An 80,768-nucleotide genomic window follows, 5' to 3' on the forward strand; every position below is an offset into this window, starting at 1 on the left:
GGGTAGTGGGTCCATTTGAAAACTAGGCGCCCTTCTTCTTGTAAGGGCCGCGCGGTCCCGGCTTGCTGTCGGCAGCTTCGACCAGCGCAACGATATCCGAGATATCCCAGAGGCGGTCGGTGACGCCAGCGGCCATCGCCGGGGTCACGCGGAGACTCTGATGGATGCGGACGAAGTTGTAATACATGAAGTGAAGCGCGACGGCGTAGGCGTGGTTCTCGATCTTCTTGGAGAAGCCGTTGGTCAAGCGGGTAAAGCGGCGCATGTGCATCCGCATCGTCAGGTTCTGGCGCTCGACATGGCTGGTCGAGACTGCATCCAGGTCCGGGTTTCCCTCCACCCGGCGCTTGCGCGTCGAGACGATGTGCGCGGGGCTGTAGCGGCGCTGGCCTTCCGGAGCTTCCCCGTACAGCTTAACGAGCTGCGCGTAATCAACATCGGCGCCAAACGCTTCTTCGACAGCCTCAAGATAGGCTCGGTGGCCGTCTGTGGTGATCTGGACCCGGTTTGCTAGGCGGCCTGCAAGGTCGTCCATAAATTCGAGAGCGTACTCAGCGTCGCGACCGCCAACGAGGTAGGACACGATCATCTTGCTGTCGCTGTCGAGCGCGGTCCAAGTCCAGGTGTCGCCAGCGTGTTCGGGTGCTGCCTTGGCGGAAGCGACATTCTTTTGCTTCGCGTAGGTGAAGGTCCAGATCTCGTCGCACTGGATGCGCTTTGCGGCAACATCGCGAACATTCTCGTCATGATAGGACATGCAGGCTTTTCCGGCATCAACCAGCAGCCGCGCAACGGTATTCTTGCCTACGCCCAACACGCGCGTGATGGACCGGATGCTGTTGCCCTCGCAAAGCATGTGGATAACTTGAGCGCGATCTTTGGGAGAGAGCCTGTTCATGTATCCCTGATAGACCTGTATCCTTTAGCGGTCAAGCATAAAAGTCCGTTTGAATGTGGACGCGCATTGACATTTGGCCGCTAAGCTTTATCAGGGGCTCAGCGGCTAGAAGCTTGTCAGAAGCGAGAGCGGACGACGGGATTCGAACCCGCAACGCCAGATTGGGAAAAACGGTGTTTTGCCATTAAACTACGCCCGCGTAGGTAGATGGTTTTGCGGCCCCGGAGAGTTTGCCCTCTCCGGGGTCGCGTCACTTCATAAGCGGTAGCTCCTTCTCTGTTTCCACGGTTGCGCGCTGCTGGTCGCCTCTCAATGCAAACCAGCGGTGCCCCTCGCGCCGGACAAGACCATCATTCGCGAGGCGATAGAGGGTCATGCCGGGCGTCTTGTAGTGAACTTCTCGACCGAGGCGGCGCTCGATTGCCTTCTTGAGTTCGGCGGCCTTCATCCCTGGCTTCTCCTGAAGCTCGTCGAGGATGATCTCGCGCGCAGTGACCGCGCCGCCTTCCTGTGGCTCCTCGGGGTCGTCAGGCGTTGCCGCGCCGTCATCATCGAGAGGAATGCCCAGAGCACGAGCTGCGTTCAGCAGGTCGCGCGCACGCTGGATGGCGGCGGCCTTGCCCGCCGCGGCCTCTTGCTCTTGCTTGGTGAACTCTGCGACCTGGTTCAGTTCCGCAACGAACTTGTCCTGCAACTCGGCACGCGCGGCATCACGCCAGTTGGCGCTTTGCGTGATCGTGATGGACATACGGCTGCGCTCCCTGAGAATCGGCTGTCCGATCCTCTAGGAGTGTTGGATACCCAACACAAGGGCATCTTGTTACTTTTCTTCGACTCCCTGCCATCGCGCCTTGGCGGCCTTCGCGGCAATCTCCGATTTCCTTTCTGACGATAGGCTTTCCGCGCGGGCGCGGCCCCCGTGGATGCCGCCCTTTCGCCCCAGAGCTACGGCTGCCGGGTCTTTCCCCGTATCCGGGTTTTCGTCAGCTTTATCCCCAACGGCGATATCGGCAATCAACCGGGCCAGCTCGTTGGGATCGCGAGGGCGTTTCGGGTTTGTCATGGTCAGACTATGCCATGCGGCGCGTCCGGGTGCTAGGTCGTGCGGCGTCCGACTGCGCGGAGACGAATTTCAAATGGACCCACTACCCGGCCCCGGCAAGCCTCTGCGCGTGACCGACGTCAAGCAGACTCGCGAAGAACGCCTCGCCGCCAAGCTGCGCGAAAACCTCCGCCTGCGCAAAGCCCAGGCCCGGGCGATGAAGACCGAGATCGGCAACGCCGAACTTCCCAAGCCGGAAGGCGACCGCTAGGGGCAGGCGCTCCGTTCACTCGCGGGAGCGCGCACCTTGCCCACGCTGATCCTGGTCCGTCACGGCCAGAGCCAATGGAACCTCGAAAACCGCTTCACCGGATGGTGGGACGTCGACCTGACCGAGCAGGGCGTCGCCGAAGCGATCGTCGCGGGCAAGCTACTGGCCGACAAGGGCGTTCTGCCGACCTGCGCGTTCACCTCGCTGCAGACCCGCGCGATCAAGACGCTGCATCTCGCGCTCGAGGCGTGCGGGCGGCTGTGGATCCCGGAGACCAAGGACTGGCGCCTCAACGAGCGGCACTACGGCGGGCTGACCGGGCTCGACAAGCAGCAGACGCGCGACAAGCACGGCGACGAGCAGGTGCATATCTGGCGCCGCAGCTTCGACGTGCCGCCGCCCGACATGGATGAGGGCAGCGAGTTCGATCTCGCCAAGGATCCGCGCTACGCCGGCATCGAGGTGCCGCGCACCGAGAGCCTCAAGCTCACCATCGAGCGCGTGCTGCCGTATTGGGAGCGCGCGATCCTGCCGCAACTTACGCGGGGCGAGACGGTGATCGTCAGCGCGCATGGCAACAGCTTGCGCGCCCTGGTCAAGCACCTGTCGAGCATTTCCGATGCGGACATCACGGGCCTCGAGATTCCCACCGGCCAGCCGATCGTCTATCACTTCGACGACAACATGACGCCGGGCGAACGGCGTTATCTCAAGGACTTGTGACGCCGATGGCCGATGTCGCGATCGTGATGGGGAGCCAGTCCGACTGGCAGACCATGCGCTGCGCCGCCGAGGTGCTGGACGAGCTCGGCGTCAGCTACGAGACGCGCATCGTTTCCGCGCACCGCACCCCGGACCGGCTGCACGAGTTCGGCAAGAGCGCGCACGAGGCGGGGTTCAAGGTGATCGTCGCCGGGGCGGGCGGCGCGGCGCATCTGCCGGGGATGCTCGCGGCGCTGACACATCTTCCGGTCCTCGGCGTGCCGGTGAAGTCGAAGGCGCTGAAGGGTCTCGATAGCCTGCTGTCGATCGTCCAGATGCCCGCCGGGGTGCCGACCGGGACGCTCGCGATCGGCGAGCCGGGGGCGACCAACGCCGGCCTGCTGGCGGCGGCGATCTTGGCGTTGGCTGACCCCGCCCTCTCGCAGCGGCTGCAGGACTGGCGCGCCGCCCGCACCGCGGCGGTGGCGGACACGCCGGAGGACTGATGCTGCAGCCGGGGGGAACGATCGGCATCCTGGGCGGCGGCCAGCTCGGCCGCATGCTGGCGATGGCCGCCGCGCAGCTCGGCTACCGCACGCAAATCTACACGCCCGAGCGCGACAGCGTCGCCGCCGAAGTGGCGGCCGAGGCGACCATCGCGCCGTTCACCGATCCGCTGGCATTGGGCCGCTTCGCTTCGGCGTGCGATGTGTTGACGTTCGAGTTCGAGAACATCCCGACCGGCCAGCTCGCGTTCCTCGCCGACCGGCTCGCGCCCAATCTGCGTGCGCTCGAAACGGCGCAGGACCGGGTCAAGGAGAAGCGCTTTGCCGAGAGCGTCGGCGGTCGCCCCGCCCCGTTCGCGCCGGTCGAATCGGCCGAGGAGCTCGCCCGCGCGGTCGAGCGGATCGGCGCTCCCGGCATCCTCAAGACCGCGCGCGACGGCTACGACGGCAAGGGCCAGTGGCGCATCGAATCCGCGCGCGACGCCGAGGCGATCCGCCTGCCGCACACCACTTGCGTGTACGAAGGCTTCGTCCAGTTCGAGGCGGAGTTCTCGGTCATCCTGGTGCGCAGCCTCGAAGGCGAGGTGCGGTTCTGGGATAGCCCGGAGAACCGCCACGTCGACGGCATCCTGGCGCAGTCGCTGCTGCCGGCGGGCGGAGCGATCGCCGGCCAGGTCGAACCGGCCCGTGCGCTCGCCAGGCAGATCGCCGACGGGCTCGGCTATGTCGGCGTGCTGACCTGCGAATTCTTCGCCACGGCCCAAGGCCCTGTGTTCAACGAGATGGCGCCGCGGGTGCACAACTCGGGGCACTGGACCATCGAGGGCGCGGCGACGAGCCAGTTCGAAAACCACATCCGCGCCATCGCGGGGCTGCCGCTGGGCGACACCGCGACCACCGCGAGCCGGGTGCAGATGGACAACCTGATCGGCGACGCGGCGCTCTCGGCGCAGGGCGTTCTGGCGGACCCGGCGGCGCACTTGCACCTCTACGGCAAGCAGGTGCGCGAGGGGCGCAAGATGGGCCACGTGACCCGCGTATGGCGGTGAGCGTGACGGCGGTTCTTGCCCGCGCCGACAACGGGGTGATCGGGCGCGACGGCGGGTTGCCGTGGCGGATTTCGGCCGATCTCAAGCGGTTCAAGGCGCTGACGCAGGGCACCGCGATGATCATGGGGCGCAAGACCTTCGACAGCCTGGGGCGGCTGCTGCCGGGGCGGCGGCATATCGTTTTGACCCGCGATCGCGGCTGGCGGGCGGAGGGCGCGGAGGTGGCGCACGATGTCGATGAAGCGCTCGATCTTGCGGGAAACACCGCTGTTTCGGTGATCGGCGGGTCGGACATATTCCGGCTCCTCCTTCCGCACACCACGCGGATCGAACTGACCGAGGTTCACGGCGGGATCGAAGGCGACACGTTCGTCCCGCCGTTCGGCCCCGAATGGCGCGAGGTCGCGCGCGAGGATCACGCCGCCGAGGGCGATACCCCGGCCTATTCGTTCGTTACTCTGGAGCGCGCGCCATGAAAAAGCTCGTCTGGGGCGTGATCGTCCTGCTGCTGGTCGCCCTCGTCGGGTTCTTCGCGCTCGGCCCGGGGATCGTCGCGCGGTCGATGAACAAGATCGACGGGCAGCCGCTGATCCCGGTCAGCGAGCGGGCCAAGGCGCTGCACAAGACGCTGACCATCGTCGACCTGCACTCCGACACGCTGATGTGGAAGCGCAGCCTGCTGTCCCAGAACAAGGGCGGGCACGAGGATCTCGGCCGGCTGGAGCAGGGCAACGTCGCGCTGCAAGTGTTCTCGAGCGTGACCAAGACGCCCAAGGGCCAGAACTACGACGCCAACGGCGCCGACACCGACAACATCACCCTGCTGACGATCGCGCAGCTGCAGCCGGTGCGGACGTGGAGCTCGCTGCTCGAACGCTCGCTGTGGCATGCGGAGAAGCTCAAGCGCGCGGTCGCCAAGGCGGGCGGGCGGATGGAGCAGGTGACCGACAACGATACGCTCGCCAAGCTCCTCCGCGATCGGACGAGCGCCAGGAAACCGGTCGGCACGATGCTTTCGATCGAGGGCCTGCAGAACCTTGAGGGCAACCTCGACAATCTCAACGTGCTGCGCCGCGCCGGCTTTCGCATGGCGAGCCTGACGCACTTCTTCGACAACGACCTCGCCGGCTCGATGCACGGGGTGAAGAAGGGCGGCCTGACGCCGAAGGGCCGACAGGCGGTGCGGCGGATGGAAGAACTCGGCATGATCGTCGACGTCGCGCATTGCAGCCATGCCTGCGTCGCCGACATCTTGAAGGAGGCACGGCGGCCGGTGGTCTCCAGCCACGGCGGTGTGCAGGCGACCTGCAAGGTCAATCGCAACCTGACCGACGAGGAGATCCGCGGGGTCGCGAAGACCGGCGGCGTGGTCGGGATCGGCTACTGGGACGCGGCGGTGTGCGGGACCTCGCCGCGCGATACGGCGCGTGCGATGAAGCATGTGCGTGATCTTGTGGGCATCGACTACGTCGCGCTCGGCAGCGACTATGACGGCGCGACCACGGTACGGTTCGACACCTCGCAACTTACGCAGGTGACGCAGGCGCTTCTCGACGAGGGCTTCACCGACGACGAGGTACGCAAGGCGATGGGCGAGAACGCGCTACGCGTTTTGCGCGTTGGTCTGGAACCGCTGCGAATGTCCGTTTCGGCCCCGCTCGTCCCATGAGGTGGCTCGACCACCGCAACCCGGTGCCCGAGGCGCTGCGGGGCGCGATCGTCGCGCTGGGCAACTTCGACGGGTTCCACCTCGGCCACCAGGCGGTGGTCGGCGAGGCGATCGCGTGGGCGCGCGCCGAGGGACGCCCTTCGATCGTCGCCACCTTCGACCCGCACCCCGTGCGCCACTTCAAGCCCGACGCGGCGCCGTTCCGCCTCACCACGCTGGAGCAGCGGCAGGAGCTGTTCCTCGCCGCCGGAGCCACCGCGATGCTGGTGTTCCACTTCGACGGCGAGCTCGCCGGCACCACCGCGGAGGACTTCGTCCGCGTGCTGCTCCACCAGCGGATCGGCGCGGCGGGCGTGGTGACGGGCGAGGACTTCACCTTCGGCAAGGGCCGCGGCGGCAACCGCGCGGTCCTCGAGAGCCTCGGCGCCGAATGCGGGATCGAAGCGCGCGCGGTCGCGCCGGTGATGGAGGGCGGCGAGCCGGTCTCCTCCAGCCGCATCCGTGCAGCGCTGCAGGCGGGCGACTGCGAGACCGCCACCCGCCTTCTCACCCGCCCGTTCGCGATCCGCGGCGTGGTCCAGCACGGCGACAAGGTCGGGCGGACGATCGGCTACCCCACCGCCAACCTCGGCCTCGAAAACTACCTGCGCCCGCGCTACGGCATCTACGCGGTGACCGGACGGCTGCTCGCGAGCGGCGAGGAACTGAAGGGCGCCGCCAACATCGGCATTCGCCCGACCTTCGATCCGCCGAAGGAGCTGCTCGAGCCGTATTTCTTCGATTTCGCGGGCGATCTCTATGGGCAGGAGATCGAAGTGGCCTTCCGTCACTTCCTGCGTCCGGAGGCGAAGTTCGCCAGTCTCGAGGCGCTGCAGGAGCAGATGGCGCGCGATTGCGACCAGGCGCGCAAAGTTCTTGCCCAGAACATTTCGTCGGCCCGGGCTTGATTCGGGCCAGTGCTTCTTCTGGAAAGGTCGCCAAGGCAGCACCGCCCCGGATCGAGTCCGGGGCGACGAGGCATGAAGTGAGGGGCGCAATCGGATGAAACGGGGCCTTCGCATCGGGCTGTTCGTGCTCGCGCTGGCATTCCTCGCGTTCACCTTCGTCAATGCGAGCTGGCTTGCGCCCAAGCCGGTCGGCCGGGCGGGGCTGATCGCGCACCGCGCTGCGGCCCCCGGCATCGGGTCGTGCGCCACCCAGCCGGGCGCGGCGCGCTACCCGGTGCTGCCCGACAACTCGCTGCAGGCGATCACCGACGTGCGCCAACTGGGCGCGGCGATGATCGAGATCGCGATCGCTCCGGACGGCAGCGTCTCCCAGGCCCAGTGCACGCAGAGCTACGGCGCGAAGCCGACGCTGGCGCAAGTGGCGCAAACCGCAAAGCCCAAGCGGCTGCTGTTCCACTTTACCGGCAGCGACCCGACGGCCGCGGATCGGCTGCTGGCGGAGCTCAAGGCGATCGGCCGCGATCCGGTTGAGGCGGGCGACGCGTTCTACGCGGCGGACGAAGCCGGGCCGGTGGCGCGGATGCGCACCTTGCTGCCGAACGCGTGGAGTTTCAGCGCCGAGAAAGCGCTCGCCTGCACTGCCGCCTATCGCCGCAGCGGCTGGACCGGCTTCCTGCCGACCGAGTGCAAGGGCGGGACGATGATGATCCCGCTCGACGGGCAGGGCAGCCTGGCCGGCTGGCCCAACCGCCTGCTCGCGCGGATGGCCGAGAGCGGCGGCCGAGTCATCATGGTGCGGTCGGCGAACGCCGGCGGCGACCCACCCAAAGACCCTGGGGGCCTCGACCTGCCCGAACAGTTCGGCGAGATTCCCGATAGCTTCAACGGGTTCATCTGGGTCGACGACACCTGGAACCTCGCCCCGGCGCTGTTCCCTGGCAGCGACAACCGCCGCCGCGCGGAGCAGGACGCCGGCGAAGCTGCAGTGAACGCGCGCCGCGCCGCGCGCTGAGGCTGCTCGTCAGCGATTGCTGACCGCCAGACAGGAACTGCTCACGCGGCGCTCATGACGCTCACGAGGCCATGCGCGCAATCGGCTGCTCGTCACTCACGGGAGGCCATTTATGCCGAAGTTCACGTTTCTTCTCACTGCGCTCATTGCCACGTCACTGATCCCCTCTCCCCTTGAGGGACAGGGAGGAGCCGCGCTAGCGGCGGAGGGAGAGGGGACCGCCGCGCCAGCGGCGGCTGACGCCGTCGCCCCCTCTCCCAACCCTCTCCCTCAGGGGGAGAGGGCTATTGGCGCAGAAGCCGACGCGATCCTTGCGGCCGCCTACCCCGCCGACGGACCCGGCGCGGCGGCGATCGTCACGCGTCACGGCCAGCCGGTCTACACCGGCGCGCGCGGTATCTCCGCGACTGGCCAGCCGCTGACTGCCCAAAGCGTGTTCGGGCTCGGCTCGATCACCAAGCAGTTCACCGCCGCACTGGTCCTGCAGCTCGCGGCCGAGGGCAAGCTGTCGCTCGACGATCCGCTCGGCAAGTTCTTCCCCGACTGGCCGCAGCCGGGCGCGACCGCCACGGTGCGGCAACTGCTCAATCACACCTCGGGCATCCAGGATTTCAGCAAAGTGCCCGGCTGGATCAACCAGAACCGCGATCGCGACGTCACCACGCAAGAGCTGCTGGCGATCACCCAGAAGCTCGGCTCGAAGGCCGCGCCGGGCGAGAGCTGGGAATATAACAACGGCGGCTACGTGATCCTGGGCGCGATCGTGGAGCAGGTGACGGGCAAGCCGTGGTTCGCGGCGATCATGAGCCGGATCGCCGAGCCGCTGGGCCTTGCCAGCCTGCGCGGGACGAGTGCGGAATCGGGCGGATCGAAGCTGCTCACCGCCGCCTCGGCCGCGGGCGGGCTCGAGGCCACGGTCGGCGATCTCGGCAAGTGGGCCGATGCGCTGCACCATGGCAAGGTGGTGACCCCCGCGCTCTATGCCGAGATGACCGCGCCCGCCAAGCTCACCGGGGGCAAGACCGCGCCTTACGGCTTCGCGCTGCGGCTGCGCTATCTGCGCGGGCACAAGGTATTCGAGCACGGCGGCGCGGGCCAGGGGATCGACGCCGACAGCGCCTATCTGCCCGACGATGACGTGTTCGTGGCGGTGCTCGGCAACAGCAACCAGCTCCAGACCGATACCAGCGTGACCCTGCGCAGGCTGGGCGCGCTGGCGATCGGCGCGCCGCTGCCGATGTTCAGTCCCGCGACGGTCGATCCCCAGGCGGTCGCGCCGCTGATCGGCGAATACAGCGGCGAGGGGCGCAAGGTGCGCTTTTTCGAGCGCGATGGGACGTGGATCATCGGTGCCGGGCCGGACGAAATGAAGCTGGTCGCGGCCGGGGACGGCAAGTTCTACTCGGCTTCCACTGGGCTCGCGTGGATCGAGTTCTCGCGCGATGCGAACGGCGGGGTGGTGGCCGACCTCTACGATCCGCAGGACGCGAAGCCGGAGCGCTATGTGCGCGTCGGCGACATTCCGGCCGATGCCGAAGTCCGCGTCCCGGCGGAGGTGCTGCAGAGCTACACCGGCGACTACCAGACCGAGACGCTGGCGGTGACGGTCTCGCTCACCGACAAGGGCAAGCTGGTGATGGCGCCCAAGGGGCAAGAGCCGATCGGCCTGCGCCCGATCTCGCAGACCGAGTTCATGACCGACGACGGCCGGATGAAGGTCGCGTTCTTTGCGGACGGCGGGGCGGTCAACCGCTTCACCATGTACCGCGGCGCGCGCGAGCTGCACGGGACGCGGATTGGGAAGTAGCCCCGTCTCCCACGCCTACGTCACCCCGGCCTTGATCCGGGGTGGTGCTTTCTTCTCGACCGCCGCTCGAAGGAAGCACTGGCCCGGATCAGGTCCGGGCCGACGATGGTGGGGGTGCTGAACGGGCGCGACCGAAAAACTTTCCTACTCGCACCGCCCCCGCTAAGGCCCGCGCGCCATGAGCGACGCCGACAAACCAGCCCGCGATTACCGCGACACCGTCTTCCTGCCCAAGACCGACTTCCCGATGAAGGCCGGCCTGCCGCAGAAGGAGCCGGGGATTGCGGCGAAGTGGGAGGCGGAGAAGCTCTACGAGCAACTGCGCGACAGCCGCCGCGGCCGGCCCAAGTTCATGTATCATGACGGCCCGCCCTATGCGAATGGCGACATGCACATCGGCCACGCGCTCAACCACACGATCAAGGACATGGTCTGCCGCACGCAGAACCTGCTCGGCAAGGACGCGCCCTACGTGCCGGGGTGGGACTGCCACGGGCTGCCGATCGAGTGGAAAGTCGAAGAGCAGTACCGCAAGGCCAAGCGCGACAAGGACAGCGTCCCGCTGCTCGAATTCCGCGCCGAGTGCCGCGCCTATGCCCAGCACTGGGTCGACGTGCAGCGCGAGCAGCTGAAGCGCCTCGGCGTGATGGCCGACTGGGACCACCCCTACCTGACCATGCAACCCGAGAGCGAGGCGACCATCGTCGCCGAACTGCTCAAGTTCGCCACCAGCGGCCAGCTCTACCGCGGGGCCAAGCCGGTGATGTGGTCCCCGGTCGAAAAGACCGCGCTCGCCGAGGCCGAGGTTGAATACGAGGACATCGTCTCGACCCAGATCGACGTGGCGTTCGAGATCGTCGATTCACCGATCGAAGAGCTGAAAGGCGCTTACGCGGTGATCTGGACGACGACGCCATGGACGATCCCGGTGAACCAGGCGATCGCTTACGGGCCGCTGGTTGAGTACGGGCTCTATGATCTCGGAGGCCGGCCCTGCATCGCCGAAGTGGAATTGGTCGGTGAGTTGGCCGGACGGATGGGCATTTCTCGCCACATCGATGACCAGCATTCTGAGTTGAAAAGCAGCTTCCGACAGATCGCTACCTTCAAAGGCTCAGACCTCGCCGGCACCGTCGCCCGCCACCCGATGCACCATCTCGGCGGGTTCTTCGCCGAGCCGCGGCCGTTCCTGCCGGGCGAGTTCGTCACCACCGACACCGGCACCGGGCTCGTCCACATGGCGCCCGACCACGGCGAGGACGACTTCGAGCTGTGCAAGGCCTATGGCCTGACCCCGAAGTTCGCGGTCGAGGGGGACGGCAAGTTCCGCGAGGACTGGGGCTGGCTCGGCGGGCAGGGCAGCGTCATCAACCCCAAGTTCAACGCGCCCGACGGGCCGATCTGTTCGGACCTGCGCGAAGCCGGCGCGCTGCTGGCGGCGAGCGCGGATTACCGGCACTCCTACCCGCACTCGTGGCGCTCGAAGGCCAAGGTGATCTTCCGCTGCACCCCGCAGTGGTTCGTGCCGATGGACAAGCCCCACGCGGTCGAGCCAGTCGAGGGCCGCGCGCGCCAGCGCTGGGACAACGAAGGCGGCGCGCTGGAGCCGGGCGAGACCTTGCGCGAAGTGGCGCTGGCCGAGATCCAGCGGGTCAAGTTCATCCCCGAAAAGGGCCGCAACCGCATCGGCTCGATGGTCGAAGGGCGGCCCGACTGGGTGCTCAGCCGCCAGCGCGCGTGGGGCGTGCCGATCACGCTGTTCGTCAACCGCCAGACCGGCGACTACCTGGTCGACGAGGCGGTCAACGCGCGCATCGTGGCGGCGGTGAAGGCGCAGGGCATCGACGCCTGGACCCCCGAGACCGCGCACAGCTTCCTGGGCGACGACTACAACGCCGAAGATTGGGAAGCGGTCAGCGACATCCTCGACGTGTGGTTCGATAGCGGGACCAGCCACGCCTACGTGCTCGACAGCGGGCGCTGGCCCGACCTCTCGTGGCCGGCGGATATCTATGTCGAAGGCTCCGACCAGCACCGCGGCTGGTTCCAATCCTCGCTGCTCGAAAGCTGCGCCACCCGCGGCCGCGCGCCTTACGACCAGATCCTCACCCACGGCTTCACGATGGACGCCAAGGGGCTCAAGATGTCGAAGAGCCTCGGCAACACGGTCGACCCCATCAAGGTGATGGAGACCTACGGCGCGGACATCATCCGCCTGTGGGCACTGTCGGTCGATTTCACCGAGGACCACCGCATCGGCGACGAGATCCTCAAAGGTGTCGCGGACCAGTATCGCAAGCTGCGGAACACGTTCCGCTACTTGCTCGGCGCGCTCGACGGGTTCGATGGGGCGGAGCGGGTCAGGCCGGACGAGATGCCCGAGCTCGAACGCTACGTGCTGGCGCTGCTCGGAGAGGTCGAGGCGACGCTGCGCACCGCGATCGAGAGGTACGACTTCAACACCTACGTCCGCACGCTGATCGACTTCTGCAACGAGGACCTGTCGGCGTTCTACTTCGATATCCGCAAAGATTCGCTCTACTGCGACGGCGCCAACGACCCCAGGCGGCGCGCGTACCGGACAGTACTCGACACGCTGTTCCACGCGCTGATCCGCTGGGCCGCCCCGGTGCTGGTGTTTACTGCGGAGGAAGTGTGGGGGACGCGCTACCCGGACGGCGGCAGTGTGCATTTGCTCGAATGGCCGGAACTGCCCACAACCTCCGCCACCCCCTCCCATCGTCGGCCCGGACTTGATCCGGGCCAGAGCTTCTTTTCTGGCGCAGCGCACGAAGGCAGCACCACCCCGGATCAAGTCCGGGGTGACGAGAGGTGGGTGGAATTGAGAGCATTGCGCGATCGCGTGCTCGAGGCGATCGAGCCGCTGCGGCGCGACAAGATCGTCCGCTCGGGGCTGGAGGCTGAGGTCACCGTGCCTGCCTCGGCCGTGCCGGAAGGTTTCACCGACGCCGACCTCGCCGAGCTGTTCATCACCGCGCAAGTGCGGCGGGGCGATGGCGAGGCGGTGACCGTCACCCGCACATCGGACGAAAAATGCGGCCGCTGCTGGCGGCTGTTGCCCGAGGTCACCGAGGACGGCGCGCTGTGTCATCGCTGCGGCGAAGTCGTGGGCGAGGAGGAGCTGGCGTGAACCCGGTGCTCAAGAATCGGCTGATCGGCCTCGCCATCGCGGTGCTGGTGTTCGCCGCCGATCAGGCGTTCAAGGGCTACATCCTGCATGGATTGAAGCTGCAGCTCGGCCAGTCGCACTACCTGCTGCCGATCTTCAACTACACGCTGACGCACAACTATGGTGTATCGCTTGGCATGTTCACCGCTGCCTCCGAAGCGCAGCGCTGGGCGCTGGTCGGCTTCACCAGCCTGATCGCGGTGGTCGTCACCGTATGGATGCTGCGCGAGAAAAAGCTTGCCGATATCGCCGCGCTGGCGCTGATCCTCGGCGGCGCGCTCGGCAACATCAAGGACCGCTACGACCTTGGCTACGTGGTCGATTTCCTCGACCTGCACTTCGGCGAGTGGCGCCCGTTCCTGGTCTTCAATGTTGCCGATGCGGCCATCACCATCGGCGTGCTGATCATCCTTGCCCGATCGCTGCTTATCCGCGAAAAGGCCCCCGAGAAACCGGCCGAGACGGCCGTGGAGAGCTGAATACCATGCGCAAGACCGCTACTTTCGCCTTCGTCACCCTCGCCGCCACCGCGCTGGCGGGCTGCGGCGCCGGGGGCATCCTCAACCGCGAGCGCCCCGACGAGTTCGCCGTGCAGCGCCAGGCGCCGCTGGTGGTCCCGCCCGATTTCAGCCTCACCCCGCCCGCTCCCGGCGCCCCGCGTCCGACCGAAGGCACCGCGGCCGACCAGGCATTGGACGCGCTGTTCGGCGGCCCCGCCCCGCGCAGCCAGGTCGAAACCAGCGCCCTCGACCGCGCCGGCACCGCCGACCCGGGCATCCGCACCGCGGTGGGCGATCCGCAGACCAACACCGTCGCCAAGGGCGCGGTGACCCGCGACATCATCGCCGCGCCGGAAGGTGATGGCGCAGGCGCGAGCGCGGTTATTCCAAGCTGATTCTTGGTTGCGACCCCGCCTCCGCGGGGTCGTCCTCGGCGCGCTTCCTCCGCTCCGCTCCGGAGCGCCTGCGGGCGCGCGTTCGCGCTTGCGGTCGGCTGGTCGCCGACCGTGCTCTTGCGAGACCGACCTAGTTTGGCGTCGCGAGAGCACGGTTCGCGACTAGCGAACCGCAAGGCCGACCGGCCGCCCGCAGGTGCCCTGTAGCGAAGCGGAAGGAACAGCACCGAGGACGAAGGCGCGGAGGCGCCTTCGAAAAACTAAAGGCAAACCGCCAACAGCTTGTCGATCTTGCGCCCATCCATGTCGACCACTTCGATCCGCCAGCCCTGGTCGGTGAAGTGCTCACCCTCCTCTGGCAACTTCTTGAGGCTCCACAGGACGTAGCCAGCCGCAGTCGCGAACTCGCGGTCTTCGGGGAGGTCGATGCACAGGCGATCGGCCAGCTGGTCGACCGGCAACGCGCCCGAGATCAGCAGCGATCCATCGTCGCGCTCGATGATCGTCGGCGCCTCGCCCAAATCCTGGTCGCTCGCGAAGTTGCCGACGATCGCGGTCAGCAGGTCGACCGGGGTGACGATCCCCTCGAGGTGCCCGTATTCATCGTGCACCATCGCCATCGCCACTTCCGCCTGCTGCAGCGTGCGCAGCGCGTCCATCGCGTCGAGCTGGTCGGGGATCACCTCGGGCTTCTTGATCAGCGCGGCGAGATCGACCGGCTGGCCGGCGACCATCGTGCGCAGGACTTCGCGCACCTTGACCACTCCCACCACCTTGTCGGGCGAGCCGTCGGCCACCGGCAGCAGCGAGTGCGGGCTCGCGTCGATGCGGGCGCGCAGGTCGACCTCGGGGCCCTGCAGGTCGAGCCAGTCGAGCTCGTTGCGCGGGGTCATCAGCTCGCGCACCGGGCGCTCAGCGAGCTTGACCACGCCGGCAAGAATCTGGCTTTGCCCGGCTTCGATCACCCCTGAGTGGGTCGCCTCGGTGAAGATCATGTGCAGCTCTTCGCTGGTCACGCTGCCCTGCCCCGCGGGCCGCACGCCGAGCAGGCGGATGATCAGCGCCGACGAGGTGTCGAGCAGCCACACTATCGGCGCGGCCACCCTCGCCAGCATCGCCATCGGGCGTGAGGCCCAAAGCGCGATCGGCATCGCCGCGCGCAAGGCGACCTGCTTGGGCACCAGCTCGCCGATGACCAGGCTGAAGTAGGTGGTGAGGACGATCACCAGCGCGAACCCGGCTTCCTCGGCGTACTCGGCCGGCACGCCCAGCGCCGCGAGCCGCTCGGCCGCCGGTCCGCCCAGGCTCGAACCCGAATAGGCGCCCGAAACGATCGCGACGATGGTGATCCCGGCCTGCACGGTCGACAGGAACTTGCCCGGATCGCCTTGCAGCGCGAGCGCCGCCTGCGCCGCCTTGCTGCCCTTGTCGGCGGCGGCTTTGAGGCGCGCGGGCTTGGCGGAGACGATCGCCAGCTCGCTCATCGCGAACAGGCCGTTGAGCACGATCAGCCCGGCGATGATCAGGACGTCGGTCCAGGGAAACGGTGTCACGATTGAGGCGCTAGCACAAAAGCGCCGCGCTGCCAGCGGGAACCCGAGCGATGCGGCCGCCGTTTACAGGCACAAGGTGCGGGTAGGGCGCGCCGGCCTTTGGCGTGCCGCACGAGCGGGACGCCGCACGTAACGAGAACAAAGGGGACTACCCAATGAAGACTTCGCGCAAACTCACCGCGGCGCTGGCCGCGGTTTCGCTCGTCGGCGTTTCGGCCTGCGTCACCGATCCCAACACCGGCGAACGCAAGATTTCGCGCACCGCGATCGGCGGCGTGCTGGGCGCGGGCGGCGGTGCGCTGCTCGGCGGCCTGATCGGCGGACGCACTGCGCGCATCGCGGGCGCGGTCGCGGGCGGCGCGCTCGGCGGCTATGTCGGCTACCGGATGGACCAGCAGATCAAGGAACTGAAGGACCAGACCGCGGGCTCGGGCATCGACGTCAGCGAAACCGACGGCGGCCAGGCGATCCTCGTCAACCTGCCCGACGGCGTGACTTTCGCCACCGGCAGCTATTCGATCAACCCGGCCTTCCAGAGCTCGCTCGACCGGGTCGCCGCCAGCCTGCAGCAGTACCCGAACAGCTTGGTCGACGTGTATGGCTATACCGACACCGTGGGCAGTGCGAGTTCCAACCAGCGCCTGTCCGAACAGCGCGCGCAGGCGGTCGCGAACTACCTCATCAGCCGCGGCGTCAGCTCGGCGCGTCTGCGCTGGATGGGCTTCGGCGAGACCAGCCTCAAGGTGCAGACCGGCGACAACGTCAACGAGCCGATGAACCGCCGGGTCGAAATCAAGATCATCCCGGTGACTCAGGCGGAGGCCAACGCCGCCAGCTAGTCTGCGAGACCGTGTGGTCGCAGCACGGTAGGGCCGGCTCCCGTCAAGGGGGTCGGCCCTTTCCGTTCACACTAGAGCCCGAACCACTGCGCGATGTGGTACGAAGCGCACAAGTTAACGTCGAGGTTGTAGCCGGTCGCGCTGCCGCACTGCGCCGCGCCGGTGCCCGGATCGACCGGCTGGCCGTGGCCCATGCCGGTGATCGAGAACGTCTCCACCCGGGCGTTGCCTGATGCATCCTTGTAGACCTTGTGCGGAAAGCCGCCGACGGTGTCGCTGACGTCCGCCGTCTGATCGATCCCGTTGGCGTTGGTCCACTGCTCCATCGTCTCGTTGAGATTGCCGTAGTTGACCGTCAGGTCGCTCGTGCCGTGCCAGATGGATACGCGCGGATAGGCTCCGCTCCAAGAGAACGCGCCGCGGACGAGATCGCCCCACTGCGCGGGCGTCTTGGTGACCGTGCCGCCGTTGCACATCAGCGAGGATCCGACAGTCGTGGCGCACTTGTAGGGCACGCCCGCCAGGGGCGCGCCGGCGGCAAACACGTCGGGATAGGTCGCCAGCATCACGTTGGTCATCGCCGCGCCGGAGCTGAGGCCGGTGACGAAAATGCGGCTGGTGTCGCTGCCGTGGTGGCTGACCATCCAGTCGACCTGCTGTTTGATCGACAGCGGCTCGCCCGCGCCGCGCTGGAAGTCGCTCTTGACGAAGAAGTTCCAGCACTTGGAGCTGTTGTTGGCGGCCTGTTGTTGCGGAAACACCAGCGCGACGCCGTACTGATCGGCCCATTTGGTCCAGCCGGTCTCGTCGTCCATGTCGGCGGCAGACTGGGTGCAACCGTGGATTACCACCACCAGTGGGCGGCCCGCGGCGAGGTTGGCGGGGACGTATTCGAACATCTGAATGTTGCCGGGATTGCTCCCGAAGCTGGCCACCTGGGTCAGCGTGGCGGCGGCGGCATCGGTGGCGGTCGTCCCGACCATCGCGGCCGCCATCAGGGCAAACGTCTTTAGTCCTCTCCAGCGCATGACATTCTCCTCACCCATCGTTCTGGTTCTTCACTATCACGATAGCGAAGCGACGAGTGTGACACGAATGTGCGCGAACGCAAGGTGCGAAAAATGTGTCGAGCAGCGATGGAGAGGAACCGGCTTTCCCGCGCAGCCGTAGCGTAACTTCGACCGGCTAACCGGCGATGGCTTTCGCCCTGTCCGCCAACCGCGTCACCGCCGCATCGTGGATCGCCGGGGCGCTGATCAGCAAGCCGAAGGCGCGGGGATCGCGCTTGTTGTAATTGAGTGGGTGGCCGAAGGCGTCGGTTACCGCCGCCCCCGCTTCGCGGGCGATAAGCGCGGCGGCGCCGATGTCCCATTCCCAGCCCCACCGCAGCGTGGCGAGGAGATCGGCCTCGCCGCTCGCGACCATCGCCGCGCGCAGCGCGATCGAGTTGGGCTTGTCGACCATCACCAGGTCGCGGTCTTCCTTGGGCAGCGAATCGGCGGGGACGCGCGAGCCGGCGAACTCGGTGCGCTGCGATGCCTGCAGCTCCTCGCCGTTACGCCACGCTCCCTGGCCGGAGACCCCGCTCCAGTACTCGTCGCGCGCAGGAGCGGCGAGGAAGCCCATGAGGGGCCGCCGCTCGCTGATGAGGGCGACCGACACCGCCCAACCCGTGCGCCCGCGGATGAAGTCGCGGGTGCCGTCGACCGGGTCGACCAGCCAGATCAGGCCCTTGTCGAGGCGCGAGGGATCGTCGGCGGTTTCCTCGCTCAGCCAGCCCGCGGCGGGCAGCAGCGCTCCGAGCTCGCGCTTGAGGAAGGCGTCGACCTCGATATCCGCCGCGCACACCGGGTTGCCGGGCGCTTTCTCCCACGCCTCCAGCGCGTGGCCGCCGCCGGGCCACATGCCGAACGCGATCTCGCCGGCTTGCCGGACGATCGCTTCGAGGCGTTTTGCATCAATCACAGCTTGGGCATTGGCGAGGCACAGTGTGCTTTTCAAGCGCGCCGAACCGTGCTTAGGCCCCGCGCAAACTCCCCCAGCACAAGAAAGCCCGACGGCTCCCATGAACATCCACGAATACCAGGCCAAGGAACTGCTCGCGAAGCACGGCATCGCGGTGCCCGCCGGATACCCCGCGCTGAGCGTCGAAGAAGCGGTCGCCGCCGCCAGGAAGCTGCCCGGGCCGCTCTACGTGGTGAAGGCGCAGATTCACGCCGGCGGGCGCGGCAAGGGCAAGTTCAAGGAGCTCCCCGCCGAGGCCAAGGGCGGCGTGCGGCTGGCGAAGTCGATCGAAGAGGTCGAGGCCAACGCGCGCGAGATGCTCGGCAACACGCTGGTGACGGTGCAGACCGGCGATGCGGGCAAGGAAGTGCAGCGCCTCTACATCACCGACGGCGTCGATATCGCGAGCGAGTTCTACCTCTCGCTGTTGGTCGATCGCGACAGCGGCCGCGTGGCGTTCGTAGTCTCCACCGAGGGCGGGATGGACATCGAGGGCGTCGCGCACGACACGCCCGAGAAGATCACCACCTTCAGCGTCGATCCCGCGGAGGGCTTCCAGCCACACCACGGCCGCGCGGTGGCGTTCGCGCTCAAGCTGACCGGCGACCTCAACAAGCAAGCGCAGGCGCTGTCGAAGCAGCTCTACGATGCATTCCTCGCCACCGATTGCTCGATGCTCGAGATCAACCCGCTGGTGGTGACCGAAGACCAAAAGCTGATGGTGCTCGACGCCAAGATGAGCTTCGATTCGAACGCGCTCTACCGCCACAAGGACATCGAGGCGCTGCGCGACGAGACCGAGGAAGACCCGGCTGAGGTCGAGGCGTCGAAGTACGATCTCGCCTACATTAAACTGGACGGCAACATCGGCTGCATGGTCAACGGCGCCGGCCTCGCCATGGCGACCATGGACATCATCAAGCTGAACGGCGCGTTCCCGGCCAACTTCCTCGACGTCGGCGGCGGCGCCTCGAAGGAGAAGGTGACCGCGGCGTTCAAGATCATCCTCAAGGACCCGGCGGTCGAGGGCATCCTCGTCAACATCTTCGGCGGGATCATGAAGTGCGACATCATTGCCGACGGCATCGTCGCGGCGGCGAAGGACGTGAACCTGCAGGTGCCGCTGGTGGTCCGCCTCGAAGGCACCAACGTCGAGCAGGGGAAGGCCATCCTCAACAACTCGGGCCTGGCGATCGTCAGTGCCGACGACCTGGGCGATGCCGCGCGGAAGATCGTCGCCGAGGTGAAGCAGGCTGCGTGAGCGAGTTGACGCTTACGTAAAGGTTATCTAGAGGCGCACGCACGAACGAAGGAGCGCGATTGCCATGAAAATCCTCGTCCCCGTCAAGCGGGTGATCGATTACAACGTGAAGCCGCGGGTCAAGGCCGACGGCACCGGGGTCGATCTCGCCAACGTCAAGATGAGCATGAACCCGTTCGACGAGATCGCGGTCGAGGAAGCCCTGCGCCTGCGCGAGAAGGGCGCGGCGACCGAGGTGATCGCGGTGTCGGTCGGCCCGGCCAAGGCGACCGAGACGCTGCGCACCGCGCTCGCGATGGGCGCCGACCGCGCGATCCTGGTCCAGACCGATGACGAGGTCGAGCCGCTGGCGGTCGCCAAGATCCTCAAGGCTATCGCCGACGCCGAAGCGCCCGGCCTGGTCATCCTCGGCAAGCAGGCGATCGATGACGATTCGAACCAGACCGGCCAGATGCTCGCCGCGCTAATGGGCCGACCGCAGGGCACTTTCGCCAACGAAGTCACCGTCGAGGGCGACAGCGTCACCGTGAAGCGCGAGATCGACGGCGGGCTCGAGACGGTGAAGCTATCGCTCCCCGCGATCGTCACCACCGACCTGCGCCTCAACGAGCCGCGCTACGCCTCGCTGCCCAACATCATGAAGGCCAAGTCCAAGCCGCTCGATACCAAGAGCCCGGCCGACTACGGCGTCGACACCGCCCCGCGTTTGAAGACCGTCAAGGTCAACGAGCCGCCGGTGCGCCAGGCCGGCATCAAGGTCGCCGATGTCGACGAGCTAGTCGGCAAGCTCAAAGCCCTCGGCATCGCCTGAGCCCTGATCGGAAAGGATTAGATAGATGAAGACTCTCGTTCTGGTCGAGCACGACAACAGCAGCGTCAAGGACGCCACCCTCAGCACGGTGACCGCCGCTTCCAAGCTCGGCGAAGTGCACCTGCTGGTCGCCGGCAAGGGCTGCGCGGGCGTGGCCGATGCCGCGGCCAAGATCGCGGGCGTGGGCAAGGTCCACCTCGCCGACGACGCCGCCTACGAGCACCAGCTGGCCGAGAACCTCGCGCCGCTAATCGTCGACCTGATGGGCCACCACGACGCGTTCCTCGCGCCCGCCACCACCACCGGCAAGAACGTCGCCCCGCGGGTCGCCGCGCTGCTCGACGTGATGCAGGTGTCGGAGATCATCGGCATCGAGGGCGACAAGACCTTCGTCCGCCCGATCTATGCCGGCAACGCCATCGCCACGGTCGAATCGTCCGATCCCAAGCTCGTCATCACAGTGCGCGGCACCGCGTTCGACAAGGCGGCGAGCGAGGGCGGCGCGGGCACCGTCGAGGCCGTCAGCGGCGCGGGCGATGCCGGGCTGTCGACCTTCCAGGGCAGCGAGCTCGCCAAGAGCGAGCGCCCCGAGCTGACCAGCGCCAAGGTCATCGTCTCGGGCGGCCGCGCGCTCAAGGACAGCGAGACGTTCAAGGAGCTGATCTTCCCGCTGGCCGACAAGCTCAACGCCGGCGTCGGTGCCAGCCGCGCGGCGGTCGACGCGGGCTACGTGCCCAACGACTTCCAGGTCGGCCAGACCGGCAAGATCGTCGCGCCGGAAGTCTACATCGCAGTCGGCATCTCGGGCGCGATCCAGCACTTGGCCGGCATGAAGGACTCCAAGACCATCATCGCCATCAACAAGGACGAGGACGCCCCGATCTTCCAGGTTGCGGACATCGGCCTGGTCGGCGACTTGTTCAAGATCGTGCCGGAGCTGACCGGGAAGCTCTGATTGCAATCGCTAATCCGCTCACTAAAGTGGGAGCGGGGGCGGTATGATCGGTCGCTTAAGTCTTTTATTGCTGATGTCGTTAGGTGCGGCCGACGTCGCCTTTGCGAAAGACCGGCCAAGCACGGTTGTCTTACAGCCGAGTTCCAATTGGTACCTCGACTATGCCGATGGATATTGTCGCTTGGCGCGGCAGTTCGGCGTTGGCGACCATAAGACCGTCTTCTACCTCGAACAGTATGAGCCGGACAATCGGTTCACAGTGCTAGTAGCCGGCCCGGATTTCGTTGCGGAGAAAGTTCACCGCGGAAAATTGCGCTTTGGCGTCGACGGCGCGGAAGCGCTTGGCGAGCGGCTGAAGGCCAAACTAATGGACGGTTACGGTGAAGGCGTGTCCATCGGGGGAATGGGACTGCTCCCCAACGCGAACCCACTTCCAGGAAAGCGCATTCCTGCTGGTTCGACTGACTATCAAGCCCCGCCAAGTCCGACCTCGCTCGCGCCCGCCGACGTTGCGCATATTTCCTATTTCGAGTTGCTTGAAGGGGATCGCCCCGTCGCCAGGCTGGAACTCGGCCGGATGAGTGAGCCGGTCAAAGCAATGAACGCCTGTACGGAGGAACTGCTCACACATTGGGGGATCGACGTCGTGGCGAACCGCACGCGGAAGCGCGCTCCAGAGCCCACGACGAGCCCGGCCACCTGGATCTCTTACTCTGATTACCCGAAGGAGCTCTTACGCGAAGGAAGAGAGGGTACAGTCTACTTTCGGTTCGATGTGGACGAGACCGGCAAGGCCACTGGTTGCCATGTCCAACAATCAACACGGCCAGATGGTTTCGACGAAGCAGTGTGCAAGAGCCTAATGCGGCGGGCTCGATTCGAACCGGCACTCGGCGCCGATGGGAAACCGATTGCCTCATACTGGCGGAGCTCGGTGAGCTTCCAGATTCCGAGCTAGGCGCTCGCGCGGCTGAAAAGCTGAATTTCTGCACCGTCCGGTAACTGTGCTTCGCGCGTGGGCTTGAAGCCGAGGCGCTCCGCGAGCGCGATCGAGGGTCCATTCGCTGGCTCGATCATGCACACCACTTCGCGCGGACCGTGCTCGTGGTCGAACCAGCTTAGCGCGGCCGTCATCGCTTCGCGGGCGATGCCTTTGCCGAAGTGGCTTTCCGCCAAAATCCATCCGGCTTCCGGCTTGTCGTCGAAGTCTTCGCCCAATCCGCGCCACGAGTGGAATACGCCGCAGTTGCCGATGATGGCCTCGCCGCCGCGCTCGCGGACCATGAAGGTGCCGTAGCCGTAGAGCGACCACGAGCCGGCGTTGCGTAGCAGGCGGGCGTGCATGTCGACCGAATCCGGGACCATGTTGCCGAGGAAGCGGCGGACGGCGTCGGGCGCCATCATTGCCTCGAGCAACGGCCGGTCGCTCGCGCGCGGGCGCCACAGCTCGAGCCGCTCGGTGGTCAGGAACGGGCCTTCCTTCACAGCAGGACGTCGGCCGTATGGATCGCGACCCCGACCAGACCGCCCACCAGCGTGCCGTTCATGCGGATGAACTGGAGGTCGCGGCCGACCGCACTCTCAATCCGGTCGGTCACGGTGCGCGCGTCCCACCGGCGGACGGTTTCCGACACGAGGCGCACGATCTGTCCACCGTAGCGGGTCGCGATGCCGACTGCCGTGCGACGGGCGAAGCGATTGAGCTGCAGCTGCATGCGCGGATCGTCGCGCAGGACTTTGCCCAGCTCCGCCAGGCTTTCGCCGAGTTGGCCGCCCAAGGCGCTACCCGGCTCGCGCGCGGTCTTGATCAGCGAGGCGCGGATACGCTCCCATACGCCGATCCACCACGTCGCGACCGCCGGGTTGTCGAGCAGCTCGTTCTTCATCCGCTCGATCTTCTCGCGCGTCTCGGGATCGTGCAGCAGGTCGCTCGCGAGTTTGCTGAGGCCTTCGTCGAGCTTGCCGCGTAGAGGGTGGTCGGGATCGACCAGCACCTCGGCGAGCAACTTGTAGAGCCCGTCGAGCACTGAGTTGGCGAGCTTTTCGTCAAGGCCGGTCCAGCGCACGAGGCCGTTGGCCTTCTCGTGGATCATGTCGCGGATCATGCCTTCGTTGGCCTCGATCGTGAGGCCCGCCCAGCGCACCGCCGAATCGATCAGCGGCAGGTGCCGCCGGTCGGCAATCGCGGCGGTCAGCATCTGGCCGAGCAGCGGCGCGACCTCGACCTTGGCGGCGAGCGTTTTCAGCCCGCCGCGTACTTGCGTGCCCAACCGCTCGGGATCGAGCGATTCGAGAAACTCGGCCAGCAATTCGCTAGCCCCCGCGCGAAGGCGGGCGCCGGTCTCGCCCTGCGTCGGTGCAGCGAGATACTCGCCGACCGCCTTGGCGAGGTTCATGTCGCGCATCCGACGGGCGACGACCGAAGGGGTCAGGAAGTTGTCCTGCAGGAACGCCGCCATCGTATCGGCGATGCGATCCTTGTTCTCCGGAATGATCGCGGTGTGCGGGATCGGCAACCCCAGCGGGCGGCGGAACAGCGCGGTGACCGCGAACCAGTCGGCCAGCCCGCCGACCATCGCAGCCTCGGCAAACGCGCGGACGAAGCCCCACGCGGGATGCAAGTCGAGCCAGTGGCTGCTGGCAACGAACAGCGCCGCCATCGCCACCAGCATGCCGGTGGCGGTCCGGCGCATGGTCCGCGCGCGATCTGGAACGGTCGGGATGCCCCCCATCCCCCGCCAACGCTGGCGGGCCGGCAGGGTTTCGCCACTCACTCCGCGGGCAGGCCTTCCGCGCCGTGGCGAGGCGGCGTGACCACGTTTTCGTCACCCGGCTTGTAGGTGAGGAAGCGGGTGCGCAGCCACGGCCCGATGCGCTTCTCGAACCCGTCGGCCAGGCTGAAGCCTGCCGGGATCAGCACCAGCGTGAGGATGGTCGACAGGATCAGTCCACCGATCACCACGATGCCCATCGGCGCGCGCCAGGCGCCGTCGCCCGATAGCGACAGCGCGGTCGGCACCATGCCGGCGGTCATCGCGACGGTCGTCATGACGATCGGCTGCGCGCGCTTGTGGCCCGCGTCGATGATCGCTGTCTTCTTGGGCACGCCGTGCGCCATCTCCTCGATCGCGAAGTCGATCAGCAGGATCGAGTTCTTGGCGACGATCCCCAGCAGCATCAGCAGGCCGATGTAGACCGGCATCGAGATCGGCTCTCCGCTGATCGCCAAAGCGAGCACGCCGCCCAAGGGCGCGAGCAGGAGCGAGGTCATGTTCACCAGCGGCGAGACGAACCGCTTGTAGAGCAGCACCAGCACCGCGAAGACGAGGAAGATCCCGCTGACCACGGCGATGCCGAAGTTGGTGATCATCTCGGCCTGCCACTTGTCCTCGCCGACGGGGGCGTTCGACACGCCCTGCGGCAGGTTCTCCATGATCGGCAGCTTCTGGATCGACTGCATGACCGGGCCCTTGACCACGCCCTGGCCAAGGTCCGCGCCGACGAACACGCGGCGCGACTGGTTATAGCGCTGGATCTGCGTCGGGCCGGCGCCGAAGCGGATCTCCGCCACGCGGCTCAATGGTACCGAGCCGCCGGCGGTGGTCGGGACGGGCAGGTTCTCGATCGTCGACAGGTCCTGGCGCGACGAGCGCGGCAGCTTCACCCGGATCGGCACCTGCCGGTCCGAAAGCGAGAACTTGGCCGCGTTCTGGTCGATCTCGCCGAGGGTCGCGATGCGGATCGTCTGGCTGAGCGCCGCGGTGGTGACGCCGAGCTGCGCAGCGAGGTCGAGCCGCGGCACGATCACGAGCTCAGGCCGCTGCAGGTCCGCCGCGATGCGCGGGGCGACGACGCCGGGGATCGTGCGCATCTGCTCGATCAGCGTCTGCGCGGTCTTTTCCAGGAGCTCGGAGTTGGAGCCCGACAGCATCACCGAAATGTCGCGGCCGGAACCGCCCCCGCCACCGCCGCCGTTCTGCGACTGGAAGCTGACCCGCGCATCGGCGATTGCCTGGAGCTCGGGGCCGAGGCGGCGCTCGAAATCGACGCTCTTGGTTTCGCGCTCTTCGGGGTCCTTGAGCGCGGCGTACAGAGTGGCATTGCCTTCGCGGACGCTCTCCATCACCCGCTCGACCTCGGGCTGGCGCTCCATGATCTTGGTCACCCGGTCGGCGACCGCGGTGGTCTGCTCGAGCGTGGTGCCCGGGACCATCTCGATCGAGACGATGCTGGTGTCCTGGTTCTCGTTCGGCTGGAACTGCTGCGGCAGCGTCGCCAGCATGCCGAAGGTCACCACCAGCGCGTACACCCCGAGCAGGAAGGCGTAGAACCGGTGATCGCGCATGCGCGCACCGAAACGGTCGGCAAAGGTACGGTACCATTCGCCGAAGGAGCCGAACTTGCCGAGAAACCAGCGTAAGGCTCGGCCCACGAGGTAGGCGAGGCCGAATGCCACGAACGGCGCGACCAGCACCGCCAGGATCGTCGGGATCACCTTGCTGAGGAGCTGGATTGTCGTCTGCGCCCCGACGAAACCGATCACGAGGATGAGCAGGACGGGGAGGATGGCGAGCAGCCGGTACCACCAAGTGCCGGGCACCCGCACGATCTGCGCGCGCAGTTCCTGGCTGCGCGTGCCGTCGAGCGTCCAGCGCAGGACGTTCATGTAGACGTCCATCGCCCGGCCTTCGCCGTGCTCCGCCTGACCGTGGGCCTTGAGGAAGTACGCCGAGATCATCGGCGTGATCAGGCGCGCGACCGCAAGGCTCATCAGCACCGCCACCACCACGGTGAGGCCAAATGCCTTGAAGAACTGGCCCGAGACGCCCGGCATCAGCCCGACCGGCAGGAACACCGCGACAATCGAGAAGGTGGTAGCGACCACCGCGAGGCCGATCTCGTCAGCCGCGTCGATCGACGCCTGGTAGGCCGATTTGCCCATGCGCATGTGTCGGACGATGTTCTCAATCTCGACGATGGCGTCGTCGACCAGCACCCCCGCGACCAGGCTCAGCGCGAGCAGCGAGAGGAAGTTGAGCGTGAACCCGAGCAGGTCCATGAACCAGAAGGTCGGGATCGCCGACAGCGGGATCGCGATCGCGCTGATGATCGTCGCGCGCCAGTCGCGCAGGAACAGGAACACCACCACGATCGCCAGCACCGCGCCTTCGACCAGCGCTTCCATCGAGCTCGAATACTGGCCCTTGGTGTAGGTCACCTGGGTGAACAGGCGGGTGAAGTGGACCTGCGGGTTGTCCTTCTGGATCTGCTCCAGCTTCTTCATCGCCTCGTCGTAGACGGTGACGTCGGAGGCGCCGCGCGCACGCTCGAAGCCGAAGGTTACCACCTCGCGCCCGTGCAGCTTGGCGGTGCGGGTCTTTTCCGAATAGCCGTCGGTGACGGTGGCGACATCGGACAGCTTGGCCGTGCGGCCACCGCCGAGGTTGATACGCGTATTGCCGAGGTCGTACGCGCTCTTGGCATTACCCAGCACGCGGACCGACTGGCGCGAGCCGCCGATCTCGGCCGCGCCGCCCGCTGCGTCGACGTTGGTCGTCCGCAGCGCCTGGTTGATCGCGCTTGCGGTGACGCCGAGCGACTGCATGCGCGCCGGATCGAGCACCACGCTGATCTCGCGGTCCACGCCGCCCGCACGGCTGACGGTGGCCATGCCGTCGATCGACAGCAGTTCCTTCGACACGGTGTCGTCGATGAACCAGCTCAGCTGCTCGATCGTCATGTCGTCGGCGCTGACCGCGAAGTAGGCGATCGAGCCGCCACCGCCGGCTTCCACCTTGAACACGCGCGGCTCGAGGATGCCGTCGGGCAGGTCGCCGCGGATCTGGTCGACCGCGTTCTTCACCTCGTTGACCGCGTCGTCGATGTCGGTGCCGATGGAGAACTGCACCATCGACTGCGAATTGCCCTCAGCCGCGGTCGAGGAGATTTCCTCCACTCCGCTGATCGAACGGGCCGCCGCTTCCACCTTCTGCGTGATCTGTGTCTCGATCTCGGTCGGCGCCGCGCCCGGCTGCGAGATCGAGACGATCACTGCCGGGAATTCGACGTCCGGCATCTGGTTCACGTCCATCCGGATGAACGAGACGATGCCGGCGATGCACAGGCCGATGAAGAACACGATCGGAATGACCGGGTTGCGGATCGACCAGGCCGAGATGTTGCGCATGTTCATGGGTCGTATCCCGGCGCTTACTTCGCGCGCTGCGGCTTGACCTTGTCACCGTCGGCGAGGAACCCGCCGGCGCGCAGGACCACGCGTTCGTTGCCCGATAGGCCTTCGGTCACCGCGACGCCCTCGCCGGTGACGATACCGGTCTTGACCGCCTTGCGGTGCACCCGGTCGTCGTTGCCGACGACGTAGACGAAGCGGCCCTTGTCGTCCGACTGGATTGCCGACTCCGGCAGCAACGGGGCGACGATGATGCCGCTGTTGAGCACTGCCGAAGCGAAACCGCCCGGACGCAGGCCCGGCGCGTAGGCGAGCGCGATGCGCGCCTCGCCCTGACGGCTGGTTTCGTCGATCGTCGGGCTGATCTGCCAGATCTGGCCGGTGTAGCTCTTGTCGCTCGAAACCGGGGTGACGGTAGCCGACTGGCCGACCGAGACCTTCGCGAGGTCTTCCTCGCTGAGCTTGGCGGCAAGCTCCATCTCACCGCCCTGGGCGATGGTGAACAGCGGCGCACCGCCGGCGCCGACCGTCTGCCCGGGCTCGACCGCACGGGTGAGGATCAGGCCCGACGCGGGCGCGTAGATGTTGAGGCGGGCGGTGCGTGCCTGCAGCTCCCCGAGCGTCGCGCGGGCCACGCCGACCCGCGCACGGGCTGCATCGCGGGTGGCGGTCAGGCGGTCGACATCGGCCTTGGAGATGAACCCGCGGTCGACCAGCTTGAGCGCGCGGTCGAGGTTCGCCTGCGCGAGATTGAGATCGGCCTGCGCGACGCCGATCTGGGCGCGCGCGCCTTCGATCTGCTGCGCCTGGACCGAGCGGTCGATCGACACCAGCACCTGGCCCTGCCGAACCCACTGTCCCTCGTCTACCGGCACCGAGATCACCCGGCCGCCCTCGCCCACCGAACCCACCGGCAGCTCGCGCCGCGCGGTCAGCGTCCCAGTCGCCTGGATCGTGCCCGCAATCGTGGTGCGGCCCGGGGTGACCACGGTGACCAGCGGGACCTGGCTGGCGCCCTGGGTCGCCGCGAACGGATCGTCGTCTTCGCCGCCGCTCATGAAGAAGAACGCCGCCACCAGCGCGATCGCCGCGACGATCGCGATAATCGCGTACTTGCGGCGCTTGGACGAAACGTCCTCGCCGGGCACCGCCGACAATTCTGCATCGGCGCCTTCGAGCGGATAGCGCTCCCCGTCCTGCGCTTCGAGGGTGGTTTCGTAGTTCATCTGACTGCCTTAAGCCCCCCAACGGGCCGTGTATTACGCGCATAACGCACCAGGCGCAAGCGGAGCCACCGGCCCATAGACCGTGGCGGGTTGGAGGGCAATCGAAGGCTCGACCGGCGGGCCAGCAGGACCGACGAAAAGCCGGTCTCCGCAGGCGCTTTAGTGGCGGATGCGCCACACCTCGAGGCTGCCGTCGCCGGCGACCTGGACCGGCTCGAGCCAGCTCGGCGCGCGATGGGCGAGCATCTGGGCCATGAAGCCGACAGGCGCGGCGGTGCGGTAGCGGGCCGGTTCGGCAAGGTCGGGGCAGAGCACGATATAGCTGGTTCCGCGCTCCGCGAGCGTAACATGAGCAGCGTCGGTCGAACCGGTAAACGTCCCGATGACCGTGCGCATCGCGCTCTGGCCGCGGTGATGCCCAGTGGCGATCACCGTGTGCTGCGTTTCGTAGAGCAGCTGCGGGCCGATATCGAGCGGAGCTAGGATCTCGCCTTTGGGTAGCTTTTTCAGCATCGCCGCGTTGGCAGGAATCGCGCAGCTCGACACCCGCGGCTGCGCGCCCCCGATCGCCGCCTGTGCGGGAATTGCGAGGGTGAGGAGCGTGATCGGCATCGCCGGCAAAAGGGCCAGCGCCATGCCCGCGAGCACCAGCGCGCGCTTGCCGGGCCGGCGCAGCATGCGGGCCGAGCGCAGCCACTCACGCACCTGCCAGCCGAGCGGCACCGCAGCCAGTGCGCCTGCGATCGCACCGGCCCGCGATACGAAAAGGGCGATCAGGAGCGAGGCCGCGAGTACCAACGCATAGTCTTGCCAGAACCGCCGCAACCAATCCGAGCTGCGGCCCGCCAGGCGGATGCAGGCGAGGAGCCCGATCAGCGGCGGAATGACGATCTGCAGCGCAAGCCCGGCTTCTTGATGCCACACGGGCAGGCCCTCACCCACGCCGTCGTACCAGAACCGCGCGACCAGCGGGTCGAGCTGTGCGAACGCGCCGCCGCTGCACTGCGGGGCGAACGACAGCATGGTCGCCGCGCCCACGGCGGCGATTGCGGCGAGGCCGGCGACCAAGGCAAAGCGCGGCAGCGGCTCAAGCCGCGCTAGGCCGGTCGCGGCAAGCGCGGCGACGCCGAAGCAGGCGAGGTGCGCGGGCGAAATCGCGTCGCAATGCTCGGCCAGCGACCCGAACCCCCGAGTGGCGGCGAAGAAGCCGAGTGAGCCGACCGCCAGACCCTGCATGGTGGCGGTGAACCACACGGCGTCATGACGGTCGCGCAGCCAGCGCAGCGCGGTGACTCCGCAGATCGCGGCGGCGAGCGGCAGTCCTTCGATCGAGATCGACAGCCCCGCCGCCAAAGCGACACCGGTCACCCATCCGCCAAAACGCGGCGAGCGGGACATGAGCGCGTTCATCGCCGCAAGCACGCAGACGATCTGCCAGCCGTGGTGGTCGATCCGCATCGGGCGCAGCTGCTGCACCAGCGGCACCGACAGCGCCATCGCAAGACAGGCGAACCCGGCCGCCTCGTCACCGATCACCCGCCAGGCGATACGCCCTGCCAGCAGCAGCGCACAGCCGAAGGTCAGTAGCGGCACGAAAATGAGCGCAACCGTCTCCGCCGCATGTTGGCCGATCAATCCGCGCAGCGCGAGGATGACGCCGGCGAGCGGCAGATCGACCAGGCGCGACCAGTGCATCGGCACCCCGCCGTTGACGGCATCGATCCGGTGCTGGGTCAAGTCGAACCACGCTTGCCCCGCGATCAGGTCGCGCACCTGCACCAGGCGCAGCGTGTCGTCGGGATCAGGAAAGTGGTAGGCGAGGATCGCCTGCAGGTTCGTCACGAGCAGCAGCGCCGCGATCATCGCCCACGCGAGGGCGACGCGCAGCAGCAGGTCCGGCGTCAGCGCCGGCCTCCGCCGCTCGACGAACAATGTCATGCCGCGGCGCCCGCGCTGCGGAACACGACCCTGTTGCGCAGCATCCAGGTAACCGTGAAGCTCACCCCGATCGCAACCAGCTTGGCGAGGCGCGGATCGATCCCGCCGAGGTCGGCCAGGCCGACGATCCCGGTCGTGAGGCCGAGGCCGATCATCGCCGAGACGACGAACAGCGCCTTCTGCTTGGTCCGTTCACGGCCGCGTTCGGCGACCGTGTCGGCGAACACCGCGCGGCTCGACAGCAGCCAATGCGCGACAATCCCGAGCGCGTAACCGAACGCCGAAGCCGCCGCTGCCGGCACCGCCAGCGACAGCAGCGCAAGGAAACTGCCGACATCGACCGCCAGCGCGCCGACGCTGGCGAGCACGTAGCGCACCAGCCGCAAGTCGGCGATCTTGATAATCCTGGCAATCATCGCGTGGCCCCCGCCAACAATCTCGATAATTCGCGTGTATGGGCCGGTTCTCGGCGCATACGGTTAAGGATTGAACAACGGCTAGGCCGCTTTGCGGCCGACCCGCTGCGGCACCTCGCGCACCGATGCCAGCGCGGCGGCCTGGTCCTCGGAAACGGGCGTGGTTTCGCGCGCCGGCAGCGCCTTCTCCGCGCCCTCGTCGCCCGCCTCGTGGTATTCGGCGTCCTCGTTGACGCACCAGGTGTCGTAGAGCCGTGTCCCGGCGAGGATGTTCTCCACTGTCAGCATCGCGGTCATCATCGCGTGATCCTGGTTGTTGTAGCGGTGCATGCCGTTGCGCCCGACGAGGTGCAGCGTGGGATGCTTGTCCTCCAGCTCGTGGCGCATGGCGGCGACGTTGGCGGCATAGTCTTCGTCATAGACCGGATAGGCCTTTTCCTGCCGCACCACCGCCCCGCCGATGACGTCCCTGGGATCGAGCAGGCCGAGGATTTCCATCTCCGTGGTCGCCAGTTCGACAAGCTCATCATCGCTCGACGACCACAGGCCATCGCCTTCGAAGCAGAAGTACTCGAGACCGACACAAGCGACGCTCGGATCGGGCACCATTTCCGGCGACCAGGAGCGAAAGTTCTGCACCCGGCCGACCTTGACCTTGCTGTCGTGAATGTAGATCCAGTTGTCGGGGAACAGGTCTTCCGACTTGATCTTGAGCGCGACGGTGAGGAAGTCACGGTACTTGAGCTCGCTCGCGTTCCACGCGGTATCGGGCAGCGGATGCATCCGCACGGCGAGCTCGCGCATCGGCGCGCTGCTGATCGCGTGGGCGGCCTTGATCACCACCTTGCCGGCGGGTCCGTTGGCGGAGACGCGCCAGCCACCTTCGCCGTCGGCAGCGACCTGATCGAGCGCATGGCCCATCAGCACCTGACCCTTACCGGTGGCGACGATCTTGTCGCGCGCCGCGTCCCACATCATACCGGGGCCGAGCCGCGGATAGCGGAAGGTCTCGAGCAGGGTCTTGACGCCCTGCCCGTCGTTCGGCCGCTTGTTGAGGCCGAGGCTGCGCTTGAGGCCGTCGGTCACCGCCCCCCACAGCGACAGGCCCTTGATGCGTTGGGCGGCCCAGTCGGCGCTCATCTCGTTACAGGGCATGCCCCACACCTTCTCGGTGTAGGTCTTGAAGAAGATCGAATAGAGCTTCTTGCCGAACTGGTTGCTGGTCCAGTCCTCGAAGCTCCGAATGTCTTTGATCGGAAACAGCTGCGACCAGGCGAAGCTCGCCATGCATACGGTCGAACGCCACAACCCCAGGTTGCCGAGCGCCTCGAACGCGCGCAGCGGGTAGCTGTAGAACTTGCCCTCGTAATAGATGCGGCTCATCCGCGGGCGCTGGATGAAGTCGTCGGGCAGGATCTCGTTCCACATGTCGACGACCTGTTGCGACTTGGAAAAGAACCGGTGCCCGCCGATGTCGAAGCGGTAGCCTTCGTGCTCTACCGTGCGGCTGATGCCGCCGACGTAGGTCGCGTCCTTCTCGATGATTGCGACGGTCTTGCCCGCCTTGGTCAGCAGGTAGCCCGCCGTCAGGCCCGCGGGCCCGGCGCCGATGATCGCGACGTCGACGGTCAACTGTGTGGAATTCGTGCTCACTCAAGCCCCCCGGATGATTGCCAGGGGAATGAAGGAAATTGGTTACCGGGGAGTAAACGCGCGCCGCTGGCGCCGATTGCGCGGGTCAGCGCCGCTGGGTGGCGCCGCAAACCGGCGCTTCGAGCAGTTCGGGAGCTTGAGCGCCGACGGCAAACACCGCCAGCTGGCTGAGGCTGAAGGTGTCGTCGAACACCAACCCATACTCGACATCGCGCCGCCACCGGACCCGCGCCCGCACCTCGGGCAGGATGCCCGAGCAGAGCCGCACCGGCTGGTCGATCGCCAGCAGCGCATTGCAAGTGATCCGCGCGCCTTGCTGCGAAAGATTGACGACCTGCGCGCGAAAGCGGCCGCCGATCAGCGCGAGCTCGATCGGAAAGGCGATGTTGAGGCGCAATTGCCGCTTCGGAAAACGGCCCGCCTCGGCCACCAGCGCCGCGACCTCGACAGCGTTGACGAAGCGGTAGCCGCCCTCGAGCCCGCGGCTCCAAACCGGCTCGATCTCGTGGCGTTCGCCGGTTTGCAGCTCAAGCCACTGCGGCCCGCCCTCGGGCAGCGTGTGGAAGCCGCGCAGGCTGATGCCGCTTTCGGATACGTCACGGATAACACAGATGAATTCGCCGCCCGGCGCGATCAGCTTGGCCGCCCGGATGAGCAGCGTGAAGCGCGGGGCGACCCGCTCTTCGCACGGCTCCGGGTCCGCTTCTCGCGGCACGATGATGCGCCCTTGTTCCATACCACCTCAATGGCCGGCGACATTGCTGCCGCCCTGCGTGCCCGCAACCCCGGGAACGGTCTCGCTGTTCGAGGTAGACCCTCGCGGTAAATGGGGGGTTAGCGCCGGCCCCGCGCAACTACGGGGGCGAGCGGTGCAAATTGAGCAACGTGCGGGCGGTGGGACTCGAACCCACACGAGCAAGGCTCAGGGGATTTTAAGTCCCCGGCGTCTACCATTCCGCCACGCCCGCGCAGGGCAGCGCCTAGCGCGGGCGGTGGATGGGGGCAAACTGCGAGTGGATGACCGCTTGCGTGGATCAGCCGTCGTTGACGACGCGGCGCATTTCCTTGCCGGGCTTGAAATACGGCACTTTCTTCTCGGGTACGTCGACCGCCTCGCCGGTGCGCGGGTTGCGGCCCTTGCGGGCGCCGCGCTCACGGGTGGAGAACGCGCCAAAGCCGCGCAGCTCGACCCGGCCGCCGTCGGCCAGCCGTTTGCCGATCTCGTCGAAGAAAGTGTCGAGCACCTGCTCGACCTCGTCCGCCCGCAGATCGGGGTTCTCACGCGCCAGTGCCTGCAACAGCTCCGACCTGATCATCGCGTTCCCTCCAGATCGCGGCGCGACCCGCTTGGGGACGCAAGGTGCCAGAGAGGGCGCGCTAGCGCAACGACCGTTTACACCGGTCATTTACCGCGAAGAAACGATGGGGGCGGTCAGGCTTCAGCGGCGAGCTCTGCCGGATCGAGGCCGAGGCGGCGGATGCGCGCCTTCAGTTCGGGCCATTCCTCCTCGAGAAAGCGCGTGCGCTCCGCCCGGCGCAGCTTCTCCGCCGCGCCCGTGGCCACATACATTCCCACGCCGCGCTGGACCTCGACCAGCCCATCGGCCTGGAACTGCTGGTAGGCCTTGGCGACCGTCAGTGGATTGGCCCCCTGCTCAGCGGCGAGCGCGCGGACCGAGGGTAGCATCTCGCCCTCGCGATAACGGCCTTCGATGATCGCCGCGGCGACGAGGTCGCGCAGCTTCAGGTACACCGGCCGGCTCTGCTGGGTCATGGAAGGTCCTTTGATCGGTGCATCAGTGACATAATACAGCGGGGCGCGTCAAGGTTCCCGGTAACAGAAGGTTCAGGCGGTTACGGGTGAAACAAGTGCTTCACATGGGCGAAGCAGCCGTTAGGGTGCGCGCCATTCCGGCCCCTTCGCTTGCGAACGGGGCCGTCAAAACAATTTCGAGGGAATGGATCGCATGAAGGATATGGCCACTTGGAATGAGGGCGACTGGATCGCGGCACTAGCCGCGGTATTCCTGTTCGCCGTTCTGGCCGTCGGCGGCCTCATCGCCGCGCGCAAGAGCGAAGAAGTGGTCGGTCATCCGCGCGGCCTGTTCGTGCTGTTCTACGCCGAGATGTGGGAGCGGTTTTCCTACTACGGCATGCGCGCGCTGCTGGTGCTTTACCTCACCAAGCACTGGTTGTTCGACGACTCCAAGGCGACGCTGATCTACGGCGCGTACGGTGCGCTGGTCTACATCACCCCGGTGCTCGGCGGGATCATGGCCGACCGCTGGCTCGGCCAGCGCAAGGCGGTGCTGTTCGGCGGCATCCTCCTCGCCATGGGCCACGGCCTCATGGCGGTCGAGGGCAACGGCGGTCAGACCGACCCGGCGATCAACGTGTTCTGGGCCGCGCTCGCCTTCATCATCGTCGGCTCGGGCTTCCTGAAGGCGAACATCTCGGTGATCGTCGGCCAGCTCTATAACATGAAGGACACCCGCCGCGACGCCGCCTACACCATCTTCTACATGGGGGTGAACGTCGGCGCGGCGCTCGGCACGATCCTCGTCGGCTACCTCGGCGAAACGATCGGCTGGGCATACGGCTTCGGCCTCGCGGGCATCGGCATGGTCATCGGCCTGATCATCTTCGTGCTCGGCAGGCCCGCGCTGCGCGGACGGGGCGAGGCGCCGCACGGCCTGACCTCCAGCCGCGAGATGACGCTTTATGCCATCGGCCTCGCAGGCGTCGCGGTGATCTGGGGCCTGATCCAGTATCAGGACGTCATTCAGACGCTGCTTATCGTCACCGGCGTGGCGATGCTGCTGTTCGTCCTGTGGGAAGCCTTCAAGCTGCCCAAGGAGCCGCGCGAGCGCATGTTCGCGATGCTGTTTTTGATCGCGCTCAACCCGCTGTTCTGGGGCCTGTTCGAACAGGCGGGCGGTAGCCTGAACCTCTACACCGACAAGTTCGTCGACAAGGGCGGAGTGCCGACCAGCCTGTTCCAGTCGATCAACCCGATCTACATCGTGCTGTTCGCGCCGATCTTCGCGGCGCTGTGGCAGTGGCTGGGCAAGAAAGGCCTGGAGCCGAGCGCGCCCGCCAAGTTCGGCCTCGCGCTGCTGCAGTTGGGCCTCGGCTTCCTGATCTTCGTGTGGGGCGCCGGCACGGCCGATCCGGCGGTGATGACCTCGGTCATCTTCGTGTTCCTGATTTACCTGCTGCACACCACCGGCGAACTCTGCCTCAGCCCTGTCGGCCTGTCGGCGATGGCGCGGCTCTCGCCGATCCACCTCGCCAGCTTCGTGATGGGCGCGTGGTTCTACATGACCGCGGTGGGCAACTTCGTCGCGGGCAAGATCGGCGAAGCGACCGGTGGCGAAGGCGGCGAGATGTCGAAGGGACTCGTGCTCGACATCTACTGGGAGATCGGCCTGGTCGCGATCGGCGTCGGGGTCGTCGTGCTCCTGCTGAGCCCCTTCGTGAAGCGCTGGATGCACCTCGACACACTGGAGGACCGCAACGTGAGCGACGATCTCGCGGGGCAGAGTCAGGCAGGCATCGAGGCGCAGGAAGCCGGCGTCCATCCGGCGACACGCGGTTAACCAAACCGATCAGGGCGCGGGGGCAATGGCTCCCGCGCCTTTTCTTCATGGGGGCATGATGACTTTCTGGCGAAACACATGTGCGGCCGTGGGCGCGCTGGCCCTGGCTGCGTGTGCGACGACGCAGGGCGACCAAACCGACACCGCGAGCGCGAATTCGGCGGTCAATGAAAATCCCTACCCATCGACCTATCACGCCTACCCCGGCGCGCCGACCGCGCTCGTCGGCGCTACGGTGTTCGACGGAGCGGGCGGCCGGATCGATGGCGGCACGGTGCTGTTCGCCGACGGCAAGGTGGTCGGCGTGGGAGACGGCAGCATGGCGGTCCCTGCCGGCTACACGCGGATCGACGGAACGGGGAAGTTCGTCACCCCCGGCATCATCGACATCCACTCGCACCTCGGCGTCTATCCTTCGCCCGGGATCGAGGCGCTGTCCGACGGTAACGAAGCGACTGCGCCGACCACGCCCGACGTCTGGGCCGAGCACTCGGTCTGGCCGCAAGACCCCGGCTTCTCGCGCGCACTCGCCAACGGCGGGATCACCGCGCTGCAAATCCTGCCGGGCTCGGCCAACCTCGTGGGTGGCCGATCGGTCACCTTGAAGAACGTGCCGGCGCGCACCGTGCAAGGCATGAAGTTCCCCGGCGCGCCCTACGGCATGAAGATGGCCTGCGGCGAGAACCCCAAGCGCGTCTACGGCGGCAAGGGGCGCGAGCCGTCCACCCGGATGGGCAACATAGCGGTCGACCGGCAGACTTTCCTCGATGCCAAGAAGTGGATGGCGGAGGGCCGCAAGGGCCGCGATCTCGCCAAGGAGACCTTGGCGGGCGTGATGGACGGCAAGATCCTGGTCCAGAACCACTGCTACCGCGCCGACGAAATGGCCTTCATGATCGATCTGTCGAAGGAGATGGGCTACAAGATCAGCGCCTTCCACCACGCGGTTGAAAGCTACAAGATCGCCGACCTGCTGCGCGAGAACGGTATCTGCTCGGCGGTGTGGGCCGACTGGTTCGGCTTCAAGATGGAAAGCTACGACGGCATCCCCGAGAACGCCGCGCTGATCCACAACGCGGGCGCGTGCGTGGTCATTCACTCGGACGACGAAAACGGTATTCAGCGTCTCAACCAGGAAGCGGCCAAGGCCCAAGCGGCGGGCCGCCGTGCGGGGATCATCATCCCGGACGAAGCGGTGATCCGCTGGCTGACGCTCAACCCGGCCACCGCGATGGGCATCGGCGACGTCACCGGCAGCCTGGCAAACGGCAAGAACGCCGACGTGGTGCTGTGGAACGGCAACCCGCTGAGCGTCTATTCGCGACCCGAAAAGGTGTGGATCGATGGCGCGCTGATGTTCGACGCGAACGATCCCAAGCGCAGGCCAGTGAGCGACTTCGAGCTCGGCCAGCCCGGCGAAGGAGACGTGAAATGAGCGCCTCTCCCACCAAGAGCCTGCGCCCGTTCGGCGCCATCGGTCTCGCCCTCGGCCTCGCCGGAGCGTTCGTCGGTTACAAAGCGAGTGCGCAGGACTTCGCGATCACCAACGCGACCGTTGCCACCGGCGACGGCTCCGCACCGATCCAGGGCGCAACCGTCGTCGTGCGTGGCGGAAAGGTGGTCGCGGCCGGCTCCGGCGTTGCCGTACCTGCGGACGTGCAGACGATCGACGGCAGCGGCAAGTGGGTCACGCCCGGGCTGTTCGCCGCGATGACCGCGCTCGGCCTCTACGATGCGGAGGGGATCGAGGAATCGGACGATTCCGGCGCCCGCAATTCGCCCTTCGGCGCCGCGCTCGACGTGACGCCCGCGCTCAATCCGGTCTCGCAGCACGTGGCGGTGGCGCGCGACGGCGGCATCACCCGGGCGAGCGTGTTCTCGCGTCCGGCAAGCTCGATCTTCGGCGGACAAGGCGCGGTAGTCGATCTCGGGGCCGACCCGAACATGGTCGTGCGCCCGCGCGCGTTCCAGCTCGTGGCGCTCGGCGAATACGGCGCACAACTCGCCGGCGGCAGCCGGGTGAGCGCGCACGCGGTGCTCCGCAACGCGCTGCGTGAGGCTCGCCAATACAGCTCCGACAGCCGCATTCCCGGCGGTAGCGGGCCGCGCCAAGTTTCGACCGGCGACGACATCCCGGTCGATACGCGCCTGATCGACAACAGCGCCGAACGCGATGACGTGCTCCTGACGCGCTTCGACGCCGCGGCGTTGATCCCGGTCGTGAACGGCCAGCAGCCGCTCTACGTCGCGGTCGAGCGCGCCGCCGACATTCGCGCGGTGCTCGCGCTACGAAGCGAGTTCCCCAAGCTCAAGCTCGTGCTGGTCGGAGTCAGTGAGGGCTGGCGCGTGGCAAGCGAGATCGCCGCCGCCGGCGTGCCGGTTATCGCCGACCCAGTCGACGACCTGCCCTCGCGTTTCGAGCAGCTCGCCGCGACGCAGAGCAACGTCGGCCGCATGGTTGCCGCCGGGGTTAAGGTCGCGCTCGGCGGACTCGCGGGCTCGACCGGCGACCAGCCAAAGAACCTTGCGCAATATGCCGGCAACCTGGTCGCCCTAACCAAGGTGCCAGGAGCGTCCGGCCTTTCATGGGGCCAGGCGTTCGCAGCGATCTCATCCATCCCGGCGGAAATCTCCGGTCAGGGCGGCCGCGCGGGCGTGCTCAAGGCCGGCGCTGCAGGTGACGTTGTGATCTGGGACGGCGACCCGCTCGAACTATCGAGCGCACCCGAGCGGGTGTTCATCGATGGGGTCGAGCAGCCCAAGGACGACCACCAATCCCGGCTCAAGGATCGCTACCGCGACCTCGACGACCGCGACCAGCCCAAGGCGTTCGACTGGTGAAGTGGCGCATCGCAGGCGAGGGTGGAACGACCCTGGCGCTGGGTGCCGCGCTGATCGCGGCCGCCGCGGCCATGGCCCAGCCGGTCGAGACTCCGCCCGACCACAGCCAGGACATCGTCTGGATGAACGCCCAGCAGGCCGCCTTGGCGGAGCGGGCGGCGCAGCCGGGCTGGCAGACCGTCGAGGGCGGCACGCTGTGGCGCCGCGTGGCGGGCGATGGCTCGGGTAAGCATCCGACTCCCGCCGACACGGTGACCGTGCATTACACCGGCACGTTCGTCGAGGGCGGGGTGTTCGACACCTCGGAAGGCGGCGAGCCGGCGACCTTCCCGCTCGGGCGGCTGATACCGGCGTGGACCAAGGCGATTCCGCAGATGGGCGTGGGCGATACGATCGAAATCGCCGCCCCGGCGAGCGAGGCCTACGGCACCAAGGGCAAGGGCCCGATCCCCGGCGGCGCGACGCTGCTGTTCACCGTGCGGCTGCTCAAGATCGGCAACTGAAGGGACAGCAGGCCGCGCCGGATTGCAATCGCCGGCAAGTCTGATACCCATGTTGACACCGTTCACATGGGGAGATGCGGTGTGGACCCTGCCCTTGCTGACCGCCGCGAGTATCGCCTTCGTCGGCACGCACTTCGCGCTGTCGCATCCGCTGCGCGCGCCGATCGTCGCGCGGATCGGCGAGAAGGGGTTCCTGCCGCTCTATTGGCTCGTCGCGTTCGCTACGCTCGGCTGGATGGTTCTCGCGTTCCGCGCCGCCCCACCGCTCGACCTCCCTGGTTCGGGCGAGATCGGCTGGATCGCCGCGACCGTCGTCACCCTGCCCGCGCTGCTGCTGTTTCTCGGTAGCTTGCGCGGCAACCCTGCCATCCCCGGCCCCGCTGCGCCAAAGCCCATCACCCGCGCGCCGACCGGCGTGTTCGCCGTCACCCGCCACCCGATGATGTGGGGCTTTGCGCTCTGGGCGCTCAGCCACGTCATCCTGTGGTGGAGCTGGCGCACGGTCATCGTTGGCGCGACGATCCTGTTCCTCGCCCTCGTCGGCGCGCACCTGCAGACCGCAAGAAGGCAGCGCTGCATGGCGAGAACTGGGCCGGATGGGCAACTACGACGAGCTACTGGCCGCGCTGGGGCCGGCTGCTCGGTGCGGGCGCCGTGCTTTGGACGATAGCGATTGCATTGTGGCTTGCGATCACATGGGCGCATGCGCCATCGGCAGGCGTGCCGGCAGGCCTGTGGCGGTGGTTATGACGCGGATTTCGTTCAGCCTACCAATCCAGGGAAAACGTTGAGCGGTAGGCCGAGCGCCACTTTGCGCATGATGTCATCCGCCGGATCGCCCAGCTCGACGCCAGAAAGCGCATGATCGCGGAGAAGATCTCCGAACGCCTGGGCTACGAGGACTAGACCGTAGGGATCGCGCTTAAAAATCGGCGCCCCCTCGTCGAAACTGAGGACATTGAGCGCGAAATAGGAATGCCGTCCGATCGGATGAAATGGCAGAAATTCAGCGAGACCGGCGCAGATGCCGGCCAACGCGTCCTTTGCCCTCTCCGAAACGACAGGCGCCATCACCATCCAGATAACGAAATCGGCCGGCTTATAGCTGGTGCCGATCAACTTCGCGGGTGGGATCTGCCAGCCTGACGCCATGGGCTGGCCCACGAAATGATCGTGGAAATAGCGCAGGTCGTGTGGGATAAAGGACGGACGCCGCTTCCCAAGGCAGACAAGTTCGTATGGCGGTGTCATCGAGACCGGCAGGACGGCTCACCCATCCTTTCAGGCCCGCGCCTCTTCCACCCCCGCGCTGTTGTGGCGCAGCGCCTTGAGTACCGTGTCGATGATGTGCGGGGCGTTGAGGCCGGCTTCGTCGTATTGCTTCGCCGGGTCGTCGTGGTCCTGGAACACGTCGGGCAGGCGCATGGTGCGGATTTTCAGGCCCGCATCGAGCAGGCCCTCGTCGCTGGCATGCGTCAGGACATGCGCGCCGAGGCCGCCGATGGCGGCTTCCTCGACGGTCACCACTACCTCATGGGTGCGCATCAGGCGGTCGATCAACGCGGTGTCGAGCGGCTTGGCGAAGCGCAGGTCGGCGACGGTGGTCGACAGGCCCTTGGCTTCGAGCGCATCCGCCGCCTTGAGCGCCTCGGCAAGGCGGGTACCGAGCGACAGCAGCGCCACCTTGGTCCCTTCGCGAACCACCCGGCCCTTGCCGATTTCGAGCAGTTGCGGCGTCTCGGGCAGCGCCACCCCGGTGCCGTTGCCGCGCGGATAGCGGAAGGCGATCGGGCCGGCGTCGTACTCGGCGGCGGTATAGGTCATGTGGACCAGCTCGGCCTCGTCCGCCGCGGCCATCACCACCATGTTGGGCAGAGTCGTAAGGTAGGTCACATCGAACGAGCCGGCGTGCGTCGCCCCGTCCGCCCCCACCAGCCCCGCGCGGTCGATCGCGAAGCGGACCGGCAGGTTCTGGATCGCGACGTCGTGTACAACCTGGTCGAAGGCACGCTGCAAGAAGGTCGAATAGATCGCGCAGAACGGCCGCATGCCCTGCGCCGCGAGCCCGGCGGCGAAGGTCACCGCGTGCTGCTCGGCAATGCCCACGTCGAAGCTGCGCTCGGGGTGCGCTTTGGCGAAACGGTCCACCCCGGTGCCGCTAGGCATCGCCGCGGTGATCGCGCAGATGCGGTCGTCGGTTTCGGCGAGCTTCGCCAGCGTATCCCCGAACACGTTCTGATAAGCGGGCGGGCCCCCGGCGCTTTTCTTCTGTTCGCCGGTGATGACGTCGAACTTCTGCACCCCATGGTATTTGTCGGCGCTGTTCTCCGCCGGGGCGTAGCCCTTGCCCTTCTTGGTCACCACGTGGACCAGGATCGGCCCCTGCTCGCTGTCGCGCACGTTCTCCAGCACCGGGATCAGGTGGTCGAGGTTATGCCCGTCGATCGGACCGACGTAGTAGAAGCCGAGCTCCTCGAACAGCGTGCCCCCGGTGACCATCCCGCGGGTGAATTCCTCGGCCTTCTCGAGCCCGTGGTTCAGACGCCGGCTGAGCTTGGCCGAAAGCCGCTTGGCGAGGCTGCGCAGCCCGAGGTACTCGCTGCTCGACACCATTCGCGCCAGATAGGCGGAGAGCCCGCCCACCGGCGGCGCGATCGACATGTCGTTGTCGTTGAGGATCACGACCAGCCGGTTGCCCGCGGCCTCGGCGTTGTTCATCGCCTCGTAGGCCATGCCGGCGCTCATCGCGCCGTCGCCGATCACCGCGATGCCCTTGCCGGGCTGGCCCTTCAATTTGTTGGCCACCGCGAAGCCGAGCGCGGCGCTGATCGAGGTCGACGAGTGCGCGGCGCCGAACGGATCGTACTCGCTCTCGCTGCGCTTGGTGAAGCCCGAGAGGCCGCCGCCTTGGCGCAGGGTGCGGATGCGGTCGCGGCGGCCAGTCAGGATCTTGTGCGGATAGGCCTGGTGGCCGACGTCCCACACCAGCTTGTCGGTCGGGGTATCGAACACGTAGTGGATCGCTACGGTCAGCTCGACCACGCCGAGGCCCGAACCCAAGTGCCCGCCGGTCGAGCCGACCGCGCTGATCATCTCCGAGCGCAGTTCGTCGGCGAGCTGGCGCAGGTCTTCCGGCTTGAGCTTGCGGAGGTCTTCAGGAGTATCGACGGTGTCGAGCAGAGGCGTCACGGGGCGCGAAGTCATGCGTCCCGTCCTACACGCCCACGCGATTGCTGTCGATGAAAGGTCTCTGATGAAACCATGAGGGTTCGGTGAAATCGCCGCGCGTCAGTGGCATTGGGCGCAGAGACCGCGGATCTCGATTACCGGGCGCTCGGGCTTGAAGTCGGCCTTTTCGGCGAGGCCGCGCACCGACTTGGTCAGCGCGTCGTCGTCGATGTGGGTGGCTTCGCCGCATTCGTCGCATACCAGGAAGATGCAGTCGTGCAGGCAGCCAGGATGGCTGTTGGCGAGGTAGGCGTTGCTGCTCTCGACCCGGAGCGCGAGGTTGTTGGCCACGAACACATCGAGGATGCGGTAGATCGAGTTGGGCGCGATGCGCTTGCCGCGCTTGGCCGAGACCTCGTCGGCGATGTCGTAGGCGCTCGCGGGCGAGGCGTGGGTGGCGAGCGCGTCGAACACGTCGGCGCGCAGCTCGGTCCACTGCTCGCCTGCGGCGATCAACGCGTCCCGCGCTGCGGGGGCAAGGCTGTCGCCCGAGTGCTCGTGATGATGGTGGCCCGACATGGCGCGCAATGTAGTGCCTGGCGCGCCTCCGCGCCAGTGCAGGGTCAGTTGCGGACGAAGGCGGTCTGATAGACGCCGGGGTACATGCCCTTGAGCGCGGCGACCTTGGGCGCGTCCCACCGGATGATGTAGCCGTGCTTCGGATTGTTGAGCGCGAAATCCTGGTGATACGCTTCGGCCGGGTAGAACGCGCCGCTTTCGATGGTGGTGACGATCGGACGGCTCCACAGCTTGGCGGCGGACAGCTGCGCGATGTAGGCCTTGGCGACCGCGGTCTGCTCGGCGCTCTGCGGGAACAGCGCGGTGCGGTATTGGGTGCCGCTGTCGGGGCCTTGGCGGTTCTTGAGCGTGGGATCGGCGATCACCGAGAAGTAGATGCGCAGCAACTGGTCGTAGCGAATCACGGCGGGATCGTAGGTCACCTTGACCGCTTCGGCATGGCCGGTGCCGCCGCCCGACACGGTGTCGTAGCTGGCGTTGGCCTTGCTGCCGCCGGCGAACCCGCTGACTGCGCTCTTCACGCCCTTCACGTGGCTGAAAACCGCCTCGACGCCCCAGAAGCAGCCGCCGGCAAAGACCGCGGTCTTGAGGCCCTTTTCGGCCGCCTCGCGCTTCGCCATCGGCGCGTGGACGGTGCCCTCGCCCGCGATCGCGGCGCTTTGGCATCCGGCCAGCGCCAGTGCGGCGGCGGCGAGGAGCGCCGCGCGCTTCACCGGGTGGCGACCACGGGCGCGGCGTGCGCCTGGCTCACCAGGCCCGCCTCGCCCTGCGGTGCCATCTGCCACACCGCGATCGCGGTGCCGATGGCAAAGCCGATGCCGAGGTTGCGGGTGAGATCGGACGAGAACAGGCGCATTTCAGATTCCTTTGGCTGCGCGATATGGGTAGCCGTCAAGGAATTGCGAGGCCCTTAACCCGGCCGTTGGGGGAGGTTCATGGATGCTCGACGCCGCGATCATCGGGGCGGGCCATAATGGGCTGGTGTGCGCGTTCTACCTCGCCCGGGCGGGGCAAAAGGTGCGGCTGTACGAGGCGCGCGGAGTGCCCGGCGGGGCGGCGGTGACCGAGGAGTTTGCGCCGGGTTTCCGCAACTCGACCGCGAGTTACACCGTCAGCCTGCTCCAGCCCAAGGTCATCGCCGACATGGGCTTGGTTCAGCGGGGCTACCGGGTGATCGAGCGGCCGTTCGCCAACTTCCTTCCACTGGAGGGCGACTATCTGCTGGTCGGTGGCGGCTTGGCGGCGACGCAAGCCCAGTTTGCACGGTTTTCAAGCAAAGATGCGGAGGCGCTCCCCGACTACTACGCGATGCTCGAAACGGTGGCTGAGGTGCTGCGCGACCTCGCGCTCAAGGTACCGCCTGACATCAACGGCGGCCCGCGGGCGCTGCTCGATGCGGTCATGCAATCGCGCAGGGTCGCCAAGCTGCCGCTCGCCGCCAAGCGCGACGTGCTGGCGCTGTTCACCCGCTCGGCGCGCGAGGTGCTGGAGCAGCGGTTCGAGAGCGAGCCGGTCAAGGCCGCGTTCGGGTTCGATGCCTGCGTCGGCAATTACGCCAGCCCCGACGCGCCGGGCAGCGCCTATGTGCTCCTCCATCATGTGTTCGGCGAGGTGAACGGCAAGAAGGGCGCATGGGGCCATGTGCCGGGCGGAATGGGCACGGTCACCAGGCTGATGGCCGAGGCGGTGCGCGAGGCGGGCGGCGAGATCGTCACCGACGCGCCGGTTGAGCGCGTGCTGGTCGAGGACGGAAAGGCCGTCGGCCTGCGCCTGGCGAGCGGCGAGGAGGTGCGGGCGAAGCGCGTCATCGCCAACCTCGGGCCCAAGCCGCTGTTCGATCGCCTCGTGCCAAGCGAGGCGGTGACACACGACTTCGCGCGGGCGATGGCGGGATACCAGAGCGGATCGGGTTCCTTGCGGATAAACGTCGCGCTGTCCGGATTGCCGCGCTTCACCCATGCGCCGGCGGGCGAGGAACATCTCAAGGCCGGCATCATCATCGCCCCAAGCCTCGCTTACATGGACCGCGCCTGGCGCGACGCGACCGAGCAAGGCTTCAGCCGCGAGCCGATTGTCGAGATGCTGATCCCGAGCCTCGTCGATGACAGCCTCGCGCCACCGGGCCAACACGTCGCGAGCCTGTTCTGCCAGCACGTCGATCCGGACCTGCCGGAGGATCGCGAGGATGACGCGGTCGAAGCGGTATTCGACACGATCGAGGCGCATGCCCCTGGATTCCGTGCACTGGTTTTGCACAAGCAAGTCCACACCCCCCGCGCGCTCGAAGCCAAATTCGGCCTGTGGCGCGGCGATATCTTCCACGGCCGCATGAGCCTCGACCAGCTCTGGGCCGCGCGGCCGGCGCTGGGTGCAGGGAGCTACCGGACCCCGTTGCCGGGCTTGTGGCTATGCGGCGCGGGCGCCCATCCCGGCGGCGGAGTTACCGGCGCGCCCGGCCACAACTGCGCCCACGCGATCCTGCGCGAAGGGAAGTGGTGGCGCCGTTAGAGACGGTTCGCGACTAGCGAGCCGCAAGGGCGACCGCCCGCCCGCAGGCGCACCGGAGCGAAGCGTAGGAAACCGCGCCGAGGACGAGCGCGCGGAGGCGCGCTCGAAAAGCAATCAATGCCGGAAGTGGCGCATGCCGGTGAAGACCATCGCCAGGCCCGCGTCGTCGGCGGCCTTGATCACTTCCTCGTCGCGGATTGAACCGCCCGGTTGGATCACCGCGGTCGCGCCCGCCTCGGCCGCGGCGAGCAGGCCGTCGGCGAAGGGGAAGAAGGCATCGGAAGCGACTGCGCTGCCGACTGTGCGGGGCGCGTCCCAGCCGTGCTTCTCGGCCGCCTCGGCCGCTTTCATCGCGGCGATGCGCGAGCTGTCGCGGCGGTTCATCTGGCCCGCGCCGATGCCGGCGGTGACGCCGTCCTTGGCATAGACGATCGCGTTCGATTTCACGTGGCGGGCGACGGTCCAGGCGAACAGGCAGTCGTGCAATTCCTGTTCGGTGGGCGCGCGTTTTGTTACGACTTTCAAGTCGTTACGGGTGATCGCCCCGTTGTCGCGGTCCTGCACCAGGATGCCCCCGGCGATGACCGCCATCGTCTGGCCGGGGCGGCGCGGGTCGGGCAGGCTATCGACGAGGAGCAGGCGCAAGTTCTTCTTTTTGGCAAAGAAATCGAGCGCCGCTTGGTCCGCGCCGGGGGCGACGACCACTTCAGTGAAGATCTGGCAGATCGCCTCGGCGGTTGGGCCGTCGAGCGGGACGTTGGTGGCGACGATGCCGCCGAACGCCGAAACGTCGTCGCAATGAAGCGCTTCATTCCAAGCGGCGAACAGCGTCGAACACTGGGCGACACCGCACGGATTGGCGTGCTTGACGATTACCACCGCCGGATCCTGCCCGCGAAATTCGGCCGCTAGCTCCAGCGCCGCGGCGGCGTCGTTGTAGTTGTTGTAGCTGAGTTCCTTGCCTTGCACCTGCTGCGCCTGCGGCAGCCCTTGGGTGTGCGGGCCGGCGGGCAGGTACAGCGCGGCGTTCTGGTGCGGGTTCTCGCCATAGCGCAGCGTGCCGGCGAGCTTCCGTGTCATCGATACCATCGGCGGGAAGCGCTCGCCCTGGTCGGCGAAGGCGAACCACTGGCTGATCATGCTGTCGTAGGCGGCGGTCGCGGCGAAGGCCTTGGCCGCCATCCGCTTGCGGAAATCGAGCGAGGTCGCGCCGTCGTTGGCGCCGAGCTCCTCCAGCAGCCTATCGTAGTCGGCGGGGTCGGTGACGATGGTCACGAACTGGTGGTTCTTCGCCGCCGAGCGGACCATGCTCGGCCCGCCGATGTCGATGTTCTCGATCACCTCGTCCCGCTCAGCACCTCGCATCACGGTCGCCTCGAACGGGTAGAGGTTGACCACCACCAGGTCGATCCCGCCGATCTCGTGCGCGTCCATCGCCGCGGCATGGTCCGGGTTGTCGCGCACCGCCAGCAGGCCGCCGTGGATCATCGGGTGGAGCGTCTTTACGCGCCCGTCCATCATCTCGGGAAAGCCGGTCACGTCGGACACGTCGCGCACCGTCAGCCCTTCGTCGCGCAGTGCCTTGGCCGTGCCGCCGGTCGAGATCAGCTCGACCCCGGCGTCGGCCAGCGTACGGCCGAGTTCGGCCAAGCCGTCCTTGTCGGACACCGACAGCAGCGCCCGCTTGATAGTCACGTCAGTCACTTGCACTTACCTCGTCATTGCGAGCGCAGCGAAGCAATCCATGATCGCGCGCTCGGGAGATGGATCACGTCGTCGCTACGCTCCTCGCGATGAGGAAGGAAGTTGGCTCAGCTCATCTTCTTGAACAACCAGGAGAATGTCGCTCCGGCGCGCGGCGCGAGGCCCTGGATCACCAGCTGCTCGATCGGCTGTGGGCGGCCCTGGCCGTCGACCCACAGGCTTTCCTCGACCGACAGCGTCACACCCTCACCCAGCTCGCCGCAGCGGAACTGCCAGTAGCTGCCGTCGGGCAGCGCGAGGCCGGCGCCGCGGCCGTTCTGCGTCAGCCCGAGTTCGATCCCGGGGCCGATGTGGAAGCGGATCGCGAAGGCGATCTTGCCGCGCTTGCCCTTCTTGCCCGCGGGCACCAGCAGGTCGTCGCCGCGCAGCTCGCTGCCGTCGTCGCGCAATGTGAGGATGCGGCGATGGAGCAGGCCATGCCTCGCTGCATAGCCGTCATGGCTCGCCTCCAGCCGGGTCGCCCCGCCGTTCTCGAGTGCGAGAACGCGGCGATCGATCTCGACCTCGCCGACGCCCGCGCCGAGCTTTCCGTTTAGGACCACCGCGGTCGAGTTGGCATCGCCCAGCGTCATCGTAGAGTGCGCCGCGGTCGCGCGCAGGCCCTGCTCGATGCGCGCCGGGACGAGACCGCCGGCAAACGCCGCACCCCCGCAGTTGACCACGATCCGCTGGGGACCGTGGCTGAATTCGAACGCGAGGGTGGAGGCGCAGCCGCTGCGCGCGTGCTTGGCGAGCGGCGGAGGGGCTGCATCGAACTGCAGCACCGCTTTCCCCCCGGTCGCACGCTGGTAGCCCCACTGGCGCGCGTCCTTGAGCGGCCGGGTGCGCACGCCGCTCGCCGAGACCAGCGCGGCGATTCGCTCGGCCGAAACCGCCCCCGCGCCCTGCCACGAGCCCAATCCACCGTCGCCGTGCGTCAGCGCCAGCAGCGGCGGCACCAGCATCCCCAGCATCGCCTCGATCGCCTGCGGAGGCTCGCGCCGCACGGCGCGGTAGGCGGCCTTCAACTCGACCAGCAGCGCGATCGCCTCGGCCTGGGCGAGCGGGCTGCGGGAGAGCACGCCGCCGTCATCGGCCACCAGCTCGCCCAGCGCGCGGACCAGGCCCGCCTCGCCGAACAGCCGGCGCGGCTTGCCGTCGGGCAGGAGCAGCCCGGCAGCGACGATCGCGCACCAGCCGGCGACTTCGCCGAGGCCGTCATTGGCCTTGCCGACGTTGCGGTCGAGCCAGCGCGCGGTCTCGCTCATCGCCCTCAGCGCCTTCGAACGCAGCCGCGCATCCTGCCCCGAGAGGATCAGCGGGGCGTGGACTAGCCAGCCGAGCAGGCGCAGCCCCGTGTTCTCGACGCTCCACGCCGCGCCCGCCTTGCGTGGCGACACGCCACCCACTCTTGGATTGGCGGCGAGCCAGGCGGTGAGCACCCGCTCGGCGGTCGCAGTGCATTGCTCGCGCGGGGCGGAGGCGCACAAGTCGCGCAGCCAGGTGAAGCCGTGGACGGTGCGCTCGAACGGCGGGGTCAGCCGGGCGTTCGGGCCGAAGTCCATCTGGGTGATTGGCGCCTTGACCCCGTAGACCAGGAAATGCCCGGCCCGCAGTGCCACTCCGGCGGCGCGGTCGCCCGCCAGCGGGCTCTCGACGGTCGCCAGCAGGCGCGCCTTGGCCGGTTTGCCGAAGGGGCGGGTGAGGCTCGCCCCAGAAAAGCCCATGCGATAGGCGAGCCGGATCAGCGCTTCGCCCGCGCCGACCGACGGCGGGGAAAAATCGGCAATCGCCAGCGCGCGGCCGGGCTCGATCAGTTCGCTCGGCGCCTCGGCCACTTGCGGCTCGGGACGATCGTGGAGCGGGATCGCGCGCGTCTCGGGCTGGTGAGTGGTTCGCCGGGCGGTGACGGCAGCCTCGGCCACCTTACGCCTCGCCCTTCAGCGCGGCGATGTTGGCGGCGTAGCGATCGGGTCCGCCCTTGAAGGTCGCCGAGCCGGCGACGAGCACATCCGCCCCGGCGTCGACGCATTGGCGCGCGGTGACCGCATCGACCCCGCCGTCGACCTCGAGGTGGATCGACCGGCCGGCCTTGTCGATCATCTTCCTCACCGCCTCGATCTTGCGGAGCTGGTTCGAAATGAAGCTCTGCCCGCCGAAGCCGGGGTTGACGCTCATCACCAGGACCAGGTCGATATCGTCGATCAGGTAATCGAGCATCTTGGCCGGGGTCGCCGGGTTGAGGCTGATGCCGGCCTGCTTCCCCAGTGCCTTGATCGCTTGCACCGTGCGGTGCACGTGCGGGCCGGCCTCTGGATGGACGGTTATGATGTCGGCGCCAGCTTCCGCGAACGATTCCAGCCACATATCGACCGGGCTGACCATCAGGTGGACGTCGAACGGCTTGGTCGTTTGCGGGCGCAGCGCCTTCACCACGCCGGGGCCGATGGTGAGGTTGGGGACGAAATGCCCGTCCATCACGTCGACGTGGATCCAGTCGGCGCCGGCGGCGTCGATCGCGCGCACCTCTTCGCCGAGCCGGGCGAAGTCGGCCGACAGGATCGATGGGCTGATCAACGGGCGGGCCATGGGCGGCCTTTGCGCTCCTCGGGAGATGCCTTTCAAGCGCTTAACCATCGCCTTCCGAGGCGCACAAGCGATTCAACCTGCCTTTTCCACGAGGTCGGCGGGCAAATTCTTCGATTGTCCCGATTAAGGGCAAATTCAGGCCACCGCTGGCAACTGCGCGCTCAATCCCCGGGGCCACCCCTTTCGCGCCGATGCCTTGAGCCGCGCACCTTGCCCCGCCATATGGACGGACCCATGACCTTGCGTACGCCTCGCCTTCCCCTCAGCATGATCGCGCTCGGCGCGCTGGCGCTCGGCGCGGCGGTGCCGCTGCATGCACAGTACCGGCAGACGATCGGCAACAACATGGCGACGTGCCGCGGCAACGGGCCGGCGGTGCTGGTCACGGTCGATGGGGTGAAGGCGTCGAAGGGCCGGATCCGCGTGCAGAGCTACCGCGCCAACGCCGCCGACTGGCTCAAGAAGGGCCGGTGGATCAATCGCATCGATTCCGCCGCGCGTGCCGGGACCATGACCTTCTGCGTGCCGGTGCCGAGCTCCGGCAGTTACGGCATCGCGGTGCGCCACGACCTCGACGGCGACGGCGAGACCGACCTGTCGAGCGACGGCGGCGGCATGTCGAACAACCCTTCGATCAACATCTTCAACCTCGGCAAGCCGAGCTACACGAAGACGGCGATCTCGGTCGACGGGGTCAAGTCGATCCGCATCAAGATGCGCTACATGTAGGCTACTTGCGGGCGCGCCAGACCCGCCACAGCACGGCGGGCGCCGCGAGCACCGGGTGCTTCTCGCGCCACGGGGTGAGCTCGACCGGAACGCCGGTGTGCCGCTCGATCTTCCACGCGGCATAGCGCGCCGCGCCGTCGAAGGTGGTGCTCGCCTTGACCAGCCGCAGCAGGTTCAATGGCTTGCCGAGCCGGGTGCGGGTGCGCCACCAGCGTGCGATTTCGGCGCGCGTGTAAGGCGACAGGGTGGGCGACAGGACCTCGCCGTCGCGCTCGAACGCAATTCCTTGCGCTTCCCACGCGAGCGGTAGCAGCCCGTCAAAGTGGCCGGCGTTGACTGACAGGATATCGTTCTCCCGGCCCGGCTTCTCGACCCGGAATTCAGCCTGATACGTCGCGCGGAATAGCGCCCGCCAATACTCTTCGGCACGGCCCTTGGCTGGCCCGAGCGCTGCTGCCAGACGCGCCGCCGTCTGCGCCGCACCCGCGACCGCCGAACTGACCTCGCGCCGCGCCGCGTCGTCCGCCGCCCACGCCAGTGCGGAGGGCTGGACGAACCGCGCCCAGATCGTCGTGTCGCGCGATTCCCCGCGCGCCGCGCGGACGAAGGTCTCCACCGCCATCGTCGCGATCTTCGCGCGCAGGGTCACGCCGTCGATGGTCCATTCGCGGTACGACACGCGCGGCCAGATCCGCTCCACCTGCGGTCCAGGCAGGAGGACGTAAAAGTCGAGCACCCCCTCGAGCGATCCCGTGCGCAGGTTCGAACCGTAGAACAGCACCGCCCGCGCGCCCGCGTCGCGCCCCAGCTCCCCGGCGATCGCGCGGACCTGCGGCACGACGGCCGCATCGAGCGCGGCCGCGATGCGATCGTCGAGCGCCTCGCTCATGGCACCACGAACGTGAGCGGCGGGCCCTGGGTGATCTCGTACGAGCCTTCGGGAAATGCCTCGCCGTCGAGGATGAACCGCCCGCCGAGATCGAGCAGGATGCGGTCGGTCTCGCACCGGTGCAGGCCGAGCCGTTCAAGCAGCGGCCGGTCCCAGCCGCAGGCGATCATCGGGATCAGCGCCATCAGCCGCCGGCGCGGGTGATCGATCACCCCGAGCTTCAATCCCGTGCGGTCCCCGAACGGCTTCATCCCGAACGAAAAGGCTTCGAGCGTGGCCGCCAGCAGCATCGCCCGCCGCGCCGGATCGCCCTTCGCGCTGCGCGGCAACTCGTGCGCGTCCTGGCCGACCCGCACCCGCATCGACGCGCCGCGCCGCCACAAGTTGCGATCGGTCCCGAAGATCGTCTGCAAGACACCCCAGGCAGCGGTTGCGCCGATGGCGAGGCTGTCGAACGCACCCAGCCGGTGCGCGTCCTGTCCGGCACTGACCGCGACCGTGAACAGTCCTGCGCCGAACACGAACCCGACCAGCTCGCCGCCGTTCTCGACATCGCGCACCACTAGCGGGCGCCGCACCACTCGCTCGCCGTCGCGGATGGCGTCGATCGCCTCGGCCAGCGTCCAGTGCTTCGGCGCGCCGAGATCGACGTTGAGCGCGTTGGTCTTGCCCGCCGGCACCAATGCGAGCAGCGGCCAGCGGTCGCCGAACACCGGCATCCCCGCGGTGAGCACGTCGCGCACGGTCCCGTCGCCGCCGCTGATAGCGATGCACTCGACCCGCTGCTCGGCGAATCCGGCCAGCACCGCGCGCAGCTCGCCGCGCTTGGCGGGGGAGGCGACGATGACGTTGGGGAGCGCGTGCGCCGCATCGACCACCTTGCGGTTGCGGTGGCTGCGCGGGTTGAAAATCACCCCCACCTTGGGCTCGGCCTTCGGCGAGTTCGGCAGTTCGGACGGCGCGGGCAGCATGCCCCCCGCGCCTTAGCCGCGCCGCCGAACGCGCACCACCATACTTTTGCTGTCCTACAGCCCGCCACCCGCGCTAGCGTGCGCGCCATGCTGCATCCGAACCTGCTCGATTCGGCGCGCGCGATCTCGGACCGGATCGTTTCGCTGCGCCGCGCCATCCACGCCGAGCCCGAGCTGGGCCTCGAGACTCCCAAGACGCTGGCCAAGGTGCGCGCAGCGCTCGCCAACCTGCCATTGGAATGGCGCGAGGGCGGCAGCACGACGGGCGCGGTCGCGACGCTCAAGGGTGCCAAACCCGGTCGCCGCGTGCTGCTGCGCGGCGACATGGACGCGCTGCCGATGGACGAGCACACCGGGCTCGACTTCGCTTCGACAACGCCGGGCCGGATGCATTCGTGCGGCCACGATACCCATACTGCGATGCTCGCGGGAGCGGCCGAACTGCTGTGCGCGCGCCGCGAGGAGCTGGCGGGCGAAGTCCAGTTCATGTTCCAGCCGGGCGAGGAAGGCTTCCATGGCGCGAAGCACATGCTGGAAGACGGGCTGATCGATCCGCTGCCCGAAGCCGCCTTCGCGCTCCACATCATGCCCAATTCGCGCCACGGCATCGTCGCGGGCCGCGCGGGCGCGCTGATGGCGAGCGCCGACCAGCTCGATATCGTGGTCGAAGGGCGCGGCGGTCACGCCTCGATGCCGCACGACACGCTCGACCCGGTGCCCGCCGCCTGCGCGATCGTCACCGCGCTGCAGGCGCTGGTCACCCGCCGCTTCAACGCCGCCGACGCGGTGGTGATCACGGTGACAATGATCGAGGCTGGGACCGCGCACAACGTGATCCCCGACGGGGTCGCCCTCCGTGGTACGATCCGCACGCTGACCCCGCGCAACCGCGACACCGTCCACCGCCTGATCGCCGAGACCGCGCAAGGGGTCGCGGCGGGCTATGGCGTCGAGGCCAAGGTTACCGTCACCCCCGGCTTTCCGGTGACGATGTGCGATCCGCGCGCGGTGGCGATCGGGCAAGAGGTCGCCAGCGGCCTGTTCGGCGAGCAGGACTGGGTCACCCTCCCCGCGCCGATCATGGGCGCGGAGGACTTCTCCTACGTGCTCGAGGCGGTGCCGGGAGCGATGTTCTTCCTCGGCGTGGCACGTGAGGGTGACGATTACCGCAACGCCTGCGCGATCCACTCGCCGCGCATGTTCGTCGACGAGGCGGCCCTCCCGCGCGGCAGCGCGGTGCTTGCGGGATGTGCGTTGCGGTTCTTGGAGCGCGGGTTCGACTAACTCCTGACCCCAGCCCGCAAACTCTACGTCACCCCGGACTTGATCCGGGGTGGTGCATCCTTCCAGCGCCGCACCTCAAGAAAAGCACTGGCCCGGATCAGGTCCGGGCCGACGAACGAGGGAATCGCCTCGGCCGCTGTTATCACTTGCGATAACAGGTTTCTCACAGCAACTTGCCTCGCAAGATTCGCCGCAGCAGACGGCGACCAAGGAGAGGCGAATGGAATACACCGACAAGTCGCGCGTGCTCGGCGACGCGCTGACGCAATGGGCAAGCGAAACCCCCGACAACATCGCGCTGCGCGACGGCGAGGTGACGATCGACTGGACCACCTACGACCGCCACGTCACCCAGGTCGCCAACGGCCTCGCGGCGATGGGGCTCAAGAAGGGCGATCGGGTCGCCTACCTCGGCAAGAATGGCTACCGCGCAGCCGAACTCGCACTGGCCTGCGCGCGCGCCGGAATGGTTCTGGTGCCGGTGATCTGGCGCCTCGCCCCGGCGGAGATCGAGTACATCCTCAAGGACTGCCAGGCCGCCGCGCTGTTCGTCGAGCCGCTGTTCGCGAAACAGGCCTTCGACGGCCCGCGGGTGACGATGGACGGCAGCTTCGATGCCTGGCGCGACATGCAATCGGCCGATCCGGTCACCACCCCGGTGGAAACCGGCGACGTGTTCCTGATGCTCTATACCTCGGGCACCACCGGCATGCCCAAGGGGGTCATGCTGACCCACCGCAACGCCACCGTGCTGCGGCCGATCGTGCAGGAGACCGGGCTCGGCTGGTTCACCTCGGAGCCGGGCGACGCGCTGATCCACGCGATGCCGTTCGGGCATATCGCGGGCGTCGGCTCGGTGGTCGGCGCGGCCAACGCGGGCCAGCACCTGATCATCCACACCGAGTTCGATCCCGGCCTGATCATCCGCGACATCCAGCGGCACAATGCCAAGCAGGCGTTTCTCGTCCCCGCAGCGCTCGCCATGATGCTCGACCACCCGGACGCCAAGGACGCCGATTTCTCCAACCTCCAGGGCATGGGCTACGGCGCCAGCCCGATCCCGCTCGACCTGCTCCAGCGCGGGGTCGAGCGGCTGCAGTGCGACTTCGCGCAGATGTACGGGATGACCGAGACGTTCGGCACCGTCGTCTGCCTGCGCCCCGAGGACCACGGGCCGGGCAAGGAGAAGGTCATGCGCTCGGCCGGGCAGGCGCTGCCGTCGGTTAGCCTGCGCATCCTCGACGAAGAGGGCAACGTCCTCCCGCCCGGGCAGATCGGCGAGGTGGCGATCAACAGCCCGACCAATATGGCCGGTTACTGGAACAAGCCGGAGGAAACCGCGCGCGTCCTGAGCGCAGACAACTGGCTGCGCACCGGCGACGCCGGCATCATGGACGAGGACGGCTACCTCTACATCCAGGACCGCATCAAGGACATGATCATCTCGGGCGGCGAGAACGTCTACCCGGCCGAGGTCGAGAGCGCGATCTATGGCCACCCGGACATCGCCGACGTTGCGGTGATCGGCGTGCCCGACGATAAGTGGGGCGAGGCGGTCAAGGCGGTGGTCGTCCGCCGCCCGGGTGCGAGCCTCGAGGCCGACGGGGTGATCTCCTACGCCCGCGAGAAGATCGCCGGATTCAAGTGCCCCAAGTCGGTCGACTTCATCGACGCGCTGCCGCGCAACCCGTCCGGCAAGATCCTCCGCCGCGAACTGCGCGCACCCTATTGGGAAGGGCGCGAGCGGCAGGTAAACTAGGGTCAGGCGTGCTGCAGCGTGGTGGAGTAGCGTAGCCCTTCGGGGCGCAGGTCGAGCACCGGGTTGCTGCCGACGCGCTTCAACAGCTTAGTGCCGAAGCCGCCCCGCCCGCTGGTGGTGACCGGCGGGCCGTCGCCTTCGTGCCAGGCGATCCCGATCGCGGAGCCGTCCTGCGCGATCGTCAGCGCAACGTTGCCGTGATCGTGCGACCAGGCGCCGTACTTGCAAGCGTTGGTCGCGAGCTCATGCAGCACCAGCGAGAGCGAGACGACATCCTGCCCGCCGAGCGTGAGGTCGGGGCACGACAGGTCGAGCCTCCGGCGGTCCTGCAGGAACGGCTGGAGCGAGGAATCCACCACGTCGCGCACTTTCGCCGTCGGCCGGTCGACATGCTCGGTCAGCAGGTCGTGCGCCGAGGCCATCGCCCGCAGCCGCGCCGAAAACGCGGTCAGTTGGCCCTGGTCATTGGGCAGCGTCTGCATCGCGATCGACTGCACCACCGCGAGCGCATTCTTCAGCCGGTGGGCGAGCTCGCGGGCGAACAGCTCGGCGGTCTCGGCGTCCTTGCGCGCGGCCTCCATGCTGGCGTGGTAGTTGCGGTAGGCTTGCGTGCGGTAGAAATGCGAAGTGGTCAGCAATGACGCGGCGATGACCGCGAACCCGAGCAGCGGGATCAGCCCCGCCTCCCCCATGTCGAAGGTGAACGGCGAGAAGAAGAAATACCACGACAGCACGCCGCCGACGATCGCGGCCGTGACACCTGCCGCAAGGCCGACGAAGGTGCCCATCAGCATGATCGCGACCACCACCGTCAGCGTCGGCAGCTGGGTTGGCAGGATCGGCAGCGGATGGCGACCGCGAGCAGCGCGGCCGCAGCCCCCACCGGCACTTCCCACCAATGGAACTTCGCCGGATCGCGCGACATGCGCGACGCGATCCGCACCGACAGCGGCTCACGCTTGCCGCGCGCGTCGGTGGTGCGGGTCTCCTCTGCCATCGCGCGCATTTCTGCCCGAGGGCATGGCAGCGCGCAACCGCAGCGGGATAAGTGCTGGCAAGCACGAAAGCCCTTTGCTAAGCGCCCGCGCCTAGTTGCACCCGTAGCTCAGCTGGATAGAGCGCTGCCCTCCGAAGGCAGAGGTCACAGGTTCGAATCCTGTCGGGTGCGCCATACCGGAAGGGCCGACCGCAAGGGCGGCCCTTCCGGTATGGCGTATCATGAAGGTTCGAAGCTAAGGTTCGGAGTCGAAGCGCCAAAGGCGCGTAGACGTGCGCAGCGAAGCGAAGCACAATCCTGTCGGGTGCCCGCGGCCTCCCCAGCAATCTCAGTCCGGCACCACCCGCATCTGTGCGCTCAGCGGCGGCAGCTCACTACCGAACTGATCGCGCATCGCCGACTGATCCCCGTCGAAATCGTCCTTGCACTCGCGCAAGACCGACAGCAGCTCGTCCGCCGACAGCCGGTCGTAGAACTCGATCCCGATCCGGTTCGCATCCGCCCAGACTGCCCGGCCAGCCGCCTCGACCGTCCTGGTGAGCTCGAGCAAAATCGTCGTCCCCGGAGGAATCGCTACCGCCCCCACCTCGATCGCGCAGCCGCCGGTCGACAGGTCGAGCACGGTCACTCTGATCGGAGTCGCCGGGATGCGCCCCACCACCGTGCGGTTGATCTTCGTCCGATAGCTCTTTCGCTGGTCCATGATCCCCGCACCCGCCCCTAGGCGCCTGTGATATAAGTTATTTTGCGTAGTGCGGATTGTAAGGAAACGTCAGCGCGCGCGGCGGCGAGGGGGCAGCGCGCATTAGCGATTTGGCAAGCGACTCCGGTTAACAGGGCGGTCACGATGAACGCTCCGCCGACCGATTTCGCCGCCGCCTCGCGGCAAGAGGGTGCCGCGCTTCGCGGCCCCAGCGCGATGAGCGTGCAGTGGGCCGCGTTGCAAGATGCTGCCGCCGCGGTCGCTTCGCTGGCCGGGCTCGCAGCCGAGAAGCCGAGCGCGCAAGTGCGCAACTTCCCCGCGCTCATCAAGGATGTCGGCGGCTGGCGGCTGGAGCTGGCGACCAACGGCGTCGCCGATCTCACCGCGATGATGAAGCCCGGGGTCAAGGCGCTGCTGGCGGTCTCGGCGCGCGGGCAGGACCCGACCCCGGCCGCGCTCAGCCTGTGGCGGGAGTATCACCACGCGCGCGCCGCGCTGCTGGAGCTGGTGCCCGAGCAGGGGCACATGGGACCGCTACGGAAGGCGTGACGGCGGGTCTCTCACTCAACCGCTAAATCAGAATCCGTCATCCCAGCGAAAGCTGGGATCTCGTTGTACAATGCGTGGCGTCAACCGGGACGAGGTCCCAGCTTTCGCTGGGACGACGGCCATGGGTTCGATGGCGTGTTGACCTAGTTCTCATTTCGTTCCACTCGGGACGGATGCCCGATTCTGCGCTTGCCCTTGCTTCCGAACGACACGACGCCATCGCGGTGGCGCGGGGGATTTGCCGGTTGTTCGCGCGCAACGACATCTGGTGCCTGTCGGAAATGCCGTTGCGCAACGGGCGGCGGGCGGACCTGATGGGAGTCGATCCCAAGGGGCGGATCGTGATCGTCGAGATCAAGGTCAGCCGGGCGGACCTGGTGGGCGATGGCAAGTGGCCCGACTACCTCGACTTCTGCGACCGGTTCTACTGGGGTGTGCCGCCGGGCATCGATTGCGCGATCCTCGACGGCCTCGACTTCAAGCCTGACTGCTGCGGGGTGATCGTCGCCGACGGCTACGATGCCGAGATCGTGCGCCCTGCACCCAGCCACCCGCTCGCCGCCGCGCGCCGCAAGGTCGAGATCGAGCGTCTCGCGCGCACTTCGCTGCGCCGCTCGATCGTCGCGGGCGATCCGCACTGCGCGCCGTGGGGCCAAGGGTTGTAACTCCAGCGGCGTGCCGCGCATAAGCGTCGCACGATGCTGACCGCCGTCATTCTATCCGCGCTGGCAATGACCCTGATCGTCGCGCTGCGCTATCTGGCGGCGAGCGGCGTGTTCGCCTGGGCGACCAGGCGCGTGCGGCCGGGCCACTACAACGGGCTCGACGCGCAGATCCGGCGCGAGATCGGCTGGTCGCTCGCCTCGGCGGCGATCTACGGCATCCCCGCGGGCGTGGTCGCGTGGGGCTGGCAAGCTCACGGGTGGACGCTCGTCTACACCGAGTGGGACGCCTACCCGCTGTGGTACCTTCCCCTAGCGCCGCTGCTCTACCTGCTCGCGCACGACACCTGGTTTTACTGGACTCACCGGCTGATGCACCGGCCCACGGCGTTTCGCGTCGCACATGCCGTCCATCATGCCAGCCGCCCGCCGACCGCGTGGGCGGCGATGAGCTTCCATCCGATCGAGGCACTGACCGGCGCGGTCGTCATCCCCGCGCTGGTGTTCGCGATCCCGATCCACGCCGCGATGCTCGGCCTTGTCCTGTTGATTATGACCGTGATGGGGGTGACCAATCACATGGGATGGGAGATGTTCCCCCGCGCGCTGGTTCATTCCCGCGCAGGAAACTGGCTGATAACCGCCAGCCACCATCAACGGCACCACGATCTCTACCGATGCAATTACGGCCTCTACTTCCGCTTCTGGGACAAGCTGTGCGGCACCGACCGCGGGCTCGCGGTGCCCTGATCGTAGCGCTCGCCGGCGCGATGCTGGCGGGGGCGAGCGCGCCGGAAGGGACGGTCAACCTCACCGTCACCGGGCTGCGCTCGGCCAAGGGCCAGGTGCTCGTGTGCCTGACGCGCGAGGCCGATCACTTCCCCGATTGCAGCGGCAGCAAGACGGCGCGCAGCGCGATCGTGCCCGCGTCGCGCCCGCAAGCGACTTTCGCCGACCTGCCGCAGGGGCGCTATGCCATCTCGGTCCTGCATGACGAGAACGCCAACGGCCGGGCCGACAAGACGCTCGGGCTGATCCCGCGCGAGGGGTTCGGCTTTTCACGCGATGCGCCTGTGCGGATGGGTCCGCCCAAGTTCGACCAGGCCGCATTCGCCATCGATGGCGGCGACGTCACGCAGTCGATCCGGATGCGCTACCTGATGTGACCCGACCGGCCGCGAGCGGAAAAGTCGCGGCGCAACTTAACGGGATGTTTACCACGCCGCGGCACAACCGCCCCGATCGCTTAGAGCATAGGGGCAGCGACGGGTAATGGACACTCTGCGGGGACAATTCGGCAGCATCAGCGTCGATTACGACGAGCCGCTCGATCTGACCGTCGAGGATGAGGCGGACCGCGAACTGCCGCCGAGCCCTGTCGGCCAGGACGAGCGCCGCATGCAGGTGCGCGCCTACAATCATTGGGCGAGCCTGTTGGCCGACCGCAACCTGCCCTCGATCGAGGATCTCGATCCCGACAGCCTGCCCGATTTCGGGCCCTACTCGGTCCTACTCGATTTCAGCCATGGGATCGAGGATCCGGCGGTGCGCTATCTCGGCGCCGCGCTCGCGGTGGAGTGCGATGCGCCGCAAGGCATCGCCCAGTTGTCCGACGTGCCGGCCCGCTCGCTGCTGAGCCGGATCACCGACCACTACATGCAGATCCTCGCCAACCAGGCGCCGATCGGGTTCGAGGCCGAGTTCGTCAATCAGCGCGGCGCGACGATCCTCTATCGCGGGATCCTGCTGCCGTATTCGAGCGACGACGACACGATCGATTTCATCTACGGCGTGATCAACTGGAAGGAGATGGCCGACCAGCTGACCAGCGACACGCTGCTGCTGGAGATCGACCAGGCGCTCGAAACCGCACCCGAACCGGAAATCCGCGCGCCCGATCCGGTGACCGACTGGGCCGACGGCCCGGGCGCCGTCGAAGAGATTCCTGAAATCGCCGTAGCTGTGGCCGACGCGAACGATCCTTTCCCCCTGCCCGCCTTCGGCGAGGACGACGAGGACGAGGACGACGATTCGGGGGACCTCTACGAAGCCATCGAAGCGGTCGACGAAGAGCCGGCGGGCAGCAACCGCTTCGGCTCGCTGCTGTCGCTCGGCGGCAGCAAGGTTGGCCGTGCGCCGCTCGAACTGGGCGACGCCGATGAATTCGGCGGTGACGAGTTCGGCGACGACGACGAGGAATACGACTACGCCGACCAGGACGCCGCGCTTGCTGCCTGGCAATCGCCCGCGCGTGCCGCGGCGCCGGTCGAAGAGGCGGAGTTCGAGGTCGCTGATGTCGACACGGTCGAGGAGGTCGCCTACCCCGTCGCGGTGGTGCCGACCCCGCTGGTGGTCGCCAACGAGAACTTCGGCGCCGACGAAGGCCTCTACGATTGCCTCGCCGCCGCGCGCGAGCTGGCGCTCGCCGCCCGTTCGAGCGAGGACCGCACCCGCAGCGCGCTCTACGCCGCGGTCAGCCGCGCCTACGACTTCAGCCTCGCCGCGCAAGCCGAGCCGGAGGCGTTCGCCGAACTGATCGCCGACAGCGGCCTGACCGTGCAGGAACGCGCGCCGATGACCCCGGTGGTCAAGCTCGTGTTCGGCGCCGACTACGACAAGACCCGCCTCACCGAATACGCCGCCGTGCTCAACCACGCGCACCGGATGGGCGTGGAGCGCGGCACCCTCGCCGGCCTGCTCGCCGAAGCCGAAGGCGGCCTCAAGGGCGTCGTCCAGGCCGAGCGCGACTATCGCCGTGCCGATGGCGGCGAGGTGGTCGTCCGCGAAACCCCGCGCGAGGCGCTCGCCCGCAAGCTGCGCGCAATCGCTCCGCTGGGCTTCGAGGACATCGACACGGAGGGCGAGGAATTCGCGCTGGTGATGGTCCGCCGGGTCGAGGGCAAGGTGGTAGTGCTGGGCGAGATCGCCGACCTGCCGCTGGTCGAGAAGGCCGCCAAGAAGCTCGTCGCCTAAATCCCGGATTTCAAAGCGCTGTCATTGCCGCCGCGCGCCCGCTAGCGCGGGCAGCGATGGCCCTGTTCGACCGCGCTCCCGTCCGCCTGCAGCCGTTCTTCGGCTACCGCAGCCAGACTCGCCTCACGATCACCGCCCGCGCGCTACGCGCCGGACCGCCGCGCGACGACGTGTTCGCCCGCCGCGGCCGCCTGCAGGCGATGCGCACGATGCTCGCCCAATTCGCCTCGCGCGAGGTTCCCGGGCTGGCCGTGCGGCTCGAGCTGCGGCGGCTCGACGGCACCATGATCGAGCATCACGGCGTCACCGATGGCGAGGGCTACGTCCGCTTCGACGTCGTGCTCGACCCCGTATGGCCGCTACCGAGCGATCCCGCGTGGGAGATCGCCTGCCTGCACTGGATCACGCCCGACGGCGCGCAGTGCGTCGAAGGCTTCGTGCTCGCACCGGGCAGCGCGACCAAGCTCGCCGTCGTCTCCGACATCGACGACACGATCGTCGAGACCGGGATCACCGGCGGCCCGCGCGCCATCGCGCGCAACTGGCGCCGCGTGCTGGCCGAATTGCCCGACGAGCGGATCGCGGTGCCGGGGGCGGACGTGTTCTACGGCGCGCTCGGCGGCGGCGCGGTGCTCGCCGGGCCGGGCGGTGCGGGGACCCGCTACGCCGCGACGCACCGGCCGTTCTTCTACGTCTCGTCGAGCCCGTGGAACCTGTTCTCCTATCTCGTCGCCTTCCAGCAAAGCCGCGGCCTGCCCCTCGGTCCGCTGCTGCTGCGCGACTGGGGATTGGACCGGGCAACCTTTGGCGGCGAAAGCCACGGGGCGCACAAGCGCGCAGCGCTCGACGCGCTGCTCGCGTTCTACCCCGACATGCGCTTCGCGCTGATCGGCGACGACACGCAGGGCGACCTCCCCGCCTACGCCGACACCGTTCAGGCCAATCCGGGCCGGATCGCCGCGGTGTTCATCCGCACGGGCGCCGGTCCGCTGTCGCCCGAGGAAATTGCCGGGCGGTCGATTATCGAGGCCGCGGGGGTGCCGCTGTGGTTGGGAGACGACTACGCGACCGGTGACGACTTCCTGCGCGCCAACGGCATCTCGACCGAGGGCGAGACCGCGCAGATCGTGCAGACGATTCAGGACAAGGGGACCGCGAGGTGAGGCGAGGCAAGAAGGGGCGCTGGCTGGTGGGAATCGCGATCGTGCTGCTGGTGCTGGCGGCGGCGGGCTACGGCACCTGGCGCTGGGCGGTCGCGCGGGGATCGGCGGCCACGCTCGACTGGATCGATGCGCGCTTCTCCCGCGCGACACCGGTGCGGCTGGCGGAGGAGGGCCGCTACGGCGCGAGCCATCACCAGAACGTCGAGCTGTGGGTGCCGCAAGGACAGCCGCCCGCGGGCGGCTGGCCGCTGGTGGTGTTCGTCTATGGCGGCGGCTGGCATGACGGCGCGACCGAGGAATACCGCTTCGTCGCGCGCACGCTGGGCGACCGTGGGTACGCCACCGCGCTGGTCGGCTATCGCCTGGTGCCCGAGGGGCGCTTTCCGGCGATGCTGCGGGACACCGCGGCGGGCGTGCGCTGGACGCGCGACCATGCCGCCGGTGCTAGCATCGACGCCAAGCGGCTCGTCCTGACCGGCCACTCGGCGGGCGCCTACAATGTCCTCATGCTCACGCTCGATCCGCAGTGGCTGGAAGAGGCAGGCGTACCCGGAAGCGCAATCGCGGGCACGGTCAGCCTGGCCGGACCGGCGGACTTCTATCCCTTCACCAGCGCTTCGGCGAAGAACGCGATGGCGGGCGCGCCAGATCCCAAGGGGACGCAGCCGATCAGCTTCGCTCGCGCGGGCGCGCCGCCGATCCTGCTGCTGCATGGGACCGCCGATGACGTCGTGCGGGTTCGCAACTCGCGCAACCTGGCCACGGCGATCACGCGGGCCGGCGGGAGGGTGCAGGAGATCGAGTTCGACGGGATGGGCCACGCGGGCGTCGTGATGGGCCTGTCGCGCCCGTTCGCGCAGGGCGGCAAGGTGCTCGATCCGATGCTGGCGTTCATCCGCAGCTCGCTCGCGGCTTCAGTTCCGGTTCAGCGCGAAAACCGCTAACCCGCACCCCGATGCGCTTCGCCTCCCGCGCCCTTGCAGTCCTCGCGGCCGTGTCGCTGCTCGCCCAGCCGGCGAGCGCGCAGTCGGTGTTGCGCGATGCCGAGACCGAGGCGCTGCTCGACGATCTCGCCGCGCCGCTAGTGCAGGCCGCCGGCCTCGCGCCCGGCAACGTCGACATCGTGCTGGTCGGCGATTCGTCGATCAACGCCTTCGTCGCGGGCGGACAGGCGGTCTACATCCACACCGGCTTGCTCGAGGAGGCCGACACCGCCGAGGAAGTCCAGGGCGTCATCGCGCACGAGCTGGGCCACATCACCGGCGGGCATGTGATCAGCTCGTCAAAGGGCATCGCCACCGCGGGCAAGATCTCGATCCTCTCGATGCTGCTCGGCGTCGCCGCCGCGGTCGCCGGGGCGGGCGAAGCCGCGATGGGCGTGATGATGGCTGGCCAGCAGGCGGCGATGGGCAATTTCCTCGCCTTCAGCCGGGTGCAGGAGAGCGCCGCCGACGCCGCCGGCGCACAATACCTGTCGAAGGCCGGCATTTCGGGGCGCGGCTCGCTGAGCTTCTTTCGCAAGCTCCAGAACATGGAGTTCCGCTATGGCATGAGCCACAGCGACGAGGACGCCTACGCCTCCACGCACCCGATGTCGGGCGACCGCATCGCCCGCCTGACACACGACTACGAAATCGATCCCGCGTGGGACAAGCCGGCCGACCCCGCGCTGCAGGCGCGGTTCGAGCGGGTGAAGGCCAAGCTCGCGGGCTACATCCAGGAACCCGCCCAGACGCTGCGGCAGTATCCCGAGACCGACACCAGCGCACCCGCGCGCTATGCCCGCGCCTATGCCTTCCACAAGCAGGCGATGATGGACAAGTCGCTCGCCGAGACCGATGCGCTGCTGAAGTCCGCGCCGGACGATCCCTATTACCTCGAGCTCGAAGGCCAGGTCCTGCTCGAATCGGGTCGGCCCGACGATGCGATCCCGCCGCTGCGCAAGGCGACCGCGCTGACCGGCAACCAACCGCTGATCGCCTCGCTGTTCGGACACGCGCTGCTCGCGACCGAGGACAAGACCCACTACCCCGAAGCGGAGGACGTGCTGAAGGCCGCGGTCCAGCGCGACCGGCTCAACCCCTTCGCGTGGTACCAGCTTGGGGTCATCTATGCCGCGCAGGGCGATATGCCGCGCGCGCGGCTCGCCAGCGCCGAGCAGCAGGTGATGAGCGGGCAATACCTCGAGGCGCTGCGCAGCGCGCAGGCCGCGACCGCGGGCCTGCCCGAGAACACGCCCGACTGGCTCCGCGCGCAGGACATCGTGTTCGAAGCGCGCGGCGCGCTTGAACGCGACAAGAAGCGCAAGTAGCCCCCGCAGCCGATGCTCCGCTTCCTTCCTGCCGCGCTCGGCGCGATCGTGTGCGGTTTCCTCGGCGCGTGGCTGTTCACGCTGAGCGGCCTCGGCGGTAGTGCAACCGAAAAGTGGCTGCTCGATCACCCCGAGATCCTGCCCAAGATGGCCGAGCGTTACCAGAACGTCGAAGCGGCCAAGCGGATGGCTGGAATCCATGGGCAGCTTGTGCAGCCGTTCCCCGGCGCGGTGCTCGGCAACCCCAACGGCAAGACCACGCTGGTCGAGTTCACCGACTATGCCTGCACTTACTGCCGCCATTCGATCGCGGACGTGCAGGCGCTGATCGCGGCCAACCCGGACCTCAAGGTCGTGATCCGCGAATGGCCGATCTTCGAGGGCAGCGACGCCGCCGCGCGCATGGCGCTCGCCGCCGCCAAGCAGGGCAAGTACGCGCAGTTCCATGACCTGATGTTCGCGCACGGGCCGCCGAGCCCCGCGACCATCGAGCTTGCCGCCAAGGGTGCGGGCCTCGACCTTGCGGCGGCCCGTAAATTCGCCGCCTCCCCTGCGGTCGAGCTCGAATTGCGCAACAACCAGCAGTTCGCGCGCCAGCTCGGGTTCGAAGGAACGCCGAGCTGGGTGGCCGGCAACCAGGCCTTCTCGGGCGCGGTCGGCCGCGAGCGACTTGCCGAGGCGATCGCCGCTTCCGACGAGGGCGCATGACCCGCGCAGGGCTGGCGTTGGCCGCCCTTGCAGCGGCGCTTGTCGCCCAGCCCGCTCAGGCAGGGGTGGCGGAGGACCGCGCGGGCCTCATCAGTCTGCAAGCCGAGGACTTGCGCCTGCAATCGCTCGGCTGGCGGCTCGCGACCGCCAACGCGCCGTTCTGCGAACATGCCGCACCCGCCATCGGGCTGTTGCTGCAGGACATGGCGAACTACGCCGAGCCCGCCCGCATGCGCGCGGCCGCCGGGATCGCCGGCGATATCGCGGTCGAGGCGGCCGTCCCCGGCGCGCCCGCTGCACTGGCCGGACTCTCAGCGAACGACGAGATCATCGAAATCGACGGCCAGCCGATGGCCGCATTGCCGCCGGTCAAGGCCAACGACTGGAAGCGCCTTACCGGCCTGCATGATACGATCGACGCTGCGCTGGTGCGGGATGGCAGCGTGCGGATCACCTGGCGGGAGGCGGACGGCTCCACCCATGAGGCGGACATCAAGGGCGTCCCCGCATGCCCGACCCGCTTCGAGCTGCTCGACGGCGGCGGACGCGCGGTGGCGGACGGAAAGCGGGTGGTGTTCGGCCGCAAGTTCGCCGGCTTCGGCCTGGCGGAGGACGAGATCGCCGCCGCCATCAGCCACGAATTCGCGCACAACCTGCTCGCGCACCGTGCCTGGCTGCATGGCCGGCGCAGCGCCAAGAACATCCGCCTGACGGAGCGCGAGGCCGACCGGCTGATGCCGTGGCTGCTGGCCAACGCCGGCTACGATCCGGCCGCCGCGGTGCGCTTCTTCCACAAGTGGGGACCGGGCAACGACGGCTGGATCTTCCGCGCGCCGACTCACGACGGGTGGGACGAGCGCGCCGACTACGCCGCCGCCGAGCTACCCAAGATCGCCGCGCTCAAGGCTGCCGGCCAGCCAGCCAACTGGCGCGCCCACTTCGAGCGGGAGGTCGCCCGCTAACTGTGTCCCGCAAAGACTACTTTGGGAGGCCCTAAGCGGCCTTGGCTTCGGCAACCTTGGCGTAGAGCGAGTTGATCGGCCGCGCCATCACGCGGCGGACCATCGGCTCGAAAAACTCCAAGCTCTCGCTCCCGTAGTCCGGGTCGAACGCCGCCTGGTCGTATTTCTCGCAGAATTCCGCGCAGGCATCGAAGTGCGGATGCCCTCGGAACTGCTCGCGCGAATGCTGGTCCATGCCGAGGTAGTGGAAGTAGTAATAGCCCTGGAAATGCCCGTGGTTCTGGCAGATCCAATGCACTTCCTCGCTGACGAACGGCTTGATGATCGAAGCCGCCACCTCGGGGTGATTGAAGGTGCCGAGCGTGTCGCCGATGTCGTGCAGCAGCGCCATCACCACATAGGCTTCGTCCCGCCCGTCGCGGTGCGCGCGGGTGGCGGTCTGGAGCGAGTGGGTCAAACGGTCGACCGGAAAGCCGCCGAAATCGCCGTCAAGCAGCTTGAGGTGTGCCAGCACGCGGTCGGGCAGGCCCGAGGCGAACTGCAGGTAGTCCGCGCCGATGATCGCCCAATCCTCGGCCGTGCCTTCCTTCATCTCACGAAACTTGGCGCGCTCCTCCGCGCCGTGCAGCGTGTCTTCCAGGGTTTCGACGTCCATCAGGTCTCTCCTTGAAACCCGTATACCCCAAGCAGGAGCGCGATGCCAAAACTTGTCTGACGCGCAGGCAACATTAGTTTAGGGCGTGCAAGCGATGAAGAAGCTGGCCTTCCGCCCGGCGCCGTTCTTCGACAACAAGAACGCCGCCTTCTGGAACCTGCAGTTCGCGGGCTGGGGCGGGGTGTTCGCGCTGCGCGCGGTCTCAGCTGTGGCGAACGAAGCGCCGTGGGATCTGCTGCTCATCGTGCTGGTGCAGGTCGTCACCGGCTTCGCGATCAGCCTGGTGCTATCGGTCATTTACCGCCACCTGATGCAACGCAGTGCCCTCGTTACTTGGGGTATCACCGCGCTGACGCTGTCCGCCGCGGTCGCCTTCTACGCCGCGATCGACGCCTGGCTGCAGGGCATCTATTTCTCCGGGTCGCGTGAGACCACCTTCGCTCAGCGGATCGTCGGCCTCGCCTTCCTCGACGGCACGCTTCTGGGCGCGTGGTCGGCGCTCTATTACGCGATAAATTTCTTCCTCACGGTCGAGGAACAAGCCGACCGCCTCGAACGGCTGGAGGCGCAGGCAACCAGCGCGCAGCTCGCGATGCTGCGCTACCAGCTCAACCCCCACTTCCTGTTCAATACGCTCAATTCGATCTCCACCCTCGTCCTGCTCAAGCAGACCGAGCCCGCCAACGCGATGCTCACCCGCCTCAGCGCATTCTTGCGCCATACACTGGTGAGCGAGCCGGGATCGAAAGTGACGATCGCGCAGGAAGTGGAGACGCTGAAGCTCTACCTCGGGATCGAACGAATGCGCTTCGAGGAACGGCTGCGGACCGAATTCCACGTCGAGCCGGAGGCGGCCAACGCCTGCCTGCCCTCGATGCTGCTGCAGCCGCTGGTCGAGAACGCGGTCAAGTACGCCGTCAGCCCGCAAGAGGAGGGCGCATCGATCAGCCTGACCGCGCAACTCGTCGGACGCCGCTTGCGGGTCGCCGTGTCCGACAGCGGGCCGGGATTGCGCGAAGGCGGCGGCGGGACCAGCGTGCCGCCGTCGCTTGCGGGGGTGGGCCGGACCGTGTCGACTGGCGTCGGCCTGGCCAACATCCGCGAGCGTCTGAGCCAAGCCTACGGCGAGGACCACCGATTCGAAATCCGCAACCCGCCCGAGGGCGGCTTCACCGTGATCATTGAAATCCCCTACGAAGCCGCCGCCCCCCGCGAAACCACTGTGGTCGAACGACCGTCCCCCGCTCCCGCCGCGCTCACCCCCGAGCCGCCGGCGCTTTCGATTGGAACCACTGCCGCATGACCATCCGCACCCTACTCGTCGATGACGAGAAGCTAGCCATCCAGGGGCTTCAGCTGCGCCTCGAGAAGTTCGACGATGTCGAGGTGATCGGCACTTGCGCCAACGGGCGCGAGGCGATCCGCGCGATCAAGACCGAGAAGCCCGATCTCGTATTCCTCGACATCCAGATGCCCGGCTTCGACGGGTTCAGCGTGGTCAAGGGCGTGATGGAGATCGAGCCGCCGCTGTTCGTCTTCGTCACCGCCTTCGAGGAGCACGCGATCCGCGCGTTCGAGGCCAACGCGGTCAACTACCTGATGAAGCCGGTCGACGAGGACAAGCTTGCCGACACCATCGAGCGCGTGCGCCAGCGCCTTGCCGAGAAGCGCAGCGCGGAAGAGGCCGAGAAGCTCAAGAACGTGCTCAGCGAAGTCGCGCCCGACGCGGCCGAGGAATACGCCGCAGGCGACGAAACCCCGACCGAGAGCGCCGACCGGTTCGAGAAGCTGATCAACATCAAGGACCGCGGGCAGATCTTCCGCGTGGAGATCGATTCCATCGAGCACATCGTCGCCGCGGGCGACTACATGTGCATCTACACCGGCGATAACAGCCTGATCCTGCGCGAGACGATGAAGGACCTCGAACGCCGGCTCGATCCGCGCACCTTCCAGCGCGTGCACCGCTCGACGATCGTGAACCTGAACCTCGTGCGGCAGGTGAAGCCCCACACCAACGGCGAATGCTTCCTGGTGCTCGACAGCGGCGCCGAGGTGAAGGTGAGCCGCAGCTACCGCGACGTGGTGGCGCGGTTCGTTCACTAGCTCGCCCCTTGTCACAGACACTCCTCCTCCGTCGGCCCGGACGTGATCCGGGCCAGTGCGTTTCTTCGAGCGCCGGATTCGAAGATAGCACCACCCCGGATCAAGTCTCCCTCCGGGAGAGCTTCGCTTCCCGGGGCGACGAAGGTTATTGAGCGACGTGAGCGTGGCTTTCTCGATCCCCGGCTTTGACCTCGACCGCTTCGTCCGCGAGACGCTGGCGGAGGACCTCGGCGAAGGGCTGCCAGGCGGCGGTCGCGACGTCACCAGCGAGAGCGTGATTCCGGCCGACGCGCGCTTTTCCGGCGTGATGGACAGCCGCGACGCGATCGTCGTCGCGGGCCTGCCGGTGGCGGAGGCGTTCTTTCGCGCGCTCGATCCGGCCATGTCGATCGAATTGCTGGTCGAGGAGGGCGCCGAGGTTACACCCGGGACCGACCTGATGCGCCTCGAGGGCAACGCCCGCGCGATGCTCACCGCCGAGCGCAGCGCGCTCAACATCGTCCAGCACCTCTCCGGCGTCGCGACGCTGACCCGCGAGTACGTGCAGGCGATGGACAATCCTGCCTGCACGCTGCTCGACACCCGCAAGACCATTCCCGGGCTGCGCCACCTCGAGAAATACGCAGTGCGCATGGGCGGCGGAGCGAACCACCGCATGGGCCTGTGGGACGCGGCGATGATCAAGGACAACCACGTCCTCGTCGCCGGTTCGGTCGGCCAGGCGGTCGGCGCGGCGCGCGCGGCCGGGGTGAAGGACGTGATTTGCGAGGTCGACCGGATCGACCAGATCGAGCCCGCGATCGCCGCCGGCGCGACCCGGCTGCTGCTCGACAACATGGAGCCCGATACCTTGCGCGAAGCGGTGCGGATCGTCGCCGGCCGGGTCCCGACCGAGGCGAGCGGCGGGATCAATCTCCAGACCATCAAGGCCAAGGCCGCGACCGGCGTCGACTACGTCTCGGTCGGCCGGCTGACCCAAAGCGCCCCTGCGGCCGACATCGGGCTCGACTTCACGCCGTTGTGAAGTGGTTCGCGGCCCTCGCGCTGGTCATCGCCGCGCCGCTCCACGCGCAAGCCTATCAATGCCGCGTTCCCCCTAAGGTATCGGTCCCGCAAGTACGGCCCGACGGCCCGGTGCGGCGCTCGCCGGTCACCGGCTACACGCTCGCGCTGAGTTGGGCGCCCGAGTACTGCAAGGGGCGCGAGAGCCGCCGCGCCGATGCAGTGCAGTGCTCCGGCGATAATGGACGCTTCGGGCTGATCGTCCACGGGTTGTGGCCCGAGGGGCGCGGCGCGTGGCCGCAGTGGTGCCCGACGAAGCAGGCGCTCTCTCCTGTCGAGGCGCGCCGGAACATGTGCATGATTCCTTCGGCGCGGATGCAGGCGACCGAGTGGGCCAAGCACGGCGCGTGCATGACTCGCACGCCGGCGGGCTACTTCAAGGTCACGCGTATACTCTATCAGAGCTTGCGCTTTCCCGACCTCGACCGGCTGTCGAAAGACCCTGAGCTGAATGTCGGTCTGATCCGCCGGCGGTTTGCCACCGCTAATCCCGGCTGGAGGGCTGATGCGGTGGGCGTGAAGCTCAACGAGCGCGGATGGCTTGAGGAAGTGCGGCTTTGCTACGACAAGCGCTTCATGCCGGCGCCTTGCGATCGGGGTCGGTTCGGGCCGCCCGACAGCGCTGACGTCAAAATCTGGCGCGGGCTCTAGCGCCGTTCGCGGAAGAAGCCGCGAAGCAGTTCGGCGGCCTCGCTCTCGCCGATGCCGGAGACCACTTCCGGTCGATGCAGGCACTGCGGATGGTCGAACACCCGCGCGCCATGGGCGACCGCGCCGCCCTTGGGGTCGGGCGCGGCGTAGGTCACGCGGGCGAGGCGGGCGTGGGCGATCGCACCGGCACACATCGCGCAGGGCTCGAGTGTGACGAACAGCTCGCATCCCGTCAGCCGCTCGTCGCCGAGCGCCTTCGCGGCCACGCGAATGGCGACGATCTCCGCATGCGCGGTCGGGTCATGATCGCCGCGCGGCGCGTTGCGGCCCTCGCCGATCACCACGCCGTCCTTGACCACCACCGCGCCAATCGGCACTTCGCCCGCGTGGGCAGCTTCGCGCGCGAGGGCGAGCGCGCGTTTCATCGGGTCGGGCAGGGGCCAGCGGGTCATCGGCCCCGGCCCTAGCCTCTGGGTTGACGATTCGCGAGTGCGCCGCTAAGCGCGCGCCTTTCCCGGCACCGCCGTAACCGTTTCTACGAGAGATCAGTCATGTCGCGCATCTGCGAACTCACCGGCAAGGGCCGCCAGGTCGGCCACAACGTGAGCCACGCCAACAACAAGACCAAGAAGACCTTTCTGCCCAACCTGCAGAACGTCACGCTGATGAGCGAGAAGCTGGACCGCAGCTTCAAGTTCCGCGTTTCGACCCAGGGTCTGCGCTCGGTCGAGCACAACGGCGGCCTCGACAACTGGCTGCTCAAGACCGGCGACGAGAAGCTGTCGGCCAATGCGCTCAAGGTGAAGCGCGAGCTGAAGAAGGCCGCCGCGGCCGCCTGATAAGCTGTCAATGGAGCGCTTGATTGGCGCGCCGAACACCCGCGTGTTCGGCGCGCTTTTCGTATGCGCGGCGCATTGCTATCGTGCGGGGCATGAAGACATCGCTTGCCCCTGTCACGCTCGCCGCTGCGATGCTGGTCCTTCCTGTTGCGGCAGCCGGCCAGGACACCCCAGCAGTGGTGACCGCGGTTTATCAATGCCGGACGCTTACTGACGACGCGGCCCGGCTCGCGTGCTTCGACAAGGCGGCCGCCGACCTCGAGCAGGCCCAGAACGCGCGTACGCTGTCATTTGGCGACGAGGACGCATTCCCGCGCTTCGAGGGTGCCGAGCTCAAGAGCAAGATCGAGGCGGTCAGCGCCAACCAGGCGGGGCGCTATGTCATCACCCTGGCCGACGGGACGCGCTGGCTGCAAACCGAATGGACCAAGTTCATCTTCGACCCCAAGGCGGGCGATTCGATCGTGATCCGCAAGGGCCTGACCGGTAATTACCGCGCAAGCAGCCGAGGTACCGCGTTCCAGGTCCGCCAGATCGGATAGCGGCGCCTAGCGAGGCGGCAGGAACAGCAGCGGGTCGAGCCGCGCGTCCTGCCACTTGATCGACCAGTGCAGGTGCGGCCCGGTCGCGCGGCCGGTTGCGCCGGTGTAGCCCAGCAGCTGGCCCTGCTTCACCACGTCGCCCTCCTTCACCGCGAGGCGCGAGGAATGCAGGAACGCGCTGTTGAGGCCCATGCCGTGGTCGATGATCAAGAGGTTGCCTTCGAGCGTAAACGGGCTGGTCGCCGCCAGCACCACCACGCCATCGGCCGGGGCCACATAAGGCACGCCCGCCCCCGGCGCGATGTCGAGGCCCGAGTGATAGGCCGCCGGTTCCCCGCGATAGATCCGCTGCGAGCCGAACCGGCCGGAAATGCGCCCCTCGACCGGCCAGATGAAACTCTGCCGCCAGCCGTCGCTGGCGCTGTTGCGCGCGCGGGCCGCCTCGATGCGGGCGAGCTCGGGCCGGCGCAGCGCCATGAACGCTTCGGTCGCGCCGCCGGGCGCGCGGGCGACGTTGACCCGCTCGATCTGCCACTCGCGCGGCGCGATCGAGAGCGGGCTGGTCACCGTGCGCCCATCCGCCAGCTGCGCCGAGAGCGTCGCGACCGGCCCCGCGTCGCGGTCGAACGCGGCGAAGAAGCGGCCTTGGGCATCGAGCGCGAGCGGCTGGCCGTCGAGGGTGGCGCTGCGGGTGCCGCCGGGCGCCTGCCCGCGGATCCACCCGCCCTGAGTCTGCTGACCTTGGAACACGAAGGTCGTCGGCCCCGAGACCACCGGCGATGCGGTCGGCTTGGCCGTCACGATCGGCTGCACCACCGCCGTGTTCTGAGGCGCAGCCCCACCGCTGTCGTCAGCCACGCAGCCCGCCAGCGCGAGCAGCGCGAGAGCCGATCCGGGGCGGGCGATCACTTGAGATGGCGGCGGGTGGCGACCTCGGGCGAGGCGTAGGCCTCCTGCCGCTCGACGCTCCAGTAGCGAAGCGCCTCCAGCGGGATGGCCTCGCCGGTCACCGCGCAGATCACGTGGGTGCCCGGCCGCATAACCCGGAAGCCGTTGGGTCCGTAGATCAGTTCCGCCGGCCGTTCGCCCGATTTCATCAGCATGGGATACGCCCTATCACCTGAGGCTCAGCCGAACAAATCGTCCTGGCGCGGGGGCGCCACGGGCCGTTTCACCGGCGCGACGGAGCGCGGCTTGCGCTGCACGCCGGCGAGCGGGGCGACCTCCAGTGGACCGTCGCGGAAATGCAGGGTGAGCGCCGGCTCCGCCTTCGCCATGGCCGCCTCGACAAGCGTACGCCCATCGGTTCCGGTGACGCGGACGTAGCCCTTCTGCAGCAGGTTGCTGGGGTTGATCGATGCCAACACCCGCCCACTGGCGGTGAGGCGATCCTGCGCACGCTCCACGCGGTGCCGCAAGAGCGATGGCGAGAGCCGCGCATTGTCGTGCTGCAACCGCTCGCGCGCTTGCGCCGCACGGTCGCGCAGGCCGCGCCGCAGCCGCTCCGACAAGTCGTCCAGCTTCTGCGCCTGCGGAGCGAGCAGCGCCTGCGGCTGCGGCAGCCGCTTGGCCCGCGCCTCCAGCCGCTCGCGCCCCAGCTCGACCGGACGCAAGGCGCAGCGTTGCTTGCGCACCGCGAAGTCGACCAGGGTCGCGCGCAACTCGCGCAGCACCGGCACCGCGATCTCCGCGGCCGCTGTGGGCGTCGGCGCGCGGCGGTCGGCGGCGTGATCGGCGAGCGTGGTGTCGGTCTCGTGCCCCACCGCGCTGATGGTCGGGATCGCACTCTCGGCGATGGCGCGCACCACCGCTTCCTCGTTAAAGCTCCACAAGTCCTCAATCGACCCGCCCCCGCGCGCGATTATGACAAGGTCGGGCCGCAGCGCGTGGCCCTCGGGCAGCGCGGAGAACCCGCGCACCGCCGCCGCTACCTGCTCGGCCGCCCCGTTTCCCTGCACCAGCACCGGCCACACCAGCACCCGGCTGGGAAACCGGTCGGCGAGGCGGTGGAGGATGTCGCGGATCACCGCTCCGGTGGGCGAGGTGACCACGCCGATGGTCGCCGGCAGGTACGGCAGCGGCCGTTTGCGCTCAGGTGAGAACAGCCCTTCCGCCCCGAGCCGCTGGCGCAGCTTTTCCAGCAAAGCGAGCAGCGCGCCCTCGCCGGCCAGCTCCAGCTTGTCGATCACCACCTGGTATTTCGAGCGGCCCGGATAGGTCGTCAGCTTGCCGCTCGCGACCACCTCCAGCCCGTCCTCGGGGCGGAACGCGAGCGCAGCGGCGGGCCCGCGCCACATCACCCCGTCGATCACCGCGCTCTCGTCCTTGAGGCAGCAGTAGAGGTGGCCCGAGGCGGCGCGCTTCACCCCCGACAGCTCGCCGCGCAGGCGCACGAAGCCGAACCGGTCCTCGACCGTGCGCTTGAGCATGCCGGCCAGTTCGCTGACGGTGAGCGGCTCGGCGTTGTCGCCCGGCCTGCCCTTCGCTACCAGCCCGCCACCATCTTCGTCGTAATCGGGAACGGGCATGAACATCCTTCTGCTGGGCAGCGGCGGCCGCGAGCATGCGCTGGCGTGGAAGCTGGCGCAATCCCGGCTGCTCACCGAGACCGGAGATAGGCTCTACGCGGCGCCGGGCAACCCGGGCATCGCCGAGCATGCCGAACTGGTGGCGCTCGATGCGACCCATCACGCGGCCGTGGTTCGCTTCTGCCAGGAGCGCCGGATCGCGCTGGTGGTGGTCGGGCCCGAGGCCCCGCTGGTCGACGGCCTCGCCGACAGCCTGCGCGCCGAGGGCATCCCGGTGTTCGGCCCCTCGCAGGCCGCGGCGCAGCTTGAGGGCAGCAAGGGCTTCACCAAGGACCTGTGCCAGCGGGCGGGGATCCCCACCGCGGGTTATGTTCGCGCCGCTTCGCTCGACGAAGCCCGCGCGGCGCTGGAGGGGTTCAGCGCGCCCTACGTGCTCAAGGCCGACGGCCTCGCCGCGGGCAAGGGCGTGGTGATCGCCGAAACCCGCGACGAGGCGAATGAAGCGCTCGCCGAGATGTTCGGCGGCCAGTTCGGCAGCGCGGGCGCTGAGGTGGTGATCGAGGAGTTCATGACCGGCGAGGAAGCGAGCTTCTTCGCCCTGACCGACGGCGCCAGCGTGCTCGCGTTCGGCAGCGCACAGGACCACAAGCGCGTGGGTGAGGGCGACACGGGCCCCAACACCGGCGGCATGGGCGCCTACAGCCCCGCGCGCGTGCTCACCCCGCTACTCGAAGGCGAGGTGCTCGAACGCATCATCCTGCCCACCGTGCGCGCGATGGCCGACGCGGGCACGCCCTATTCGGGGGTGCTGTTCGCGGGTCTGATGCTGACGAGCGAGGGCCCCAAGCTGATCGAATACAACGCCCGCTTCGGTGACCCCGAATGCCAGGTGCTGATGATGCGGCTGGAGGACGATCTTGGCGAACTGCTCCTCGCCTGCGCGGAAAACCGGCTCGGCACCGTGCCACCGGTCTCGCTGCGCGACGAGGTGGCGCTAACAGTAGTGATGGCCGCCGACGGCTACCCCGGCACCCCCGCCAAGGGCGGCGCGATCGATCTCGGCGAGGCGGAAGCGGGAGGCGCCAAAGTCTTCCACGCCGGCACCGCGACCGCGAACGGCCAGCTCATTGCCAACGGCGGCCGCGTCCTCAACGTCACCGCCACCGGCAACAGCGTCCGCGAGGCGCAGCAACGTGCTTACGCCGCAGTCGACGCAATCGAGGCCCCCACCCTGTTCTGCCGCCGCGACATCGGCTGGCGCGAGGTGGCGCGGGAGGGCTAGCTTGACCCGCCTGCCACGCACGCGCATCGGCGCTGGTGATGGCCGATAATTCAGGCACTTCCACACCAACAGGCGGCGTCATGGCGCCGGGTGCGGTACTCGCTCCGTTCCGCTATCCGGCGTTTCGCGCGATCTGGACCGCGAACCTCGCCTCCAATCTCGGCTCGATGATCCAGTCGGTCGCGGCCGCGTGGCTGATGACCGAGCTCACCCGCAGCCACGCACTGATCGCGCTGGTGCAGGCGTCGGTGACGCTGCCGATCCTGTTGTTCGGCGTCTTCGCGGGCGCGATCGCGGACAATTTCGATCGGCGGCGGATCATGCTTGCGGCGCAAGGCGGGATGCTGGTGGTCTCCGCCCTGCTCGCCCTGGTCAGCTACCGGGGCGGGCTGGCGCCGTGGAGCCTGCTCGGCTTCACCCTGCTGGTGGGCATCGGCACCGCGCTCAACGGACCGGCGTGGCAGGCCTCGGTCCGCGCGCAGGTCGGGCGGCAGGACCTCGCGCAGGCGATCACGCTCAATTCGATCGCCTTCAACCTCGCGCGCAGCGTCGGGCCGGCGCTCGGCGGCGTGCTGATCTCGATCTGGAGCGTGAGCCTCGCGTTCGCGCTCAACGCCCTGAGCTACGTGTTCCTCATCGTCGTGCTGCTGCGCTGGCATCCGCAGGTCGAGCGGCCCTCACGCACCCCGATGCTGAGCGCGATCGCGGTGGGCCTGAAGTTCTGCGCCACCAACGGCCCGGTGCGCCGGGTGCTGCTGCGCGGCGCCTGCGCCGGGTTCGGGCTCGCAGGTTATTCGGCGCTGTTGCCGGTGATCGTGCGCCAGCGGCTGCAGGGTGGGGAGATCGACTACGGCCTCATGCTCGGCGCGTTCGGGGTCGCCTCGATCACCGCCGCGCTGTTCGTTTCGCAGCTGCGGCGCCGGTTCGGCAGCGAGACGGTGGTCGGGCTGGGCTCGGTCGCATTCATCGTCGGCTACGCGGTGATCGCCCGCGCAGGCAGCGTGCCCGCGGCGATGCCGGCGGCGTTCGTCGCCGGGCTGGGCTGGGTGCTGACGCTGACCACGCTCAATGTGGCGATGCAGGTCCGCGCGCCGAATGAGATCCTCGGGCGGTGCCTGTCGATCTACCAGGCGGTGACCTTCGGCAGCATGGCGCTGGGCGCGTGGACCTGGGGCACGCTGTCGGACACGCTCGGCATCCCCGGCACGCTCTACGCCGCTGCCGGCTTCCTCGCCGCGATGCTGGTGGTGCTGCGGCTGTTCGCGCCGATGCCGCGGGTGGGCGAGGGCGTGCAGCCAGGCTGAGCGCGTGGGACGCGAAAGTGGACGCCCTATCCCGCTGCTGGTAAGGTCGGCGCAATAAGCACGGGTCGCGCTTCCTTGGGGGAGGAACCATCGTGCCGTATCGCCTCGGTCATTATTACGTAGGCTTTGTGCTGCTGGTCGTCCTGACCGGCTTCTGGGCGAGCTACTTCTCGCCACTCGGCAGCGCGATGCCGCTCGCCTTTCACATTCACGCCATGACCGCTTCGAGCTGGCTGCTCCTGCTCATCGCGCAAAGCGTGGTCATCCACCAACGCCAGAACGCTTTGCACAAGGTGATGGGCAAGGCCAGCTTCGTGCTGTTCCCGCTGCTGATGCTGGGCTTCACGATGATCATCAACCTGTCGGCCGACCGCTACGCCGCGAAGGAGAGCCCGTTCATCGCCTACGTGGGTCCCTCGTTTGGGATCGGCATGACCGTCGCGCTGATCGCCTACCTCACGCTGTTCTACATGGCGATGAAGCACCGGCGGAACGCGCGGCTGCACGCGGGCTATCTGCTGGCGACCCCAATGATCCTGTTCGAATCCCCGTTCAGCCGGGCGATGTCGCAGTACTTCCCGTGGATGAACGTGATCGGCAGCACCGGATTTCAGGAGCTGCTCGACACGATCGTGGTGAGCAACGCGCTGGTCAGCCTGTTCGCGCTCGCGCTCTATTGGCGCGATCGCAGGAACGGCGCGCCGTGGCTGGTGGCCATCGCGTTCATGACATTGGAGTCTGCCGTGATGTGGTTCGCGCCGTCCTGGCCGTTCGCTGCGGACCTGTTCGCCGCGTACACCCACGTGCCGCACTGGATCAGCCTGGTGGGTGCGCTGTTTGCCGGCGCCGCGGCGGGCTATTTCGGCTGGTACGCCGCCCCCGGCGTCCGCAAGCGCAGCGCGCCAGCGGACGCGGTGCCGCAGGCTTAGCCGAGCTTCTCTGCCATCAGCGCCTGAAGGTCCGCTTCGGGCCGGGCGCCGTAGTGGCTGATAATTTCCGCCGCGCAGATCGCGCCGCGCTGGAGGCAGCGCTCCAGCGGCTCGCGCGCGACGTGACCGTGGAGGAAGCCGGCGGCGAACAGGTCGCCCGCGCCGGTGGTGTCGACCACCGTGGTCGCGACCGAAGGCACCGTCGCCCGCTCGCCCTTGCGCAGCGCGGTCGCGCCCTCGGCGCCGCAGGTGACGACCAGCGTCGGCACCTTGTCTTTCAGCGCAGCGATGCCGGCCTCGAGATCGCTCTCGCCGGTCAGCGCGGCGAGCTCGGTGTGGTTGGCGAACAGCACGTCGATCAAGCCATCGGCGATGAGGGCGCGGAAATCGTCGCCGTGGCGATCGATCACGAACACCTCGGAGAGGGTGAAGGCGACCTCGCGTCCCGCGCGGCGGGCGGCGTCGATCGCCCGGCGCATCGCGGCGCGCGGTTCTTCCGGGTCCCACAGGTAGCCTTCGAGATAGAGCACCTTGGCGGCGGCGATCGCCTGTTCGTCGAGCGCGGCGGCGGGGAGGTACTGGCTCGCGCCGAGGAAGGTGTTCATCGTCCGCTGTGCATCGGGGGTGACGAAGATCAGGCACTGCGCGGTCGGCGGCTCGGCTTCCCGGGTGGGGGTGTCGAAGTCGATCCCGCCGGCGCGGATATCGTGCGCGAAGACGCGGCCGAACTGGTCATCCGCGACCTGGCCGATGAACGCGCACTTGGCGCCCAGCGCGGCTAGGCCCGCGAGCGTGTTGGCCGCGCTGCCGCCAGAGATTTCCTTGGCCGGGCCCATCGCCTCGTACAGGCGGCGCGCGCCGTCGGCGTCGACCAGCGTCATCCCGCCCTTGTTGAGGCTGAGACGCTCGATCGTCGCGTCGTCGCTCGCGGCCATGATGTCGACGATCGCGTTGCCGATGGCGATGACGTCGTAGCGGGTTTCGGTCACTCAAATATCCTCGATGGAAAAGCCCGGCGCGCCTAGCCGCTTGCGCCCTTCGCGCCAAGCGTTGAGAAGCGGGCCATGACCGGCGTCCTCTCCGCATTTGCCCGCGCGCTGGGCCAACTGGGCGACCGGCGTGTGCTCGGCGTGCTGGCGAAGAGCATGGCGGTCACCCTGGCGATCTTCGCCGCGCTCGGTGTCGCGCTGTGGCGCGGCATGGCGCGGCTGATTGAGCACTACGCGGCGGGCTACGGCGAGCTAGGCGGGCTGATCGGCATCCTTCTCGCGGTGATCGGCGGTTGGCTGCTATTCCGCGTGGTGGCGCTGTTCGTGCTGCAGTTCTTCGCCGACGAGGTGGTCCTGGCGGTCGAGGCGCGCGACTACCCGCAAGACGCGGCGAACGCGCGCAAGCTCGGGTTCGCCGAGGAGGCACGCAATGCGTTCGGCGGACTGACGCGCGCGGTGGTGGTCAACCTGATCGCACTGCCGTTCGCGATCCTGTTGCTGGTCACCGGCGTCGGCACCGCGATCCTGTTCTGGGCGGTCAACGCATGGCTGCTCGGGCGCGAGTTGCAGGATATGGTCTGGCTGAGGCACCGACCGGATAAGGCCGCCGCTCTGCCGCTCGGCGGCTTGACTCGGTTCGCGCTGGGCGGGATCGTCGCGGCGATGTTGCTGATCCCGTTCGTCAATCTGCTCGCCCCAGTGCTCGGCGCGGCTGCCGCGACCCACCTCGTTCATGGGCGCAAGGTGCGGGCGTGAAGCTCTGGCCCCTCCTCCCGCTCGCCGCGCTCGCCGCGTGCGGGCCGACGACCGGCGCGAAGGTCGCCTCCACCCCGACCGTAAGCCAGCCCGCGCGCGTC

At 67.8% G+C, this 80,768-nt stretch carries 81 protein-coding genes and 2 tRNA genes; 47 read left to right on the forward strand and 36 right to left on the reverse strand.

The window, feature by feature from the left end; translation table 11 throughout:
- Positions 1 to 22: 22 nt before the first annotated feature.
- From ELY12_RS07970 to ELY12_RS07985, 3 genes are all read right to left on the reverse strand, one after another.
- Positions 23 to 898: a helix-turn-helix domain-containing protein gene (locus ELY12_RS07970; RefSeq protein ID WP_126176134.1), complete on the reverse strand. Its 876-nt coding sequence runs from the start codon at positions 896 to 898 to the stop codon at positions 23 to 25.
- A gap of 250 nt (positions 899 to 1,148) precedes the next feature.
- Positions 1,149 to 1,646 carry a hypothetical protein gene (locus tag ELY12_RS07980; RefSeq protein ID WP_126176133.1) on the reverse strand — a complete coding sequence of 166 codons (498 nt, stop codon included), beginning with the start codon at positions 1,644 to 1,646 and terminating at the stop codon, positions 1,149 to 1,151.
- Positions 1,647 to 1,718: 72 nt separating this feature from the next.
- Positions 1,719 to 1,961: a histone H1 gene (locus ELY12_RS07985; RefSeq protein WP_126176132.1), complete on the reverse strand. Its 243-nt coding sequence runs from the start codon at positions 1,959 to 1,961 to the stop codon at positions 1,719 to 1,721.
- Positions 1,962 to 2,034: 73 nt separating this feature from the next.
- Here ELY12_RS07985 and ELY12_RS14305 point away from each other — a divergent pair, with 73 nt between their 5' ends.
- The 12 genes from ELY12_RS14305 to ELY12_RS08040 all read left to right on the forward strand — a co-directional run bounded on the left by ELY12_RS14305 (position 2,035) and on the right by ELY12_RS08040 (position 13,988).
- Complete coding sequence (locus tag ELY12_RS14305) at positions 2,035 to 2,211, forward strand: hypothetical protein (RefSeq protein ID WP_164549454.1); 177 nt, start codon at positions 2,035 to 2,037, stop codon at positions 2,209 to 2,211.
- Between the two features lie 36 nt (positions 2,212 to 2,247).
- Entirely contained in the window at positions 2,248 to 2,934 is a 687-nt protein-coding gene (gpmA, locus tag ELY12_RS07990) for a 2,3-diphosphoglycerate-dependent phosphoglycerate mutase (protein ID WP_126176179.1), read from the forward strand.
- 5 nt (positions 2,935 to 2,939) lie between these two features.
- Positions 2,940 to 3,419 (forward strand): 5-(carboxyamino)imidazole ribonucleotide mutase, encoded by a 480-nt coding sequence (gene purE, locus ELY12_RS07995; protein WP_241229781.1) that lies wholly within the window; start codon positions 2,940 to 2,942, stop codon positions 3,417 to 3,419.
- Positions 3,419 to 4,468 (forward strand): 5-(carboxyamino)imidazole ribonucleotide synthase, encoded by a 1,050-nt coding sequence (locus ELY12_RS08000; RefSeq protein WP_126176180.1) that lies wholly within the window; start codon positions 3,419 to 3,421, stop codon positions 4,466 to 4,468. Before purE ends, ELY12_RS08000 begins: the two co-directional genes overlap by 1 nt.
- Entirely contained in the window at positions 4,459 to 4,944 is a 486-nt protein-coding gene (locus ELY12_RS08005; RefSeq protein ID WP_126176181.1) for a dihydrofolate reductase, read from the forward strand. Before ELY12_RS08000 ends, ELY12_RS08005 begins: the two co-directional genes overlap by 10 nt.
- Positions 4,941 to 6,137 (forward strand): dipeptidase, encoded by a 1,197-nt coding sequence (locus ELY12_RS08010; protein ID WP_126176182.1) that lies wholly within the window; start codon positions 4,941 to 4,943, stop codon positions 6,135 to 6,137. Before ELY12_RS08005 ends, ELY12_RS08010 begins: the two co-directional genes overlap by 4 nt.
- Complete coding sequence (locus ELY12_RS08015; protein ID WP_126176183.1) at positions 6,134 to 7,084, forward strand: bifunctional riboflavin kinase/FAD synthetase; 951 nt, start codon at positions 6,134 to 6,136, stop codon at positions 7,082 to 7,084. The genes ELY12_RS08010 and ELY12_RS08015 overlap by 4 nt, the downstream gene beginning before the upstream one ends.
- A 94-nt stretch (positions 7,085 to 7,178) precedes the next feature.
- Positions 7,179 to 8,096, forward strand: a complete 918-nt coding sequence (locus tag ELY12_RS08020; protein WP_126176184.1) for a PI-PLC domain-containing protein — start codon at positions 7,179 to 7,181, stop codon at positions 8,094 to 8,096.
- A gap of 112 nt (positions 8,097 to 8,208) precedes the next feature.
- Positions 8,209 to 9,903 (forward strand): serine hydrolase domain-containing protein, encoded by a 1,695-nt coding sequence (locus ELY12_RS08025; protein ID WP_126176185.1) that lies wholly within the window; start codon positions 8,209 to 8,211, stop codon positions 9,901 to 9,903.
- Between the two features lie 178 nt (positions 9,904 to 10,081).
- Positions 10,082 to 13,054, forward strand: a complete 2,973-nt coding sequence (gene ileS / locus ELY12_RS08030) for an isoleucine--tRNA ligase (RefSeq protein ID WP_126176186.1) — start codon at positions 10,082 to 10,084, stop codon at positions 13,052 to 13,054.
- A complete protein-coding gene (gene lspA, locus ELY12_RS08035; protein WP_241229782.1) occupies positions 13,051 to 13,572 on the forward strand; it encodes a signal peptidase II in 522 nt (173 codons plus the stop codon). Before ileS ends, lspA begins: the two co-directional genes overlap by 4 nt.
- A 5-nt stretch (positions 13,573 to 13,577) precedes the next feature.
- Positions 13,578 to 13,988 (forward strand): DUF3035 domain-containing protein, encoded by a 411-nt coding sequence (locus ELY12_RS08040; RefSeq protein ID WP_126176188.1) that lies wholly within the window; start codon positions 13,578 to 13,580, stop codon positions 13,986 to 13,988.
- A gap of 260 nt (positions 13,989 to 14,248) precedes the next feature.
- Here the strand turns inward: ELY12_RS08040 and ELY12_RS08045 are convergent, their stop codons facing one another.
- A complete protein-coding gene (locus ELY12_RS08045) occupies positions 14,249 to 15,541 on the reverse strand; it encodes a hemolysin family protein (RefSeq protein WP_126176189.1) in 1,293 nt (430 codons plus the stop codon).
- Between the two features lie 155 nt (positions 15,542 to 15,696).
- Between ELY12_RS08045 and ELY12_RS08050 the strand changes: the two genes are divergently transcribed.
- Entirely contained in the window at positions 15,697 to 16,380 is a 684-nt protein-coding gene (locus tag ELY12_RS08050; RefSeq protein ID WP_126176190.1) for a YiaD family glycine zipper/OmpA-like lipoprotein, read from the forward strand.
- A gap of 71 nt (positions 16,381 to 16,451) precedes the next feature.
- On the opposite strand, the gene ELY12_RS08055 is transcribed toward ELY12_RS08050, so the two are convergent.
- Together ELY12_RS08055 and ELY12_RS08060 are read right to left on the reverse strand one after the other, a co-directional pair.
- A complete protein-coding gene (locus ELY12_RS08055; RefSeq protein WP_206435799.1) occupies positions 16,452 to 17,408 on the reverse strand; it encodes an extracellular catalytic domain type 1 short-chain-length polyhydroxyalkanoate depolymerase in 957 nt (318 codons plus the stop codon).
- Between the two features lie 157 nt (positions 17,409 to 17,565).
- Complete coding sequence (locus ELY12_RS08060; protein ID WP_126176191.1) at positions 17,566 to 18,345, reverse strand: 3'(2'),5'-bisphosphate nucleotidase CysQ; 780 nt, start codon at positions 18,343 to 18,345, stop codon at positions 17,566 to 17,568.
- Positions 18,346 to 18,445: 100 nt separating this feature from the next.
- Here ELY12_RS08060 and sucC point away from each other — a divergent pair, with 100 nt between their 5' ends.
- The 4 genes from sucC (at position 18,446) to ELY12_RS08080 (ending at position 22,369) form a co-directional block, all read left to right on the forward strand.
- The gene (gene sucC, locus ELY12_RS08065; protein ID WP_126176192.1) at positions 18,446 to 19,645 is read left to right on the forward strand and encodes an ADP-forming succinate--CoA ligase subunit beta; all 1,200 of its coding nucleotides are present in this window, start codon (positions 18,446 to 18,448) and stop codon (positions 19,643 to 19,645) included.
- Between the two features lie 64 nt (positions 19,646 to 19,709).
- A complete protein-coding gene (locus tag ELY12_RS08070; protein ID WP_126176193.1) occupies positions 19,710 to 20,456 on the forward strand; it encodes an electron transfer flavoprotein subunit beta/FixA family protein in 747 nt (248 codons plus the stop codon).
- A 25-nt stretch (positions 20,457 to 20,481) separates the two neighbouring features.
- Positions 20,482 to 21,411 carry an electron transfer flavoprotein subunit alpha/FixB family protein gene (locus ELY12_RS08075; RefSeq protein ID WP_126176194.1) on the forward strand — a complete coding sequence of 310 codons (930 nt, stop codon included), beginning with the start codon at positions 20,482 to 20,484 and terminating at the stop codon, positions 21,409 to 21,411.
- A gap of 43 nt (positions 21,412 to 21,454) precedes the next feature.
- Entirely contained in the window at positions 21,455 to 22,369 is a 915-nt protein-coding gene (locus ELY12_RS08080) for an energy transducer TonB (protein ID WP_126176195.1), read from the forward strand.
- Here ELY12_RS08080 and ELY12_RS08085 read toward each other — a convergent pair.
- From ELY12_RS08085 to ELY12_RS08135, 11 genes are all read right to left on the reverse strand, one after another.
- Positions 22,366 to 22,896 carry a GNAT family N-acetyltransferase gene (locus tag ELY12_RS08085; protein WP_126176196.1) on the reverse strand — a complete coding sequence of 177 codons (531 nt, stop codon included), beginning with the start codon at positions 22,894 to 22,896 and terminating at the stop codon, positions 22,366 to 22,368. The two genes, ELY12_RS08080 and ELY12_RS08085, sit on opposite strands and share 4 nt — an antisense overlap.
- On the reverse strand, positions 22,893 to 24,104 hold the full coding sequence (locus ELY12_RS08090; RefSeq protein WP_126176197.1) for a DUF445 domain-containing protein: 1,212 nt from the start codon (positions 24,102 to 24,104) through the stop codon (positions 22,893 to 22,895). The genes ELY12_RS08085 and ELY12_RS08090 overlap by 4 nt, the downstream gene beginning before the upstream one ends.
- Positions 24,105 to 24,181: 77 nt before the next feature.
- The gene (locus tag ELY12_RS08095) at positions 24,182 to 27,604 is read right to left on the reverse strand and encodes an efflux RND transporter permease subunit (RefSeq protein ID WP_126176198.1); all 3,423 of its coding nucleotides are present in this window, start codon (positions 27,602 to 27,604) and stop codon (positions 24,182 to 24,184) included.
- 17 nt (positions 27,605 to 27,621) lie between these two features.
- Positions 27,622 to 28,827 (reverse strand): efflux RND transporter periplasmic adaptor subunit, encoded by a 1,206-nt coding sequence (locus ELY12_RS08100; RefSeq protein WP_126176199.1) that lies wholly within the window; start codon positions 28,825 to 28,827, stop codon positions 27,622 to 27,624.
- 159 nt (positions 28,828 to 28,986) lie between these two features.
- Entirely contained in the window at positions 28,987 to 30,765 is a 1,779-nt protein-coding gene (locus tag ELY12_RS08105; protein ID WP_126176200.1) for a hypothetical protein, read from the reverse strand.
- Positions 30,762 to 31,181 carry a GtrA family protein gene (locus ELY12_RS08110; RefSeq protein ID WP_126176201.1) on the reverse strand — a complete coding sequence of 140 codons (420 nt, stop codon included), beginning with the start codon at positions 31,179 to 31,181 and terminating at the stop codon, positions 30,762 to 30,764. Before ELY12_RS08110 ends, ELY12_RS08105 begins: the two co-directional genes overlap by 4 nt.
- An 81-nt stretch (positions 31,182 to 31,262) precedes the next feature.
- The gene (locus tag ELY12_RS08115) at positions 31,263 to 32,834 is read right to left on the reverse strand and encodes an NAD(P)/FAD-dependent oxidoreductase (RefSeq protein ID WP_126176202.1); all 1,572 of its coding nucleotides are present in this window, start codon (positions 32,832 to 32,834) and stop codon (positions 31,263 to 31,265) included.
- An 85-nt stretch (positions 32,835 to 32,919) separates the two neighbouring features.
- The gene (locus ELY12_RS08120; RefSeq protein WP_164549455.1) at positions 32,920 to 33,549 is read right to left on the reverse strand and encodes a PilZ domain-containing protein; all 630 of its coding nucleotides are present in this window, start codon (positions 33,547 to 33,549) and stop codon (positions 32,920 to 32,922) included.
- Positions 33,550 to 33,720: 171 nt separating this feature from the next.
- Positions 33,721 to 33,802: transfer RNA gene (locus ELY12_RS08125), tRNA-Leu, on the reverse strand.
- A gap of 66 nt (positions 33,803 to 33,868) precedes the next feature.
- The gene (locus ELY12_RS08130) at positions 33,869 to 34,150 is read right to left on the reverse strand and encodes an integration host factor subunit beta (protein ID WP_126176204.1); all 282 of its coding nucleotides are present in this window, start codon (positions 34,148 to 34,150) and stop codon (positions 33,869 to 33,871) included.
- A gap of 116 nt (positions 34,151 to 34,266) precedes the next feature.
- Complete coding sequence (locus ELY12_RS08135; RefSeq protein ID WP_126176205.1) at positions 34,267 to 34,608, reverse strand: GntR family transcriptional regulator; 342 nt, start codon at positions 34,606 to 34,608, stop codon at positions 34,267 to 34,269.
- A gap of 193 nt (positions 34,609 to 34,801) precedes the next feature.
- Between ELY12_RS08135 and ELY12_RS08140 the strand changes: the two genes are divergently transcribed.
- The 5 genes from ELY12_RS08140 to ELY12_RS08160 are packed head-to-tail and all read left to right on the forward strand — an operon-like array spanning position 34,802 to position 40,447.
- Positions 34,802 to 36,433, forward strand: a complete 1,632-nt coding sequence (locus ELY12_RS08140; protein ID WP_126176206.1) for a peptide MFS transporter — start codon at positions 34,802 to 34,804, stop codon at positions 36,431 to 36,433.
- Between the two features lie 55 nt (positions 36,434 to 36,488).
- Complete coding sequence (locus ELY12_RS08145; protein ID WP_126176207.1) at positions 36,489 to 37,868, forward strand: amidohydrolase; 1,380 nt, start codon at positions 36,489 to 36,491, stop codon at positions 37,866 to 37,868.
- Positions 37,865 to 39,274: an amidohydrolase family protein gene (locus ELY12_RS08150; RefSeq protein WP_126176208.1), complete on the forward strand. Its 1,410-nt coding sequence runs from the start codon at positions 37,865 to 37,867 to the stop codon at positions 39,272 to 39,274. The genes ELY12_RS08145 and ELY12_RS08150 overlap by 4 nt, the downstream gene beginning before the upstream one ends.
- Positions 39,271 to 39,777, forward strand: coding sequence for an FKBP-type peptidyl-prolyl cis-trans isomerase (locus tag ELY12_RS08155; protein WP_241229783.1), 507 nt, complete (start codon positions 39,271 to 39,273; stop codon positions 39,775 to 39,777). The genes ELY12_RS08150 and ELY12_RS08155 overlap by 4 nt, the downstream gene beginning before the upstream one ends.
- Before the next feature lie 49 nt (positions 39,778 to 39,826).
- Positions 39,827 to 40,447 carry an NnrU family protein gene (locus tag ELY12_RS08160; RefSeq protein ID WP_338142055.1) on the forward strand — a complete coding sequence of 207 codons (621 nt, stop codon included), beginning with the start codon at positions 39,827 to 39,829 and terminating at the stop codon, positions 40,445 to 40,447.
- 92 nt (positions 40,448 to 40,539) lie between these two features.
- On the opposite strand, the gene ELY12_RS08165 is transcribed toward ELY12_RS08160, so the two are convergent.
- From ELY12_RS08165 to ELY12_RS14310, 5 genes are all read right to left on the reverse strand, one after another.
- Positions 40,540 to 41,028: a hypothetical protein gene (locus tag ELY12_RS08165; RefSeq protein ID WP_126176209.1), complete on the reverse strand. Its 489-nt coding sequence runs from the start codon at positions 41,026 to 41,028 to the stop codon at positions 40,540 to 40,542.
- Between the two features lie 30 nt (positions 41,029 to 41,058).
- The gene (dxs, locus tag ELY12_RS08170; RefSeq protein WP_126176210.1) at positions 41,059 to 42,981 is read right to left on the reverse strand and encodes a 1-deoxy-D-xylulose-5-phosphate synthase; all 1,923 of its coding nucleotides are present in this window, start codon (positions 42,979 to 42,981) and stop codon (positions 41,059 to 41,061) included.
- 84 nt (positions 42,982 to 43,065) lie between these two features.
- Positions 43,066 to 43,524: a Fur family transcriptional regulator gene (locus tag ELY12_RS08175; RefSeq protein WP_126176211.1), complete on the reverse strand. Its 459-nt coding sequence runs from the start codon at positions 43,522 to 43,524 to the stop codon at positions 43,066 to 43,068.
- Positions 43,525 to 43,568: 44 nt separating this feature from the next.
- On the reverse strand, positions 43,569 to 44,237 hold the full coding sequence (gene msrA, locus ELY12_RS08180; protein ID WP_241229784.1) for a peptide-methionine (S)-S-oxide reductase MsrA: 669 nt from the start codon (positions 44,235 to 44,237) through the stop codon (positions 43,569 to 43,571).
- Entirely contained in the window at positions 44,234 to 44,380 is a 147-nt protein-coding gene (locus ELY12_RS14310) for a hypothetical protein (RefSeq protein ID WP_164549456.1), read from the reverse strand. The genes msrA and ELY12_RS14310 overlap by 4 nt, the downstream gene beginning before the upstream one ends.
- A gap of 83 nt (positions 44,381 to 44,463) precedes the next feature.
- Between ELY12_RS14310 and ELY12_RS08185 the strand changes: the two genes are divergently transcribed.
- Positions 44,464 to 46,032, forward strand: a complete 1,569-nt coding sequence (locus ELY12_RS08185) for a phytoene desaturase family protein (RefSeq protein ID WP_126176212.1) — start codon at positions 44,464 to 44,466, stop codon at positions 46,030 to 46,032.
- 114 nt (positions 46,033 to 46,146) lie between these two features.
- Here the strand turns inward: ELY12_RS08185 and purH are convergent, their stop codons facing one another.
- The 3 genes from purH to rpe all read right to left on the reverse strand — a co-directional run bounded on the left by purH (position 46,147) and on the right by rpe (position 50,364).
- A complete protein-coding gene (gene purH, locus ELY12_RS08190; RefSeq protein ID WP_126176213.1) occupies positions 46,147 to 47,736 on the reverse strand; it encodes a bifunctional phosphoribosylaminoimidazolecarboxamide formyltransferase/IMP cyclohydrolase in 1,590 nt (529 codons plus the stop codon).
- 107 nt (positions 47,737 to 47,843) lie between these two features.
- The gene (locus ELY12_RS08195; RefSeq protein ID WP_126176214.1) at positions 47,844 to 49,700 is read right to left on the reverse strand and encodes a heparinase II/III family protein; all 1,857 of its coding nucleotides are present in this window, start codon (positions 49,698 to 49,700) and stop codon (positions 47,844 to 47,846) included.
- A gap of 1 nt (position 49,701) precedes the next feature.
- On the reverse strand, positions 49,702 to 50,364 hold the full coding sequence (gene rpe / locus ELY12_RS08200; RefSeq protein WP_126176215.1) for a ribulose-phosphate 3-epimerase: 663 nt from the start codon (positions 50,362 to 50,364) through the stop codon (positions 49,702 to 49,704).
- A 234-nt stretch (positions 50,365 to 50,598) separates the two neighbouring features.
- Here rpe and ELY12_RS08205 point away from each other — a divergent pair, with 234 nt between their 5' ends.
- Positions 50,599 to 51,093, forward strand: coding sequence for a DUF2141 domain-containing protein (locus ELY12_RS08205; RefSeq protein WP_126176216.1), 495 nt, complete (start codon positions 50,599 to 50,601; stop codon positions 51,091 to 51,093).
- A gap of 1 nt (position 51,094) precedes the next feature.
- On the opposite strand, the gene ELY12_RS08210 is transcribed toward ELY12_RS08205, so the two are convergent.
- Positions 51,095 to 51,982 (reverse strand): hypothetical protein, encoded by an 888-nt coding sequence (locus ELY12_RS08210; protein ID WP_126176217.1) that lies wholly within the window; start codon positions 51,980 to 51,982, stop codon positions 51,095 to 51,097.
- A complete protein-coding gene (locus ELY12_RS08215; protein WP_126176218.1) occupies positions 51,979 to 52,953 on the reverse strand; it encodes a diacylglycerol/lipid kinase family protein in 975 nt (324 codons plus the stop codon). The genes ELY12_RS08210 and ELY12_RS08215 overlap by 4 nt, the downstream gene beginning before the upstream one ends.
- A gap of 87 nt (positions 52,954 to 53,040) precedes the next feature.
- Between ELY12_RS08215 and ELY12_RS08220 the strand changes: the two genes are divergently transcribed.
- Together ELY12_RS08220 and ELY12_RS08225 are read left to right on the forward strand one after the other, a co-directional pair.
- Positions 53,041 to 54,237 (forward strand): M20 metallopeptidase family protein, encoded by a 1,197-nt coding sequence (locus ELY12_RS08220; RefSeq protein ID WP_126176219.1) that lies wholly within the window; start codon positions 53,041 to 53,043, stop codon positions 54,235 to 54,237.
- 220 nt (positions 54,238 to 54,457) lie between these two features.
- Positions 54,458 to 55,996, forward strand: a complete 1,539-nt coding sequence (locus ELY12_RS08225) for a long-chain-fatty-acid--CoA ligase (protein ID WP_126176220.1) — start codon at positions 54,458 to 54,460, stop codon at positions 55,994 to 55,996.
- 2 nt (positions 55,997 to 55,998) lie between these two features.
- On the opposite strand, the gene ELY12_RS08230 is transcribed toward ELY12_RS08225, so the two are convergent.
- Together ELY12_RS08230 and ELY12_RS08235 are read right to left on the reverse strand one after the other, a co-directional pair.
- Positions 55,999 to 56,805, reverse strand: coding sequence for a sensor histidine kinase (locus ELY12_RS08230; RefSeq protein WP_126176221.1), 807 nt, complete (start codon positions 56,803 to 56,805; stop codon positions 55,999 to 56,001).
- Between the two features lie 2 nt (positions 56,806 to 56,807).
- The gene (locus ELY12_RS08235) at positions 56,808 to 56,993 is read right to left on the reverse strand and encodes a hypothetical protein (RefSeq protein ID WP_126176222.1); all 186 of its coding nucleotides are present in this window, start codon (positions 56,991 to 56,993) and stop codon (positions 56,808 to 56,810) included.
- 97 nt (positions 56,994 to 57,090) lie between these two features.
- Between ELY12_RS08235 and ELY12_RS08240 the strand changes: the two genes are divergently transcribed.
- Positions 57,091 to 57,167, forward strand: a tRNA-Arg gene (locus ELY12_RS08240).
- Between the two features lie 154 nt (positions 57,168 to 57,321).
- Here ELY12_RS08240 and ELY12_RS08245 read toward each other — a convergent pair.
- Entirely contained in the window at positions 57,322 to 57,696 is a 375-nt protein-coding gene (locus ELY12_RS08245; RefSeq protein ID WP_126176223.1) for a PilZ domain-containing protein, read from the reverse strand.
- A 144-nt stretch (positions 57,697 to 57,840) separates the two neighbouring features.
- Between ELY12_RS08245 and ELY12_RS08250 the strand changes: the two genes are divergently transcribed.
- The 10 genes from ELY12_RS08250 to ELY12_RS08295 all read left to right on the forward strand — a co-directional run bounded on the left by ELY12_RS08250 (position 57,841) and on the right by ELY12_RS08295 (position 67,024).
- On the forward strand, positions 57,841 to 58,245 hold the full coding sequence (locus tag ELY12_RS08250; protein WP_241229785.1) for a hypothetical protein: 405 nt from the start codon (positions 57,841 to 57,843) through the stop codon (positions 58,243 to 58,245).
- Between the two features lie 173 nt (positions 58,246 to 58,418).
- Positions 58,419 to 58,910, forward strand: a complete 492-nt coding sequence (locus ELY12_RS08255; protein WP_126176224.1) for an MmcB family DNA repair protein — start codon at positions 58,419 to 58,421, stop codon at positions 58,908 to 58,910.
- Between the two features lie 33 nt (positions 58,911 to 58,943).
- Positions 58,944 to 59,657 carry a sterol desaturase family protein gene (locus ELY12_RS08260; protein WP_126176225.1) on the forward strand — a complete coding sequence of 238 codons (714 nt, stop codon included), beginning with the start codon at positions 58,944 to 58,946 and terminating at the stop codon, positions 59,655 to 59,657.
- 20 nt (positions 59,658 to 59,677) lie between these two features.
- Positions 59,678 to 60,073 (forward strand): DUF2141 domain-containing protein, encoded by a 396-nt coding sequence (locus tag ELY12_RS08265; protein ID WP_126176226.1) that lies wholly within the window; start codon positions 59,678 to 59,680, stop codon positions 60,071 to 60,073.
- Positions 60,074 to 60,179: 106 nt separating this feature from the next.
- A complete protein-coding gene (locus ELY12_RS08270; protein ID WP_126176227.1) occupies positions 60,180 to 61,880 on the forward strand; it encodes a PAS domain-containing protein in 1,701 nt (566 codons plus the stop codon).
- Between the two features lie 56 nt (positions 61,881 to 61,936).
- Positions 61,937 to 63,043 (forward strand): phosphatase domain-containing protein, encoded by a 1,107-nt coding sequence (locus tag ELY12_RS08275; protein ID WP_126176228.1) that lies wholly within the window; start codon positions 61,937 to 61,939, stop codon positions 63,041 to 63,043.
- Positions 63,040 to 63,987: an alpha/beta hydrolase gene (locus tag ELY12_RS08280; protein WP_126176229.1), complete on the forward strand. Its 948-nt coding sequence runs from the start codon at positions 63,040 to 63,042 to the stop codon at positions 63,985 to 63,987. Before ELY12_RS08275 ends, ELY12_RS08280 begins: the two co-directional genes overlap by 4 nt.
- 11 nt (positions 63,988 to 63,998) lie before the next feature.
- On the forward strand, positions 63,999 to 65,354 hold the full coding sequence (locus ELY12_RS08285) for a M48 family metalloprotease (RefSeq protein WP_126176230.1): 1,356 nt from the start codon (positions 63,999 to 64,001) through the stop codon (positions 65,352 to 65,354).
- Between the two features lie 12 nt (positions 65,355 to 65,366).
- Positions 65,367 to 66,062 carry a DsbA family protein gene (locus ELY12_RS08290; protein WP_126176231.1) on the forward strand — a complete coding sequence of 232 codons (696 nt, stop codon included), beginning with the start codon at positions 65,367 to 65,369 and terminating at the stop codon, positions 66,060 to 66,062.
- Positions 66,059 to 67,024 (forward strand): PDZ domain-containing protein, encoded by a 966-nt coding sequence (locus ELY12_RS08295; RefSeq protein WP_126176232.1) that lies wholly within the window; start codon positions 66,059 to 66,061, stop codon positions 67,022 to 67,024. Before ELY12_RS08290 ends, ELY12_RS08295 begins: the two co-directional genes overlap by 4 nt.
- A 31-nt stretch (positions 67,025 to 67,055) precedes the next feature.
- On the opposite strand, the gene ELY12_RS08300 is transcribed toward ELY12_RS08295, so the two are convergent.
- Positions 67,056 to 67,679 (reverse strand): HD domain-containing protein, encoded by a 624-nt coding sequence (locus ELY12_RS08300; protein WP_126176233.1) that lies wholly within the window; start codon positions 67,677 to 67,679, stop codon positions 67,056 to 67,058.
- Between the two features lie 94 nt (positions 67,680 to 67,773).
- On the opposite strand from ELY12_RS08300, the gene ELY12_RS08305 reads away from it, so the two are divergent.
- From ELY12_RS08305 to ELY12_RS08320, 4 genes are all read left to right on the forward strand, one after another.
- The gene (locus tag ELY12_RS08305) at positions 67,774 to 68,982 is read left to right on the forward strand and encodes a sensor histidine kinase (RefSeq protein WP_126176234.1); all 1,209 of its coding nucleotides are present in this window, start codon (positions 67,774 to 67,776) and stop codon (positions 68,980 to 68,982) included.
- On the forward strand, positions 68,979 to 69,785 hold the full coding sequence (locus tag ELY12_RS08310; RefSeq protein WP_126176235.1) for a LytR/AlgR family response regulator transcription factor: 807 nt from the start codon (positions 68,979 to 68,981) through the stop codon (positions 69,783 to 69,785). The genes ELY12_RS08305 and ELY12_RS08310 overlap by 4 nt, the downstream gene beginning before the upstream one ends.
- Before the next feature lie 163 nt (positions 69,786 to 69,948).
- The gene (gene nadC, locus ELY12_RS08315; RefSeq protein WP_126176236.1) at positions 69,949 to 70,809 is read left to right on the forward strand and encodes a carboxylating nicotinate-nucleotide diphosphorylase; all 861 of its coding nucleotides are present in this window, start codon (positions 69,949 to 69,951) and stop codon (positions 70,807 to 70,809) included.
- A complete protein-coding gene (locus tag ELY12_RS08320; RefSeq protein WP_241229786.1) occupies positions 70,806 to 71,498 on the forward strand; it encodes a ribonuclease T2 family protein in 693 nt (230 codons plus the stop codon). The genes nadC and ELY12_RS08320 overlap by 4 nt, the downstream gene beginning before the upstream one ends.
- Here the strand turns inward: ELY12_RS08320 and ELY12_RS08325 are convergent.
- A complete protein-coding gene (locus ELY12_RS08325) occupies positions 71,495 to 71,950 on the reverse strand; it encodes a nucleoside deaminase (RefSeq protein ID WP_126176237.1) in 456 nt (151 codons plus the stop codon). The two genes, ELY12_RS08320 and ELY12_RS08325, sit on opposite strands and share 4 nt — an antisense overlap.
- 99 nt (positions 71,951 to 72,049) lie before the next feature.
- Between ELY12_RS08325 and rpmB the strand changes: the two genes are divergently transcribed.
- Both rpmB and ELY12_RS08335 read left to right on the forward strand, forming a co-directional pair.
- Positions 72,050 to 72,337, forward strand: coding sequence for a 50S ribosomal protein L28 (gene rpmB / locus ELY12_RS08330; RefSeq protein ID WP_126176238.1), 288 nt, complete (start codon positions 72,050 to 72,052; stop codon positions 72,335 to 72,337).
- Between the two features lie 92 nt (positions 72,338 to 72,429).
- A complete protein-coding gene (locus ELY12_RS08335) occupies positions 72,430 to 72,879 on the forward strand; it encodes a hypothetical protein (RefSeq protein ID WP_126176239.1) in 450 nt (149 codons plus the stop codon).
- A 6-nt stretch (positions 72,880 to 72,885) separates the two neighbouring features.
- Here ELY12_RS08335 and ELY12_RS08340 read toward each other — a convergent pair whose 3' ends face one another.
- From ELY12_RS08340 to xseA, 3 genes are read right to left on the reverse strand one after another with little or no spacing between them, the layout of a single operon-like run.
- A complete protein-coding gene (locus ELY12_RS08340) occupies positions 72,886 to 73,788 on the reverse strand; it encodes a M23 family metallopeptidase (protein ID WP_420907053.1) in 903 nt (300 codons plus the stop codon).
- Positions 73,785 to 73,982 carry a DUF2093 domain-containing protein gene (locus ELY12_RS08345; protein WP_126176240.1) on the reverse strand — a complete coding sequence of 66 codons (198 nt, stop codon included), beginning with the start codon at positions 73,980 to 73,982 and terminating at the stop codon, positions 73,785 to 73,787. The genes ELY12_RS08340 and ELY12_RS08345 overlap by 4 nt, the downstream gene beginning before the upstream one ends.
- A 24-nt stretch (positions 73,983 to 74,006) precedes the next feature.
- Positions 74,007 to 75,407, reverse strand: a complete 1,401-nt coding sequence (gene xseA / locus ELY12_RS08350) for an exodeoxyribonuclease VII large subunit (RefSeq protein WP_126176241.1) — start codon at positions 75,405 to 75,407, stop codon at positions 74,007 to 74,009.
- On the opposite strand from xseA, the gene purD reads away from it, so the two are divergent.
- From purD to ELY12_RS08365, 3 genes are all read left to right on the forward strand, one after another.
- Positions 75,406 to 76,689 carry a phosphoribosylamine--glycine ligase gene (gene purD, locus ELY12_RS08355; protein WP_126176242.1) on the forward strand — a complete coding sequence of 428 codons (1,284 nt, stop codon included), beginning with the start codon at positions 75,406 to 75,408 and terminating at the stop codon, positions 76,687 to 76,689. The two genes, xseA and purD, sit on opposite strands and share 2 nt — an antisense overlap.
- Positions 76,690 to 76,727: 38 nt before the next feature.
- Entirely contained in the window at positions 76,728 to 77,993 is a 1,266-nt protein-coding gene (locus ELY12_RS08360) for an MFS transporter (protein WP_241229787.1), read from the forward strand.
- A gap of 92 nt (positions 77,994 to 78,085) precedes the next feature.
- The gene (locus tag ELY12_RS08365) at positions 78,086 to 78,922 is read left to right on the forward strand and encodes a hypothetical protein (protein ID WP_126176243.1); all 837 of its coding nucleotides are present in this window, start codon (positions 78,086 to 78,088) and stop codon (positions 78,920 to 78,922) included.
- Here the strand turns inward: ELY12_RS08365 and ELY12_RS08370 are convergent.
- Entirely contained in the window at positions 78,919 to 79,911 is a 993-nt protein-coding gene (locus ELY12_RS08370) for an adenosine kinase (protein ID WP_206435800.1), read from the reverse strand. The genes ELY12_RS08365 and ELY12_RS08370 overlap by 4 nt on opposite strands.
- 75 nt (positions 79,912 to 79,986) lie before the next feature.
- Here ELY12_RS08370 and ELY12_RS08375 point away from each other — a divergent pair, with 75 nt between their 5' ends.
- Positions 79,987 to 80,667, forward strand: coding sequence for an EI24 domain-containing protein (locus ELY12_RS08375; RefSeq protein WP_126176244.1), 681 nt, complete (start codon positions 79,987 to 79,989; stop codon positions 80,665 to 80,667).
- The last annotated feature ends 101 nt before the right edge of the window (positions 80,668 to 80,768 follow it).

The organism is Tsuneonella rigui (genome assembly GCF_003958625.1).
GTDB classification, from domain to species: Bacteria; Pseudomonadota; Alphaproteobacteria; order Sphingomonadales; family Sphingomonadaceae; genus Tsuneonella; species Tsuneonella rigui.

Bases quoted from the DNA above. Each gene is read 5' to 3' on its own strand.
- ELY12_RS07970 (WP_126176134.1), bottom strand. From the start codon at position 898: ATGAACAGGCTCTCTCCCAAAGATCGCGCTCAAGTTATCCACATGCTT.
- ELY12_RS07980 (WP_126176133.1), bottom strand. From the start codon at position 1,646: ATGTCCATCACGATCACGCAAAGCGCCAACTGGCGTGATGCCGCGCGT.
- ELY12_RS07985 (WP_126176132.1), bottom strand. From the start codon at position 1,961: ATGACAAACCCGAAACGCCCTCGCGATCCCAACGAGCTGGCCCGGTTG.
- ELY12_RS14305 (WP_164549454.1), top strand. From the start codon at position 2,035: ATGGACCCACTACCCGGCCCCGGCAAGCCTCTGCGCGTGACCGACGTC.
- purE (WP_241229781.1), top strand. From the start codon at position 2,940: ATGGCCGATGTCGCGATCGTGATGGGGAGCCAGTCCGACTGGCAGACC.
- ELY12_RS08000 (WP_126176180.1), top strand. From the start codon at position 3,419: ATGCTGCAGCCGGGGGGAACGATCGGCATCCTGGGCGGCGGCCAGCTC.
- ELY12_RS08005 (WP_126176181.1), top strand. From the start codon at position 4,459: ATGGCGGTGAGCGTGACGGCGGTTCTTGCCCGCGCCGACAACGGGGTG.
- ELY12_RS08010 (WP_126176182.1), top strand. From the start codon at position 4,941: ATGAAAAAGCTCGTCTGGGGCGTGATCGTCCTGCTGCTGGTCGCCCTC.
- ELY12_RS08015 (WP_126176183.1), top strand. From the start codon at position 6,134: ATGAGGTGGCTCGACCACCGCAACCCGGTGCCCGAGGCGCTGCGGGGC.
- ELY12_RS08020 (WP_126176184.1), top strand. From the start codon at position 7,179: ATGAAACGGGGCCTTCGCATCGGGCTGTTCGTGCTCGCGCTGGCATTC.
- ELY12_RS08025 (WP_126176185.1), top strand. From the start codon at position 8,209: ATGCCGAAGTTCACGTTTCTTCTCACTGCGCTCATTGCCACGTCACTG.
- ileS (WP_126176186.1), top strand. From the start codon at position 10,082: ATGAGCGACGCCGACAAACCAGCCCGCGATTACCGCGACACCGTCTTC.
- ELY12_RS08040 (WP_126176188.1), top strand. From the start codon at position 13,578: ATGCGCAAGACCGCTACTTTCGCCTTCGTCACCCTCGCCGCCACCGCG.
- ELY12_RS08050 (WP_126176190.1), top strand. From the start codon at position 15,697: ATGAAGACTTCGCGCAAACTCACCGCGGCGCTGGCCGCGGTTTCGCTC.
- ELY12_RS08055 (WP_206435799.1), bottom strand. From the start codon at position 17,408: ATGCGCTGGAGAGGACTAAAGACGTTTGCCCTGATGGCGGCCGCGATG.
- sucC (WP_126176192.1), top strand. From the start codon at position 18,446: ATGAACATCCACGAATACCAGGCCAAGGAACTGCTCGCGAAGCACGGC.
- ELY12_RS08070 (WP_126176193.1), top strand. From the start codon at position 19,710: ATGAAAATCCTCGTCCCCGTCAAGCGGGTGATCGATTACAACGTGAAG.
- ELY12_RS08075 (WP_126176194.1), top strand. From the start codon at position 20,482: ATGAAGACTCTCGTTCTGGTCGAGCACGACAACAGCAGCGTCAAGGAC.
- ELY12_RS08080 (WP_126176195.1), top strand. From the start codon at position 21,455: ATGATCGGTCGCTTAAGTCTTTTATTGCTGATGTCGTTAGGTGCGGCC.
- ELY12_RS08090 (WP_126176197.1), bottom strand. From the start codon at position 24,104: ATGCGCCGGACCGCCACCGGCATGCTGGTGGCGATGGCGGCGCTGTTC.
- ELY12_RS08095 (WP_126176198.1), bottom strand. From the start codon at position 27,604: ATGAACATGCGCAACATCTCGGCCTGGTCGATCCGCAACCCGGTCATT.
- ELY12_RS08100 (WP_126176199.1), bottom strand. From the start codon at position 28,827: ATGAACTACGAAACCACCCTCGAAGCGCAGGACGGGGAGCGCTATCCG.
- ELY12_RS08105 (WP_126176200.1), bottom strand. From the start codon at position 30,765: ATGACATTGTTCGTCGAGCGGCGGAGGCCGGCGCTGACGCCGGACCTG.
- ELY12_RS08110 (WP_126176201.1), bottom strand. From the start codon at position 31,181: ATGATTGCCAGGATTATCAAGATCGCCGACTTGCGGCTGGTGCGCTAC.
- ELY12_RS08130 (WP_126176204.1), bottom strand. From the start codon at position 34,150: ATGATCAGGTCGGAGCTGTTGCAGGCACTGGCGCGTGAGAACCCCGAT.
- ELY12_RS08135 (WP_126176205.1), bottom strand. From the start codon at position 34,608: ATGACCCAGCAGAGCCGGCCGGTGTACCTGAAGCTGCGCGACCTCGTC.
- ELY12_RS08140 (WP_126176206.1), top strand. From the start codon at position 34,802: ATGAAGGATATGGCCACTTGGAATGAGGGCGACTGGATCGCGGCACTA.
- ELY12_RS08145 (WP_126176207.1), top strand. From the start codon at position 36,489: ATGATGACTTTCTGGCGAAACACATGTGCGGCCGTGGGCGCGCTGGCC.
- ELY12_RS08150 (WP_126176208.1), top strand. From the start codon at position 37,865: ATGAGCGCCTCTCCCACCAAGAGCCTGCGCCCGTTCGGCGCCATCGGT.
- ELY12_RS08160 (WP_338142055.1), top strand. From the start codon at position 39,827: ATGTTGACACCGTTCACATGGGGAGATGCGGTGTGGACCCTGCCCTTG.
- ELY12_RS08165 (WP_126176209.1), bottom strand. From the start codon at position 41,028: ATGACACCGCCATACGAACTTGTCTGCCTTGGGAAGCGGCGTCCGTCC.
- dxs (WP_126176210.1), bottom strand. From the start codon at position 42,981: ATGACTTCGCGCCCCGTGACGCCTCTGCTCGACACCGTCGATACTCCT.
- ELY12_RS08175 (WP_126176211.1), bottom strand. From the start codon at position 43,524: ATGTCGGGCCACCATCATCACGAGCACTCGGGCGACAGCCTTGCCCCC.
- ELY12_RS14310 (WP_164549456.1), bottom strand. From the start codon at position 44,380: ATGCGCCTGTTCTCGTCCGATCTCACCCGCAACCTCGGCATCGGCTTT.
- ELY12_RS08185 (WP_126176212.1), top strand. From the start codon at position 44,464: ATGCTCGACGCCGCGATCATCGGGGCGGGCCATAATGGGCTGGTGTGC.
- rpe (WP_126176215.1), bottom strand. From the start codon at position 50,364: ATGGCCCGCCCGTTGATCAGCCCATCGATCCTGTCGGCCGACTTCGCC.
- ELY12_RS08205 (WP_126176216.1), top strand. From the start codon at position 50,599: ATGACCTTGCGTACGCCTCGCCTTCCCCTCAGCATGATCGCGCTCGGC.
- ELY12_RS08210 (WP_126176217.1), bottom strand. From the start codon at position 51,982: ATGAGCGAGGCGCTCGACGATCGCATCGCGGCCGCGCTCGATGCGGCC.
- ELY12_RS08215 (WP_126176218.1), bottom strand. From the start codon at position 52,953: ATGCTGCCCGCGCCGTCCGAACTGCCGAACTCGCCGAAGGCCGAGCCC.
- ELY12_RS08220 (WP_126176219.1), top strand. From the start codon at position 53,041: ATGCTGCATCCGAACCTGCTCGATTCGGCGCGCGCGATCTCGGACCGG.
- ELY12_RS08225 (WP_126176220.1), top strand. From the start codon at position 54,458: ATGGAATACACCGACAAGTCGCGCGTGCTCGGCGACGCGCTGACGCAA.
- ELY12_RS08235 (WP_126176222.1), bottom strand. From the start codon at position 56,993: ATGGCAGAGGAGACCCGCACCACCGACGCGCGCGGCAAGCGTGAGCCG.
- ELY12_RS08245 (WP_126176223.1), bottom strand. From the start codon at position 57,696: ATGGACCAGCGAAAGAGCTATCGGACGAAGATCAACCGCACGGTGGTG.
- ELY12_RS08250 (WP_241229785.1), top strand. From the start codon at position 57,841: ATGAACGCTCCGCCGACCGATTTCGCCGCCGCCTCGCGGCAAGAGGGT.
- ELY12_RS08255 (WP_126176224.1), top strand. From the start codon at position 58,419: ATGCCCGATTCTGCGCTTGCCCTTGCTTCCGAACGACACGACGCCATC.
- ELY12_RS08260 (WP_126176225.1), top strand. From the start codon at position 58,944: ATGCTGACCGCCGTCATTCTATCCGCGCTGGCAATGACCCTGATCGTC.
- ELY12_RS08265 (WP_126176226.1), top strand. From the start codon at position 59,678: ATGCTGGCGGGGGCGAGCGCGCCGGAAGGGACGGTCAACCTCACCGTC.
- ELY12_RS08270 (WP_126176227.1), top strand. From the start codon at position 60,180: ATGGACACTCTGCGGGGACAATTCGGCAGCATCAGCGTCGATTACGAC.
- ELY12_RS08275 (WP_126176228.1), top strand. From the start codon at position 61,937: ATGGCCCTGTTCGACCGCGCTCCCGTCCGCCTGCAGCCGTTCTTCGGC.
- ELY12_RS08285 (WP_126176230.1), top strand. From the start codon at position 63,999: ATGCGCTTCGCCTCCCGCGCCCTTGCAGTCCTCGCGGCCGTGTCGCTG.
- ELY12_RS08290 (WP_126176231.1), top strand. From the start codon at position 65,367: ATGCTCCGCTTCCTTCCTGCCGCGCTCGGCGCGATCGTGTGCGGTTTC.
- ELY12_RS08295 (WP_126176232.1), top strand. From the start codon at position 66,059: ATGACCCGCGCAGGGCTGGCGTTGGCCGCCCTTGCAGCGGCGCTTGTC.
- ELY12_RS08300 (WP_126176233.1), bottom strand. From the start codon at position 67,679: ATGGACGTCGAAACCCTGGAAGACACGCTGCACGGCGCGGAGGAGCGC.
- ELY12_RS08305 (WP_126176234.1), top strand. From the start codon at position 67,774: ATGAAGAAGCTGGCCTTCCGCCCGGCGCCGTTCTTCGACAACAAGAAC.
- ELY12_RS08310 (WP_126176235.1), top strand. From the start codon at position 68,979: ATGACCATCCGCACCCTACTCGTCGATGACGAGAAGCTAGCCATCCAG.
- ELY12_RS08325 (WP_126176237.1), bottom strand. From the start codon at position 71,950: ATGACCCGCTGGCCCCTGCCCGACCCGATGAAACGCGCGCTCGCCCTC.
- rpmB (WP_126176238.1), top strand. From the start codon at position 72,050: ATGTCGCGCATCTGCGAACTCACCGGCAAGGGCCGCCAGGTCGGCCAC.
- ELY12_RS08335 (WP_126176239.1), top strand. From the start codon at position 72,430: ATGAAGACATCGCTTGCCCCTGTCACGCTCGCCGCTGCGATGCTGGTC.
- ELY12_RS08345 (WP_126176240.1), bottom strand. From the start codon at position 73,982: ATGCTGATGAAATCGGGCGAACGGCCGGCGGAACTGATCTACGGACCC.
- purD (WP_126176242.1), top strand. From the start codon at position 75,406: ATGAACATCCTTCTGCTGGGCAGCGGCGGCCGCGAGCATGCGCTGGCG.
- xseA (WP_126176241.1), bottom strand. From the start codon at position 75,407: ATGCCCGTTCCCGATTACGACGAAGATGGTGGCGGGCTGGTAGCGAAG.
- ELY12_RS08360 (WP_241229787.1), top strand. From the start codon at position 76,728: ATGGCCGATAATTCAGGCACTTCCACACCAACAGGCGGCGTCATGGCG.
- ELY12_RS08375 (WP_126176244.1), top strand. From the start codon at position 79,987: ATGACCGGCGTCCTCTCCGCATTTGCCCGCGCGCTGGGCCAACTGGGC.